The sequence below is a fragment of the Arthrobacter sp. ERGS1:01 genome (genome assembly GCF_001281315.1).
Taxonomy (GTDB): domain Bacteria; phylum Actinomycetota; class Actinomycetes; order Actinomycetales; family Micrococcaceae; genus Specibacter.
This window is the reverse complement of the sequence record NZ_CP012479.1, coordinates 1,434,578-1,546,114: the sequence shown is the minus strand read 5'-3', so window position 1 is coordinate 1,546,114 and position 111,537 is coordinate 1,434,578. Positions and strand designations below refer to the sequence as shown.

Annotated in this window: 107 protein-coding genes and 7 pseudogenes (2 of these 114 only partly in view); 65 read left to right on the top strand and 49 right to left on the bottom strand. The window is 64.6% G+C overall.

Annotated features, from left to right (window positions below; translation table 11 throughout):
• The 6 genes from AL755_RS10835 to AL755_RS10810 form a co-directional block, all read left to right on the top strand.
• Nucleotides 1–110 carry the final stretch of a vWA domain-containing protein gene (locus tag AL755_RS10835; protein ID WP_054011017.1) on the top strand. The gene continues 1,003 nt to the left of window position 1, outside the view, so the window shows 110 of its 1,113 coding nt (coding positions 1,004–1,113); its start codon lies off the left edge, out of view; its stop codon occupies nt 108–110.
• Nucleotides 103–1,266 carry an XdhC family protein gene (locus AL755_RS10830; RefSeq protein ID WP_054011016.1) on the top strand — a complete coding sequence of 388 codons (1,164 nt, stop codon included), beginning with the start codon at nt 103–105 and terminating at the stop codon, nt 1,264–1,266. The genes AL755_RS10835 and AL755_RS10830 overlap by 8 nt, the downstream gene beginning before the upstream one ends.
• Before the next feature lie 113 nt (nt 1,267–1,379).
• Entirely contained in the window at nt 1,380–1,910 is a 531-nt protein-coding gene (locus tag AL755_RS10825; RefSeq protein ID WP_054011015.1) for a (2Fe-2S)-binding protein, read from the top strand.
• Complete coding sequence (locus tag AL755_RS10820) at nt 1,907–4,318, top strand: xanthine dehydrogenase family protein molybdopterin-binding subunit (RefSeq protein WP_054011014.1); 2,412 nt, start codon at nt 1,907–1,909, stop codon at nt 4,316–4,318. The genes AL755_RS10825 and AL755_RS10820 overlap by 4 nt, the downstream gene beginning before the upstream one ends.
• Entirely contained in the window at nt 4,315–5,178 is an 864-nt protein-coding gene (locus tag AL755_RS10815; protein ID WP_054011013.1) for an FAD binding domain-containing protein, read from the top strand. The genes AL755_RS10820 and AL755_RS10815 overlap by 4 nt, the downstream gene beginning before the upstream one ends.
• Nucleotides 5,179–5,188: 10 nt before the next feature.
• A complete protein-coding gene (locus AL755_RS10810; RefSeq protein ID WP_054011012.1) occupies nt 5,189–5,887 on the top strand; it encodes an SRPBCC family protein in 699 nt (232 codons plus the stop codon).
• Nucleotides 5,888–5,918: 31 nt separating this feature from the next.
• On the opposite strand, the gene AL755_RS10805 is transcribed toward AL755_RS10810, so the two are convergent.
• Together AL755_RS10805 and AL755_RS10800 are read right to left on the bottom strand one after the other, a co-directional pair.
• Nucleotides 5,919–6,425 carry a hypothetical protein gene (locus AL755_RS10805; protein WP_054011011.1) on the bottom strand — a complete coding sequence of 169 codons (507 nt, stop codon included), beginning with the start codon at nt 6,423–6,425 and terminating at the stop codon, nt 5,919–5,921.
• A 41-nt stretch (nt 6,426–6,466) separates the two neighbouring features.
• Complete coding sequence (locus AL755_RS10800) at nt 6,467–6,733, bottom strand: hypothetical protein (protein WP_054011010.1); 267 nt, start codon at nt 6,731–6,733, stop codon at nt 6,467–6,469.
• Nucleotides 6,734–7,017: 284 nt separating this feature from the next.
• On the opposite strand from AL755_RS10800, the gene AL755_RS10795 reads away from it, so the two are divergent.
• Nucleotides 7,018–7,509 (top strand): FBP domain-containing protein, encoded by a 492-nt coding sequence (locus AL755_RS10795; protein WP_054011009.1) that lies wholly within the window; start codon nt 7,018–7,020, stop codon nt 7,507–7,509.
• 21 nt (nt 7,510–7,530) lie between these two features.
• Here AL755_RS10795 and AL755_RS10790 read toward each other — a convergent pair whose 3' ends face one another.
• The 3 genes and pseudogenes from AL755_RS10790 to AL755_RS10780 form a co-directional block, all read right to left on the bottom strand.
• Nucleotides 7,531–7,995 (bottom strand): GatB/YqeY domain-containing protein, encoded by a 465-nt coding sequence (locus AL755_RS10790; protein ID WP_054011008.1) that lies wholly within the window; start codon nt 7,993–7,995, stop codon nt 7,531–7,533.
• A gap of 111 nt (nt 7,996–8,106) precedes the next feature.
• Nucleotides 8,107–10,202 (bottom strand): annotated as a pseudogene (locus AL755_RS10785) (ABC transporter ATP-binding protein).
• Entirely contained in the window at nt 10,199–11,932 is a 1,734-nt protein-coding gene (locus AL755_RS10780) for an ABC transporter ATP-binding protein (protein ID WP_054011007.1), read from the bottom strand. Before AL755_RS10780 ends, AL755_RS10785 begins: the two are co-directional and overlap by 4 nt.
• A 237-nt stretch (nt 11,933–12,169) precedes the next feature.
• Between AL755_RS10780 and AL755_RS10775 the strand changes: the two genes are divergently transcribed.
• Together AL755_RS10775 and AL755_RS10770 are read left to right on the top strand one after the other, a co-directional pair.
• Nucleotides 12,170–12,646 carry a MarR family winged helix-turn-helix transcriptional regulator gene (locus AL755_RS10775; protein ID WP_054011006.1) on the top strand — a complete coding sequence of 159 codons (477 nt, stop codon included), beginning with the start codon at nt 12,170–12,172 and terminating at the stop codon, nt 12,644–12,646.
• 20 nt (nt 12,647–12,666) lie between these two features.
• Nucleotides 12,667–13,089: an organic hydroperoxide resistance protein gene (locus AL755_RS10770; protein ID WP_054011005.1), complete on the top strand. Its 423-nt coding sequence runs from the start codon at nt 12,667–12,669 to the stop codon at nt 13,087–13,089.
• Nucleotides 13,090–13,200: 111 nt separating this feature from the next.
• On the opposite strand, the gene AL755_RS10765 is transcribed toward AL755_RS10770, so the two are convergent.
• Nucleotides 13,201–13,971, bottom strand: a complete 771-nt coding sequence (locus AL755_RS10765) for a sulfite exporter TauE/SafE family protein (RefSeq protein WP_054011004.1) — start codon at nt 13,969–13,971, stop codon at nt 13,201–13,203.
• A gap of 129 nt (nt 13,972–14,100) precedes the next feature.
• Between AL755_RS10765 and bcp the strand changes: the two genes are divergently transcribed.
• The 5 genes and pseudogenes from bcp (at nt 14,101) to AL755_RS10740 (ending at nt 18,099) form a co-directional block, all read left to right on the top strand.
• Nucleotides 14,101–14,568 (top strand): thioredoxin-dependent thiol peroxidase, encoded by a 468-nt coding sequence (bcp, locus tag AL755_RS10760; RefSeq protein WP_054011003.1) that lies wholly within the window; start codon nt 14,101–14,103, stop codon nt 14,566–14,568.
• A 176-nt stretch (nt 14,569–14,744) separates the two neighbouring features.
• Nucleotides 14,745–15,242, top strand: coding sequence for a 2-oxo-4-hydroxy-4-carboxy-5-ureidoimidazoline decarboxylase (gene uraD / locus AL755_RS10755; RefSeq protein WP_054011002.1), 498 nt, complete (start codon nt 14,745–14,747; stop codon nt 15,240–15,242).
• Nucleotides 15,239–15,577 carry a hydroxyisourate hydrolase gene (gene uraH / locus AL755_RS10750; protein ID WP_054009777.1) on the top strand — a complete coding sequence of 113 codons (339 nt, stop codon included), beginning with the start codon at nt 15,239–15,241 and terminating at the stop codon, nt 15,575–15,577. The genes uraD and uraH overlap by 4 nt, the downstream gene beginning before the upstream one ends.
• Before the next feature lie 2 nt (nt 15,578–15,579).
• A pseudogene (gene pucL / locus AL755_RS10745) lies at nt 15,580–16,490 on the top strand (factor-independent urate hydroxylase).
• Nucleotides 16,491–16,620: 130 nt separating this feature from the next.
• Nucleotides 16,621–18,099 (top strand): nucleobase:cation symporter-2 family protein, encoded by a 1,479-nt coding sequence (locus AL755_RS10740; protein ID WP_054011001.1) that lies wholly within the window; start codon nt 16,621–16,623, stop codon nt 18,097–18,099.
• Between the two features lie 78 nt (nt 18,100–18,177).
• Here the strand turns inward: AL755_RS10740 and AL755_RS10735 are convergent.
• The 3 genes and pseudogenes from AL755_RS10735 to AL755_RS10725 form a co-directional block, all read right to left on the bottom strand.
• Nucleotides 18,178–18,964 (bottom strand): annotated as a pseudogene (locus AL755_RS10735) (SDR family oxidoreductase).
• 96 nt (nt 18,965–19,060) lie between these two features.
• Nucleotides 19,061–19,789, bottom strand: coding sequence for an aspartate/glutamate racemase family protein (locus tag AL755_RS10730; protein ID WP_054011000.1), 729 nt, complete (start codon nt 19,787–19,789; stop codon nt 19,061–19,063).
• A 41-nt stretch (nt 19,790–19,830) separates the two neighbouring features.
• Nucleotides 19,831–21,384 carry an NCS1 family nucleobase:cation symporter-1 gene (locus tag AL755_RS10725; protein WP_054010999.1) on the bottom strand — a complete coding sequence of 518 codons (1,554 nt, stop codon included), beginning with the start codon at nt 21,382–21,384 and terminating at the stop codon, nt 19,831–19,833.
• 324 nt (nt 21,385–21,708) lie between these two features.
• Here AL755_RS10725 and aceE point away from each other — a divergent pair, with 324 nt between their 5' ends.
• Nucleotides 21,709–24,450: a pyruvate dehydrogenase (acetyl-transferring), homodimeric type gene (gene aceE / locus AL755_RS10720; protein WP_054010998.1), complete on the top strand. Its 2,742-nt coding sequence runs from the start codon at nt 21,709–21,711 to the stop codon at nt 24,448–24,450.
• A 353-nt stretch (nt 24,451–24,803) separates the two neighbouring features.
• Nucleotides 24,804–24,986, top strand: a complete 183-nt coding sequence (locus AL755_RS24605) for a DUF6984 family protein (protein WP_054010997.1) — start codon at nt 24,804–24,806, stop codon at nt 24,984–24,986.
• 249 nt (nt 24,987–25,235) lie between these two features.
• On the opposite strand, the gene AL755_RS10710 is transcribed toward AL755_RS24605, so the two are convergent.
• A complete protein-coding gene (locus AL755_RS10710) occupies nt 25,236–25,727 on the bottom strand; it encodes a GNAT family N-acetyltransferase (RefSeq protein ID WP_237762711.1) in 492 nt (163 codons plus the stop codon).
• Between the two features lie 530 nt (nt 25,728–26,257).
• Between AL755_RS10710 and AL755_RS10700 the strand changes: the two genes are divergently transcribed.
• Both AL755_RS10700 and AL755_RS10695 read left to right on the top strand, forming a co-directional pair.
• A complete protein-coding gene (locus tag AL755_RS10700; RefSeq protein WP_054010994.1) occupies nt 26,258–26,968 on the top strand; it encodes a DinB family protein in 711 nt (236 codons plus the stop codon).
• Between the two features lie 60 nt (nt 26,969–27,028).
• Nucleotides 27,029–27,730: a GNAT family N-acetyltransferase gene (locus tag AL755_RS10695; protein ID WP_160318890.1), complete on the top strand. Its 702-nt coding sequence runs from the start codon at nt 27,029–27,031 to the stop codon at nt 27,728–27,730.
• 1,081 nt (nt 27,731–28,811) lie between these two features.
• On the opposite strand, the gene AL755_RS10685 is transcribed toward AL755_RS10695, so the two are convergent.
• The gene (locus tag AL755_RS10685; protein WP_160318889.1) at nt 28,812–29,384 is read right to left on the bottom strand and encodes a GNAT family N-acetyltransferase; all 573 of its coding nucleotides are present in this window, start codon (nt 29,382–29,384) and stop codon (nt 28,812–28,814) included.
• 811 nt (nt 29,385–30,195) lie between these two features.
• On the opposite strand from AL755_RS10685, the gene AL755_RS10675 reads away from it, so the two are divergent.
• Nucleotides 30,196–30,582 (top strand): hypothetical protein, encoded by a 387-nt coding sequence (locus AL755_RS10675; RefSeq protein WP_054010991.1) that lies wholly within the window; start codon nt 30,196–30,198, stop codon nt 30,580–30,582.
• Between the two features lie 309 nt (nt 30,583–30,891).
• Here the strand turns inward: AL755_RS10675 and AL755_RS10670 are convergent, their stop codons facing one another.
• A complete protein-coding gene (locus AL755_RS10670) occupies nt 30,892–31,332 on the bottom strand; it encodes a hypothetical protein (RefSeq protein WP_150117095.1) in 441 nt (146 codons plus the stop codon).
• A 610-nt stretch (nt 31,333–31,942) separates the two neighbouring features.
• On the opposite strand from AL755_RS10670, the gene AL755_RS10665 reads away from it, so the two are divergent.
• From AL755_RS10665 to AL755_RS23500, 3 genes are all read left to right on the top strand, one after another.
• Nucleotides 31,943–32,290: a hypothetical protein gene (locus AL755_RS10665; protein ID WP_054010989.1), complete on the top strand. Its 348-nt coding sequence runs from the start codon at nt 31,943–31,945 to the stop codon at nt 32,288–32,290.
• A 275-nt stretch (nt 32,291–32,565) separates the two neighbouring features.
• Nucleotides 32,566–33,854, top strand: a protein-coding gene (locus AL755_RS10655) for an IS3 family transposase (RefSeq protein ID WP_107503839.1) whose coding sequence is annotated in 2 segments (ribosomal slippage) — nt 32,566–32,839 and nt 32,839–33,854 — 1,290 coding nt in all. Because the reading frame shifts where the segments join, the coding sequence is not laid out codon by codon here.
• Between the two features lie 84 nt (nt 33,855–33,938).
• Entirely contained in the window at nt 33,939–34,082 is a 144-nt protein-coding gene (locus AL755_RS23500) for a hypothetical protein (RefSeq protein ID WP_160318888.1), read from the top strand.
• A gap of 326 nt (nt 34,083–34,408) precedes the next feature.
• Here the strand turns inward: AL755_RS23500 and AL755_RS10650 are convergent, their stop codons facing one another.
• Nucleotides 34,409–34,834: a hypothetical protein gene (locus AL755_RS10650; protein ID WP_054010986.1), complete on the bottom strand. Its 426-nt coding sequence runs from the start codon at nt 34,832–34,834 to the stop codon at nt 34,409–34,411.
• A 394-nt stretch (nt 34,835–35,228) separates the two neighbouring features.
• Between AL755_RS10650 and AL755_RS24410 the strand changes: the two genes are divergently transcribed.
• From AL755_RS24410 to AL755_RS10635, 4 genes are all read left to right on the top strand, one after another.
• Nucleotides 35,229–35,423 carry a recombinase family protein gene (locus AL755_RS24410; RefSeq protein ID WP_337589599.1) on the top strand — a complete coding sequence of 65 codons (195 nt, stop codon included), beginning with the start codon at nt 35,229–35,231 and terminating at the stop codon, nt 35,421–35,423.
• 399 nt (nt 35,424–35,822) lie between these two features.
• The gene (locus AL755_RS10645) at nt 35,823–36,113 is read left to right on the top strand and encodes a hypothetical protein (RefSeq protein WP_054010985.1); all 291 of its coding nucleotides are present in this window, start codon (nt 35,823–35,825) and stop codon (nt 36,111–36,113) included.
• A gap of 806 nt (nt 36,114–36,919) precedes the next feature.
• Nucleotides 36,920–37,450: a TetR/AcrR family transcriptional regulator gene (locus AL755_RS10640; RefSeq protein WP_202813557.1), complete on the top strand. Its 531-nt coding sequence runs from the start codon at nt 36,920–36,922 to the stop codon at nt 37,448–37,450.
• Nucleotides 37,443–38,105, top strand: coding sequence for a VC0807 family protein (locus AL755_RS10635; RefSeq protein WP_054010983.1), 663 nt, complete (start codon nt 37,443–37,445; stop codon nt 38,103–38,105). The genes AL755_RS10640 and AL755_RS10635 overlap by 8 nt, the downstream gene beginning before the upstream one ends.
• Nucleotides 38,106–38,196: 91 nt before the next feature.
• On the opposite strand, the gene AL755_RS10630 is transcribed toward AL755_RS10635, so the two are convergent.
• From AL755_RS10630 to AL755_RS10620, 3 genes are read right to left on the bottom strand one after another with little or no spacing between them, the layout of a single operon-like run.
• Nucleotides 38,197–38,529 (bottom strand): DUF1048 domain-containing protein, encoded by a 333-nt coding sequence (locus AL755_RS10630; RefSeq protein ID WP_054010982.1) that lies wholly within the window; start codon nt 38,527–38,529, stop codon nt 38,197–38,199.
• A gap of 1 nt (nt 38,530) precedes the next feature.
• Nucleotides 38,531–38,887 (bottom strand): DUF1048 domain-containing protein, encoded by a 357-nt coding sequence (locus tag AL755_RS10625; protein ID WP_054010981.1) that lies wholly within the window; start codon nt 38,885–38,887, stop codon nt 38,531–38,533.
• Nucleotides 38,884–39,210 carry a PadR family transcriptional regulator gene (locus tag AL755_RS10620; protein WP_054010980.1) on the bottom strand — a complete coding sequence of 109 codons (327 nt, stop codon included), beginning with the start codon at nt 39,208–39,210 and terminating at the stop codon, nt 38,884–38,886. Before AL755_RS10620 ends, AL755_RS10625 begins: the two co-directional genes overlap by 4 nt.
• 619 nt (nt 39,211–39,829) lie before the next feature.
• On the opposite strand from AL755_RS10620, the gene AL755_RS10615 reads away from it, so the two are divergent.
• From AL755_RS10615 to AL755_RS24595, 4 genes are all read left to right on the top strand, one after another.
• The gene (locus AL755_RS10615; RefSeq protein ID WP_237762662.1) at nt 39,830–40,183 is read left to right on the top strand and encodes a YciI family protein; all 354 of its coding nucleotides are present in this window, start codon (nt 39,830–39,832) and stop codon (nt 40,181–40,183) included.
• A 274-nt stretch (nt 40,184–40,457) separates the two neighbouring features.
• Nucleotides 40,458–41,210, top strand: a complete 753-nt coding sequence (locus AL755_RS10610; protein ID WP_054010979.1) for a phosphotransferase — start codon at nt 40,458–40,460, stop codon at nt 41,208–41,210.
• 58 nt (nt 41,211–41,268) lie between these two features.
• Nucleotides 41,269–41,505: a DUF2332 family protein gene (locus AL755_RS24600; protein ID WP_107503838.1), complete on the top strand. Its 237-nt coding sequence runs from the start codon at nt 41,269–41,271 to the stop codon at nt 41,503–41,505.
• Nucleotides 41,459–41,866: a DUF2332 family protein gene (locus AL755_RS24595; protein ID WP_082369132.1), complete on the top strand. Its 408-nt coding sequence runs from the start codon at nt 41,459–41,461 to the stop codon at nt 41,864–41,866. Before AL755_RS24600 ends, AL755_RS24595 begins: the two co-directional genes overlap by 47 nt.
• Nucleotides 41,867–42,631: 765 nt before the next feature.
• Here AL755_RS24595 and AL755_RS10605 read toward each other — a convergent pair.
• Nucleotides 42,632–43,564, bottom strand: a complete 933-nt coding sequence (locus AL755_RS10605; RefSeq protein WP_054010978.1) for an NADP-dependent oxidoreductase — start codon at nt 43,562–43,564, stop codon at nt 42,632–42,634.
• A gap of 76 nt (nt 43,565–43,640) precedes the next feature.
• On the opposite strand from AL755_RS10605, the gene AL755_RS10600 reads away from it, so the two are divergent.
• The 4 genes and pseudogenes from AL755_RS10600 to AL755_RS10590 all read left to right on the top strand — a co-directional run bounded on the left by AL755_RS10600 (nt 43,641) and on the right by AL755_RS10590 (nt 45,749).
• Nucleotides 43,641–44,228 (top strand): TetR/AcrR family transcriptional regulator, encoded by a 588-nt coding sequence (locus tag AL755_RS10600; RefSeq protein WP_107503837.1) that lies wholly within the window; start codon nt 43,641–43,643, stop codon nt 44,226–44,228.
• A gap of 109 nt (nt 44,229–44,337) precedes the next feature.
• A pseudogene (locus AL755_RS24405) lies at nt 44,338–44,895 on the top strand (NAD-dependent epimerase/dehydratase family protein); the annotation flags it as partial.
• Between the two features lie 3 nt (nt 44,896–44,898).
• Nucleotides 44,899–45,267: a hypothetical protein gene (locus AL755_RS24025; RefSeq protein WP_237762661.1), complete on the top strand. Its 369-nt coding sequence runs from the start codon at nt 44,899–44,901 to the stop codon at nt 45,265–45,267.
• A 68-nt stretch (nt 45,268–45,335) separates the two neighbouring features.
• Nucleotides 45,336–45,749, top strand: a complete 414-nt coding sequence (locus tag AL755_RS10590; protein WP_237762660.1) for a MazG nucleotide pyrophosphohydrolase domain-containing protein — start codon at nt 45,336–45,338, stop codon at nt 45,747–45,749.
• Between the two features lie 543 nt (nt 45,750–46,292).
• On the opposite strand, the gene AL755_RS10580 is transcribed toward AL755_RS10590, so the two are convergent.
• The gene (locus tag AL755_RS10580; RefSeq protein ID WP_054010975.1) at nt 46,293–46,937 is read right to left on the bottom strand and encodes a response regulator transcription factor; all 645 of its coding nucleotides are present in this window, start codon (nt 46,935–46,937) and stop codon (nt 46,293–46,295) included.
• An 85-nt stretch (nt 46,938–47,022) separates the two neighbouring features.
• Between AL755_RS10580 and AL755_RS23225 the strand changes: the two genes are divergently transcribed.
• The 3 genes from AL755_RS23225 to AL755_RS22415 all read left to right on the top strand — a co-directional run bounded on the left by AL755_RS23225 (nt 47,023) and on the right by AL755_RS22415 (nt 48,183).
• On the top strand, nt 47,023–47,295 hold the full coding sequence (locus tag AL755_RS23225) for a hypothetical protein (protein ID WP_150117094.1): 273 nt from the start codon (nt 47,023–47,025) through the stop codon (nt 47,293–47,295).
• A 196-nt stretch (nt 47,296–47,491) separates the two neighbouring features.
• Nucleotides 47,492–48,016 (top strand): sigma factor, encoded by a 525-nt coding sequence (locus tag AL755_RS24590; protein ID WP_054010974.1) that lies wholly within the window; start codon nt 47,492–47,494, stop codon nt 48,014–48,016.
• A gap of 5 nt (nt 48,017–48,021) precedes the next feature.
• On the top strand, nt 48,022–48,183 hold the full coding sequence (locus AL755_RS22415; protein WP_082369127.1) for a sigma factor-like helix-turn-helix DNA-binding protein: 162 nt from the start codon (nt 48,022–48,024) through the stop codon (nt 48,181–48,183).
• A gap of 95 nt (nt 48,184–48,278) precedes the next feature.
• Here the strand turns inward: AL755_RS22415 and AL755_RS10570 are convergent, their stop codons facing one another.
• The 5 genes and pseudogenes from AL755_RS10570 to AL755_RS22410 form a co-directional block, all read right to left on the bottom strand.
• Entirely contained in the window at nt 48,279–48,539 is a 261-nt protein-coding gene (locus tag AL755_RS10570; protein WP_054010973.1) for a GlsB/YeaQ/YmgE family stress response membrane protein, read from the bottom strand.
• An 82-nt stretch (nt 48,540–48,621) separates the two neighbouring features.
• Entirely contained in the window at nt 48,622–48,807 is a 186-nt protein-coding gene (locus AL755_RS10565; RefSeq protein WP_054010972.1) for a CsbD family protein, read from the bottom strand.
• A gap of 372 nt (nt 48,808–49,179) precedes the next feature.
• Nucleotides 49,180–49,833, bottom strand: a complete 654-nt coding sequence (locus AL755_RS10560) for an MFS transporter (RefSeq protein WP_082369125.1) — start codon at nt 49,831–49,833, stop codon at nt 49,180–49,182.
• A 25-nt stretch (nt 49,834–49,858) separates the two neighbouring features.
• Nucleotides 49,859–50,440, bottom strand: a pseudogene (locus tag AL755_RS10555) (MFS transporter); the annotation flags it as partial.
• Nucleotides 50,347–50,748, bottom strand: coding sequence for an ArsR/SmtB family transcription factor (locus tag AL755_RS22410; protein WP_237762710.1), 402 nt, complete (start codon nt 50,746–50,748; stop codon nt 50,347–50,349). The gene AL755_RS22410 and the pseudogene AL755_RS10555, both read right to left, overlap by 94 nt.
• 484 nt (nt 50,749–51,232) lie before the next feature.
• Between AL755_RS22410 and thrS the strand changes: the two genes are divergently transcribed.
• On the top strand, nt 51,233–52,459 hold the full coding sequence (thrS, locus tag AL755_RS10550; RefSeq protein WP_054010969.1) for a threonine--tRNA ligase: 1,227 nt from the start codon (nt 51,233–51,235) through the stop codon (nt 52,457–52,459).
• Between the two features lie 230 nt (nt 52,460–52,689).
• Here the strand turns inward: thrS and AL755_RS10545 are convergent, their stop codons facing one another.
• The 3 genes from AL755_RS10545 to AL755_RS10535 all read right to left on the bottom strand — a co-directional run bounded on the left by AL755_RS10545 (nt 52,690) and on the right by AL755_RS10535 (nt 55,936).
• Nucleotides 52,690–53,967, bottom strand: a complete 1,278-nt coding sequence (locus tag AL755_RS10545; RefSeq protein ID WP_054010968.1) for a sensor histidine kinase — start codon at nt 53,965–53,967, stop codon at nt 52,690–52,692.
• Nucleotides 53,968–53,969: 2 nt separating this feature from the next.
• Nucleotides 53,970–54,608, bottom strand: a complete 639-nt coding sequence (locus AL755_RS10540; RefSeq protein WP_054010967.1) for a response regulator — start codon at nt 54,606–54,608, stop codon at nt 53,970–53,972.
• A gap of 122 nt (nt 54,609–54,730) precedes the next feature.
• Nucleotides 54,731–55,936 (bottom strand): IPT/TIG domain-containing protein, encoded by a 1,206-nt coding sequence (locus AL755_RS10535; RefSeq protein WP_054010966.1) that lies wholly within the window; start codon nt 55,934–55,936, stop codon nt 54,731–54,733.
• 634 nt (nt 55,937–56,570) lie between these two features.
• On the opposite strand from AL755_RS10535, the gene AL755_RS10530 reads away from it, so the two are divergent.
• The gene (locus AL755_RS10530) at nt 56,571–57,149 is read left to right on the top strand and encodes a hypothetical protein (protein ID WP_054010965.1); all 579 of its coding nucleotides are present in this window, start codon (nt 56,571–56,573) and stop codon (nt 57,147–57,149) included.
• Between the two features lie 89 nt (nt 57,150–57,238).
• Nucleotides 57,239–57,760 carry a GNAT family N-acetyltransferase gene (locus AL755_RS10525; RefSeq protein WP_160318886.1) on the top strand — a complete coding sequence of 174 codons (522 nt, stop codon included), beginning with the start codon at nt 57,239–57,241 and terminating at the stop codon, nt 57,758–57,760.
• 78 nt (nt 57,761–57,838) lie between these two features.
• On the opposite strand, the gene AL755_RS10520 is transcribed toward AL755_RS10525, so the two are convergent.
• From AL755_RS10520 to AL755_RS10500, 5 genes are all read right to left on the bottom strand, one after another.
• Nucleotides 57,839–60,625 carry a molybdopterin-dependent oxidoreductase gene (locus tag AL755_RS10520; protein ID WP_054010963.1) on the bottom strand — a complete coding sequence of 929 codons (2,787 nt, stop codon included), beginning with the start codon at nt 60,623–60,625 and terminating at the stop codon, nt 57,839–57,841.
• A 3-nt stretch (nt 60,626–60,628) separates the two neighbouring features.
• On the bottom strand, nt 60,629–61,471 hold the full coding sequence (locus tag AL755_RS10515; RefSeq protein WP_054010962.1) for an FAD binding domain-containing protein: 843 nt from the start codon (nt 61,469–61,471) through the stop codon (nt 60,629–60,631).
• 48 nt (nt 61,472–61,519) lie between these two features.
• Complete coding sequence (locus AL755_RS10510; RefSeq protein ID WP_054010961.1) at nt 61,520–62,722, bottom strand: XdhC family protein; 1,203 nt, start codon at nt 62,720–62,722, stop codon at nt 61,520–61,522.
• A gap of 154 nt (nt 62,723–62,876) precedes the next feature.
• Nucleotides 62,877–64,379 carry an NCS2 family permease gene (locus AL755_RS10505; protein WP_082369121.1) on the bottom strand — a complete coding sequence of 501 codons (1,503 nt, stop codon included), beginning with the start codon at nt 64,377–64,379 and terminating at the stop codon, nt 62,877–62,879.
• Nucleotides 64,380–64,396: 17 nt separating this feature from the next.
• Nucleotides 64,397–64,882, bottom strand: a complete 486-nt coding sequence (locus AL755_RS10500) for a nucleoside deaminase (protein ID WP_054012994.1) — start codon at nt 64,880–64,882, stop codon at nt 64,397–64,399.
• Between the two features lie 393 nt (nt 64,883–65,275).
• On the opposite strand from AL755_RS10500, the gene AL755_RS10495 reads away from it, so the two are divergent.
• On the top strand, nt 65,276–66,646 hold the full coding sequence (locus tag AL755_RS10495) for an 8-oxoguanine deaminase (RefSeq protein WP_054010960.1): 1,371 nt from the start codon (nt 65,276–65,278) through the stop codon (nt 66,644–66,646).
• A gap of 93 nt (nt 66,647–66,739) precedes the next feature.
• Here the strand turns inward: AL755_RS10495 and AL755_RS10490 are convergent, their stop codons facing one another.
• On the bottom strand, nt 66,740–67,495 hold the full coding sequence (locus AL755_RS10490) for an IclR family transcriptional regulator (RefSeq protein ID WP_054010959.1): 756 nt from the start codon (nt 67,493–67,495) through the stop codon (nt 66,740–66,742).
• 218 nt (nt 67,496–67,713) lie between these two features.
• On the opposite strand from AL755_RS10490, the gene AL755_RS10485 reads away from it, so the two are divergent.
• From AL755_RS10485 to AL755_RS10470, 4 genes are read left to right on the top strand one after another with little or no spacing between them, the layout of a single operon-like run.
• Nucleotides 67,714–69,120, top strand: coding sequence for an NAD-dependent malic enzyme (locus AL755_RS10485; RefSeq protein ID WP_054010958.1), 1,407 nt, complete (start codon nt 67,714–67,716; stop codon nt 69,118–69,120).
• A complete protein-coding gene (gene aceB / locus AL755_RS10480; RefSeq protein WP_054010957.1) occupies nt 69,117–70,724 on the top strand; it encodes a malate synthase A in 1,608 nt (535 codons plus the stop codon). Before AL755_RS10485 ends, aceB begins: the two co-directional genes overlap by 4 nt.
• 2 nt (nt 70,725–70,726) lie before the next feature.
• Nucleotides 70,727–71,998: a DUF6986 family protein gene (locus AL755_RS10475; protein ID WP_054010956.1), complete on the top strand. Its 1,272-nt coding sequence runs from the start codon at nt 70,727–70,729 to the stop codon at nt 71,996–71,998.
• 10 nt (nt 71,999–72,008) lie between these two features.
• Nucleotides 72,009–72,824: a bifunctional allantoicase/(S)-ureidoglycine aminohydrolase gene (locus tag AL755_RS10470; RefSeq protein ID WP_054010955.1), complete on the top strand. Its 816-nt coding sequence runs from the start codon at nt 72,009–72,011 to the stop codon at nt 72,822–72,824.
• A gap of 132 nt (nt 72,825–72,956) precedes the next feature.
• Here the strand turns inward: AL755_RS10470 and AL755_RS10465 are convergent, their stop codons facing one another.
• Nucleotides 72,957–73,496: a hypothetical protein gene (locus AL755_RS10465; protein ID WP_054010954.1), complete on the bottom strand. Its 540-nt coding sequence runs from the start codon at nt 73,494–73,496 to the stop codon at nt 72,957–72,959.
• A gap of 331 nt (nt 73,497–73,827) precedes the next feature.
• Here AL755_RS10465 and AL755_RS10460 point away from each other — a divergent pair, with 331 nt between their 5' ends.
• The 6 genes and pseudogenes from AL755_RS10460 to sucB form a co-directional block, all read left to right on the top strand.
• Nucleotides 73,828–74,619 carry a hydroxypyruvate isomerase family protein gene (locus tag AL755_RS10460; protein WP_054010953.1) on the top strand — a complete coding sequence of 264 codons (792 nt, stop codon included), beginning with the start codon at nt 73,828–73,830 and terminating at the stop codon, nt 74,617–74,619.
• 55 nt (nt 74,620–74,674) lie between these two features.
• On the top strand, nt 74,675–75,553 hold the full coding sequence (locus AL755_RS10455) for a 2-hydroxy-3-oxopropionate reductase (protein ID WP_054010952.1): 879 nt from the start codon (nt 74,675–74,677) through the stop codon (nt 75,551–75,553).
• 69 nt (nt 75,554–75,622) lie between these two features.
• A complete protein-coding gene (gcl, locus tag AL755_RS10450; RefSeq protein ID WP_054010951.1) occupies nt 75,623–77,401 on the top strand; it encodes a glyoxylate carboligase in 1,779 nt (592 codons plus the stop codon).
• Between the two features lie 9 nt (nt 77,402–77,410).
• Nucleotides 77,411–78,568 (top strand): glycerate kinase, encoded by a 1,158-nt coding sequence (locus tag AL755_RS10445; protein ID WP_054010950.1) that lies wholly within the window; start codon nt 77,411–77,413, stop codon nt 78,566–78,568.
• Nucleotides 78,561–79,952: an allantoinase AllB gene (gene allB / locus AL755_RS10440; protein WP_054010949.1), complete on the top strand. Its 1,392-nt coding sequence runs from the start codon at nt 78,561–78,563 to the stop codon at nt 79,950–79,952. The genes AL755_RS10445 and allB overlap by 8 nt, the downstream gene beginning before the upstream one ends.
• A pseudogene (sucB, locus tag AL755_RS10435) lies at nt 79,879–81,252 on the top strand (2-oxoglutarate dehydrogenase, E2 component, dihydrolipoamide succinyltransferase); the annotation flags it as partial. The gene allB and the pseudogene sucB, both read left to right, overlap by 74 nt.
• 19 nt (nt 81,253–81,271) lie before the next feature.
• On the opposite strand, the gene AL755_RS10430 reads toward sucB, so the two are convergent.
• The 6 genes from AL755_RS10430 to AL755_RS10410 form a co-directional block, all read right to left on the bottom strand.
• The gene (locus tag AL755_RS10430; protein ID WP_082369110.1) at nt 81,272–81,967 is read right to left on the bottom strand and encodes a DedA family protein; all 696 of its coding nucleotides are present in this window, start codon (nt 81,965–81,967) and stop codon (nt 81,272–81,274) included.
• 91 nt (nt 81,968–82,058) lie between these two features.
• Nucleotides 82,059–83,324, bottom strand: coding sequence for an HD domain-containing phosphohydrolase (locus AL755_RS10425; RefSeq protein WP_272946701.1), 1,266 nt, complete (start codon nt 83,322–83,324; stop codon nt 82,059–82,061).
• Nucleotides 83,325–83,714: 390 nt separating this feature from the next.
• Entirely contained in the window at nt 83,715–84,236 is a 522-nt protein-coding gene (locus tag AL755_RS10420; protein WP_237762659.1) for a carboxymuconolactone decarboxylase family protein, read from the bottom strand.
• Nucleotides 84,190–84,897, bottom strand: a complete 708-nt coding sequence (locus tag AL755_RS24015; RefSeq protein ID WP_237762658.1) for a hypothetical protein — start codon at nt 84,895–84,897, stop codon at nt 84,190–84,192. The genes AL755_RS10420 and AL755_RS24015 overlap by 47 nt, the downstream gene beginning before the upstream one ends.
• Before the next feature lie 162 nt (nt 84,898–85,059).
• Nucleotides 85,060–86,316 carry an RNA polymerase sigma factor gene (locus tag AL755_RS10415; protein WP_054010947.1) on the bottom strand — a complete coding sequence of 419 codons (1,257 nt, stop codon included), beginning with the start codon at nt 86,314–86,316 and terminating at the stop codon, nt 85,060–85,062.
• Nucleotides 86,317–86,321: 5 nt separating this feature from the next.
• On the bottom strand, nt 86,322–86,741 hold the full coding sequence (locus AL755_RS10410; RefSeq protein ID WP_054010946.1) for a YciI family protein: 420 nt from the start codon (nt 86,739–86,741) through the stop codon (nt 86,322–86,324).
• 260 nt (nt 86,742–87,001) lie between these two features.
• Between AL755_RS10410 and AL755_RS10405 the strand changes: the two genes are divergently transcribed.
• On the top strand, nt 87,002–87,442 hold the full coding sequence (locus AL755_RS10405; RefSeq protein ID WP_150117091.1) for a hypothetical protein: 441 nt from the start codon (nt 87,002–87,004) through the stop codon (nt 87,440–87,442).
• A gap of 3 nt (nt 87,443–87,445) precedes the next feature.
• On the opposite strand, the gene AL755_RS24585 is transcribed toward AL755_RS10405, so the two are convergent.
• Together AL755_RS24585 and AL755_RS24580 are read right to left on the bottom strand one after the other, a co-directional pair.
• Nucleotides 87,446–87,799: a cupin domain-containing protein gene (locus AL755_RS24585; RefSeq protein WP_445290501.1), complete on the bottom strand. Its 354-nt coding sequence runs from the start codon at nt 87,797–87,799 to the stop codon at nt 87,446–87,448.
• The gene (locus AL755_RS24580) at nt 87,796–88,032 is read right to left on the bottom strand and encodes a helix-turn-helix domain-containing protein (RefSeq protein ID WP_445290500.1); all 237 of its coding nucleotides are present in this window, start codon (nt 88,030–88,032) and stop codon (nt 87,796–87,798) included. The genes AL755_RS24585 and AL755_RS24580 overlap by 4 nt, the downstream gene beginning before the upstream one ends.
• A gap of 47 nt (nt 88,033–88,079) precedes the next feature.
• Between AL755_RS24580 and AL755_RS10395 the strand changes: the two genes are divergently transcribed.
• Entirely contained in the window at nt 88,080–88,943 is an 864-nt protein-coding gene (locus AL755_RS10395; RefSeq protein ID WP_054010944.1) for a class I SAM-dependent methyltransferase, read from the top strand.
• Between the two features lie 219 nt (nt 88,944–89,162).
• Here AL755_RS10395 and AL755_RS10390 read toward each other — a convergent pair whose 3' ends face one another.
• A complete protein-coding gene (locus AL755_RS10390; RefSeq protein ID WP_082369107.1) occupies nt 89,163–90,128 on the bottom strand; it encodes an NAD-dependent epimerase/dehydratase family protein in 966 nt (321 codons plus the stop codon).
• Between the two features lie 74 nt (nt 90,129–90,202).
• On the opposite strand from AL755_RS10390, the gene AL755_RS10385 reads away from it, so the two are divergent.
• Entirely contained in the window at nt 90,203–90,781 is a 579-nt protein-coding gene (locus tag AL755_RS10385) for a ScbR family autoregulator-binding transcription factor (RefSeq protein WP_054010942.1), read from the top strand.
• A gap of 13 nt (nt 90,782–90,794) precedes the next feature.
• On the opposite strand, the gene AL755_RS10380 is transcribed toward AL755_RS10385, so the two are convergent.
• Nucleotides 90,795–91,721: a ScbA/BarX family gamma-butyrolactone biosynthesis protein gene (locus AL755_RS10380; protein WP_054010941.1), complete on the bottom strand. Its 927-nt coding sequence runs from the start codon at nt 91,719–91,721 to the stop codon at nt 90,795–90,797.
• Between the two features lie 265 nt (nt 91,722–91,986).
• Between AL755_RS10380 and AL755_RS10375 the strand changes: the two genes are divergently transcribed.
• On the top strand, nt 91,987–93,513 hold the full coding sequence (locus AL755_RS10375; protein ID WP_150117090.1) for an LPXTG cell wall anchor domain-containing protein: 1,527 nt from the start codon (nt 91,987–91,989) through the stop codon (nt 93,511–93,513).
• 140 nt (nt 93,514–93,653) lie between these two features.
• On the opposite strand, the gene AL755_RS10370 is transcribed toward AL755_RS10375, so the two are convergent.
• Complete coding sequence (locus AL755_RS10370; RefSeq protein WP_054010939.1) at nt 93,654–93,896, bottom strand: DUF2630 family protein; 243 nt, start codon at nt 93,894–93,896, stop codon at nt 93,654–93,656.
• A gap of 262 nt (nt 93,897–94,158) precedes the next feature.
• On the opposite strand from AL755_RS10370, the gene AL755_RS10365 reads away from it, so the two are divergent.
• The 4 genes from AL755_RS10365 (at nt 94,159) to AL755_RS10350 (ending at nt 97,252) form a co-directional block, all read left to right on the top strand.
• The gene (locus AL755_RS10365) at nt 94,159–94,626 is read left to right on the top strand and encodes an S-ribosylhomocysteine lyase (protein ID WP_202813556.1); all 468 of its coding nucleotides are present in this window, start codon (nt 94,159–94,161) and stop codon (nt 94,624–94,626) included.
• On the top strand, nt 94,623–95,393 hold the full coding sequence (gene mtnN, locus AL755_RS10360; RefSeq protein WP_054010937.1) for a 5'-methylthioadenosine/S-adenosylhomocysteine nucleosidase: 771 nt from the start codon (nt 94,623–94,625) through the stop codon (nt 95,391–95,393). The genes AL755_RS10365 and mtnN overlap by 4 nt, the downstream gene beginning before the upstream one ends.
• 97 nt (nt 95,394–95,490) lie before the next feature.
• Nucleotides 95,491–96,045 (top strand): isochorismatase family protein, encoded by a 555-nt coding sequence (locus tag AL755_RS10355; RefSeq protein ID WP_054010936.1) that lies wholly within the window; start codon nt 95,491–95,493, stop codon nt 96,043–96,045.
• 130 nt (nt 96,046–96,175) lie between these two features.
• A complete protein-coding gene (locus AL755_RS10350; protein ID WP_054010935.1) occupies nt 96,176–97,252 on the top strand; it encodes a LacI family DNA-binding transcriptional regulator in 1,077 nt (358 codons plus the stop codon).
• A gap of 22 nt (nt 97,253–97,274) precedes the next feature.
• On the opposite strand, the gene AL755_RS10345 is transcribed toward AL755_RS10350, so the two are convergent.
• Genes AL755_RS10345 through rhaI form a run of 3 tightly spaced genes read right to left on the bottom strand, consistent with a single transcriptional unit; the run spans nt 97,275 to nt 101,991 of the window.
• Nucleotides 97,275–98,741, bottom strand: a complete 1,467-nt coding sequence (locus AL755_RS10345; protein WP_054010934.1) for a rhamnulokinase — start codon at nt 98,739–98,741, stop codon at nt 97,275–97,277.
• The gene (locus AL755_RS10340) at nt 98,738–100,819 is read right to left on the bottom strand and encodes a bifunctional rhamnulose-1-phosphate aldolase/short-chain dehydrogenase (protein WP_082369104.1); all 2,082 of its coding nucleotides are present in this window, start codon (nt 100,817–100,819) and stop codon (nt 98,738–98,740) included. The genes AL755_RS10345 and AL755_RS10340 overlap by 4 nt, the downstream gene beginning before the upstream one ends.
• A 5-nt stretch (nt 100,820–100,824) precedes the next feature.
• Entirely contained in the window at nt 100,825–101,991 is a 1,167-nt protein-coding gene (gene rhaI, locus AL755_RS10335; RefSeq protein WP_054010933.1) for an L-rhamnose isomerase, read from the bottom strand.
• A gap of 268 nt (nt 101,992–102,259) precedes the next feature.
• Here rhaI and AL755_RS10330 point away from each other — a divergent pair, with 268 nt between their 5' ends.
• The 6 genes and pseudogenes from AL755_RS10330 (at nt 102,260) to AL755_RS24575 (ending at nt 109,920) form a co-directional block, all read left to right on the top strand.
• A complete protein-coding gene (locus AL755_RS10330; RefSeq protein ID WP_054010932.1) occupies nt 102,260–103,804 on the top strand; it encodes an ABC transporter substrate-binding protein in 1,545 nt (514 codons plus the stop codon).
• 125 nt (nt 103,805–103,929) lie between these two features.
• Entirely contained in the window at nt 103,930–104,871 is a 942-nt protein-coding gene (locus AL755_RS10325) for an ABC transporter permease (protein WP_054010931.1), read from the top strand.
• On the top strand, nt 104,868–106,694 hold the full coding sequence (locus AL755_RS10320) for a dipeptide/oligopeptide/nickel ABC transporter permease/ATP-binding protein (RefSeq protein WP_054010930.1): 1,827 nt from the start codon (nt 104,868–104,870) through the stop codon (nt 106,692–106,694). The genes AL755_RS10325 and AL755_RS10320 overlap by 4 nt, the downstream gene beginning before the upstream one ends.
• Before the next feature lie 3 nt (nt 106,695–106,697).
• Complete coding sequence (locus AL755_RS10315; RefSeq protein WP_054010929.1) at nt 106,698–107,582, top strand: ABC transporter ATP-binding protein; 885 nt, start codon at nt 106,698–106,700, stop codon at nt 107,580–107,582.
• Nucleotides 107,579–109,587, top strand: a pseudogene (locus AL755_RS10310) (family 78 glycoside hydrolase catalytic domain); the annotation flags it as partial. The gene AL755_RS10315 and the pseudogene AL755_RS10310, both read left to right, overlap by 4 nt.
• Complete coding sequence (locus AL755_RS24575) at nt 109,588–109,920, top strand: alpha-L-rhamnosidase C-terminal domain-containing protein (RefSeq protein ID WP_445290511.1); 333 nt, start codon at nt 109,588–109,590, stop codon at nt 109,918–109,920. It abuts the pseudogene before it with no gap.
• A gap of 34 nt (nt 109,921–109,954) precedes the next feature.
• On the opposite strand, the gene AL755_RS10305 is transcribed toward AL755_RS24575, so the two are convergent.
• Both AL755_RS10305 and AL755_RS10300 read right to left on the bottom strand, forming a co-directional pair.
• Nucleotides 109,955–111,352 (bottom strand): hypothetical protein, encoded by a 1,398-nt coding sequence (locus AL755_RS10305; RefSeq protein WP_054010928.1) that lies wholly within the window; start codon nt 111,350–111,352, stop codon nt 109,955–109,957.
• 79 nt (nt 111,353–111,431) lie between these two features.
• Nucleotides 111,432–111,537: the 3' end of an isocitrate lyase/PEP mutase family protein gene (locus AL755_RS10300; RefSeq protein WP_054010927.1), read on the bottom strand. The gene runs 695 nt beyond the window's last position; only the last 106 of its 801 coding nucleotides appear in the window; the start codon falls outside the window, past its right edge; it ends in the stop codon at nt 111,432–111,434.

Here is a 111,537-nt window from a genome sequence, read left to right as displayed (position 1 = left end):
AACCGGTGCAGCAGGGAATCAAGGCCATCCTTGCGCACGTTGACTATTTTGTAGGGGGTCATTCCCTGAAGAGTTTCGAGGAGTTGTTGGACGTGGTGGCACATGCGTGAGGTCATGAAGGATCTGGCGGCCGCGGTGGAGGCCGGGCAGACGGTGGGCTTGGGCACCGTGGTGCGCACGTTCCGGTCCGCGCCGCGGCCAGCCGGTGCGTCCATGATGGTCGACGCCGACGGCCGGGCCGTGGGGTCGGTCTCCGGCGGCTGCGTGGAGGGAGCCCTGTACGAGCTGGCCACCGAAGTGGCCGGGGACGGAACCCCCGTGCTGCAGCGGTACGGCATCAGCGACAACGACGCCTTCGAGGTGGGGTTGACCTGCGGGGGCATCCTGGACGTGTTCGTGGAACCCATCTCCGCAGCCACGTTCCCCCAACTGCCGGCGGTGGCAGCCGATGTGGCCGCCGGCCGGCCGGTGTCGGTCGTGACGGTCATCGAGCACCCTGACCCCGCGTGGCTGGGCCGGCACCTGGTGGTCCGCCCGGACGGATACGACGGAACCCTGGGCAGCGCCCGGGCCGACCAGGCCGTGGGCGACGACGTCCAGGGGCTGCTGGCCGCCGGACGCAACACCACGCTGATGTACGGGCCCGACGGCGAGCGCCGCGGTGACGGGATGCGCGTTTTCGTGGCCAGTTTTGCCCCTCAGCCTCGCATGCTCGTCTTTGGTGCCATCGACTTTGCCGCGGCCGTGGCCGTGCAGGGCAGCTTCCTGGGCTACCGGGTCACGGTGTGCGATGCCCGGGCCGTCTTTGCCACGGCCGCCCGCTTCCCGGTGGCCGATGAGGTGGTGGTGGAATGGCCGCACCGCTACCTGCAGGCGCAGATTGACGCCGGCCTGGTGGATTCGCGCACCGTCATCTGTGTGCTCACGCACGATCCGAAGTTCGACGTGCCGTTGTTGGAGGTGGCGTTGCGCCACGACGTGGCCTATGTGGGGGCCATGGGATCCCAGCGCACCCACCATGACCGGCTGGAACGGTTGCGCGAGGCCGGGGTGGGCGAGGCCGAACTGGGCCGGCTTTCGAGCCCGATCGGCCTTGACCTGGGCTCCCGCACTCCGGAGGAGACGGCGGTGTCGATCGCTGCCGAAATCATTGCGCTGCGGTGGGGCGGGCAGGGCGGGCGGCTGAGCGCCCTGGGGGTGCGCATTCACCACGAGCCGCTCACCGACGCCGCAAATGCGGAGGAAAACGCCACTGGGACGCTCTAATACGGATCCCCCAAGACTGCCCTAACCATCCTCCTGCCGGTCATGTAACGTGTTGCTCATCACGGGCTGGAGTCGGGCTGCCGCTGGTCTCCATAGGACTAAAGGAGATCTCAATGGCGAGTTCCATATCCATCACCGTCGACGTTGACGGGGTCAGTTACACGGACGACGTCGAGCCCCGGCTCCTGCTGGTCCAGTACCTTCGGGAGCGGCTGGGCAAGACCGGGACCCTGATCGGCTGCGACACCACCAACTGCGGAGCGTGCACCGTCCACCTGGACGGGGTCAGCGTGAAATCCTGCACCATGTTTGCCGTGCAGGCGGACGGGCACACGGTCACCACCATCGAGGGCATGGCGCAGAACGGCAAACTATCCCCCCTACAGGAAGCCTTCCACCAGTGCCATGCGCTGCAATGCGGTTTCTGCACCCCCGGGATGATCATGCAATCGGCATCCCTGCTGGCGGAGAACCCGCACCCCACGGAGGATGAAATCCGGGACGGCCTGGAAGGCAACCTGTGCCGGTGCACCGGCTACCAAAACATCGTGGCCGCCGTGAAGAGCGTGGCGGACGGCGTCGAATACGGCGACTCGGGCGTATCGGCCACCATTGAGGATACCCGGACGGGAGCACTGTCATGACCACCACGACGGAGGCGGCCGGTACCGGCAGGGCCGAGGTCGGCAAGGCCCGGCTGCGCAAGGAGGACAACCACCTGATCACGGGGCGTTCCCGGTTCACCGACAACATGGTCCTGCCGGGCATGCTGCACCTGGCCCTGGTGCGCAGCCCGTACGCCCACGCCAGGATCACGGCCATCGACGTGTCCGAGGCCCTGGCCTCCCCCGGAGTCATCACCGTATTGACCGGCGCCGACGTCGCCGGCGAGCAAGGCAGCCTGCCCAACGCCTGGCCCATCACCCCTGACCAAAAGGCGCCCGCCCACCCGGCCATTGCCGTCGACGAGGTTGCGTTTGCCGGCGAGGTGGTGGCCTGCATCGTCGGGCGCACGGCGGCAGCCGCGCGGGACGCCGTCGAACTTGTGGATGTCAGCTATGACGAGCTGCCCGTGGTCCTGGACCTCGAGGAGGCCGCGACCGACGCGGTACTGGCGCACACCTCCCTTGAGTCGAACCGCTCCGCGACGTGGGTGTTCGATTCCGGCGAGGCCGGCACGGGCAAGCCCATCGCCGACGCCCTGGCCGGCGCCGAGGTGCTCATTGAGCGCACCTTCCACCAACAACGCCTCATCCCGGCGTTCATGGAGCCGCGCTCCACCGTGGTTGATCCGACGGGCGAACAAATCATCATGTGGTCTGCCACCCAGGTCCCGCACATCCTGCGCCTCATGCTGGCTCTGACCCTAGGCATCCCGGAAAGCAAGGTCCGGGTGATCGCCCCTGACGTGGGCGGCGGCTTTGGTGGCAAGCTCCAGGTCACGCCCGAGGAGATCATCACGGTCCTGGCCGCCCGGCACACCGGCAAACCGTGCAAGTACACCGAGACCCGCAGCGAGTCCCTGCAGGCGGCCCACCACGGCCGGGCGCAGGTGCAGCGGCTGCGGCTTTCGGCCACCCGCGAGGGCATCGTCACCGGCCTGGACGTGAACCTGCTGGCGGATATGGGCGCCTACCTGGGCCTTGTCACCTCCGGCGTGCCCATCCTGGGCGCGTTCATGTTCAACTCCATCTACAAGTTCCCGGCGTACCGCTTTGAGTGCACCAATGTGTTCACGAACAAGGCCTGGACCGACGCGTACCGGGGTGCCGGACGCCCCGAGGCGACCTTCGCGATCGAGCGTCTCATGGACGAACTCGCCGTAGAGCTGGGCATGGACCCGTTGGAACTGCGGGAGAAGAACTGGATCAAGCACGAGGAGTTCCCGTTCACCACGGTGTGTGGGCTCGAATATGACTCCGGAAACTACGAGGCCGCCACCGCGAAGGCCTTGGAGCTCTTCGACTATGACGGGCTGCGCGCCGAGCAGGCGCAGCGGCGGGCCGCCAACGATCCCGTCCAGCTGGGCATCGGCATTTCCACGTTCACGGAAATGTGCGGCCTGGCCCCCTCCCGGGTGCTGGGCGCGCTTAGCTACGGCGCCGGCGGCTGGGAACACGCCCAGGTCCGGGTGCTGCCCACCGGCAACATCGAGGTCGTGACGGGTTCATCGGCCCACGGCCAGGGGCATGAGACGGCCTGGAGCCAGCTCGTGGCCGACAAGCTGGGGGTGCCGTTCGAGAACGTCGAGGTACTCCACGGCGACACGCAGATCTCCCAGCGCGGCCTGGACACCTACGGGTCGCGGTCCCTCGTGGTGGGCGGCATGGCCGTGCTTGCCGCCGCGGACAAGGTCATCGACAAGGCCAAGGTGGTGGCCGCGCACCTGATGGAGGCCAGCGAGGACGACATCGAATTCTCCGCCGGGGCCTTCACCGTCAAGGGCACGGACAGGTCCACCTCGCTCGGGGAAATCGCCCTGGCCACGTTTGCCGCGCACAACCTGCCGGACGGTTTTGAGCCGAACCTGGATTCGGACGCCACCTTCGATCCGGTCAGTTTCTCCTTCCCCCACGGCACCCACCTGGCGGCCATGGAGGTGGACACCGAAACCGGGGCGGTGCACATCCGCAAATACGTGTGCGTCGATGACATAGGGGTGGTGGTGAACCCGCTGATCGTCGAGGGCCAGGTGCACGGCGGGCTGGCCCAGGGCATCGCCCAGGCGCTCTACGAGGAGGCCGTGTACGACGACGCCGGCACCCTCGTCACGGGATCGTTCGTGGACTACCTGGTCCCCAGCGCCCCGGACCTGCCGCACTACATCACGGGGCGCACGGAGACCCCGTCCACCACCAACCAGCTCGGCGCCAAGGGCGTGGGCGAGGCCGGCACCATCGCCTCCACCCCCGCCATCGTCAACGGCGTGCTCGACGCCGTGCGGCACCTGGGCGTGAAGGACATCTTGATGCCGTGCTCGCCGTCGCGGGTCTGGCGTGCGCTGGAAGAGGCCAAAACCGCCGGCACCAACACCACAGGAGGAGTGCAATGATTCCGAGCGCATTCGACTACGCGGCACCCGCCACGGTCCAGGAGGCGTTGGGCCTCTTGGCCGCCGCCGGCTCCGCCGGGGACGACGTCAAGGTGTTGGCGGGCGGGCAGAGCCTGATCCCCGTCATGAAGCTGCGCCTGGCGGACCCGTCCATGGTGGTTGACCTGGGCCGGATTGCCGGTCTTTCGGGGGTGAGCGACGACGGTGACGCCCTGCTGATCGGCGCCATGACCCCGCACCACGTCATCGCCACCGATCCCCTGGTTGCCGCCCATGTGCCGTTGCTGGCGAAGGCGGCAGCCACCGTCGCCGATCCGCAGGTCCGCCACCGCGGCACCTTTGGCGGCGCACTGGTCCATGCCGACCCCGCCGGGGACATGCCAGCACCCGTCCTTGCCGCCGGCGCCACGTTCATCCTGGCCGGGCCCGGCGGGGAACGCCGCGTTGACGCCGCGGACTTCTTCAAGGGCTACTTCACCACCGCCGTAGCCGACGGCGAGATCCTCACGCACATCCGGGTGCCCAAGTTCACCGGCTGGGGCGCCCACTACGAGAAATTCACCCGGGTAGCCCAGCAATGGTCAATCGTGGCCGTGGCGGCCATGCTCAGGGTGGAGGGCGGCACCATCGCCGAGGCCCGCGTCGGCCTGACCAACATGGCCAGCGTGCCCGTACGGGCCGGCGGGGTCGAACTAGCCCTGGCGGGTGCGCCGCTGACGGTTGAGGCCATCGCCGCCGCGAGCGTCCACGCCGTCGACGGCACCGATCCGGCCAGCGACCTCAACGGCGACGCCGACTACCGCCGGCACTTGGCCCAGGTGCTGACCAGGCGGGCGCTCATCGCGGCGGCCGGGCTGTAGGCGGGGACCCATGGAACTCAAGCACCACTTCACCGTTCCGGGCTCGCTGGAGGATACGTGGCATGCGTTCAACCAGCTGCAGGACATTGCGCCCTGCTTCCCGGGTGCCACGCTGACCTCCGTGGACGGCGAGACGTTCACCGGCACCGTCAAGGTCAAGCTGGGGCCCATCGCCATGATGTACGCGGGCACGGGTGAATTCATCTCGCGTGATGAGGCCACCCACACCGTGGTCATCTCCGCCAATGGGAAGGACAAACGCGGCAACGGCACGGCAGGAGCCACCGTCACCGCCGTGTTGGCCGCCGACGGCGATTCCACGGCTGTGTCCGTCACGACCGACATGAACGTGACGGGCAAGCCCGCCCAGTTCGGCCGTGGTGTCATCCAGGACGTGTCCGACCAATTGCTGGCGCAATTCGTCCAGTGCGTCATCGGCAAGGTCGGGGCACCGGTGGTCGAGCCTGCCGAGACCCCGGTGGTCGAGCTTGTCGAGACCCCGACCGTCGAGCCCCCTGCAGCCGAGACCCCTGCGGTCGGGACCCTGCCGGCCGCACCGGCAAGCGCCCCGGTACCCCCACCCGCGACCGAGCTGGATCTGGGTTCGGCGGTGTTACCGGTTCTCGCCCGGAGGTTTGGACCCATGGTGCTGGGCATCGTCGCGGTACTGGCATTGGCCGTGTGGCTGGCCCGGCGCCGCCGTCGCTAGCCTTGCGGCGGCACTGGCCCGCCGCCGTCGTTCACTGGCCGCGGTCCTGCAGCCTTTTTGGGCTGGGGTACGCGTCGCGCATGTGGTCGCTGGTTAGGAAATCGGCGATCCCGATCATGAGCGCGGCAAAAATGATTTGTTCCACCACCATCCAGTACGGGTACAGTCCGGGGATGGTGGCCACGATCAAAGTGATGACGGGGAAGATCTGGCTAAAGAGGCGCAGGCGCTGGTAGCCCCAGTAGTAGCCGCCCTTGGCACGCCACGCAAAGAAGAACAGCGTCAGGGTCATGAACAACACCACGATGCCGCGAAACCAGACGGCGAAGCCCACGGGCGTGCCGCGCACCTCGAAAACGAGGGCGATGACGATGGCGCTGAGGCCCACCACCACCTCGGCGGCCAGGATCCATTCGACCCAGCGGAAGGCCCGCTGGGTGCGGGGGTGATCCCGCATGGCGGCATCGATCACGTAGTGTCCGTTGCGGCCGCCGGCCAGCTTGTCGATGTCCAGCCCGAGGATGGTCAAAGGTTTCATGAGAACAGCGTAGTGGGCGGGCGCGGAATTCCGGCGGTGCTCTACTGGGACATGCCGGGCCGGACGGGGACATACCCAATGGCGTTGCGGCGGTGGATGGGTTTGGCCGGCGCCCGGTTGAAACCCTTCGCGTCGAGGTTGTTCTTGTCGCGGAACGCGGCCAGGGCCTCGTCATAGAGTTCGTTCAGCCGCCGGCCCGTGAACGTCTCCTGGCTGCCGTCGGTAAAGGTGACCGAAAGCTGCAGCTTTTCGGGAAAGCGCCTGCTCATGCGGATGAAGCCGTCGGAGTCTTGCTGGAGATTGATCAAAAGGAAATCCTTGCTTGGTGGTTATGGCCAAAGACCAGTGTCCCGCATTCGTGCGGTGTGTATACTTTCACGCATGTCCCTGCCTATCTTTTTCACTCCGCCCCTGGGGCGTCTGGAGGTTGCCGGCGTTTCATTCGCCGGCGTCAGATAGCGCTGTTCCCTTCCGGTGATCCACCCGCTGCGCCCCGTGCAGCGTTGCGCCCTGCGCGCGCCCATTTCCTTCCGGAACCTCCCCCGCCTCCCTCTGTGGGGCGGGCGTACAACAGCAAAGGCATCGATACCTCATGCGTCCCCTGACCGAAAAAACCATCCGCTCTTCCTTCCTCAACGCTTCCCAGCGAGAGCGCAACAGCCTCACCCTGCCCGCCGATTTTGACACCACGGACTGGGATAACCTCGACTTCTTCGGCTGGCGGGACAGCAAGCTCCCCGCCGTCGGCTACGTTTTTGGCGAGTTCGACGGCGGCCCCGCCGGCATCATGGTCCGCCAGGTAGAGAGCAAGTTGCGCTCACGTCCCCAGTGCTCGTGGTGTGAGGACGTGACGCTGCCCAACGACGTCGTGTACTTCAGCGCCAAACGGGCCGGGGCGGCCGGGCGCAACGGCAACACGGTTGGCACGCTGGTGTGTGCCAACTTTGAGTGTTCCGCCAATGTGCGCACCCGGCCGCCGCTGCCCTACGCCGGTTTTGACTTTGACGCCGCACAGCAGCGCCGGGTCGCGGCCCTGGCCGAGAACTACCGCAATTTCGCCAATAAGATCCGCGACGGCGAATAGCCTCTCGGCCTGGGTGAGGCGCTAGGACAGACGCTTGCGGACCATCTCGGAGATGGCCTTGCCGTCGAAGCGGCCGGCGATCTTTGCCGTGATCGGCTTCATGGCCTGACCCATTTGGCGCATGGTCAGCGGGCCGTCGGCAGCTTCAAGCTCGGTGATGGTCGAATCGACGATGGCTGCCGCCTCGTCCTCGGTAAGCGGCTGGGGCAGGTACGCCTCAATGACCTCGGCCTCGGCAATTTCGGCCGCGGCACGGTCGTTCTCGCCGGCTTCGGTGTAGATCTGGGCCGTGTCGCGGCGCTTGGCCGCCTCCTTCTGCAACAACGTGGTGGTTTGCGCGTCATCAAGCTCAATGGGGGTCTTGCCAGACTTCTCCCGCGTCTCGATTTCACCCAGGACGTTGCGGACGGTAGTCAACGCCAACTTATTGCCCGCCTTCATGTGGGAGACGACGTCGGACTTCAATTGCTGCTTCAGCGTGGACATGCTTTTCCTTAGCTAACGGAGTGACGTGGCGAAGCCACCATTCTGAGAGCAATTATCCCCTGCCGGCCGTACCCGCCCGACCGAAACCGGACGGGCGGGCACGGAGGACGCCTAGACGGTGGTCGAATCCGGGTCCAGGAGCTCATCCTGCTCCGCGTCCGGCTTCGAATCCGCTGACGGGTCCGCTGCCGGAGTTTGCGGGCCTTCGTGCGCCGCGGCTTCGGCGTCGAGGTCGGCCGCGGCTTGTTCGAACTGGGAGTTGTACAGCCGCCAGTAGGCCCCACGGGCCGCAAACAGCGACTTGTGGGTGCCTTGTTCGACGATGTCACCGTGCTCCATGACGAGGATGAGATCGGCGTCCCGGATGGTGGAGAGGCGGTGGGCGATGACGAAGGAGGTCCGGCCCTTGCGCAGTGCCGCCATGGCGTTTTGCAGGAGCAGCTCGGTGCGGGTGTCCACGGACGACGTCGCCTCGTCCAGGATCAACACGGACGGCTGGGAGACAAAAGCCCGGGCGATCGTGATGAGCTGCTTCTCCCCCGCTGAGACGTTCGAGGCGTCCTCGTCGAGCACCGTGTCGTAGCCGTCGGGCAGCGAGTGCACGAACCGGTCCACGTAGGTGGTCTTGGCGGCGTCGAGCACCTCGGCGTCGGTGGCATCCTGGCGGCCGTAGCGGATGTTCTCCCGAATGGTCCCGGCGAACAGCCAGGGATCCTGGAGCACCATGCCCGTGCGGTCACGCACATCATGGCGGCGGAGCTCGGAAATGTCCTGCCCATCGAGCCGGATCCGGCCGCCGTTCAACTCGTAGAACCGCATGATCAGGTTGACCAGGGTGGTCTTTCCGGCACCCGTGGGGCCGACGATCGCCACCGTCTGACCGGGCTCCACGCTGAAGGACAGGTCCCGGATCAGCGGACGCTCCGGCGTGTAGGAGAACGCGACGTTCTCGAAAACGATGGTGCCGTCTCCGTCCACGGGGCGGGTGCGTCGACGGCGTCGGGGTCCTGCTCCTCGGCGTCAAGGAGCTCGAACACGCGCTCGGCCGACGCCGTGCCGGACTGCACCACCGCGGCCATGCCGCCCAGCTCCGAGAGGGGCTGGGTGAACTGCTGCGAATACTGGATGAATGCCTGGACGTCGCCCAGGCGCAGCCGGCCGCCGGCCACCATGAGCCCGCCCAGGACGGCGATGCCGACATAGCTGAGGTTTCCGACGAACATCATGGCCGGCATCATGATGCCGGAGAGGAACTGGGCCTTGAACGACGCCCTGTACAGTTCCTCGTTCTCCTCCTTGAATGCGGTCAATGCTTCCTGCTCGCGGCCAAACACCTTGACCAGCGCGTGCCCGGAGAAGGCCTCCTCGACCCGCGCGTTCAGGCGGCCGACCTTGCGCCACTGGACACCGAAGTACTTTTGCGACTTGGGCCCGATGACGCCGAAGATCACGCCCATGAGCGGCAGGCTCACAAGCGCCACCAGGGCCAGCTCCCAGGAGATGGAGAACATCATGATGAGGACGCCGACCACCGTCAGCACGCTCGTCACCACGGTGGAGAGCGATTGCTGCATGGTTTGGGTGATGTTGTCGATGTCGTTGGTGACCCGGGAGATCAGCTCGCCGCGCTGCACCTTGTCAAAGTAGCTCAGCGGCATCCTGTTGATCTTGGCCTCGACCTCTTCGCGGAGCCGGAACATGGTGGCCATCATGATCCTGTTGATCACATAGCCCTGCAGCCAACTCAGCACGGAGGCGGCGAAGTACAGCACAAGCACGATGACCAGCACCTGGCTCAGGCGCACGAAGTCCACCCCGTGGCCGGGGCTGACTTGCATGGCGGCCAGCATATTGGCGAGATCGTTCTGGCCCGACGCGCGGAGCCCGGCGACGGCCTCGGCCTGGGTCACCCCGGCCGGGAGCGTCTTGGAGAAGACTCCCTCGAAGATGATGTTGGTGGCCTCGCCGAGCACCTTGGGGGCTATAACGGACAGCAGGACGCCGCCCGCGCCCAGGAGCGATACGAAGGCAAACGTCCAGGCATGCGGTTTCAGCAGGCCCAGGAGGCGGCCGAAGCTCTTGCCGAAGTTCTGCGCCTTGCCGGGTTTGACGCTGGACCAGTCATCGGAGGCCAGCCGTGCCTGCTCGGCGAGTTCCGCCTCAAGCTTCTCCTCTTCGGAGAGCGGGGTTGGGGTATTGGTGCTCATGCCACTGTCTCCACTCCGAGTTGGGATTGGACAATTTCCTGGTAGGTCCCGCACGTCTCCAAAAGCTCGGCGTGCGTGCCCAGGCCGACCATGCCGCCGTCGTCGAGCACCACGATCCTGTCGGCGTCGGCGATGGTTGACACGCGCTGGGCGACGACGATCTTCGTCACCTCGGGCAGCTCCCGCCAGAGCGCCTGCCGCAGCCGGGCGTCCGTGGTCAAGTCAAGGGCGGAGAACGAATCGTCGAAGATCAGCACGTCCGGGTTGTGGACGATGGCCCGGGCGATGGCTAGGCGTTGGCGCTGCCCACCGGAGACGTTTGTGCCGCCCTGGGCGATGCGCCCGTTCAGGCCGCCTTCCATTTCGGCGACGAAGTCCCGGCCCTGGGCAATTTCCAGGGCCCGCCAGAGTTCCTCGTCGGTGGCGCTCTCACGCCCGAAGCGCAGGTTGGAGGCAACCGTCCCGGTGAACAGGAACGGCCGCTGCGGGACCAGGCCGATGCTCCCCCACAGCAGGTCGAGCTCGGCATGGCGTGCGTCGACGCCACCGACCAGCACGCTGCCGCCGGTCACGTCGAAGAGGCGCGGAATCAAGGAGACAAGGGTCGTCTTGCCGGCGCCCGTGGAGCCGACGATCGCAACGGTTTCACCGGGCGCGGCATGGAAGGTCACCCCGGCCAGCACGGGGTGCTCGGCCCCGGGGTAGGTGAAGGAGGCATCCTTGAATTCGATCGTTCCCCTAGACGGCAGCGTGGTGACGGGGTTCTCGGGCCGGTTCAGCGTCGATTCGCTGGCCAGCACCTCGCTGATGCGTTCGGCGCTGACCGCCGCGCGCGGAATCATGATGGTCATGAAGGTCGCCATCAGCACACCCATGAGGATTTGCATGATGTAGGCCATGAAAGCGAACAGAGTGCCGATCTCGATGTTGCCATCATTGACGCGGATCCCGCCAAACCAGATCACCCCGACCACCGTCACGTTCAACACCAGCATGGCCAGCGGGAACAGCAGCACGAACAATTCGCCCACCTTGCGTCCCACCACCATGATGTCGTAGTTGGCGCCCCGAAAGCGCTCGGACTCGATGTCCTCGCGCACGAAGGCCCGCACCACCCGGACGCCCGTGAGCTGTTCTCGCATGATCCGGTTCACCGAGTCCAGCTTCTTTTGGTAGCTGCGGAACAGCGGAACCATGCGCACAATGATCAGCCCGGCCATGACCAGAAGGGCGGGCACCGCGACGGCGATCAGCCAGCTGAGCCCCACATCCTGGCGCAGGGCCATGATGATGCCGCCAATGGCCAGCAGCGGCGCCGAGACAAACATGGTGGCGCCCATCATGGCGAGCATCTGCACCTGCTGGACGTCGTTGGTGTTGCGGGTGATCAGCGAGCCCGGGCCAAACTGGGAAACCTCGCGCTCGGAGAACCCGCTGACCCGCTCAAAGACCCCGTTGCGGATGTCCCGGCCCATTTGCATGGCGGCCTTGGCGGCAAAGTAGGTGGCGATGATCGAGCAGGCGATCTGGCCCAGCGAGATGCCAAGCATGACGACGCCGGTGCTCCAGATGTAGTGGGTGTCCCCCAGCGCCACACCCTTGTTGATGATGTTGGCGTTCAGGCTGGGCAGGTACAGCGACGCCATGGCCGAGGCGAACTGAAACAGGAGCACGCCAGCCAAGAGCCACCGGTAGGGCTTGAGATATTGAATAAGCAGTTTTCCGAGCATGATGTCTCCGTGATGTATCTTCGCCGGTCCCGGAGCTTGCCGCGGGGGCCGTGCAGCGGGCGGAACTCGCAGGTGCGGCAAACCAGATGGGACAAGTATTACGCTACCCACTGACATTCAACGCCGGGTTGGCTGCGGTAGCAATTGTCTGGCCGAATTTCCAGTGCCTATTACGCCGTCGGCGGACGCACTTCGGGCATGTAAATTGCGCACAACCTAATTGTGTACACTGTAAATATGACCGACAACGACTACAGCCTCGATTCGATGGTTTGCTTCGCGATCTACTCGGCGTCGAACGCCGTCGCCAAGGCACACCGCGTCCTCCTGGAACCGTGGGAGCTGACCTACACGCAGTACATCGTGCTGCTGGAGCTCGGATCGAACCCGGACGGCCTGACCGTCAGCGAACTGGGGGCGGGAATGCACCTTGATTCGGGCACCCTCTCACCCCTGCTGCGCCGCCTTGATGACCGGGGGCTGGTCTCCCGGGACCGCGCGTCATCCGATGAACGCGTCGTGACGGCAAAACTCACCGACGCCGGAAAGACGGTGCTCGGAGAACTCCTGGCATCCCTGGGAGACCTCCGCGAAGCGTACGGCTTTGACAGCGCCGAGCAGGCCCGGGAGCTCATCCGGGAGCTGCAGCGCATCACCGACGGCATGCGGGCGCTGACGGCGTCCGCGGCCGGCAAGAACCAGACCACCAAATAGACCGCCACGAAAGGCACCCCATGAACGCGCTCTACACCGCAGAAGCCCTTGCCACCGGAGCCGGCCGCAACGGCCACGTCCGCTCCTCCGACGGCCGCATCGACCTCGGCCTGTCCGTACCCAAGGCCATGGGCGGGGCGGGCGAGGGCTCCAACCCCGAGCAGCTCTTCGCCGCAGGCTACGCGGCCTGCTTCCACTCCGCACTCCAGATGGTGGCGCGGACGCAAAAGATCGACATCAGCGACTCCTCCGTGGGCGGCCGGGTCCAGATCGGCTCCAACGGCAAGGGCGGATTCGAACTCGCCGTCATGCTTGAGGTCGTGCTGCCGGGCGTCGAGCACGCCGCAGCGACCGCGCTGGCGGATGCCGCCCACCAGGTGTGCCCGTACTCCAACGCCACGCGCGGCAACATTGAGGTGACCATCTCGGTCTCCGACGACTAGGCTTCCCACGCCCGGCGCCGGCGGCATCCTTGCCGCCGGCGCCGGCGATCCGGGCAACAATGCCAGGATCGTGGTTGAACTGGCCCGCTCACACAGCTTCAGCCCACCCCGCTAGGAGAAGAAGAGCATCTTTGTCAGCGCCGCGACGCCCACCACGATGATGGTGGCGCGCAGGGCCGCGGGCGGCAGTTTCCGGCCAAATTTGGCGCCGGCCAGCCCGCCGAGCAGGGCGCCGGCGGCAATGAGCGCCGTGACCTTCCAGTCGATGTAGTGCCAGGCCACAATCATGAACGTGATGGCCGCAATTCCGTTGACCACCGTGGTCAGGACGTTCTTCACGGCATTGATCTGCTGCAGCGCCACCGTGGTCAGGATGCTCATCAGCCCCACTACCAGGATCCCCTGGGCGGCACCAAAATAGCCGCCGTAGATACCCAGTACAAAGATCCCGGCAATCAACCCGACACCGGCATGCAGGGTTGCTCCCGCGACGGCGGCCTTCCTGTTCCGGGCCAGCCTCCGCTGCAGGGCCTGGCCAAACGCGACCATGAGGATGCCCAGGATGATCAGCACCGGGACAATCGCGCTGAACGCGGCCGCGGGCAGGATGAACAGCAGCAGGGCCCCGGTCAAGCCCCCGAGGGCCGACGCCGGCAGCAACCGCAGGATCATGCCCTTGTTGGGTGCGAGCTCCTTGCGGTATCCCCACGTCCCGGACAGTCCGCCGGCCACCAGGCCGATGTTGTTGGAAATGTTTGCCACGAGTGGCGGATAGCCAAAGAGGAGCAGTACGGGGAAAGTCACCAGCGTGCCGGAGCCGACCACCACATTGATCATCCCGGCCCAAAAACCCGCCAGGAAAATTGCGGTCATCTCCAGCATGTGTGCATCCTTTCGGGATAGGCTCCCGGTTAATTCTTAGCCGAAACCTTTGACGGCATGGCATGCCAACCCTATTGTAATTCCGTAAGGCAATAATTCTATTTCACAATGCGAAAGTCAAGGATCATCATGTCGACTCCCCTCACCCCCGGCCAGCTTGCACCCGCCTTCAGCCTTCCCGATGCCGCCGGGAATCCGGTCCCCCTGGCCAACTACGCCGGACGCCAGGTCATTGTGTACTTTTACCCTAAGGCAGCCACGCCCGGCTGCACGACCGAGGCCTGCGACTTCCGCGACAGCCTGCCGGCGCTGCAGGCCGCGGGCGTGGACGTCCTGGGAATCTCCACCGACCCCACCGACGCGCTGGCCAGTTTCGCCGAGGACTTCGGCCTGAACTTCCCCCTCCTTTCCGACGCCGACCACGCGGTCGCCGAGGCCTGGGGCGCCTGGGGTGAGAAAACCGTCAACGGAAACTCCGTGATCGGAACCCTGCGCTCCACCGTGGTGGTCAACCCCGACGGCACCGTGCAGAGCGCCGAATACAACGTCAGCGCCGACGGTCACGTGGCCCGCCTCCGGAGCGAATTGGGCCTCTAGGAAGCCGCACAACCCGAACATTTTTGGCTCCTTCACCAAAAAGGGATTGACAAGTCAAATGTGATGCGGTTCACTATTGCATATGCTGAAATAACAGTTCCACGATACGAAAATCTACAAAAGTTCGTATAGCCTACGCCGTGGATGCCAGCATTTGAGTTCCAAGGACAGCAAACATGTTGCTGCAACAATTTAACGAAGCATCCAGGGCGCAGCTGGATGAGATCCTTCGTCCCTGCGTCGATAATCCGCGGTGGATCGATGAGATCGCCACCGCCCGCCCCTTCACCACCCTGAGCCAGTTGTTCAGCGCTGCGCTGGCGGCGGCCGATCCGTTCACTCCCACGGAGGTTGCCGCCGCCATGGCGCACCATCCGCGGATCGGTGAACGGCCGGCCGGCAACAGCGCCGAGGCGGAACATTCGCGCAGGGAACAATCCGGCGTCGATCCTGCCGACCGGGAGCTTGCCCGGGCATTGGCCGAAGGCAACCGCGCCTACGAGGAAAAGTTTGGCCAGGTGTTCCTGATCAGGGCCGCCGGCCGGACGCCGTCGGACATTCTCACAGCCCTTGACCGGCGCCTGGCCAATACGCCCGAGCAGGAAACCCCCATCGTCGCCTCGCAGTTGCGTGAAATCGCTGTCCTGCGCCTCCAAGGAGTGCTACAGCCATGAGCTCACTGATCACCACCCACATCCTGGACACCGCGGCCGGGCAACCCGCCGAGGGTGTCGCCGTCGAACTCCATGCCCGCAACGGCGCGGCATGGGCGCAGATCGCCTCGGGCACTACCGATGCGCAGGGACGGGTGAAGGACCTGGGGCCGGCAGCGCTGCCGGCCGGGAACTATCAGCTGCGCTTCGACACCGGTGCCTACTTCGCCACCACCAACACCGAGACCTTCTTCCCCGAGGTTTCACTCACTTTCGCGGTCCGGGAGGGCCAGGCGCACTATCACGTGCCCCTGCTGCTGAGCCCGTTCGCCTACTCAACGTACAGAGGAAACTAATCATGTCAACGAACCACAACATCATCCTGGGCGCCAACCAGTACGGCAAGGCCGAGGTGCGCCTGGTCAAGATCACCCGCGACACCGAACGCCACAGCATCGAGGACCTCAACGTCACCTCACAGCTGCGCGGCGACTTTGCCGACGCCCACCTGCACGGGGACAACTCCCACGTGGTGGCCACCGACACCCAAAAGAACACCATCTACTCCTTTGCCCGCGACGGCGTCGGCTCCCCGAGGCGTTCCTGCTGCGCCTGGCCACGCACTTCACCGAATCCTTCGACTGGGTGACCGGCGGCCGCTGGGCAGCCGAGTCCTACGCCTGGGACCGGATCCAGGCCAACGGCACCGGGCACAACCACTCGTTCGTGCGCAGCGGCCAGGAGGTGCGCACCGCCGTCGTCGTCCGGGACGGGGACACCGCGCACGTGCTGGGCGGGCTGAAGGGCCTGACGGTGCTCAAGTCCACCGAGTCCGGATTCGTCGGCTACCCAAAGGACAAGTACACCACCCTGGCCGAGACCACCGACCGGGTCCTGGCCACCGACGTTGCCGCCCGCTGGCGCTACAACCCCGACGCCGTCGGCGCCCTTGACTTCAACAAGGCCTACGACGACGTCAAGGCCCTGCTGCTCGAAGGCTTCACCGAGAGCTATTCCCACGCCCTCCAGCAGACCTTGTTCGACATGGGCAAGAAGGTCATGGCCGCACACGAGGAAATCGACGAGATCAAGTTCTCGATGCCGAACAAGCACCACTTCGTGGTCGACCTGTCCCCGTTTGGCCAGGACAACCCGGGCGAGGTGTTCTTCGCCGCTGACCGCCCCTACGGGCTGATCGAGGCAACCGTGGCCCGCGAAAACGGCAGCGACGCCGGCAACGCCTGGGACGGCATGGCCGGCTTCTGCTAGCCGGCAGCGCCGGTGCCGCGCACCGGTGCTCATAGGGGTGGGCGGGGGCTGCAACCCCCGCCCACCCGAGGCGGCAGCTCCCAAAGTGGGCTGCACGCATACCAAGGGTAAGCAGACAAGGAGGTCCGCTATGACCAGATTCCGCAGTTCCACCAGTAACCCGGCCCGTCCCGAGGACGAAAAGTTGGGCATTGCGCCCAGCTTCGCCTACGGTTTCCAGCACGTTTTGACCATGTACGGCGGCATCATCGCCGTCCCGCTGATCATCGGCCAGGCCGCCGGGATGAGCAGCGCCGACATCGGCATGCTCATTGCCGCCTGCCTGTTCATGGGCGGGCTTGCCACGCTCCTGCAGACGCTCGGCGTGCCGTTCTTCGGCTCCCAGCTCCCCCTGGTCCAGGGTGTCTCGTTCGCGGGGGTCGCCACGATGGTGGCGATCGTCAACGGCGGCGGCGGGATCCAGACCGTCTTTGGCGCCGTGATTGCCGCATCCGTGATCGGCCTGGCCATCACGCCACTGTTTTCTAAGATCATCAAGTTCTTCCCGCCGGTGGTCACCGGAACCGTCATCACCACGATCGGGCTGACCCTGATGCCCGTGGCGGCCAATTGGGCCATGGGCGGAAATTCCAAGGCCCCCGACTACGGCTCCCCGGCGAACATCGGCCTGGCCGGGCTGACCCTGGCGGTGGTGTTGTTGCTGAGCAAGCTGGGCAATGCCACCATCTCCCGGTTGTCAATCCTGCTGGCCATCGTGGCCGGCACCATTGTGGCGGTCGCCTTCGGCATGGCCGATTTTTCCAAGGTGGGGCAGGGCCCCATCGCGGCCTTCCCGGCACCCTTCCACTTTGGCGTCCCCACCTTCCACGTGGCCGCCATCATCTCGATGCTGATCGTGATCCTGGTGACCCTGGTGGAAACCTCGGCGGACATCCTGGCCGTCTCCGGCATCGTGGGGACCAAGGTGACCTCGCGTCGGCTTGGTGACGGCCTGCGGGCCGACATGGTTTCCAGCGCCATCTCCCCGATCTTCGGCTCCTTCACGCAGAGCGCGTTTGCCCAGAACGTGGGCCTGGTGGCCATCACGGGCATCAAGAGCCGCTTCGTGGTGGCCTCGGGAGGCGTGATCCTGGTGCTGCTGGGACTCCTGCCCGTGATGGGCCGCGTGGTGGCGGCCGTGCCAACGGCCGTCCTGGGCGGCGCCGGAATCGTCCTGTTCGGCACCGTGGCCGCCAGCGGCATCCGCACGCTGTCCACGGTCAACTACAAGAACAACATGAACCTGATCATCGTGGCCACCTCGGTGGGCTTTGGCGTCATCCCGATCGCCGCTCCCACGTTCTACGACAAGTTCCCGGCCTGGTTCTCCACGATCTTCCACTCCGGCATCAGCTCCGCCGCCGTCATGGCGATCCTGCTGAACCTGTTGTTCAACCACCTGACGCGCGGCAACCCGGAAAACCCCTCGGTTTTTGCCGCCGGCACCGAACGGCGCATCGCCCCGGAAGTGCTGGGCAGCCTCAAGCACGGGGACCGTTGCGACGACGGAAAGCTGATCGACGCCGACGGCCGCGAGGTGGCGGTGTTGGAACCGGATCCGCACCACTAACCCGTTCGACGCCGGCACCCGCCCTTCACGGGGCGGGTGCCGGCACGCATTCCACGAGTTGGCTATCAGTGCGGTCTGTTATCCGCGGCCGATGAACGGCATGCCGGCCGCGGTGATCACGAGGGAACCGATGCTGGCCGAGGCGGGAAGTTGCGCCATCATCAGCACCACGCCGGCAGCCTCGGCCACCGGGAAGGTCGGTTCAACCACGCGCCGGCCGTCGGCCTGGAGGGCCCCGCTGGCAACTCCGAGGGTGGTCATGATGTCGGTGGCGGCGTTGCCGATGTCGATCTGTCCGCAGCTCACGCCAAAGGGACGCCCGTCGAGGTCGATGGACTTCGTCAACCCGCTGATGGCGTGCTTGCTGACCGTGTAGGCCACCGATTTGGGACGGGGTGAATGAGCGGAGATGGAGCCGTTGTTGATGATCCGGCCACCCTGGGGCGATTGGGCCTTCATGGTCCGCACCGCCGCGGCCGCGCACAGCATGGAACCGGTGAGGTTCACGGCCAGCACGGCGTCCCAGTCGGCCGGGGCAATCTCGTCGACGGACGCCGCCGGGCCGAAGGTGCCGGCGTTGTTGAACAGGACGTCCACCCGGCCGAACCGTTTGACGGCGGCGGCGAAGAGGCGTTCGACGTCGTCGGGGCGGTGACGTCGGTGGGGACCGCCAGGGCCAGGGGTGGCCGTCGGCGGTTTCAGCCAGCTCGGGCGCGCGGCGGCCGGCCAGCACCACCCCGAAGCCGGCCTGCAGGAATTCGCGGGCCACGGCCCGGCCGATCCCCGAGCCGGCGCCGGTGACGACGGCGATCCTGGTAGATGGATCGTGGGTAACTGGAGTGGAGTTTGGAGTGGTGGCAACCATGGGTGTTCTCGCTTTCTGTGACCGCCACAGGGCGGGTGGGGCGCCAAAACGGGCCCGGCGAGAAAATCGCCGGGCCCGCCGTGAAGCGCTTAGGGGTTACGCTATGCCGGAAATCGGCCAGCCGGTGACCTTTTTGGGCCGTGGCGTGGCGTACGTGCGCACCTTGGAGGTGGACAAACCCAGGCGGACCAGCGACTCGGCGATCGTCACGGCCGCCGCGACGCCGTCGACCACCGGCACGCCGGTACGTTCGCGGACCTTGTCGTTGAGCCCGGCCATGCCGCCGCAGCCAAGGACGATGACCTCGGCCTTGTCGTCGCGAACGGCGATCTCGGACTGCTCGACGATCGATTCGACGGCCCTCTCGGGCTCCTCCTCAAGTTCCAACACGGCCATTCCGCTGGCCCGCACCGAAGCGCAGCGGGCTTCGAGGCCGGCCAGTTTGAGCCTGTCCTCGATCAACGGGACGGCACGGTCAAGGGTCGTCACCACCGAGTACTTGTAGCCGAGGAACATGGCCGTGCTGGCGGCCGCCTCGGTGATGTCAACCACGGGGACGTCCAGGAGTTCCTGCAGCCCCTCCCGGCCGTGTTCGCCGTAGCCGGCCTGGATGACGGCGTCGAACGGTTCCGGGTAGTTCGTGATGGCGTCCATGACGGCCACCGCGGCCAGGTAGCTTTCGAAGTTTCCCTCGCAGGACTCGGCACCAAAACGCGGGGTGATGCCGATGATCTCGGTTCCCGGGGCCGCAACGCTGCGTGCCTGCTCGACGATGGAGTCGGTCATGGATTGGGTGGTGTTGACGTTTGCCACAAGGATGCGCATGGTTTGCCTTTCGGAGGGTTGGGCCGGTTGGTGCTTGTTACCTAGTGTGCGCTTTCAACGGCGATCGGTTCACCCGATGCGTTGGAGAACGGGCGCCGGGTGCGGTCCGCGATGAAGTAGTACACCACGGCTCCGATGCCTGCTCCGAAGAACCAGGAGAACGAGGACAGGTCCTTGAACGCCGGGATGAACGCGATGAGCAGGGCCACGGCGCCGGCCGGGATCAAGGCGGCGATGGCGCGGGGGTTGACGCCGCGCTTGTAGTAGTAGCTGGCGTTTTCGGCCGTGGTGTACAGGTGCGGGACGTTGACCTGGCCGCGGCGCAGCAGCCAGTAGTCGGCCATGATGACGCCGAACAGCGGTCCGAGCAGTCCGCCGAGGCCGCCGAGGAAGTACACGATGACGACGGGGTTGTTGTAGAGGTTCCACGGCAGGATTACCAGCCCGAGGGTGGCGCTGATCAGGGCGGCCTTGCGGAAGTTCAGGTGGCGCGGGAACAGGTTGGTCAGGGCGTAGACCGGGGCGACGACGTTGGCCATCAGGTTCACCGCGACGGTCAGGATCAGCAGGGCCAGGCAGGCCAGGACCAGCAGGAAGGTGTTCGGGATGGCGTGCACGACGTCGGCCGGGCTCTCGATGATGGTGCCGTTGATCTTGAACTGGGCGCCGGCCATGACGACGACGATTGCGCCGAAGAGGAGCATGTTGATCGGGATGCCCCAGAAGTTGCCGCGGACGATCGACTTCTTGCTCTTGGCTGAGCGGGTGAAGTCGCAGAAGTTCAGCACGAAGGTTCCGTAGATGGCGACCCAGAGGGCGCCGCCGGCGAAGATGGTCCGCCACATGTCTCCGCCGGTCAGGGCGTTGTGGGTGGTCCAGGCGATGGAGCCGCCGGCACGGGTGAACATCCAGATGGCGATCGAGGCCATGGTGATCAGGATGATGGGGCCGGCGAAGGCCTCGTACTTGCGGATCATGTCCATGCCGAAGCTGACAATGATGACCTGGACGATCCACAGGGCCACGAACGTGAGCCAGCCAAGCGTGGAGAGCCCAAGGATCGAGTTCGTGTCGAGGTTGTGCAGGGAGGGGAACACTGCGGTCAGCATGACCCGGAACACCACGGAGGCCAGGAAGGTTTGCACGCCGAACCAGACGATGGCGACGCCGCCACGCAGGAGCGAGGAGACCTGGGCGCCCTTGATGCCGAAGCTGATGCGGCTCATGACGGGGAACGGGACACCCGTCTTGAAGCCCATGAAGCCGGAGAAGTTCAGCAGGCCAAAGAGCAGCACGGCGCCGATGCCGAGTGCCAGGAGGATCTGCCAGCCGCCAAGGCCCAGGGCGAAGAGCCCGATCGCGAAGGCGTAGTTGCCGAGGCTGTGTACGTCGTTGGCCCACAGGGTGAAGATGCTGTAGGCGGACCAGCGGCGCCCCTTCTCCTTGGTGGGTGCCAGGTCCTGGTTGTAGAGGGAGGCACTGAGGAGATAGCCCTCGGGTGTCTCGTAGGGTGGGGCCGCGCTTGCGGCCGTGTCGGGGAAGGCGCCCCCGACTGACCCAACCGGGTCAAGATTCTGTGTGGAAGTAGCGTCCATGGTAGCTCCGCATCAAGTGGTGAAATATCATATCGTGGAAGAAAGTTTTTGGCTTGTGAAAGTTAGTCTATGAGCCAGCTCACATCCAGTCAAGGAAGTGTCCATGAAAATCCGTCACGGAGGAGATATTTTGCATCCTCGCCACACTGGCAGTAATCTCGTCATACAAGATTTTGTTTTCATATTGCGAAAATAATGCGGTGGGTCCCGGATCCGGGTCACCCCACCCCCGCACCACGTTCAACGTTGAACGTGCCGCTGGCGGGACGACGCCACAACACCAACGCTGGGGCGGCGAATCCATCACGAAAGAGGTACCTACCTGTGTTTCTGCGAGACGATAACTCCCATATCCTGAGCGGGTTGACTAATCAGTTGCCTGATCGTGATCCGGATGAGACTGCCGAGTGGTTGGAGTCTTTGGATGCGTTGATTGCGGATCGGGGTACTGAGCGTGCCCAGTTCATTATGCGGTCGCTGCTTCAGCGTGCTGGTGCGCAGAGTGTTGGCGTGCCGATGGTCGTGACGACGGATTATGTGAATACGATTCCTGCCGATCAGGAACCGGTGTTCCCGGGTAGTGAAGAGATCGAGCGGAAGTATCGGGCGTGGTTGCGGTGGAATGCTGCGATCATGGTCCATCGTTCCCAGCGCCCCGATATTGGTGTCGGCGGGCATATCTCCACCTATGCCGGGGCCGCGACCTTGTACGAGGTCGGCTTCAACCACTTCTTCCGCGGCAAGGACCACCCCGGTGGCGGAGACCAGATCTTCTTCCAGGGCCACGCCTCCCCCGGCATGTACGCCCGCGCGTTCCTCGAAGGCCGCCTGTCGGAGGAGGACTTGGATGGGTTCCGTCAGGAAAAGTCCAAGGAAGGCCACGCCCTCTCCTCCTACCCGCACCCGCGCCTGATGCCGGAGTTCTGGGAATTCCCGACCGTGTCGATGGGTATCGGCCCGATGAACGCGATCTACCAGGCCCAGTCCAACCGGTACCTGCATAACCGCGGCATCAAAGACACCTCCGACCAGCAAGTCTGGGCGTTTTTGGGCGATGGTGAGATGGATGAGCCCGAGTCTCGTGGCCTGCTCCAACTCGCCGCGAACGATAAACTCGATAACCTCAACTTCGTCGTTAACTGCAACCTCCAACGCCTCGATGGCCCGGTCCGTGGCAACGGCAAAATCGTCCAGGAACTCGAAGCGTTCTTCCGCGGTGCCGGCTGGAACGTCATCAAAGTCCTCTGGGGTCGGGAGTGGGATGACCTGCTCGCCCGCGATACCGACGGGGCCCTGGTCGATGTCATGAACACCACCGTTGATGGTGACTACCAAACGTATAAGGCCGAATCCGGTGGCTTCGTCCGTGAGCACTTCTTCGGCCAAACCCCGCAAACCAAGGAACTCGCCGCCCACCTCTCCGACGACGAGCTCTGGAATCTCAAGCGTGGCGGGCACGATTACCACAAGGTTTACGCCGCCTACAAGGCCGCGAGCGAGTTCAAGGGCAAGCCCACGGTGATCCTGGCCCACACGGTCAAGGGCTACGGCCTGGGCACCCACTTCGAGGCCCGCAACGCCACGCACCAGATGAAGAAACTCACCCTGCAGGACCTGAAGGACTTCCGCACCCACCTGCACCTGCCCATCACCGATGAGCAACTCGAAGCAGACCCGTACCGGCCCCCGTACTACCACCCCGGCCCGGACTCCCCCGAAATCCAATACCTCATGGAACGCCGCGCCGCGCTAGGCGGATTCGTCCCCGAACGCCGCCACAATCACACACCGGTAACCCTGCCGGGGGATAAAACCTACGAAGTCGCCAACCGTGGCTCCGGCAAACAACACGCCGCCACGACCATGGCCTTCGTCCGGTTACTCAAAGACCTCATGCGCGATAAGGACTTCGGCAACCGAATCGTCCCGATCATCCCCGACGAAGCCCGCACCTTCGGCATTGACGCGTTCTTCCCGACCGCGAAAATCTACAACCCGAACGGCCAAAACTACCTCTCCGTAGACCGCGACCTCGTCCTGGCCTACAAGGAATCCGTCTCCGGACAGATCGTGCACGCCGGCATCAACGAAGCCGGCTCCGTCGCCGCGTTCACCGCCGCCGGCACCGCCTACGCCACCCACGGCGAACCGTTGATCCCGATCTACGTCTTCTACTCCATGTTCGGCTTCCAACGCACCGGAGACCAGTTCTGGGCCGCCGGAGACCAAATGGCCCGCGGCTTCATCATCGGCGCGACCGCCGGACGAACCACCCTCACCGGTGAAGGACTCCAACACGCCGACGGACACTCCCCAATCCTGGCCTCCACCAACCCGGCCGTAATCACCTACGACCCCGCCTACGGCTACGAAATCGGTGTCATCATCCGCGCCGGCCTCGAGCGCATGTACGGGCCCGCCTCCACCGACCCCAACGTCATGTACTACCTCACCGTGTACAACGAACCCATCCTCCAACCCGCCGCCCCCGAAAACATCGACACCGAGGGCATCACCCGCGGCATCTACCACCTCAAAACCGCCACCATCGAAGGCCCCAAAGCCCAAATCCTGGCCTCCGGCGTCTCCGTCCCCTGGGCCATCGAAGCCCAACACATCCTCGCCGAGGAATGGGGAGTCGCCGCGGACATCTGGTCCGTGACCTCCTGGACCGAACTCCGACGCGACGGCCTCGCCGCCGAAGAACACGCCTTCCTCTACCCCAACGAAACCCCCCGCACCCCCTACATCACAGCGAAAATGGCCAACGCGACCGGCCCCGTCATCGCCGTCACCGACTACATGAAAGCCGTCCCGGACCAGGTACGCCAATTCCTGCCCAACGACTTCGCCACCCTCGGCGCCGACGGCTTCGGCTTCTCCGACACCCGCGCAGCCGCACGACGACACTTCAAAATCGACTCCCACTCCGTCGTCATCCGCACCCTCCAAATGCTCGCCCACCAAGGCACCATCGACCCCACCCTCCCCCAACAAGCCATCCAAAAATACGACCTCCACAACGTCAACGCAGGAACCACCGGCAACGCCGGCGGCGACAGCTAAACCCCACTCGCCGGCCCGCTCCCACCGAGCGTGGGCCCAACTAAACACCAACCCCAAAAGGGGCCGGTGCCACCACTTGGTGGCCCGGCCCCTTCGGCCTATCCAGGGACGGCATCCAAGTTGTCGTATTCACACAATTATCGGTCCCGGGGCGACCAAACCACATTGATCCACCAGGTCTTGGCGGGCACACGCGCAGTGATTGCGTGAGCCCGGATGGGCACGCTCGCGCGTCCTACTGGGAGAGGGTGCTGTTTACTTCGGTCTGGGCACCCAGCATTGTCACAGCTGATGACGGACCTAGGATTTCGAGATGAACTCCAGACCCCTTCGTCGAGGGGGAAGTCCTCATCATGCGGACCCTCGCGCAGGGTTGGTTCGAAGATGAGGATTGCTTCCCAGTACTACTGCACCTCAATCCAGACAGGGAGGACGGGATTTTCGAACTCGACGGTTGGAAGGTTGACTCCTTGCGACGACGCCGTCTACCGCGGCACGAGACGGAGATATTCTCCGGTAAAGCGACGATGGACTAGATGCCCGCACACAGTACGGTGTAGGACGTGGGCCGCAAACAGTTCGTGCTGTTCAGTCATGTGAGTAGCGGACAGTGCCCGTTGCCGCGTTGCACACCTGCGTGACCCGGTCGGTAGAGAGAGAAAACAATTGGGAGGTCGGGAACGGACACAAGCGTCAGGGTGCCGTTGCGAGTGATCAGAAGATTGATCAAGTCCGCATCCCGGGGTTCAGGTGTGGGCTGGAATACGGGCGCTATGCCGAACCGCTCATTCCCGTTCATACCAGGATCCCCCAAGCGGCTTGACCAAGACAAGGGTGGGACCATCCCAATCGATTCCGTCGATTTCCAGGACCGGCACGAAGCCTGCGTTGCGATAGAAAGCCCTGGTCTGGGCGTAAGCGGCATCCTCAAACGAAGGGCCGACGGTATGTACTTGCAGCAGCTGGCACTCGTCGACAATGAGCGATGATTCCAGAGCATCGAGCAATGCCCCTCCAATTCCATCGCCACGGTGTTGTGCATCTACCGCAATGAGTATCAGCTCCGCTGATTCCTTGAAGTGACGCATCACCAAGGCGACCCCAACAGTCGTATCATCGACAACTGCGAGAAATGACTCATGCCGTGATGCGCTTGCAACGTAACCCTCGATAGCTTCCTCAACACCAAACCACTCAGGTAGAGAACGAAGGATCCGATCGACGGCCCCCGGATCTTGGCGCTGTTGAATCTCAAATGCAGGCATACCCCAGTTCATCACATGTCGATTCAAGCATCGGCTCAAAGGGGAAGGCCGAGGGGTAAACCCTGCCTCCGCCGCTTCCGATCCGCGGCGGATAAGCGGATGATCTTCCAACATCCTGCAAACCCCACCGCACCATACACATAGTCGGCCAACCTCATCACTCCCAGGGGGATCAAAATGAAGGGGCCAGTAACCGCAGGCCGAACGCTAAATAGGGTAATCATGATGATGAGCATCAGGCTAGCAATCATGCCGGTACGAATCCATCCCACCCGTGACGATCTCAAAGCCATTTATGCATAGAGTAGCGGGTTTAGTCTGCCAACTTTCAAGCGCTTCAGATGCGAAATCGGCCCCAAGCTTTCGCTCTCAGAAGTCGTCTGCACAATTTTCAGTACTCGTCTGCGCAGTCCCGCAGATTCCGTATCGGGAACGGAGCGAAAGATAAGGAGGGTTCCCATTTCGGTTCTCGCACTGAACCACCGCGTGGGACTTGGCTCGGGCCGCCCAGCCAGTTTCGGTACGCGCGTATGATGCCGCCTATGACGAGATTTGAGGATCAGGACCTTACCGAGGCCGAGTTCCGAGAGTGCGACCTGACTCGCGCCCGGTTTATCGGTGTCGTGATGCAGGACGTCGCAATTGACGGACTTGTCAGCAATCTCGTGGTCAATGGCGTGGAGGTGGCGTCTTACGTCGAAGCAGAGCTGGATAGACGGCATCCTGTGCGTTTGCTGATCCGCTCCGCTGACGCGGTCGAGCTGCGGCAGGCACACCGACAGTTGCAAGCCGATTGGAAGGCAACTGTCGAGCGTCTTGACCAAATGTCCGACGGCTCCGAGCATCAGCAGGTTCAGGGTGAGTGGTCGGCAGTTCAAACTTTGAGGCATCTGGTCTTCGTTCACGACTCGTGGTTCCGTCGTTGTTGTCTTGGATCGGATCGGCCATTCACTGCTTTGGGTCTTGCAAGCCCGTACGTGCCTGACCAGGCAGAACAGGGCATCGACCAGGCTGCTGATCCAACGCTGCAAGAAGTGCTCGCGGTGCGTCACGAACAGGTTCTGGAGTTGGAAAGTTGGCTCTCGAGTGTGACTCCGAGCGAGCTGTCGGCGACTGCGCCTGTACCCTCGGGTCCCGGTTGGCCGCCCTACGCCAGAGGCAAGTCGGTACTCCAGTGTCTACACGTGGTGTTGAACGAGGAGTGGGAACATCACGGTTTTTGCGTGAGAGATCTCGATCTCCTCAACAGATGACCGCCGTTTGCATCGCCGTCTACAAGACGAATGCTCTGCGAGACTGTGGCGGAAATTGGAATGCTGTTTCTCGCGCTTCTCAACGTGAGTCGGCGAACGCTGCCGTGCCATACTTGCGAAGTGCTCAACGTTTACTGGCCCCTCGCTCAATTGAAGCTTGCAACCAAGCGTTTGGAACTCCGTGTTCCAAACGATGCCGAGTTATCCGAGCTAGCTCAGGTCGCGGCGAACGGCGTGCATGAGCCTTGTGAGCAGCCCTTCTTGACACCCTGGACAGATCTTCCTCCTGGTGAGCGGGCACTCCACGTGATGCAGCAGCACTGGAGCCGCCGGGGCGCGTGGTCTGTCGAGGATTGGGCCTTGGAGTTGGGCGTATTTCGTGGAGGCCAGGCGGTAGGCATGGTCACGCTGAAGGCCCGCAATTTTTCTGTACTGCGCGAAGTGAAAACCGAGTCGTGGCTTGGCCTCGAATTTCACCGGCAGGGCATTGGTACTGAGGCCCGGACAGTTTTGCTGAGTCTTGCTTTTGAAGAACTGGGAGCCGTCACCGCGCTAACCGAGGTGTTCCAGGACAACGTAGGTTCGCAAGGGGTCTCTCGTGGGCTCGGATATCGCCCCGATGGCATCTCGCGAGACGTTCTCGCCGGGCGAGTTGTAGTCTCCGACCGTCTGCGCCTCGATGTTTCAGATTGGGCCACGCCCGATCCCACAGATCTGACAGTGACTGGCCTTGCGAAAGCCCTTCCGTTCTTCAGCGCTTAGGGAGCGCCTCGGCGAGACGTTGGCCGTAAATGGAACCCTGTGCAAACACATTCCTGGGCTAGACGCCACGCTTCCGGCGGGCAGGCTGGTTGCCAATTCTCTTAGGCGCTGGTGTCTTTGGTGAAGAAATTCTTCCACCGATTCTTATGGGGTCGGGTATGGGTGCGAGTCATCTCCAGCGTCGCTTCGTAGCTGGGCTGATCCATGAAGACACCGAACCATCGCCATTGAACGCCGCTAAGAATAGTCTCACCCGTCCTCTGCGACCCATCCCGGTAATCCCCAGCCGGATGGCGAGGGATGTTCGTGGCGACTACCTCTCCGATGTCGCGACTAAATGCCCTGGACTTCTGTGCCGTGTGGACAGCAAAAAGGTTCGGCCGTATCCGTGGCGGCCCTTCTCTGACGGACTCAGGAACGTCATGGTGGGTATGAAGTGGCGGCGCCGTGGCCATGAACTCGCGGGATGGGAGCACCCCTTTATCGTCCCAGAGCAACAATTCGACCACCGGATCCAGTGTGCCCTTGGGCGAGCCAGGACTATGCGCAACCACCACTGCGATCGCTCGCTTACCACCTGGGGAACGCAGAAGTATTGCATCCCCAACTTTGAAGTCAACCCCATGTGGGACCGGGCGCTTGAGACGCTTCGGGGCTGGTTGCGGCCCAGCCAGTTTCAGACCCAGCCGACCCAGTACGACCTTCCGCCGCTTCGCCAAACTCTCGTCTTCTTCCTCCCAGCGGGCGACGTCGCCCCCGCGCTCGAGGATTCCCAATGCTTTGGCCCGGACGTCCGAGCACAGACGGCCAGTCTCATGTTGGGCAGCCGCCAGCGCAAGCCAAAACACCACACCGTCATCCGGGCTTTGCATCAGCGCTCCATATGAATCGATGAGCCTGGCAGTCAGTTCTTCGGGAGGGACGCCATCTAGGATGCCTTCGCGCCATTCCGCGCGCACATCAGCGGCCGTATCGTCAGAAAATATCGCAGTGCCCCAGCTACCCATACACACAGGATATGCAGACTCTCACAGCCATCGCCTACGGACGCTTCTTCTGCTTGCCCGTGGCAGAGTATGTTCTACTCGATCGCGCCGGGCCACGGAGTGGGCATCGATCGACCATCAGTGCATAGCACACCCGCGAATGTTAGGTCGTAGATGGTGCCCAGCCGAACAACGGCGCCCCGCCTGTGCCCCTCCCATCTGAAGCCGACCTTCTGCGCAACGCGGGCGGAAGGTCCATTAATCGAGATGGCCTCCCACCCAATTCGGCTGAGGCCGAGACCGTCAGGGTAAGCAGCGAAGCCAAACGCGACAACGCGCGCGGCCGCTTCCGTCATCACTCCCTGCCCCCGAACGAGCGGGTCGATCCAGTACCCGAGCTCGGCGGCTCCGTCCTGGGCATTGGAAAGCGAAACCACTCCGAGTAGCTGCGGAGCGTCCTTCAAGTAGATGCCCCACGCCAGAGCACTACCGGTGGACCAGCCTGCGGGAATCACACCGCTGACGAACTCGGTTGCACTCTCGCGCCGATAGGGGTGTGGAACGGTGGTGAAGGCGGCGATGTCTGCGTCCTGGCAGATAGTGAAGATGCGCTCGATGTCCCCCTCTGTCGGGCATCGAAGTATTAGACGCGGCGTCTCGAGCTCCACACATTCCATCCGAGAACCATATCAATCCAGGGACTCTGTCCACGTGTGTCCGTAAGCCGGTCGGATATCCGGACGCCCAGACGATCGGACTTGGATGGGGGTTGTCAGGGCTGTGTGACCGTAGGCGGAACCTTTAACGGAACAGAGGGCGAATCCGATCCTCGGTCACCGGGAATGGCAACGTGTAGTAGATTTGCGGTGCATTCATATCGCCCCAGTCGTCCTTTTTACACGGATCATGGCAGAGGACACCTCTGCAATACGTACCCTCAGCCAGCCGCCACCGTCCGGCAGTAACTCATGAGGTTCGGCAAGATAGCTCAATCCAAGTTCATCGAGAGTCTCTTCCGCATGCATCCACTCCACGACGCCTGTCCTTCGACGCCCCAGCAAATCGATAGCGACGATTCCCTCACCGACAGGCTCCATCCACCCCACCCGCTCCCTGTCGCCTGCCCGTCGGTGTTCGATCCAGTTTGCTTCCATGCATCAAGAGTATCGCCCCGTTCACAGGGTGCTTGGGAGCAGGTTTGTGTTCGGGCGTCGAATTCGTGCGTCGATTATCTGGATTATGATTCGTGGCAGTCCGGCAAGGGGAACGCTGACTGAAACACTTTCGAAGGTCAAAAAGTAATGCGGCAAAACCGCGCTCCCACAAGCCTTTGCGTTCGCTGGGGAAGCTGATATTAGCTGAGCCCTTGAAAAGCCCAGCACCGTCCTCGGCTATGGTTTTAGGGATCGAAGCGACTGCAAGGAATATGTGTATTCACCAGACCATCAGCCTAGACATCCAACTCGGAGAGGCAGGTATATGAGTCACGAGACCACCCGCTACCTCAAATATGGCAACACCCGGTTGACGCAAGTTCAGAAGGCCATGGCTGTCTTTAGCGTCACCGGCGCCATAGTCGCGATCTTGCCGTCGTTCTTGCTTGCACTCGGCATGACCGAATGGTTCACGCGAATGGAATGCGGTCCAGGATCCTGGGGTTCAGGTTGCTACGAAGGGACGCTAGGGCTCAGCGCAATTGTCTTCGCATTCTTCTACCTCCCATTTTTTGTGCCTTCACTCTGGGTAGCAATTGTCTACCGCAAAGGTGACCTAGCGAACTGGTGGCCTTTTATCGTGCTGTGCACAGTTCCCATGGCCATTCTCCTTTTCTTTGGCGGTGTCCTCCTTGTAAATGCAGCGAAGTAGCTACGCCGAGAAGATGAAGGCGACGATTCCCCGCGGAATCCACCGAAACATCTAGTGGGCGGTCAACGATGTGACGATAAAGCATCGAGCCTAGGAAATGAACTACCTGAAAAGTTCGTACCGCAGGGGAAGGGCAACTGCGGCTCGGTGGTTGTGGCCGCTGGAAACACTCGCGTCAGTAGCGTGCTGCAGCTTCGGTTCAGCGTCCCAACATAAAGTGCTTCCCAGGGATTCCTATGGAAAACGTCCCAAAGCGGAACCGGTTGAGTGGGGGCATGACCAGAGCACGATTCGCCTAAGGAAATTGGCTTAGGATCCGATTTTTACCCAAATAGCAAGGAGCGCCATACCTACAAAGATCCCGAGGCCGATTGCTCCAAGAGACAACATGAGGGCTGGCCAGCTTATGTAACCCGCATCGGATTCCGATTCGGTGTGGCCTTGTTTCCGCAACCTGGTGATGAGGGCTGCGAGAACACACCAAAAGAAAGCGTAGGCAGCGGCCAATGCCAGGACGGAGATATTTGACCCATTGTCCAACTGTCTCGAGGCCAGCAGGCTTCCAGAAGAGGCGAGAAGCAGCAACGACGCCCAAATAAGTTTCGGGTCACCTAGAACAAAGAGTGCCTTTGGCAACCGTGCGTCACGGGTGACATTTCCCGACACAAAGACGGCACCGAAAGTTGACCACCCTACCGCGCTCAGGATCAAGCCGACCCCTGTCAGGGCAATCAAAAGAACGTCAATCACGAGAACCTTATCTGTCAAGATGTGGTGAGCATACGCTGTCGCGGGAGCCCGACTGAAATCTACGTCGTCGTGAACAACGCGACACAAGAGTAAATGTCGGGACCGTTGAACGCCAATCCGGTCCGCTAGCCTCGGCATTTCATGCGGACATGTCGGTTCTGGCGTCTTAAAGCCTGAAAGGTGCCTCTGACGTGGGAAAATGTAGTTATCACGCCATATTTTCGTGGCACATCAGGAGCGCCCTGCAAGTGGACTACTTTACCGGCTTTTAGGCGTCTGTCCGTGTTGAGGTCGATGATGAAAGTCTCTGGCCTGGCAGCTGGTTTGTCGGCGGCGTTGGCGCCGTGGCGCAAGCCATGCGCCGGGCACGATCCGGGGGTGGTCCTTATGTGGGCGCCGCAGAAAACGGAAGAATCGTACGCTAGGGCTTCGCTCAGGCCCGTACCCAACGGCGGGCACCTTCTTGTTGGAAGATGTATCAACAGGCGTCTGCAGGGGAACGCTCTGCGTGACGGACGACGGGCAATTATTAATTGCTCTCAAATCGCTTGCCCGGACGGATTCCAAGTGTAGGAATGGATAAGCTGGGTTGGTCTGAAGGAGTCTGACCATGAATGGCAACCTAGATGTTCCCCTGGACGAGGACCTCGCCTTGCTTCCTCTCGAAGTAGTGGTTGGTGAGGAACCCTGGATTTGCACGATGTCTACAACCGAGTTCAATGAAAATCGCGTCTCGCTTTCCTGGGACAGGGTTGCATGCTCGATTTCCATACGGTGGCATTCCAACGAAACAACGATTTTGACCATGGACCGCGATTTCGTGACAGTCGTGACGATTGAGTCTCAGGCGGGAGTGTTGGTTTTTCGGATCAGATGCGAAACGGATGGACTCGTCGGACTTCTTGAAGTTCGTGCAAGCACCACGGTCACTGTTACGGATTCGCTTCTCCGTTCGTAGCCTTTTGTCATTGCCACGTGGGAGCACCACGAACCCGTTGATGAAGCCGGCATCCAGAGTGGCCGAGGTCAATTTACCCAAAGGTGGCTGCATATCCGATTGACTGCCGGTTCCGCGACAGTGAAGTCGCGGCCCGGACTGGCGGCTTCGGAGTCCTGCAGGGGAACGGTATGCGAGACATGCCTCCGCTGGAGAGCGTTCATAGGCTGGATCAATCGTCAAGCTGAACCGTCCCTGGTTTGATGCCGCTGTCTTTTTTGAGAAAGATAGTGAGTATGCCCAAGAATTTTCCCCTTGAAGTCCGTGACCGTGCAGTGCGCATGGTGCTGGATCGATTGCCGGAGTATCCATCGGTGAATGCTGCTTGCAAAGTGGTGGCTCCGAAGCTTGGCGTTGGCACCGAGTCACTGCGCCGCTGGGTCATCCAGGCCCAGGTTGATGCTGGCGTGAAGGAAGGCCCGAGCAGTAACGAGCTGGAGGAGATCAAGCGGCTGCGGGCCGAGGTGCGGGACTTGAAAGAGCCCAATGAGATCCTCAAGCAGGCGTCGATTTTCTTCGCGAGGGAACTCGACCCTCGCCGCCGCTAATCTGCCGATTCATCGACGAAATGCGCGCCGCTGGTTACGCGGTCGAGTCGATCTGCACCGTCCTGCGAGGGCAGGGTGTACAGGTCGCCGCACGAACCTACCGGGCCTGGAAGAAACGCCTCCCCGCGCTGCGCACCATGGAAGACGCACGGATTACTGACGCGCTCCGAGCCCTGAAAGCCAAAGGCGCAAAGGGCCGGCCACGGCCTGAAATCATCTATGGGCGCCGGAAGATGACGGCATGGCTACGACGGAACGGTTTCCCGGAAGCCTCCAAACAAACGGTGGACCGTCTCATGCGTGATGAGCGCATGAACGGTCTCGTCCGTGGCCGGAAGACTCGCACGACGATCCCTGGCAAGGATGGCCGCCGCGCCGGTGACCTGCTCAACCGGAACTTCAACGCACCGGCTCCGAATCAGATTTGGGTCACAGACTTCACCTACGTCCCGGTCTATGCCGGGTTCGTCTACGTGGCTTTGGTCATCGACTTGTACTCACGTGCCATCGTGGGGTGGGAGACGTCAACGGTCAAGGACACAGCCTTTGTGGAGCAATGCCTGCGTATGGCGTTATGGCGGCGCCAACACACCGGCCGGCCCGTCCCGGAGGGTCTGATTCATCATTCCGATGCGGGCAGTCAGTACACCTCGATCCGCTACACCGACACACTGATCCTGGAGGGCTTGCAACCATCAATCGGCAGTGTTGGCGACGCGTACGATAACGCCGCCGCGGAAACCGTAATGGGGTTGTTCAAGAACGAAGCCGTCGCCAAGGACTCACCGTTTCGCACCGGGGCGTTGAAGACCGAATCCGATGTCATCGAGATCGTGTTTGAGTGGGCCAATTGGTACAACAATGACCGCCTGCATTCCGCCTTGGAGCACCAAACACCGGAGGAATACGAGCAGTCCTACTATGATTTACAAATCGGCTCGTTACCCGACGACGCCGCCAACAAAACGGCGGCATGATTCCCGGGACGGTTCAAGCCACTATGCTGGCCCCCTGGAATTTTGGGGCATTTGTGATATTCAACCTTCAGTTGAAGGGAATCCATGAACAAGACACTGCAACAGTTTGTAGGGGTCGCGCTTATGACTGGTGGTTTTCTCGTCAGCGTCGTTTGCCTGATGACTTTGGGAGCTTCGCTGATGCAGCCGCTCCCAGCAGAGGCGTTTTCTTTTGGACGGTCCTACTAGCGTGTTGTTTGGCCTCCATTGGGGCTTCTCTTGATCTCCGACAGTGTTATAAGAAATCGACCAACAACGACCCCTAGCGCAATCGGAGAGCCGGGGACACTCCCACGGTGAATGACCGCCATTGACTCCGAACTTCGGTTGGTAGCCCTCAACTTGTCATATCTGGAACTGCTACCGAGACACTTTTCACTCTGCGGCTGTTTAGATCCAGGAGGGATCTATGGGGCAACAATGTTGTGTCGTCTAAAGAACTCATGCCACCAACTCATGCATTCTCTGACCAAGGTTTCCGCATCTCGCTCAAAGTCGTTGGCCCCGTGGATGAATTAAACTCGCGCACTGGGCCGCCCCGATGAAAAAGTGACGTCCTTTACGTAGGCCTTCTCACGTTCCGGGGTTCGGGCGGTCGTCCTGAGAGTGTGATGTTTTGAGACCAATGCCACCGCTCTGCAGACTCTCATCGCATCATCATCCAAAGCCTCGGTTTCTACTTCTTCATTGATGTCGGGCAACTCTTCGTCCTCCTTGACCCAATCGACTAGATGCCAACAGTCCTCGAAGAACCGCAAAAGACGATGCCTGATGATCCGATTGTCGATCCCTTCAGCTGAGAAAGCATCCTCAACTCCTCCCTGGTCTTGCTTCAGGTCATCCCATTTGTTCAACCAAGACGAAACCTGGCCGTAACCGACCGTTACGGATATGCCGGCGGCCATTCCGATACTGGCGGAGGCTGCGGGGGCGATGACCACAACAGAACCACAATTTGTGCATGACTGACTGTCTACATTCAGCTCATAACCACACGAGGGACACAAGGCTTCCATAAGGCCGAGAATAGTCCGGGGAGTGCTGCGGCGCCAGAAAACCGCGTTATCTGAGGGTGTCCCATGTAGCCACGGGCAAACCGTCCTGTAAGCCGGTCGTTCACCGGCGCGTGCGCAGACGACTTCCGAATGTTTCTACAGTGCATGGTTCCGGAGCAACCACATTCCCGCATACCGTGTCCGAGAAAAGGCCCGGTGATGGGGGCCAAACGGTGCACACAAAATCATGACCTAACTCCTCCTCGGATACGCCCGCTTTTCCACCAATGGCCAAAGCTTCACCGGCGCCAGCAGGGCGCGGCCTAAACTTGGGCAAGCACTGGCAGCCTGTCGGGGCTGGGATACCCTCGTGGTAACCAATCCTGACCGTCGGGTCCGTTCACCGCGCGATGCCAAGGACATCGTTGATGAAGTCACCCGTCGCGTGGTTAAGGTCAGCATCCGTGGTTCCGTCCATGACCCCACCAATCCCGTGGGTAGGCTCCTTTTCAATGCACTGGCCATGGTTGCCTAATTTGAGGTAGACCTGATCCAGGCGCGAACTCGCGAGGGGATGGCTGTCGCCAAAGCAAAGGGTAGGGTGCGGGGAAACAGCTCAAGCTTTCCAAGGCGCAGGAAAGAAGCCTGGTTTCCGGTCACAGGACGGGAACACACGACTTTTGAGATTGCCGAGCTCTTCGGCGTAGCCTGTTCCACCGTGGGCCGCGCCATCAAACGTAGGGACAACCCGTCATAATCCCTAAGCTCGAGTTTCGCGCCGATCCTTCTTCGGATCCAACTTCTGAAAATGACAGGTGGAGGTCGACCACTGGATTGTCCGATCTGGACCGGCTAACGGCCAACCTAACCACCCTTTTCTGATCTTGGGTGCACGCTAGTCGAAATGCCGTCTGGCAGTGGATAGGATGCACCCATGACTCTGAAACTCTGCGTTCTTCTCTGGGCATCAGAGGGTCAGGACGACGCCCTCACCGACTATGAGGACAGGGTGCTCGCGCTCGTGCCGAAGTACGGCGGCGAAGTGGTGAGCAGGGTGCGTCGTGTCGGTGACGGCGACGGACCGCTCGAGGTGCAAGTCATCTACCTGCCAGATGACTCCGCTCTGCAGGCCTACATGAAAGACCCCGCGCGCCTTGCTCTGGCTGATCTGCATCGCCAAGTAGTGGCAAGGACGGAACTTCTCACCGTGGAGACGCTTCTCTGACTGAAGCTGATCTGCACGCCGGGTCCTACACTTCCGGAGATCTGCGGATTGCCCGTTTCGAGTCGTCCGTGATGCCCTGTATTGGTTCGAGTTGAGAGCAGGTATCAGGCTCGTTACCAGCGGCAATGCAAGGACAAAGGCTCGAACCATTCATGAAGTCACGCGAGTGCGCCGGCACGGCGGCCTCCAGCGTCGTCTGATCTTGGTAGGCTCCCAAGAAATCCGGGTAGCTGGCACTGGTGCCGTCTTGGTAGATTGGCGCAATCGCGGTACGGGTCTCGGTCCACACCGCGGAACGGTGCTTGTCCCGTCTCGATCAACCGTCCGTCGTCGTATCCGAAGGCGGACCGAACCTCGCCTGCTCCGCAAAGCAACACGCGAACCAGTGACCGCAGGGCGACATCGATCGTCGGGGCACGCCCTGGTGATCGAACTGTGCGGCCAGGATTCCCTTTGAAAACTGGTCAGTGCACGCTGTTTCCACCCGCAGATTGGCGCGATTGGTCCACGGTCCCGATCGGCAGCATCAGGCACGTACTGATGCCGGGGTGGAACGTAACCACGGCTATTCGGATTGCGCATCAGGCTGGTTCCTCGGCTACCAGATTCCCGCCTGCCTCGTCGCGACTTGCCCTCGTCCGTCGACGAGGGCCTGGGAAATGTACCCGCACCTTTGTGACCCGTGGTGGCGGCCCCTCCCGAAATCGCCACTGGCGCGTCTTACTTGGGTGTAGTAATTTTTACTTATGCAAGTAACGAGATCTCTCACTTCGCATGCCCGTCGCGCGCAGGTGGTCGAGGCCGCGGTGCAAGTCATCGGGTCCGACGGTTACGCCCAGGCAACCTACGCACGCATTGCCGCCCACGCAGGGCTTTCGAGCACCCGGCTAATCTCCTACCACTTTGCGGACAAAGACGACTTGGTGGCCGCCGTCGTCGAAGACGTAATTACACGCATAGGCGAGTTTGTCGGAGCCCGGGTGGGTGTCGAAGTGACGGCGGCCGGGCAGTTGGACACCTATCTGGAATCCGTGGTGGCGTACATCAGCCGCGACCGGGTGCGCATGCGTGCGCTCATGGAAGTGCTGTTGGCAGGGGTGCTTCCTGACCTGGCACGGGCCGCGGACGCGGGCCCGGTGGAGGGCATCCTGCGCCGCGGCCAGGCGGCCGGAGAGTTCCGCGACTTTGACCCGTTCGTCATGGCCACGACCATCCAGCGTTCGGTGGATGGGCTACCGTTCCTCCTCGAAGGCACCCCCGAACTGGACCTGGAAGCCTACGCCCGGGAGTTGGTCACGTTGTTCCGGCTCGCCACCAAGGTCGACACCCATGGCTGAGTCCCTACGCCGGATCCTGTCCCGGCGCAACATCGTGAAGGCACTACGGCTGCTTGTCGTTCTGCTGCTTCCGGTCGCCGCCTACTATGCGCTGCGCGCCATAGGTACGGACGTCTACCTCACATTGCTGATCGTCGCGGCGGCTAGCGCATTCCCGGCCATTGTCTCGCTCGTGCGCCGACGCCCCGTGGGCCGAATCGCCTTGTTCTACTCGCTTATGTCGGTTGGATCGCTACTCGTGGCCCTAATGCCCGGCAGCACAGAGCTGCTGTTGGCCAAGGGCGCCATCCTCACCGCCGCAACGGCAGGCTGGTTCCTCGCAAGCCTTCGTGGCGCCCGGCCGCTGACCTACGCGTTCAGCCGGCCACTTTTGGAGGGCCGACTCGGCTGGCCCGGCGGTTGGGAGGATTGGTGGCGGGACTCCCAAAGATTCCGGCGGATGTGGCGCGCGTCGACCGTCATGTGGGCCGTGGGCCTACTCATCGACGCGGGCGCCCGCGTAGTCATGGCCTACACCTTGCCGCACGACGACGTCCCCGGCCTTGCCACTGGCCTGTACGTCGTGACGGTGGTTGTCTTGAACGTCGTCACGAACGCCTACTACGTCCTTTACCCAGCCCGTGAACGCGCCGCCAGGTTCCGAGTGGGGCGTTAACTGGGATACCCGGGCGACCTTGGAACGCAACCGACCAGCCGACCCTGTCGGCACAGTTCACCCATCAGACTTTGATTCGTTGCTTCCACAGTCATCGAGCGTCGGGAGCCTTGTCGTGCTTCTGACGGATGGAATCCTGATAGATGTCCGCATAGGTGGGCGCGTCCTCGATTAGGTCGTCACAGAAGGCAGCGATGTCGTTGCCTATGAGTTGAAGGACTCCCCTGCCGGCAGCAGCGCCCTCCTCGAAGAAGTCCATGATCCCTGCGAGCAGTCCCCCGTCGCCCAAATCGGTCGGCCCGACTTTGTAGTAGTACTTCTGAATCTCTTTGTAGACAATCTGGTAGTCCGGCGGAAGTGCATTGGCCCGGGCCGCGATGGCCCGCCACTGCCTTTTAGCCTCGATGATGTTTTGAATGCCCATGTCAGCCTCCTAGCTGGCTTAGTTTCCGTGCGACGTTCTTGTTCAGTTGCTCACGCCAGCGGTTGCGATACGTCGGGCGACCCTCACCGCCGGCCAGCGCCGCGCAGAAGCCTGCAATGTCATCTCCCACCACTTCCTGAACGCCCTGCCCTTCGACCGCCGTCTCTTCGAGCAACCCCAGAACACCGTCCAGGATCGGCATCAAGTTCCGGCCCGTAAAGCTCCCGTACGGGAAAAGCTGCGCGACAATCGCTTCCCATACCGCCCGGAAGTCGGTCGGCAAGGCCTCGGCGCGGACTTGGAATGACTTCCATTCCGTGTTGAGATCGCTGCCGGTGATGGTCTCCCAGAAGTTCATTGATTACCTTCCCTGAGTTGATTAATCCGTGATGAGAGGTACTCCCATTTCGACCAGAATCTCAAGACTTCTTCACGCCCCGCGTCGTTGAGAGCATAGAACTTACGCGGTGGGCCCTTCAGGGATGGTCGCTTCGAGACCTCGACCAGCCCGTTCCTTTCCAGCCGGAGCAAGATGGTGTAAACCGTGCCTTCTACGACATTGGCGAAGCCGGACTCGTTCAGGCGCCTGGTAATGGCGTATCCGTACATCTCCTCGTTGCCGATAATTTCCAGGATGCACCCTTCAAGAGTGCCCTTCAGCATCTCAGTCACATCTTCCATTGATACTCCTCACCGGTACCCGGTATCACCGACTACCACTACAACGTATAACAGAGTAGACCTAGTGGCAACGGCCGTCCAGCCTGACGTTCCTCAAGCAGGATTCCTGCGTCGAGATTCAGGCTGCAACGGCATTTGCTTTGATGTGGCGGAAAAGAGCCTGAGCTGCAGTTTCAGGACCTGCCGTGGTTGCATCGATAGTGGGATCAGCAGCCGACCGGAGCCACGACGGGGCGGTTGCGTACGTGTCGACGTGATCGTGCCGCCACCTTCGGCTGACTGCACCGTTTTTGTCGGAGTCGATTCGAGAATGCAGGACCTCAGGGGAAGGATCCAAAGGACATGAACCACATCTTGACCCAAGGCCAAGAAGCCATCTTTCAGTTCGCGCCAGCAATTATCGTTAATAACTGTCTGCACGGCGATCAAGATCTACCCTGGGTATAGGGAAAGGGACTGCCCCAGGACGATTGCCATTTCGGCTTGAAAACTAGTTTCTAGAATGGTGTCGTATCTCAGCGTGGGCGTTCGTAGAGTTGGTAGGTGGCGGCGGACCGGTTCGCCGGAGTCGAGAGGTCGCATGATGGTCCTCGGCCTGATCCGACAGGAGATGACTTTGATGGAATATTTGATCGCTTTCAACGACGAGTGGGTACCCGACTTCACTGCGGAGGAGCTGCGCGAGAAGGGCGCCTCCTCGAGGGCCGTGATTGAGGAGATGAAAGCCGCGGGAGTCTTCGTGTTCACCAACGGAGGTATCGACGGATCGACCGTAGTGTGCAGCGTCGAGGCGAGGGACGGCCAAGCGGTTTTCACTGACGGGCACTACGCCGAGACCAAGGAACACCTCGGCGGCTTCGCCGTCGTGGACGTGGCCGACGACGACGCCGCGCGGTACTGGGCCGGCCGCCTGGCTGTCGCGCTCGATTGGCCGCAGGAGATCCACCGGTTCCCGGGGAAGGGCGTGAGATAACCCCGCAACTGCAGCCTACCTTCAGCAAGGAATTTCGACTATCGCCTCTCCAAGGACACAGAGGTGGAAGCATTCACCAACACCGGTGCACACATGTATCTGCTCGAAACGCAGGCCAGCCAACCGCTGTACACGACCGTAAGAGATGACCCCACAAGATCGGCAACCCGTCCCGCTTGGGGTTTGGCTTGCGATACGACGACGGGTCGTGGGCTCGTTGCTCTCGGTCCTGACTTGGCGTCTCCTGCCGACACGTGCGGGATAGCCTTGGGAGATGGAGGAGATTCACCTGACTGGCGGCAACGCTTCAGATGGTGTGGTGCGCATAGGATCGACGGTCCGCAAGCCGTGGACGGCCGCGACCCCGAGCGTACTCGCCTACATGAAGGCCGTAAGTGGTGCCGGCGTTGATGTACCGGCTACTTATGGGCAGGACGCCCAAGGTCGCCAAGTAACAGAGTTTGTCCCTGGCCGCCTGGCCATGGACTCGGCCCCGCTGTCACTCACCGAGCTGCGTCGAGTCGGCTCTCTTGTACGCGCTATTCACGACGCCAGCGCAGCCTATGAGCCGAACTACGGCTCAACCTGGATCACACACATTCCGGCCCCCGGAGCAGAACTGATCTGCCACAACGATCTGGCTCCCTGGAATCTCCTCATTGGGGAGCGCTGGGTGTTCATCGACTGGGACGCAGCCGCACCAAGCACCCGACTCTGGGATCTCGCGTACGCCGCGCAGGCATTCACTCTAAACGACGCATCGGCCGATCCACGCGTGGCGGCACGTGCACTGGCGGCCTTCATTGACGGCTATGGTGCCGACGACGAGCTGCGGACCACACTCCCCACAGCCATGTGGCAACGAACAACGGCCATGTATGAATTGCTCAAGACTTCCCATGACGCGGGAAACGAACCGTGGGGGACGATGCTCAGGACCGGCCACGGCGACCACTGGCAAAGCGCGACCCGGTTTGTGAAGAACAACGAGTCACTCTGGCTCGAAACGATCCAGGCAGTCCGGTAGACGGTCCGCCTCCAGCCTGGTGACCTGGGACCGGTGAGCCTAGGGTGAGAATGTGTGAATGGACCACTTCGCTGAAGTCGCAAGCCAATACTTTTCGTTCACTGAGGACGCCCACGACTCACCGTGCATTGAACTTTGGGCTCAAGAAATTGCCGGCGATGAAGAGGTCCTGGCGTGGATAGCAGAGTTGCCACGGATCAAGCAGCAGCCCAACCTGGTGTTCGCCGCGGCACGGTGGCACGGAGTTCCTGCACCCGACGCATGCCGACCTGCGCCTCTATCCCGACCGCTATGACTACGACTGGGTTGCACAGGCTCGGCTGACCGGCTCCGGCGGCCCAACACTGTCCTGTGCTGTCCACGGCCAACCACCAATCCACTCCGGGCTGCCAACAATCGCCTGGCACGGTGGAATCGACCAGAATCCCCTTGATGTTCAGGACACAGACGCAATGGCCTGGCTAACGAACCGTGTCTGGCTGGAGCAAGACGACCGTCACCAAAGACTCGAAGCCGCCATCAATATCGCCCGCCAAGATCCGCCCCACCTCGAACACGGGAACATTCTCACAGATCTGAGAAAGCACATCGGCATCGCTGCACCATACGGCCAAGCTCTCGCCTGGACACACGGTCACGGGTCCTCAATGACCTAGCCATAACATGCCCTGAAACGAACAATCAATCGCCGCCTCGTAAATCCGTCCCACAAAAGGATCTGCGATGGAACGCGACCACCATCGAGGCCGCAAATTTAAGCTCCTGTGGACCTCTTGACGTAGATATTCGGTTGAACACGCCAGAACCCCTCGTGGACCAGGCCGGAGGCATCATAGTTGTCGGAAACAAGCACGGCTTCAACAAGACCTTCGACACCTATCCGGACCAGTTCGGCGCCCGAATCTGCGCCATTCCAACAGCCAGCAGTCCATGCAGATGGTTGCTGATCTGGATAAATAGTGAGACAAGTTGCGCCAGCGGATTGCCCTACAAAATACCGGATCCCGTCATCTGTAGCCAAAAGCCTGGTTGTGGACTCTCCCGATGAGACGGGCGGAACCCCAGCGGGAACGGCGTCGGACGGCGTCGCGTCACGGTCGAGCGCACTGATTATCGGGTTCGCAGGAATTGGCGGACTCAGAAGGACACCGGCCACCAGGGCCACAACGATCGCCGCGATGACAATGCCAATACGCCTCACAACGTCTCCCCCAACGCTTGATCTCTACAGTTAGCCTACAGAGCAAGGTCCCAACCATGCGAACGGAGTCTTTGCTCGCCTCTTCAAATGGCCACTTTCAGCCTCGACCAATGGTCCCGCTCAGCGTTCCCGAAGCGGGCCAAACTGTCGCGTGTGGTTCACTTCCGAATTCCGACGGTTCAGCATCCCGAAACACGACCGTGAAGGCAACGGTCGTTGACTACAGGTCGACGACGACCTTGCCTCGGACGTGGCGTCCCGCCTGCAGCTCGACGGCGGATCGAATGTCGTCGATGGGGAACGTTGCGGCGATCGGCACCCGGAGGTCGCCGCTTTCAACGAGGCGTGCGATATCAAGAAGCGCCTCGGCTCCGGCGTTGGCGCCGTTGGCTGCGGTGACACCGGGAACGGCCGCCGCGATCGTGCAGATCCGGTCATCCGCGACACCCAGCTCGCGAGCGACATCGACCGTGTCGGTGCCGTGCAGGTCGAGGGCTGCGGTAACCGTGACACCGAAATCGCGGATCCTGCCGACCAGCCCCTCGCCGTACGCGACGGGTTCGGCGCCGAGGCTTTCGAGGTATTCCACGTTGGACGGGGAGCCGGTGCCGATGACACGGGCGCCCGCGATCTTCGCGAGTTGCACTGCGAAGACGCCAACCCCGCCACCCGCGCCGCCGATCAGCACGGTGTCGTCGGGACCGAGGTCGAGGACGGTGAGAGCGGCGGCCGCGGTGCTGCCCGCGATCGACAGGGTGGCGGCGGTGCGGTCGTCAACACCGTCCGGTGTGTGGTGCGCGACGCCCGAGGAGATGTTCCTGTCCGCAGCGATCACGAGGTGGTCGGCGAGGGCGCGCGAGAGGGCGGTGCCGAACACGCGGTCGCCGATCGCGTAGGTGTTGACTCCCGGGCCGACTTCGTCGACGACGCCGGCGTAGTCGGTGCCGTAACCAACAGGCAGTGTGAAGCCGAAGCGCGCTGCGGTATCTGGATCCGAGGTCATGAACCAGTCCATCGGGTTCAGGCCCGCGGCGGTGACGCGGACGCGAATCTCGCCGGGTCCGGCGTGGGGCTCGGGCACGCTGCTGATGATTAGGTTCTCCGGTCCACCGAACTTTTTGAGAAGTACCGCGCGACTCGTGCTGGGCTCCATGGTGTGGTTCCTTTCGTCTTTGCGGGACTAGTCAAAGTGGACTATGCTCCGTTTGTAAGTCAACGATAAACGGAGCATGATCCATTTGGCAAGTATTGAAACGCGCTCACCGCGATCCGATGCAGCGCGCAACCGTGAGCAGTTGCTCGCCGTGGCGACGCGCGTCCTCGCCTCAGCCCACACCGAGCCATCCATGCGCGCCATCGCCAAAGAGGCAGGGGTCGGCATCGCAACCCTTTATCGCAACTTCCCGACGCGCGAGTCACTCGTCGAAGCGGTCTATCGAGATCAAGTAATTCGCCTCACGAACGGTGCCGCCGAGCTACTCGCCCACGAAACACCTGACGTGGCGCTACGGCGGTGGATGGATCTGTTTGGCGACTGGATCGCAGCAAAGAGCGGCATGATCGCGACACTGCTGTCGATGGTCGAATCGGGCGACACGACACACGCACGCACGAGAGAGCAACTTCTGGAGGCGATTTCGACCATCCTTGACGCTGGCGTCAAGGCCGGAGTCCTTCGGCCCGACATATCCGCAGAAGATCTCTCGGCTGGTCTCATAGGGATCTTCACCGTCGCACACCAGGCGGGCCCCTCGGTGAATGCAAACAAGCTCCTCGACATCCTGCTCGATGGCCTCAGACCCCGGACGGGCTCCTAAGCGTTCAAGGAGTTGCAACTGACGCGTGACGCCCGTCGGAGAAAACCCCCAATCGAAGCTAGCAGTGACACCGTAGACTGCAATTTCGGCCAAAGTTGGGGAGATTGAAATGCGTGCGATTCTTTTGGGTGGAACAGGTGCGATAGGTGGTGCAACCGCGCTGGTCCTGGCCAACTCAGGATGGACCGTAGAGGTCACTGGACGCAGCCGGTCACGAATGCCGCGTGAACTATCGGACGCCGGTGTGTGTTTCCACCAGATTGAACGAAGCGCCACTTGCAGTGTTGAACGTCTTGTTGGCAATGGTGCGGACCTATTGGTAGATCTCCTCACGTACTCCGGACCACATGTGCGGGCACTCCTGCCCGTGATGACGTCAATAAGTAACCTGGTCTTGATTTCGAGTCGGGCTGTTTACGTTGATGACTTCGGGAGACATGTCAACAGTGATGAACGGCCCCGCTTCTCTGCCCCGATTCGTGAAGACGGTCCAACGTTGCCGCCTGCCCCAGACGATGGGAACCCATTTTCCCGTGATGGATACGCCCCAGGCAAGGTCGCTGCGGAGTTGGTTGCGCTTGACTCTGGGCTTCCGGTCACCGTGATCAGACCATCAAAAGTCCATGGTCGATGGGCGCGGAACCCGCGAACCAGTAGCATCGTCGATTGGATGCTCAATGGCAATCGGAGCATCCGGCTTGCGCAGGCCGACACCACTGACCACCTCACTGCCGCAAGGAACACAGCTGCTTTGATCAAGACCGTCGCGCTGCTCCCGGGCCGCCGCATTCTCAACGCCGCCGATCCCGACACTCCAACGGCGGAGAAGATTGTAGCTGCCATTGCGGCCGAGCTTGCCTGGGATGGACAGATTGAGCGCGTCTACGGTGGCCTGGATCGGGGCAGCCACCCCTGGATGACGGAGATGATCCTGGATTCATCTGCTGCTCTCGAGCTTGGATACCAGCCAGTCGGAAACGGTCTCGATCTCATAGCCGAAGAAGTCCAATGGCTCTTGTCCAGGAAATCTGACGGGTAGAGGTTCCGCGTTCGGTCGACATCCTCCCCTTGCTTCGCTCCCCTACCTGTGTTCGCCATACTGGGCACATGGACTTTCAAGAAATGCAACAGCAGGCCCGCGCTGTGCGATCGCTTTACTCGGCTATGGAAAAGCAACGCTATGGACGCGAATGGAGCCACGAAGAACTGATGCTCGGTTTCATGGGCAATGTCGGAGATTTGGCGAAGCTTGTTCAGGGCAAGGCCGGAGTACGACAATGGGACGAACTTGATGTAGCTGTCGCACACGAACTCGCGGACTGTCTTTGGTCAGTGCTTTCACTGGCTGACGCCTACGGAGTCGACCTCGAGATTGCGTTCAGTCAAACCATGGAAGCAATTACCAAAGACCTGAGCCGTGCCAGGGGGTTTAACGCCCCTTCGGTGGTCCCGCCGGTGGTTCCCCACTGGACATCGAAGACCACCAACCGAGGCGGCGATTCAACCGCCGAAGGAAGTTGACAGTTCAAGCCCCTTTTGAAGTTTGCGCGTCCTCGTCCTGATACTTAAAGCACTTGTTAGTGAAAGGCCAAACTGCCAAGCGTCCCATTGTGTAGGTGATTGCAATGGCGCTGAGTATCAACATCAGCGCGCCACCAATAGTCAGGGCGGCGTTTGCGTGGAGGAACAGTTCTATCATCGAAAAGATTGCCAGGACACACCACACGACTAATAGAAATCTCATGCGGTTTCTTTCCCACAAGCACAGTATGAGCATGCGCCACACTCCACAACGATGACAAGATAAATCGTGGTCCTCCAGTAAAAGCCCCATGGCCCTGCGGAGGGACTGCGACGGCGCACGGGTCGTACCCATCGTCGTTGGACTGGTTCCTCTAGGCCAAAGTCACTCCTCTACAAGAGGATTCCCTGCGGTCCCAGGAGCACAACGCTGCAGGCATCTGAAATTCCGTGCAGAGTACTTCTGAAAATCGGGCGGGCGAAGCCGACGCCTAATTTTTGGATACTGCATTTGCGTACTCGTCTTTGAAAAATGACAGGCTCTTATTTGCGCGGTTTGACGCGTTTGTGGTCAGGAAAGAACCCGTGTTCAAGGCCCCAAAGGATGGCGTTCGAGCGGTCAGTTACCCCGATGCGGCGGTAGCAGCTCCGGATAAAGGTCTTGACGGTGTTGATTGATAGTCGGGCCCTGTCGGCGATCTCGGCGTTGTTCAACCCTTGAGTGATCAGTGCGAGCACCTCGGCCTCCCGTTGTGTAAGGCCTTCCTCGCGGCCGGGCCAATCACCGAGGCTGGATTTCGTTTGGCCGGCGGGTCCTTGGAAAACGTTGCCTTCTCCCCGGTGGATATCGTGGAGGGCACTGACCAGTCGGGCTGCGGGCAAGCCTTTGGAAAGATACCCGCTGGCCCCGTTGGCCAATGCGGCCTTGATCCGTGTTTCATCAAGGTCCCAGGAATAGACAACAACTTTGCCGGCCAGCGGATTGCTTGCCAACTCGTGGACGTCCGCACCGTCTCCCGGGGTCGCGGCAAAAGTATCGTAGAGCGTCAGGTGAACAGGTGTGTCCACGTCTCGATTGAGGTCAATTTCGACGACTTCCACTGTGTCCCCATAGGACCGAAGCATCATCTCCAGCCCTCGAAGCACGATTTCGTAGTCATCCACCAGGGCGATGCGAAGGCTTTCCATTCCCTCACTGTAAGGCACTTGTGGGCAGACAAGTCCACCCCTAGGGGTGAAGAAGTTAACCCCCTCCGAGAAATAGGGTTCGAGAATGGAAGCAACCAAAACCATGAACGGACCCACGCCTGAAGACGACGATCTCGGCCAGGCGAGCGTTCGAGAACTTATTGTGAAACTGGCCCTGACCGAGGACGAACTAAGAAATCCCGCCAACCCAGCACGGATTGCATTCCTAGTGCTGCGCGAGCAGGAAATTGTGGCGGCGTTGCACCGGAATGGACTCGCGCTCAATAGCCCGCCCAGGGCGAAATTACCCGAACCGTCGATATCCCCGTGCCCCGTTGAAGGCCGGGTGGCCAAATAGTGTCGACGACAACCACACAACCGGCCACTCCATGTCAGGCTGACCTCGCTGGTAGCCGACCATCGACCACCTTGCAGGCCACGGCCCCGAAGATGGCGGTCAGTGATGCAGGCAACGAGACCCACGGATACGTGGCTACCCGCCGAGGGACCCACGTCCGCGTCGTGTGGGCATTCCGCTCTCGCCAGGACCAGCAATGATGGGGGCCGGGATGAGCGCAGATCAGTTGGTGCTTCAGTTCCTGGGGCTCGCCGACGCTCTCTCACGCCGCTATCGTGCGCCCGGGTGTGAGGCCGAGGACCTGCGACAGGTAGCCAGGCTCGGACTCGTGAAGGCCGCCAGGAGGTACCGTGAGGCAGGGAACCATGGCTTCATGGCCTTTGCAGCGCCGACCATCACCGGGGAACTCAAGCGATATCTTAGGGATCATTCCTGGGTGGTACGGCCACCGAGGCCAGTCCAGGAGGACAGGCTCAGGATCAGGCACGCGCGCCCCGAAGTGACGCAGCGACTGGGGCGTGAGCCCTCAACCGCCGAGCTGAGCTCGGCCGCGGGCCTATCAGTGATGGAAACGACACTCGCCTTACTCGCGGAGACGGCCATGGTTACCCAACAGGTCCAGCAAAATGACCCACCAACGGGCCACGAAGGCCGGGGGCCGGCGTCGTTCTGGCGGCGGATGATCCCGGGTATGAACGTATTGACCGAGAGCTCACCGTGAAAGCAATGCTCTGGGATGCGAGCGAGGAAGACAAGCGGCTGCTTCATCTGCGCTTTGACCTTGAGCTGTCACAGGGGCAGATCGCCCAGGAACTCGGCGTTAGCCAGATGCAGATTTCCCGACTGCTCAAGCAGTTGCTCGACCGCCTCGGGCGCCGCCTGGCCTAAGCCGCGGAACGGTAGCCCACACCGATGGATACAACTACAAGCGACCCCGGTCCGGGCCCTCAGCAGAGGACCCGGACCGGGGTTGTCAGGTCATGTTAGGCGCGGCGGCGCACGACGGCACCATAAACGCCCAGGACGATGAGTGAGCCCACGATGGCGACCAGCCAGGTTTGCAGGCTCCAGAAGTTCTCAAGCCCGACGCCGAAGATCGCCCCACCGATCCATCCGCCAAGCAGGGCACCCACGACTCCCAGGAGCATGGTGATAAGGATGCCGCCATTTTGACGGCCCGGCAGGATGGCTTTCGCGATCGCACCAACGATGAGTCCCAGAATCAGGAACGCGACAAAACTCATGAAAAAACTCCTTCTTGGTTCGACTTCTCAGGTCGAGTGAGGGCGGGCCCCCTCTGGGCCCGCCCAAGTATCTCCGCGGGTATTAGCGGCCTGTGACGTCCTTGGCACCATCCTTGACGTGCTCGCCGGCCTGCTTGATACCGGCCTTGGCCTGGTCCGCTTTGCCTTCGGCTTCAAGACCCCGATCATCCGTGGCAGCACCGATGTGCTCCTTGGCCTTGCCCTTGAGCTCCTCGGCCTTATTCCCGATCTTGTCTCCGATACCCATTGCATTCTCCTTTTCCTTTTGGAAACAGATGAGGAACCAACACGCCCCTCATCACTGTCCGATTCCCGGCTGTGCGACACGGTGTCGCGAGCCTCACCCGTTACATTTCCCTCAAAAGGTCACACTCAAACAAATCAACCTCAGCGGAGCCGGCGGCCTGGAACACAGCGGACGCAACGATGGACAGTGCACCTGCCTGGGTTTCGCCGTTGATCTCGGCGTCTGGATCACAACCGAATAGGCTTTAGGCAGGAGGTACCTTGGGGTGGGATGACGTTGCCGGGCCCTCGACAGGGCGGTATTGTTGCGTCGTCGATCTGCTGGGATGTCGAGGTAAATGGCCCCCAACACGGCAGGGCGGCCCTTCCGCTCTCATACTTTTAGCTCCAGTTGAGGATGGTCGCTGGGATCGAACGACGGCAAATTCTTGTGCCTGCCTACCGTCGTGAATAGGATGCTCCAGCACGCGATGGCGTGAATACCGGCCATGAAGAGAATCGTGGTCCGAATACCAGCATTCGCCCCCATCCATCCTGCGGCTATTGCGGCCACTGGCATCGTGCCAAAGTTAAGCATCTGGCTGGCGGTGATGACCCGCCCCATGAGGTGGGCCGGCACGAAACGTTGCCGCCACGCGCTGCGAATGACGTTGCCCGCCACCACGGCAGCACCGACCAGGATCATGCCAACAATGCTCACGACCGGGAGATCGCCGCTGGATGGCAGGCCGATGAGGAGGGCGGCGGCCCCACCGATGAGCAGCAGAATCGTTGACGCCCGCCCGGTTCCGATTCGCCTGGCCAAGCTGGCAGCCATTGTGGCTCCCACCAGGCCACCGCAACTCCCCATCATCATCACGGCCCCCACCCCGCTCGGGGACAGATGGAGTTCATTGACGAAAAACAACACGAGCATGGTGGCATATCCAGTCAGGCCGAAGTTGGAAACGCCGCCGATCAGGGTCAACGCACGCAGGGACCGGTCGCTGATGACAAAGTGGATTCCTTCTCGTATTTGCGCCGCCATCCACGATCCGACGGTCCGGGACGGCCGACGGCGTAGATGGGCGTGGGCGGATCAGTGCCAGACACAGCGCGGAGACCAGGAAGCTGACGGCGTCGATCAGGATTCCCAGTGGCGCGGACAGCCATTGCACGATGAAGCCGCCCAGTCCCGGGCCGGCGATCTGCGTGGCCGGCTCGGTGCCGAAGAGGCGCGCGTTCGCGGATTCGAGTTGAGGGTCAGGGACCACGAGAGGTAGGAGTTTGATGTAGGCCGTGCGGAAGAAGACTGCCACGGTTCCTCCGACCAGCGCCAGGATGAGCAGATGGGCAAGGGTGAGGGCGCCGAGCAACCAAAAAACGGGAACGGTTAATAATGCCGCGGCCGAGACGACGTCGGCAGCAATCATCACGATCCGCGGTGGCAGCCGATCCACCCAGACACCGGCCGGCAGGCCACTGACGAGCCAGGGCAACCACACGGCCGCGGTGAGCAGGCCCATCCATCCGGGTCCTGCGTCGAGTTGGACCACCGCCACTAGCGGGATGAGTATCGATGTCGTTGCAGTGCCAAGAAGGCTGACGCCCTCGCCGAACCACAGCAGGTGGAAATTTCTTCCCTTCGCAGCCAAGGACGCTTGCCGCCTGTTCCGTGCACGGTCAGGGATTCAGCGGCCAGCGCGCCAGTGACTGCACCGGGGTCGTCGGCGAACTCTGTCCGGGACCATCTGGTGGCGGGGGCAACCACGCGCCACAATCGTTCGCGCCGGTCCCTCGCCAACTCCGGGGCTTCCTCAATCAGACCCGCTTGGCTGAGGACTTTGAGGTGATGACTGATGCTTCCCACGGCTTGACCGGTCCGCTGGGCCAGGCCCGAGGCCGTAGACGCGCCGTCCACATAGAGTGCGTCGAGGATCCGGGACCTGAAAGGGTTCGCCATGGCCGACAGGGCCTTCGCGTCGGTAATGGTGTGGATCGGATAATCCGGCCCGGGCGGACGCGGCTGATTTGAAGACCCGCGATTTGCCGGCTCATTTGAACTGTTCATAGACCAAATTCAAGTCAACAAGAGATGTTGCACAACAGTCCTTGTGGAATGTGCGTAGGAGGGAGGCATTGCGGATTTCAATGCCACAAAGAATTCCGATCCGGCAGCGGCATCGGCGAAGTCAGCTTTAGACCCCCACCAATTTGTCTCTGGAAACGCAGGGTCTGAGCGGTGCGGGCGCGGGCAGTTGGAGCCCCGCAACCCTGTCAACTAGACTCGCACCATGATCAAGCCTCAGATGCAGACGACGACCCGGGAGACTCCCCGGCATCTCGTCTAGCGCTGTTGCGCAGAAAGCCCCGGAGAGTCGACTCTCCGGGGCTTTTCTCATGCTCCGTACGGTCGGCTCCCACCACCTACGGAAAAGAGATTCATCATGAAGAATGACCACCGTATTCTCGGCCGGCAGCTCGACCTGTTCGACACCGTACCGATCGTCGGCGCCGGCTTGCCTCTTTGGCTTCCGGACGGCGCCGTTATCCGCTCCGAGCTCGAAGCTTTCGCCGCAGAACAGGCCTTGGCCTCTGGTTGCATGCGCGTCTACACCCCTGTTCTTGCCAAACGAGAGCTCTTTGAGCGTTCCGGGCACTGGGAAAAGTTCGAGGCGGACATGTTCCCGGAGATCAAGGTCGGCGGCGAGTCCTTCGTTCTCCGACCGGCGAACTGCCCGCACCACACCCAGGTTTTCGCTGCGCGAGGCCGCAGCTACCGGGATCTGCCCTTCCGACTGGCCGAATCCGGTTCCATGTTCCGCAGCGAACTCTCCGGCGTCCTGGGCGGCCTCAGCCGGGTCCGGCAGATCAACCTTGATGATGCCCACAGCTTCTGCACCCCGGATCAGGTCGCCGGGGAAGTGGACATCGCCCTGCGGGCCATCCAGCGGTGCTACGACGTCCTGGGCATCGACGTCCTCTACTTCCGCCTGTCCACCAGGGGTCCGTCCGGAAAGTACCTCGGCAGCGATGAACAATGGCGACTGTCCGAGGCCCAGCTGCGGTCCGTCCTGGATGGCCTTGGCGTCGAGTATCGTGAGGCGCCGGGTGAGGCCGCGTTCTACGGTCCCAAGATCGACGTCCAGGTAGCGGACAGCCAAGGACGGGAAGAGACCCTCTCCACCGTGCAGATCGACTACAATCAGCCGGAACGGTTCGGCCTGGAATACACCGACAACGACGGCGCCAAGCACCGGCCCGTCATGGTGCACCGGGGCCTGCTCAGTTCCATGGAACGCATGACCGCCTTGCTGATCGAACGCTATGACGGACGGATGCCGACCTGGCTCGCGCCCGTGCAAGTCGCCATCCTGCCTGTGAGCGCAGCCCGGCACGGACAGGAGGCCGACGTCTTCGCCAAGCAGCTCGAGGCCGCCGGCGTGCGCATCAAGGTCGCCGCCGAAGGGACCCTGGGCAACCGCATCCGTGAAGCCCGCAACCACCGCGACAGCTACATCGCCGTACTCGGGGACGCCGAAATCGCCGCCGGCACCGTCAACGTCGTCTCGGGCGGGAATAAGGGAACTCTCTCAATCGAGGACTTTCTGAAGAGAATTTCGAGGGAGATCCGAAGCCGGAGCCGCGTGCCTGAAGTCCTGGCAGTACCCTGACGCCCTGGTCGGTGCACATTCGCCCGGAATCTGCACCGACCAGGCCGATGGAGTCAGGCCTTCCGCTTATGCCACGGAGCTTGTTTCACCGTGCATCCCGCGAGCCGCGTGAGGGTCTCCGCCGGGTGCCGGCTGTTTCGGTCGTCCCGAGGACTCCCCCGCAGTTCCGATCGCTGGCCCGTCCCACGTGCCGACCCAAGCGAGCCGGGAAACACTTTGGTGCACATTTACTACGAAGTGCCCCTTCGCTCGAGGATGATGGCCGGCATCCACACTTCGGCCACAGTGCCGCGGGGTTCTCCCCCTCGAACTCTCATCCCGCCACCGACCGCTGCAAGGCGGACGCGCTGTGACGCGACGCCGATGTGCCCAGCCGCCAGCCGTTCCTCGAAACGGCCGGGCGGGATGCCGACTCCGTCGTCGACGACGGAGAGTGAGGCCGTCCCGTCCGCAAGTGCGAGGGTGACTCGGACTTGCCCGGCCCGTGCATGCTTGACCACGTTCGTGAGCAACTCGCGCGTGGCGTTGAACAGCAGCGGGTCGGCGCTGGTGCGCGCCCCGTCATCCCACCGCTCGTCGTCGACGACGACCTCGAACCGGCCGCGTCCGGCGGCGGCACGCGCAAACTCGGCGACGGCTCGTCGAAGCCCCGATTCCTGCAGCACCTGTGGATGAAGTTCGGCGACCGTCAACCTCAGCAGCCCTGTTGTCTCGCGCAGAGCCTGGTCGATCCGTTCGACGGCCTCCGCCGCACCCGGAGCACTGGCGGCCTCGAGGTCTTCGAGGTCGAGTCGGGCGGCAAGGACGTACTGGAGCGCCCCGTCGTGCAGGGCTTCGGCGAGGCTGCTGCGCTCGTGGGCGTCGATGGTCATCAACTGCGACAACAAATCGTCACGGGTGGCGGCGAGCTCGGAGATCGCCTCAACGCGTGAGGCCTGCACCCGCGCAAGCAGCGTGCACCCTGCCGACAAACCGGTGAGGACAACCGTCCGCAGCAGCACCCCCGCGACCGGTTCGTCATTGGCGGCGCGGGTGATGAGGCTGACCGTCAGGTAGGTCGCGATCGCGGGGACGCACACGCCAATACACAGCCGCCAGCGCTGCTCAAGCACGGCGATGACCGGGATGATGAAAAAGCCGCGCAACAGCACCTCCGAGGTCCAGCTCTGATCCCCGGAGGTGGTGCCCGCCACGAGGGCAAGCGCCGACAGCGCCGCGACGTCGACGAACACCGCAGGCCAGAGTTTGTGGACGTTCAAGTCGCCACCTGGCCGCACCCGCCAGCCGAGCAGCCCCAACCACACGGCGTACGCGGCAACGATGGCATAGGTGGCGACGTCGCCTCGGTCGGGCGGGATCAAGGCAGAGGTCAGGACGACGAAGACGATCAGTACCAGTCGCAGCACCATCTGCACGGCGATGCCTTGGTAGGCGTGATCTTTCATTGTCCGGGACAGTGCCGGCTGAGCGCGCGAGTCGGCGCCGTGCTCTGCGCCGCTGCTCGTCATGTTCAGTCGACCAGCCCGCGTCGCATGCCCTCGGCGACTGCCGCGGCCCGGTCGGAGACGCCGAGCTTCTCGTACAGCCGTTGGGTGTGCGTCTTGACCGTACTGGCGCCCAGGAACAGTTCGGCGGCCACCTGCGGCACGGACATGCCCCGGGCAAACCCGCGCAGCACCTGCATCTCCCGCTCGCTGAGCACCGGCCCCGCCGGGTGGGCGTGCAGCCTTATCTGGTCGGCGAGCCCGGCCGTCAACTCGGGCGGCACCACGGTGCGGCCCTTGGCGACCTGGCGTACGGCGTCGATGATCTCCGAGCGCCTGCTGTCTTTGCCGAGGTAGCCCTTGGCACCCTCCTCGAGTGCGCGGAAGACAACGGCGCTGTCGGTGACGGCAGACAGCAGCACCACCTTGGTGGGCAGCTTGTCGCGGGTCACCGCATGCACGACGTCGAGACCGTCCATGTCGGGCATCTGGTAGTCGACGAGGGCGACGTCGGGATGCTCGCGGGCGATCAGCTCGAGCCCGGCACGGCCGTCATCCGCCTCACCGACAACCTGGATATCAGCGCTTTGCGCCAGGCCGCGCGCCACACCGTCCCGAAAGAAGGGATGGTCATCCACCACCACCACCCGCACCTGTTGCGCCATACCTCGATTATGCTCCTGCGGGACGAGGAGCGGTATGGATTCGGCGCCGAGGCGCCCTGGACACGCCGGAGCCCCTCCGCTCGAGTAGCGGAGGGGCTTCGCCGGCGTCGCCGTCGTAAGGGTCAGCGGTTGACGATCTGGACCAGGGTGGAGTCCTGCATGTGGGCGGTGCTGGGATTGCACTGCAGGTTGCTTCCGGCGGTGTCGTGGCAGGCCCAGGAGCGCTGGAAGCCGCTCTCGAGCGAGGACCCGCTGACGCTGGTGTCCATCACGTCACCGTGATCGTCCGAGACTCGCACGTGCAGGGTGGGGCCGTCGGCGAAGAAGTGCACATTGGCCGCAATCTGGCCACCGGGAGCGATGACCTCACCGGCCTGCGGCATCGCACTGTCAATGAAGGTCTCACCATTGGGGTTGTCGGTCCACACGTTCGTGATCTTCAGCCACGAGTTCGAGTTGTTGATCAGAACGGGCAGCAGCTGGTCCATCGACCCACTCTGTGCGGTCGGGTTCGGAGCCAGCGGGCCACTGATCGGCTGGTTCGGGGTCAGGTTGGTGGTGAACCCGGCAGTCGCGTAGTGCGTGCAGTGCAGAACCGGTTGGATCGTCAGATCGCTCCAGGTGATGTTGGCGTAGTTCAAAGTGACGCCGAGGGCTTGGCCGGACTTGTCGGTGTAGTACTGCGGATTGCCGTCGTTGTTGATCAGACCGCTGGTCTCGTCGTTGGGTTCGTACCCGGTCATCGAAGGGCCGCCGAAGTTGGTCAGGTACGGCGTCGCGGCCGGGCAGTTGAACGCGGCGATCGTGCCGCTGTCGGCCTTGACGGTGAGCGACTCGAAGATGTTCTGGCTGGTCGCATCGGTGTAGGTGTAGCCGCCGGGCAGGGTCGCGGAGCCCGAGGCGGTGGTGACGACGACGTCTACCGCGCCGTTCGCGTGGGCCGGAGCGACGGCGGCGATCTCGGTGTCGCTGACCACCTGCATGGCCTCCGCGGCCGTCCCACCGAAACTGACCGCGGTCGCGCCGGTGAAGCCGGTCCCAGTGATGTCGACCTCCTGCGACGCCAACCCAGCCTGCACCGCGGGACTGATCGCGGTCACCGAGGACGCCACCGCGCCGACCCGGACCGCTGCGGCCCCGGACGCTGTGGGGGTGGACGCCACGGGGGCGGACGCCACGGGGGCGGCGGCCTGGGCGCCGCACGCTAGTGCCAGGCCCATCGTCAGCGCACACGTGAGCGACGTTGCCGCGACGCCCACTCGGCGCATCGTGCTCGTCGGCGACTTCATGCTGTGCTGGCGGCTGACCTGCTGGCGGTTCGAGTTCATCGGAGTCTTTCCTTCTTGTTCGACCTCGGGTGAGGCTTGCTGTCGTTGATAGGCTCAATCCTCCTCGCCGGAGCCCTCCCCTTGTGTCGACCAACCGGGCCTCCCGCCGGAGGATCCCGTTGTCCCCCAATCGGTGGACATGCGCCGTCGCTTTCGTCATCCGCGACCGGCGCGCTGTTGGTGCCCCAGCCTCAGTGCAACCTCAGTGCAACGACCGGTCGCTGGCCGGCAACGGTTACGCTTCTTTGTGGGTCGGCGGGATCCGCCCGGGGGTCTGCCTGGAGCAGGAGACGGTATGCCCACTGGCGATGATCGGGGTCCGCGCGGCCGTGTGTAAGGATCTGGCCGCCTTGCATGGTGACTCCAGACGCACTGAACTGTCGGGCACAACCCAAAGGGTTTCATCCAAGCAGAAGAAGACGAAACCCTTGTCCGAGAAGCACCGCCGGACAGGGCCCAATCTTGAATTGATACCAGCGGCCCGCTCAAAGTCCTTCTTTCGGGCATGGCATGGCCTGGCAGGAGGCACGACACGGTTCAGATTGTGGTCCCCAGTTTGTCCGCCCACCGATTTGATCGGCCCACTGAGGAGGAATGCCCAGGTACACGGGCCAGAGGCCCGTAACATGCTGCTATGCCAGTCGAATATCCGCAGATCTCCATCGGCGGCCTAACCCGTGCCGATCTGCGCTCCGCACTCGTTGCCGCAGGCGTCGAGACCAATCCGTCCGCCGAAACATTGCTCGCCTCCGAGGTCTTCGACCACAAAGCCGCCGAGACCATACATCCTGTAGCCCTGACCGTCGGCGAGCTTGGCCTTACGAGCGGGGCCCGCCTCTCCCAGATCTTGAGCACCGCACCTGGACACGGCCTGGCCTTGTGCCCACTCATGGCCGCTCCGTACCTGCGTCTCGCAATGCTCAACCAGGAGACTGCACAGGACTCGATCATGTCGAGCGGACGGGTCCCGTCCGGGTCCGTCACCATCGCCTCGACGCCACCATGCCCGGAGATCGATGAGTACCCAACGGGTTTCTATCTCCGCACCATCGATGGCATTTCCTGGCTTCGGGGTTACCACTGCACGGACGAGTACATCTGGCCTCCCACGGCTCACTTCATGTTCCAATTCCCCCCCTGCGTCGACTCTGCGGACAACATTGGCCTGAGGGCTGAGAGATCCCACCAGCGGATCTTGCACAGGGTTCCCTGAAGCATGCCCGGCAAGGAAGGCCTCCGGCCGTTGCGATCTTGCCGACGCCTATGAGCCGGTCCTTCCCTGCGGTTAGGATCAGGTTCACCATGGAATCCCGTAATCCGATATTCAGTGACGGCGTTGCCACGCTGCGCCCCCTCCAAGCCGGGGATGCGGCCGACCATCTTGCCGGCGAGGACGTCGAGTTGGTGAAGTGGTTGTCCGGCGGCATCGGGACGGAAGAAACCGTCCGGACCTACATCGAGCAATCCCGGCAGATGTGGGCGAACAATGGCCCCATATTCACCTTCGCAATCCGGTCAATGCCCGAGGACGTCCTCGCGGGGACAATTGATGTCCAGCTCGACCAGGCCGCGTTCCGTCTCGATCAGGCGAACCTGGCGTACGGCTTGTATCCGGCCTGGCGTGGGCGTGGGCTGGCAACACGGGCCGTCAACCTGGCCCTGGAATTCCTGCGTTCAAAGGCCGCCATTCGTACGGCCCTGATACGGGTGGAACCGGGGAATCTGCCGTCTGCGGCCGTAGCCGTGCGCGCGGGGTTCACTCTTTCCGCACGCTCCATGGAGGCCGACGCCGGTCTTGACCGGTACGAATGTGAAATCCGCTAGCGGTCTCACTTGCGGTAGCACGCACCATCGGTTCGCCGGAGCCCCTAAACCCGACCCGGTCCCAGGCAGACACGCGTCCTACGAGTGCGCCTCCACCACCTGCTTCGCGGGCGTTTCGGCCGCCTTCAACCCCAGGTAGATGACATCCCGGGCCAGCGGCAGCGCGGTGAACCGCACCCCGGTGGCGTTGCGGATAGCGTTGGCCAGCGCCGGGGCCACCGGGTTGAAGGGGCTCTCGCTCATCGATTTGGCGCCCAGCGGACCCAGCGAGTCGTTGGTCTTGGCGAAGTAGACCTCACTGCGGGGCACGTCGGCAAACGTCGGGATGTGGTACTGGCGCAGGATGTCCGTGGTCACTCCCCCGTCGGGGCCAATCCGCACCTCCTCGTACAAGGCGGCGCCCAACGCCTGGGCGATCCCGCCCTCAATCTGCCCGCGGCACTGCCGGGGATTGACCACCACGCCGGCGTCGGCCGCCTGGACGCTTTGCAGGATGCGCAGCTCCCCCGTTCCGGTGTTCACGGCCACCCGGAACCCGTGGACGTTGAAGGCCACCGAACGCGGAGTTCCGCCCCAGCGGCCGTGCGTGCGCAGGGCGGTCCCGCTCCCGGCAGCCACGGCAAATACCGTTTCCAACGGCAGTTGCACGCCGGCGCAGTCCACGGCGCCGGGCACCAGGGCACAGTCATCCCGCGGAGTTCCGGTGTGGACGGCGGCCACGTCCAGGATGTTTCCAGCCAGTTCCTGGGCGGCCAGCAGGGTTGCCTGCCCGGCCACCACGGTCCCGGTGGAGCCGAACGCGCCGGTGTCATGCTCGGTCAGGTCGGTGTCCGACTGCCGGATCCGCACCAGTTCGGCGGTACTGTTCAGGGCGGTTGCGGCCAACTGGGCATGCACCGTAGTGGTGCCGTTGCCGAACTCGGCAGTACCCACGCTGGCCGCGAATGTACCGTCGGCGCACAATTCCAGCACCGTGTGGGCAAAATGGCCCCGCGGCGGGACAGTATCAATCATGGACAGCGCAGTCCCAGTGCCGACGGCCCAATCCAGGCCAAGGTCGTCCAACCCGGCCTCCCGGTACCGATCCTCCCCGCGGCGCAGTGCGTCCGCGACGAGTTCCACGCACTGATCCAAGCCGTAACTGCCAAAGTGCACGTCCTCCTCCGGCTCCTCGGAGGTGGACAGCATGGGAACCCCCTGCCGGATCATGTTCATGCGCCGAAACTCCATGGGGTCCATGCCCAGGCCCACGGCCAGCTCGTCCATGGCCGATTCCACGGCGAAGAACATTTGGCTCAGCCCGTAGCCCCGGAACGCGCCGGCCGGCACGGTATTGGTGTAGACGGCCCGGGCGTCGGCCTTCTTGTTGGGGCATTGGTAGACCGCCAGCGATTCCCCGCAACCGTGGTACATGACCCCTGGTGCGTGGTTGCCGTAGGCGCCGGTGTTTGTGACGACGTCGATCGCCAGTGCCGTCAGGGTGCCGTCGGCGCGGGCTCCCGCCGTCATCTTGACGGTGAACGGGTGCCGGGTGGTGGAGGCGGTGAGCTGCTCGGTGCGGGTGAATTCAAGTTGCACGGGCCGGCGCAGCTTCAGCACCGCAAGGGCCACAATGTCCTCGGTGAGCATCTCCTGCTTGCCGCCAAAGCCGCCGCCAACCCGGCCGGCCACCACGCGGACGGCGTCCTCCGGCAGGCCAAAGACGTGGCAAAGTGCCCGGCGGGTCAGGAACGGGGTTTGCGTCGAGGAGCGCACGTGCAGCCGGCCATCGTCGTCCAGGGAGCCGATCGAGGCATGGGTTTCCAGCGCCGTGTGTTGCACCCGCTGGGTGCGGTAGGTCCCCCGGTGGACGACGTCGGCCTGGGCAAGTCCGGCGGCAAGGTCACCCAGTTCGGTGTGCACCTCGGCAATGATGTTGCGCAGCGGCTCGGCGATCCGGCTCTCGACAGCGTCCTTCTCACCGTGCAGGGCCGGCGCACCGTCCGCCATGGCCTTTTCGGGATCGAACACGGCCGGCAGGACGTCATAGCTGACCTTGATGGCGCGCACCCCGGCCTCGGCCTCCTGCACGGAATCGGCCACCACGGCCGCCACGCGCTGGCCCTTGAACCGCACCACCGAATCCAGCACCAGGGTGTCGTCGGGGTCGTCGGTGCGCAGCTCATGTTGGGCGGTGGAAAAGAGGGTTGTCGGGGAGTCCTCGTGGGTGAAGACCGCGCGGACGCCGGGCAACCGCAATGCCGCCGAGGAGTCGATCGCGAGGATCCTGGCGTGCGCATGTGGGGAGCGCAGCAGCTTCATGTGCAGTAGTCCCGGGTAGTCGGCCGGATCGACGTCGAGGGTGTAGCGGGCGGTTCCCGTCACCACGGCCCGCCCCGCCGGGGCGCCCGGGCTGGCGCCAACCTGCCCGCAGGCATCGGCCGTTTCGGTTGATTCGGTGGAGACGCCCGTGACGGCGTCGGCGATGGCGCGGTATCCCGTGCAGCGGCACAGGTTTCCCTTCAGGTTCCGGGGCAGGTTCTGCTTCTGGGCGTCGTCGAACGTCGCGGCCGTCATGAGCATGCCGGCCGTGCAGAAGCCGCATTGGAAGCCCTGGGCAGCCAGGAACGCCTCCTGGACGGGGTGCAGTTCACCGCCATGCGCCAGGCCCTCAACCGTGGTGACGGCCTTGCCCCGGGCACGGACTGCCGGGTAGATGCAGCTGTGCACGGGCGTGCCGTCGATGTGCACGGTGCACGCGCCGCAGTCTCCGCCGTCGCAGCCCTTCTTGACCCCCTGCAGGCCCTCCTCGCGCAGGAAGGTGCGCAGGCACTGGCCGGGTCGGGGTTCGTTGGTGTGCGGCGTGCCGTTGATGTCCATGGCCATGGTTCAGGCCCTTTCGGTGATGGTTGATTCAAGCAGTTCGGCCCGGATTTCCTCGGCCAGCCGGAACGTCATGTCCCGGCGCCACACGGGCAGTCCGTGGATGTCGTCGTGATAGAGGTCAAACGGGATGGCGGCGACCAGGGCCGCCCGGAGTTCCCCAGCATCCGGCCCGGGCGCCGCGAAGCGCAGCTGGACCGGGCGTTTGGTGGAGGCGGTCACGGTCAGCACCAGGGCGCCATCGTCCCCCACCCGGCCAATCAGCAGAACGCCGGAGCGGCCCAGGTTGCTCAGGGACAGCCGCCGGAATGCAACCCGGGCATGCAGGGCCGACGCCGGCAGGTGCACGCTGCGCAGGAGCTCCCCCGGGGCAAGGGTGGTGCGGGCCTCCCCCACCACGAGCTCCGCGACGGGTACTTGCCGGGTGCGGCCGTCGGGGCTCAGCACGGTGGCGACGCCGTCGAGCGCTGCGCACAGGGAGATCATGGGGCCGGCGGGCAGGGCCGTGCAAATGTTCCCGCCCACCGTGGAGGCGTTCCAGATCTTGAACGATGCGACGAAGGCGTCGCAGCATTGCCGCACCAGGTCCAGGGCACGCCACTCCCCGGGCAGCCCGGGCCGGTCCGGCAGGGCGTACAGCTCGGCAACCTTGCAGGTCGCAGCCAATTCGATGCCGTCCTCGGTGATGGTGACGGGCTCCCAACCGGCCTCAGTGATGTCCAGCAGCCTGCGCAGTGTGGAGCTGCCATAGGAAAACAGCACGGTTCCGCCGGCCAGCCAGGCGTCGCCCGGGCGCCAGGCGGCGGGGTCCGCGGTGGGGAGAAGTTCCTCGATGGTGTTCATGTCCATGACGTGCTCCTGGAAGTGGTGACTGTTAGTGGTTCTGGTGCCGGCAAGTCAGGCGGGCACGGGATCGGGGCTGGCTGCCCGGCTTTGCCGGGTCGCGTGGATGGCGCCGCCGCCGCGGCTGAGCTGCGCCTGGCTGGAACGGCCGTTGCGGTGCGCAATGACGCCGGCGGCAATGGAGATGGCGACCTCGGCCGGGGTGCCGGCGCCCAGGTCCAGCCCGATGGGTGAATGGAGCGTGGCCAGCAGTTCCGCGTCCACGCCGCTCTCCAGCAGGGCGTCAACCCTTTTCGCGTGGCTGAGCCGGGAGCCGAGGGCGCCGATGTAGGCCACGTCGAGGGTCAGCGCGAATTCGAGCAGCGGGGTCTCGAACTTGGGGTCGTGGGCCAGCACGCACACCACGGTGCGCCGATCCAGCCGCCCGGCCGCGGCCTCCCGGCGCAGGTAGCGGTGCGGCCACTCGGTGACCACCTCGCCGGCCGCCGCGAAGCGTGCCTGGGTGGCGAAGGCGGGGCGGGGATCGCACAGGGTCACCGCATAGCCGAGCAACGAGGCCTGGCGGATCATGGCCTCGCCAAAGTCGTTGGCGCCGAAGATCAAGAATCGTGGGGCAGGCAGGCGGCTTTCCACGAGCATGGTGGTGGCAGGCAACTCGCACCACTCACCCGTGCCGCCCAATTCCAGCAGTGACGTGCCGCCCGCGGCGGCCAGGGCCTCCAGCCGCAGTGAAAGCGCCCGCACGCGGGCAGCGGGCGGCGGGTTGCCGGCGTCGTCGGCCAGCATGCCGGCCAGCGGGGCGCGGGCGGCGTCGGTGCCCAGCCACTGCGCTCCCGGGGCGAGAAGCATGGACGGGCCGCGGGACGCATCGGTGCCGAGCCGGCTCACCATGGCGTTGGGGGCGCCGCCGTCGGGCAGGCATGCGGTGTCGAGCTCACCTCGCAAAAGCGGGCGGACGTGGACGTCGATGGTCCCTCCGCAGCTCAGTCCCACGGCAAAGGCGTCCTGGTCGGTATAGCAAAAACGGATGCGGCGCGGCATTCCGGTCTCCAGGGCCTCGCGGGCCGCCTCCACCACGGCGCCCTCGACGCAGCCGCCGGACAGGCTGCCCAGCACCTCGCCGTCGTCGGAGACCAGCATGGTGGCGCCCACGGGGCTCGGCGCGGAGCCGGCGATGTGCACGATGGTTGCGGCGGCGATCCGCCGGTGGCGTTGCAGGGGCGGCCATGCGGTCATGGCGGCCAGTAGTTCCAACATTCTTCCTCCCCTTTCCCTGGGGTTTCGGGCCACTCTTGGCGGTGGTCCCGGCCGGTCCGGGCCCCGCACGGTGGCGGGGCCCGGACCTCATTTCGTGGATCTGGTGCTAGCTGATCCCGTTGCTAGCTGATCCCGTTGCTAGCTGATCCTGTTGTCAGCTGATCCCTAGGATCTGCTGGATGGGCCCGATGCCGAAGTAGATCACGAACGCCGCGGCGACGCCCCACATCAGCACGTGGATTTCCTTGGCCCGGCCCTGCGTGACCCGGATGATGACGTAGGCGATGAAGCCGGCGCCCAGGCCGTTCGCGATCGAGTAGGTGAACGGCATCAGGATGAAGGTCAGGAACGCCGGGATGGCAATTCCGTAATCGCTCCAGTCGACCCTGCGGATCTGCGAGGCCATCATGAATCCGACGATCACCAGGGCGGGTGCCACGGCCTCGAACGGCACGATTGCCACGAGCGGGGCGAAGAACGCCGCGAGCAGGAACAAGCCGCCGGTGACGATGCTGGCCAGGCCGGTGCGTGCGCCCTCGGCAATGCCCGCCGCCGATTCGACGAAGATCTCGTTGGCGGAAACCGAGCCGAAGCCGCCGGCCACGGAGGCCGCCGCGTCCACGAGGAGCACCTTGTTGGCGTTCTTCATGTTGTTGTCCTCGTCCACCAGGCCGGCCTCGCTGGCGAGTCCCGTCATGGTGCCCATCGCGTCGAAGAACACGCTGAGCAGGATCGTGAACGTCAGCAGCAGGGCGGACATGATCCCCAGGTGGGCGAAGGCGCCAAACATGTCGACCTTGCCGATCAGGGACAGATCCGGCAGCGAGAAGAACTTGCCGGGCACGGCCGGGACCATGAGCGACCAGCCGGACGGATCCGTTTGGCTGGAGGCCGTGTGCGTGAACAGCTGCAGGCCCATGGCAAAGAGCGTGGAGGCCACGATGCCGATGAGGATCCCGCCCTTGACCTTGCGCACCACCAGGATGATCGTCAGGACCAGGCCGAACACGAACACCAGCGTGGGCCAACCCAGCAGTTTTCCGTCCTGACCCAATTGCAGGGGCACGCTGGTGTGCGCGGCGTCCGGGATGCGCCGGACAAATCCGGCGTTCACCAGCCCGATGATGGCGATGAACAGGCCAATCCCGACCACGATGGCCGTTTTCAGGCCCGCCGGGACGGCCCGCATGACGGCCTCCCGCAACCCCGAAAGCACCAGGCCGAACATGACGAGACCGGCAATGAGCACCAGGCCCATGACTTCGGGCCAGGTGAGGTTCTTGGTGGTCGCGATCGTTGTGGAGACAAACGCGTTGACGCCCAGCCCGGCGGCAAGGGCAAACGGGTACTTGGCCCAGGCACCCATGACGATCGTGGTGACGCCGGCGATGACGGCGGTTACGGCGGCCACCTGTGGAATGCCCAGCAGGTGGCCGGAGCCGTCCGGTGAACTAAGGATCAGCGGGTTCAGCACCACGATGTAGCACATGGCGAAGAACGTGGCCAGACCGCCGCGGAACTCGCGCAGCACGTTGGAGCCGCGTGCGCTGATCTCAAAGTAGTTGTCGAGAGCGTGGGCGAAGCCGCGCTTGGTCGCTGGTTGTTCGGAGCTTGAGGGGGACACTTGGTCTTTTCCCGTCCGGTTCAGAAGTGACATTTCTGGCGCCTTGGTCCCTAGTAGTCAATCCGGGAATCGAGCGCGGTCCAGGTGTTGAACGGATCGAGGGGATCCGCCGCGCCTGCCTCGAGTTTGCGCACCGGCATGCTGCGCTGCTCCACCGGTGTGTCGAAGTAGTCGTAGAACACGGCGTCGTCGAATCCGGCGCGGGCGGCGTCGTGCCGGTCCGCGGCGAAGTAGACCCGCTCCACCCGTGCCCACAGGGCGGAGGCCAGGCACATGGGGCAGGGCTCGCAACTGGTGTACAGGGTGGCGCCCGTCAGGTCGAAGGTGCCTTCCTGGGTGCAGGCGTTGCGAATGGCGGTGACTTCGGCGTGGGCCGTGGGATCGTTGGTGGCGGTGACCCGGTTGATGCCTTCATAGGCCCTGCCACTGGCGGTGACGATGACGGCGCCGAAGGGCCCGCCGTTGTTCAGGACGTTTGATGTGGCCAGTTCAATGGCCTGGGCCAGATGTTTGTGGCCGTTGCTGTTGCTGTTCATGGTGACTTCCTTGGCACTGGGAGCAACCGGCATTTTGTCTCATGGGGTGCCGCAGGGGCATCCTTGGGTCCGGTTTGCACTTGGTTTTTAGATCAAGATACGCCCGGTAGATAGCGGCCCGTCGTTGGGCGCCCGCCATAGACATGATGATGACATTAGCACCGCACTGTGACGCAGGCAACACTTTGTGGAAAGATAATTTCACATGCTGAAACCGGTCAGGGGATTGACTTTGCTGCCGGCAAGGACCAAACTGATGGCTGGAGCCGCCCGTGCGGCTCCGCCTGGATCAGCAGACAGGGCAACACTGAGCTGGCACCCGAGGGTGCCGGCTTTTTTCTTGGCCGGAGCCCTTGGGACGTTCGCCCGTTCCCCACTGCGAAGGATCCCCTCATGGAAAACCCCCTCCCCCACCGCCGTCTCTGGATCAAGAATCCGCTGGCCGCCTTCACCGCCAACGGCCTTGATGCCGCGGGTGGAATCGTCATCGCCGGCGGCGTGATCGCCGAAGTCCTGGGCGCGGGACAGAGCCCGTCGGCGCCGTGCGAGGACGTTTTCGACGCCGGCCGGCACGTGCTGACCCCGGGACTGATCAACACGCACCATCACTTTTACCAAACGCTCACCCGGGCCTGGGCCCCGGTGGCCAACGCCGAATTGTTTCCCTGGCTGAAGAACCTCTACCCCGTGTGGGCGCGGCTGACCCCGGCGGACCTTGAACTGGGCACCACGGTGGCCCTGGCCGAACTGCTGCTTTCCGGCTGCACCACGGCCGCGGACCACCATTACCTGTTCCCGGACGGGCTGGAGAACGCCATTGACGTCCAGGTCGCCGTGGTGCGGAAGCTGGGCATGCGCGCCACGCTCACCCGTGGCTCCATGTCGCTGGGCGAGCACGACGGCGGGCTGCCGCCCCAGTCGACCGTGCAGGATCCGGAGGTGATCCTGGCGGACAGCGAGAGGCTCGTGGGTGCGTATCACGAGCGCGGCGAGGACGCCGTCATCCAAATCGCCCTGGCTCCCTGCTCACCGTTTTCCGTGACCCGGGAGGTCATGGAGGAGAGCGCAAAGCTCGCCGAACGCCTGGACGTCAGGCTGCACACGCACCTGGCGGAAACCCTCGACGAGGAGGCATTCTGCAAGGAAATGTTTGGCCTGCGGACCGTCGACTACCTCGAAAGCGTGGGTTGGCTGACAAACCGTACCTGGCTGGGCCACGGCATCCACTTTGACGACGCCGAGATTGCCCGGCTGGGCGCCGCCGGCACCGGGGTGGCGCACTGCCCCACCTCGAACATGCGCCTGGCCTCGGGCACGGCCCGCGTCCTGGAACTGGAGGCCGCGGGGGTCCCGGTGGGGCTGGGAGTGGACGGCTCGGCGTCGAACGACGCCTCCAATATGATCCTCGAGGCCCGGCAGGCGCTGTACCTGCAGCGCCTGCACTACGGCGCGGCGGCCGTGACCTGCGAACGGGCGCTGGGCTGGGCCACCCGGGGTTCGGCCACAGTGCTGGGACGCGACAGCCTGGGTGAACTGGCACCGGGACGCCAAGCTGACCTGGCCATGTTCACGCTGGACGAGCTGCGCTTCTCGGGGGCCCACGATCCCGTGGCGGCCCTGCTGTTGTGCGGCGCGGACCGGGCGGACCGGGTCATGGTCGGCGGCCAATGGCGCGTCATCGACGGGCGCATCCCCGGACTGGATCTTGAGGAGCTCATCGCCCGGCACAGTGCGGCCGCACGAAAACTCGTCAACGGCAGCTAAATAGACGGCAGCTAAACGCTCAGCGATTAAAGACAGTGGCCGGGCTCCGTGAACGGGGCCCGGCCACTGTCTTTCCGGCCACAGTCTTTAAGATCAGTTGCTATTGAGTTCCGCGGAGATGACCTCGGCCGCAAGGCGCAGCATGGGGACGGCACGGTCCGCGAAGGCCTGGTCCACACGGGTCACGGGACCGGAGACGGAGATGGCGGTCGGGGTGGGCGAGTTGGGCACGGCCATCGCGAAGCATCGCACACCCAGCTCCTGTTCCTCCTCGTCGATGGAGTAGCCGCGGGCCCGGATAAGATCAAGGTCGGCAAGGAGCTCGTCAATCGTGCCAAGGCTCTTGGGCGTCGGCTTGGGCATGCCCTGCCGGGCGATGATGCCGCGCACGGTGTCATTGTCCAGCTGGGCCAGCAACGCCTTGCCCACGCCGGTGTCGTGCGTGTGGGCGCGGCGGCCCACCTCGGTGAACATGCGCATGGAGTGCGGGGACGGCACCTGGGCAATGTAAATGACCATGTCCGATTCCAACACGGCCATGTTGGCCGTCTCCCCCAACCGGTCCACGAGCGACTTGAGTTGCGGACGGGCCAGCGCGCCGAGCTGCTTGTTGGCGCCTTCGCCGAGGCGGATCAGCCGCGGCCCCAGTGCGTAGCGGCGGTTGGGCAGCTGGCGGATATACCCCAGGGAGACCAGGGTGCGCAGCAGTCGGTGAATGGTGGGCAACGGCAGGTCGGTTGAACCCGACAGCTCGCTGAGGGTCACGTCACCCCCGGCGTCCGTGATGAGTTCAAGCAGTTCAAACACGCGCTCTACGGACTGCACGCCTCCACCGGCTTTTGCTGCCATGTCTATTGACTCCCATTTTCTCGGCGTTGGCACGCCATTGGCCCAACTATCCACATCGTGAAAATTTTGTATCAATCTCAAAGATACCCCACGATGCGGAATTTTTCAGTCATCGACGACAAGACTTGTTTTTCCACCAGATAGATAATAATATCCATAATACGAAAACAATCGTTACTGTCGACAGCCCATCCAGGGCACCTAGAGAAGGAATTTCAATGGCGAATCCCAGTCCCGGCAACTCGATCACCCTGCGCGTCAGCGCCCCGTCAAACTTCACCGTCACGAGCGAGCTGGCCACGGCCGTTGCCGCAACCGGTGCCGCAGTAACGGCCCTGGACGTCACCGAGTCCCGCCATGAAAGCATCGTTGTCGACATCACCGCCAACACCACCGACGACGCCCACGCCGAGCGCGTCAAGGAAGCACTGGACGCCATGGAAGGCGTCAGCGTCCTACACGTCTCCGACCGCACCTTCCTGATGCACCTCGGCGGCAAGCTCGAGGTCGTTCCCAAGGTGGCCCTGCGCAACCGTGACGATCTCTCCCGCGCCTACACCCCCGGCGTCGCCCGCGTCTGCATGGCCATCTACGAAGACCCCGAGGCCGCACGCAACCTCACGGTCAAGCGCAACACGATCGCCGTCCTCACCGACGGTTCTGCCGTCCTGGGCCTGGGCAACATCGGCCCGGCCGCGGCACTGCCCGTCATGGAAGGCAAGGCGGCCCTGTTCAAGCAGTTCGCCAACGTCGACGCATGGCCGGTCTGCCTGGACACCCAGGACACCGAGGAGATCATCATGATCGCCAAGGCCATGGCCCCCGTCTACGGCGGCATCAACCTTGAGGACATCGCCGCCCCCCGCTGCTTCGAGATCGAAAAGCGCCTCCGCGACGAACTCGACATCCCCGTCTTCCACGACGACCAGCACGGCACCGCCATCGTGACCCTCGCCGCCCTGCGCAACGCGCTGAAGGTTGTCGAGAAGAAGATCGAGGACGTGAAGATCGTCGTCGCCGGCGTCGGCGCCGCCGGTAACGCCATCATCCAGCTGCTGATCGCCCAGGGCGCCACGAACATCATCGCCTGCGGCCGCACCGGTGCCGTCAACCGCAACGAGACCCACGCCGACGACCACCGCGCCTGGCTCGCCGAGAACACCAACCCGGACAACTTCGTCGGGACCCTGCACGAGGCCATGACCGGTGCGGACGTCTTCATCGGCGTCAGCGGCCCGAACGTCCTGGGCGAGGAGCAGGTGGCCGCCATGGCCGACCGCGGCATCGTCTTCGCCATGGCCAACCCGACCCCCGAGGTCGACCCGGTCATCGCCGCACGCCACGCAGCCGTCGTCGCCACGGGCCGCAGCGACTTCCCGAACCAGATCAACAACGTTTTGGCCTTCCCCGGATTCTTCCGAGGCCTCCTCGACGCCGGCGTGTCCGACATCACACCCGATATGCTGGTTGCAGCCGCCGAGGCCATCGCCAACCGGGTTGACGATTCGGAATTGAACGCCAGCTACATCATTCCCAGCGTCTTCGACCCGCATGTGGCCGGAGACGTCGCCTCCGCCGTGGCTGCCGCCGCGGCAGGTAACAGCACTGAAAGGACGCAGTCTTGAGCACAGAAACAGTCACCGTCACGGACCTCACCCCGATCCCCCGGGCCGGCGAGATCCTTACCGATGAGGCCCTGGCCTTTGTGGCCGAGCTGAATCGTCGCTTCAACCCGGTCCGCCGGGACCTGCTGGCCGAGCGCGTCGCCAAGCGGGCCACTGTCGCCAAGACCGGCAAGCTGGACTTCCTGCCCGAAACCGCCGCCGTGCGCCAGGGTGACTGGAAGGTCGCCCCGGCCCCGGCCGCACTGACCGACCGCCGCGTCGAGATGACGGGCCCGGCCACCCCGGCCAAGATGGCCATCAACGCCCTGAACTCCGGCGCCAAGGTATGGCTGGCCGACTTGGAGGATGCCAGCACCCCGCTGTGGGCCAACGTGGTCGACGGCGTGCTGAACCTGCGCGACGCCGCAAACGGCACGCTCAGCTACACCTCGCCCGAAGGCAAGGAATACCGGCTGCGCACCGACGCACCGCTGTCCGTCGTCGTCGCCCGCCCCCGCGGCTGGCACATGGAGGAACGCCACGTCGTGGTCGACGGTGCACCCGCCGCCGGCGCGCTGGTCGACTTTGGCCTGCACTTCTTCCACACGGCAAAGCTGCTCATCGCCAACGGCCACGGCCCGTTCTACTACCTGCCGAAGATGGAAAGCCACCTCGAGGCCCGCCTGTGGAACAACGTCTTCGTCTTCGCCCAGGACTACCTCGGCATCCCGCAGGGCACCATCCGCGCCACCGTGCTGATCGAGACCATCCCGGCCGCGTTTGAAATGGACGAGATCCTCTACGAGCTGCGCGACCATGCCTCGGGCCTGAACGCCGGCCGCTGGGACTACCTGTTCAGCATCATCAAGTACTTCCGCGACGCCGGTGCGGCCTTCACCCTGCCGGACCGCGCCCAGGTGGCCATGACGGCACCGTTCATGCGCGCCTACACCGAGTTGCTCGTGAAGACCTGCCACCACCGCGGAGCCTTCGCAATGGGCGGCATGGCCGCCGTCATCCCTAACCGCCGCGAACCGGAGATCACGGCCGCCGCCTTTGCCAAGGTGCGCGCCGACAAGACCCGTGAAGCCAACGACGGATTCGACGGCTCCTGGGTTGCCCACCCGGACCTCGTGCCGATCTGCCAGGAAGTGTTCGACGCCGTCCTGGGCGAGCGCCCGAACCAGCTGGAGAAGCAGCGCCCCGAGGTAAGTGTCACGGCCGACCAGCTGCTCGACGTCGCCTCCGCCGAGGGCACCGCTACCGAGGCTGGCCTGCGCCTGAACCTCTATGTGGCTGTCGCCTACACGGCTGTCTGGATCTCCGGCAGCGGTGCCGTGGCCATCCACAACCTGATGGAGGACGCGGCCACCGCGGAAATCTCCCGCTCGCAGGTCTGGCAGCAGATCCGCAACAACGTCACCCTGGCGGACACGGGCAACACCGTGACCCGCGAACTCGTCACCCGGATCCTGGCCGAAGAGTCGGAGAAGCTGCGCGGCGAGGTTGGCGACGAGGCTTACGCCAAGTACTACAAGCCGGCCAGCGAGCTGATCTCGGACATCTGCCTGTCCGAGGACTACACGGACTTCCTGACCACCCCCGCCTACGAACTGGTGGGCTAGGAATGGGCGTAAAAACCTCCCTGAGCGCCGCCGACCTGGCGCACATCGAATCCACCGTTGCGGCCACCGACGCGTTGCTTGACCGCAACTACCCGGGCGACGACGGCAGCCGCCAGCCCGTCCACACCCTCTACGTTCCGGCGGACCAGTTCTCCACGTCCTTCACCGCCGACTACGGGCAAGCTGCCCTGGACGCCGTCAACAGCAAGGGCGGACTGGAACACCTGGGCGCCCTGTTGGGCCAGGACGAGGAACTGGCCGCGGCAGTAGCTCCCCGGGTCGCTGCGAAACTGGCGAGTGAACCCATCGAGGACCTCCGGCTGGACTTTGAGGACGGCTTTGGCGATCGCGGCGACGCCGTTGAGGACGAGGCCGCCGTTACGGCGGGCCGCGCCGTCAACGCCGCCGTCGAGGCCGGCACGGCTCCCCCGTTCATCGGTATCCGCTTCAAGTGCTTCGAGGCCCCCACCCGGGCCCGCGGCCTGCGCACCCTTGATTTGTTCGTCTCCTCCCTCGTGGAGTCCGGCGGCCTGCCCGACGGATTGATCCTGACGCTGCCCAAGGTCACCACGGTGGACCAGGTCAGGGCCATGGACTTCGCCGTCAGCCGCCTGGAGGAGGTCCACGGACTGCCCGCCGGCCGCCTCCGCTTTGAGGTGCAGGTGGAAACCCCGCAGCTCATCCTCGCGGCCGACGGCACCTCGCCGGTGGCACGCCTGGCCCATGAAGTTCCGGGACGCATCAGCGCCCTGCACTACGGCACGTACGACTACAGCGCCTCGCTGGAGGTTTCCGCGGAGTACCAGTCCATGGAGCACCCCGTGGCGGACTTCGCCAAGGAGGTCATGCAGCTGGCTGTCGCCGGAACGGGCATCCGCCTCTCCGACGGTTCCACGAACATCCTGCCGCTGGGCGAGGGCGTCGAAGCCGCCTGGGCCCTGCACGGCCGGCTGGTCCGCCGCTCCCTGGAGCGCGGCTACTACCAGGGCTGGGATTTGCACGCAGCCCAGCTGCCCAGCCGTTTCAGCGCCACCTACGCGTTCTACCGCCAGGGCCTGCCGGCCTCGGCTGCCCGTCTGCGCAACTACGTTGAGCAGACTCCCGGCGCCGTCCTGGATGAGCCGGCAACGGCCCGCGCCCTGGCGAACTTCGTCCTGCGCGGACTTGTCTGCGGTGCCGTGGGCGCCGACGAAGTGAAGGCCCTGACCGGCCTCGACCAAGCACAGCTTTCAGCCCTGGCGCATCCGCGGCTGGCAGTATCCACGTCGAAGTAAGGAGTCAACGATGACTGAGAAGTATTACTACCCCAAGGGCGGACTGCCGCCGCAGACCCACCTGACCACCGAGCGCGCCATCGTGACGGAGGCCTACACGGTCATCCCCAAGGGCGTCATGACCGACATCGTGACGAGCACCCTGCCGGGCTTCACGAAGTCCCGTTCCTGGATCCTGGCCCGCCCGATCGCCGGCTTCGCCACCACCTTCTCACAGCTGATTGTGGAGATCGCCCCCGGCGGCGGTGCCCCGAAGGCCGAGTTCGAGCCAGGCGTGGAAGGCGTTGTCTTTGTCACCAAGGGCAAGGTCAACCTGACGCTCGACGGCGAACTGCACGCACTCGAGGAGGGCGGCTACGCCTACCTGGCCGCCGGTTCCACGTGGGGCCTGGAGAACATCTCGGAGGACATCGTCTCCTTCCAGTGGATCCGCAAGGCCTACGAGCGGCTCGAGGGTTACGAGGCCAAGTCCTTCGTGACCAGCGACGCCGAGGTGGAAGCCACCGCGATGCCGGACACCGACGGCGTCTGGAAGACCACCCGGTTCACGGACTCCTCCGACCTGGCCCACGACATGCAGGTCAACATCGTGACGTTCCAGCCCGGCGGTGTCATCCCGTTCCCGGAAACCCACGTCATGGAGCACGGCCTGTACGTACTCGAGGGCAAGGCCATGTACCTGCTCAACAACGACTGGGTCGAGGTGGAAGCCGGCGACTTCATGTGGCTGCGCGCCTTCTGCCCGCAGGCGTGCTACGCCGGCGGCCCGGGCCAGTTCCGCTACCTGCTGTACAAGGACATGAACCGCCAGATCAAGCTCACCTAACAACTTGTCGGGCCCCGCGTACTCGCCACTACGACGCGCGGGGCCGGACACGTAAAAATGCGCCCGTTCCCGCTTTCAGCGCCCCTTCACCGGGGTGCGAAAAGCGGGAACGGGCGTATTTTTGCGCTCCGGCTATCGGCGCCGACCCACGTGCCGCCCCACGAGGAACGCAAAGGCGAGCAGCCCCGCGACCGTCAACATCAGGCCGATGGCGCCCCACGCAACGACGTCGGTCATGGGGTCCTGGACTTGGGAACCTATCGCCACGTAGTCGTAGCTGGCGGTGACGAACTCCCGGGGCATGGCGGAATAGATCGCGATGAGGGCGCCGGCCAGCACCGACAGCAGCGCGAGCCCGGGTATGACGAACTTCACCTTTGCCCATTGGGTCCACCGGTGGCCGGATACCAGCGCGAGGACCAGCAGGCCCCCGATTATCAACGCGATTCCGGCAATCGTCCAGGGGACCACCAACGTGAACGGGTCCGGATAGCCAAAATCGACCGAGTTGTCCGACAACGGAGCGTAGGCGAACCAACCATACGAGCGGGGCAGCGCCCCGTAGATGACCATCATGACGCCGGCCAGGATGGCGGCCACGGACAGTGCGGATAGGGCGACCTTCTTGAGCCGGCCCGGTTGCACGCTGATGTAGTCCCCCGAATTATTCATGCGCGCCAGCCTAGCATCGGGACGGCAATCCGATTCCGGTTGCCACGCCCGCTGCCATGTCGGCCGGCGTTCGCGGTTAAAGACGGCGTTGGAACGCCCGCTTTAACCGCGAACGCCGTCTTTTTTGCCCCGTCGGCGCCTACCCGATCGGAGCACCAAAAAGCTATTCGCCGAAGGTTATTGCCAGATCGCCACTCCGAGGCGCACACTCCCCTTGACTAGTACCCTCACCTTGCCTAGACTTTTCATAAAGCAGAAACTAAATTCCACAGAATGAAAATGTGGAGTGACACACAGCCGGAACATAGACGTTCCATGGGAAGGACCTACGATGACGTACACAGTGAACTGCTCCATCCTCCTGACGGAGCTGCCGCTCCTCGACCGCCCGGCCGCCGCAAAGGCCGCCGGCTTCGCCGCCGTCGAGTTCTGGTGGCCCTTTGCCAGCTCGGTCCCCGCCGACGCCGAGATCGACACCTTTGAACGCGCCATCACCGACGCGGGCGTCCAGCTGACGGGTTTGAACTTCAACGCCGGCGACATGCCTGCCGGTGACCGCGGTTTGGTTTCCTGGATCGGCCGCGAGCAGGAATTCAAGGACAACATCGCCGTCGTCGCCGGTATCGGCGAACGCCTCGGCTGCAAGGCGTTCAACGCCCTCTACGGCAACCGCCAGGACGGCCAGTCCGCCGCGGCCCAGGACGAACTGGCCGTGGCGAACCTCGTCGCCGCAGCCCAGGGTGTTGCCGCGATCGGCGGCACCGTCCTCCTCGAACCCGTCTCCGGCACCCCGGCCTACCCGCTGAAGACCGCCGCCGACGCCCTGGCGGTCATCGCCCGCACCGAGGCGGCCGGCGTCAGCAACGTCAAGCTCCTCGCGGACTTCTACCACCTGGCAGTCAACGGCGACGACGTCGCCGCCGTGATCGAGCAGCACGCCAAGGACTTCGGCCACATCCAAATCGCCGACAACCCCGGCCGCGGCGCCCCCGGCACCGGCGAACTGCCCCTCGGCGAATGGATCACCCGCAGCCGCGACCTCGGCTACGCCGGCGCCATCGGCCTCGAATACAAGGCACCGGCCGCCGACGCCTTCACCTGGGCCATCCGCCAGCCGGCCTAAGCGCCTTCCGCGCACCGGCACTCCCACACTCTTCGACGAATCCAAGGACACAAAAATGACAAACGTTGCAGTTATCGGTCTCGGCATCATGGGCCTCCCCATGGCCATCAACCTCGTCAACGCCGGCCACACGGTCACCGGCTTCAACCGCAGCCAGGGCGCCATTGACAAGCTCGTCGCAGCCGGCGGAACGGGTGCCACGAGCATCGCCGACGCCGTCAAGGACGCCGACGCCGTCATCACCATGGTGCCGGACTCCCCCGATGTCGAGGCCGTTGTCGGCGGCGCCGACGGCGTCTTCGCCAACGCCCGCAAGGGAACCTTGTGGATCGATGCCAGCTCCATCCGCCCGGATGTGGCCAAGCGCCTCTCCGCCGACGCCGTCGCCGCGGGCATCCGCCCGCTCGACGCCCCCGTCTCCGGCGGCGAGCAGGGCGCCATCGACGGTGTCCTCTCCATCATGGTCGGCGGCGACGCAGCCGACTTCGCGGCAGCCGGCGAAGTCCTGGGCGCCGTGGGCAAGACCATCGTCCACGTGGGCCCCTCCGGCTCCGGTCAGACCGTCAAGGCAGCCAACCAGCTGATCGTGGCCGTCAACATCCAGGCGCTCTCCGAGGCCATCGTGTTCCTCGAAGCGTACGGCGTCGACACGGACGCCGCACTGAAGGTCCTGGGCGGCGGACTCGCCGGCTCCAAGGTCCTGGACCAGAAGGGCCAGAAGATGCTTGACCGCAACTTCGACCCCGGCTTCCGCCTGGCCCTGCACAACAAGGACCTCGGCATCGTCACCGCCGCAGCCCGCGAGGCCGGCGTCGTCGTCCCCCTCGGCGGCGCCGTGGCCCAGCTCGTCACCTCCATGGTCGCCCAGGGCGACGGCGGCCTCGACCACTCCGGCCTCTTCAAGCAGGCCGCTGCACTCTCCGGGCGCAAGTAGCCCCTCCCACCGGCGGCTACCGCCAGAGCCCGTCAGGGCCACCCACCAAAAACTTTCAAGGAGCACACAATGACTAAAATGCGCAGCGTTGACGCCGCCATCCTGATTCTGGAAAAAGAAGGCGCCACGGAGATCTTCGGTCTCCCCGGAGCAGCCATCAACCCGTTCTACGCGGCCATGCGTGACCACGGCGGCATCAACCACACGCTGGCCCGCCACGTAGAGGGCGCCTCGCACATGGCCGACGGCTACTCGCGTGCCGCCGAAGGGAACATCGGTGTCTGCACGGGTACCTCGGGCCCCGCCGGCACCGACATGATCACCGGGCTGTACGCCGCCTGGGCCGACTCCGTGCCGATGCTCTGCATCACCGGCCAGGCCCCCGTGGCCAAGCTGCACAAGGAAGACTTCCAGGCCGTGGACATCGAGACCATCGCCAAGCCGGTCACGAAGATGGCCATGACCATCAAGGAGCCGGGCCAGATCCCGGGCGCCTTCCAGAAGGCGTTCTACCTGATGCGCTCAGGCCGCCCGGGCCCGGTCCTGCTGGACCTGCCCATCGACGTCCAGATGGCCGAGATCGAATTCGACATCGACGCCTACGAACCGATGACCCCGAACAAGCCCGCCGCCACGCGCAAGCAGGCCGAGAAGGCCCTGGACATCCTGCTGGCCGGCGCGCACCCGTTGATCGTTGCCGGTGGCGGCGTCATCGGTGCCAACGCCTCCGAGCAGCTGGTGGAGCTGGCCGAGCTGCTCTCCATCCCCGTCATCCCCACCCTGATGGGCTGGGGCGCCATCCCGGATGACCACCCGCTGATGGCCGGCATGGTGGGCCTGCAGACCTCGCACCGCTACGGCAACGCCACCTTCCTGGAGTCCGACGCCGTCATCGGCATTGGCAACCGCTGGGCCAACCGCCACACGGGCGGCCTGGACACCTACACCAAGGGCCGCAAGTTCGTGCACGTCGACATTGAGCCGACGCAGATCGGCCGCGTGTTCGCACCCGACCTGGGCATCGTCTCCGACGCCGGCGCCGCGCTGGCCGTGCTGCTGGAGGCCGCCCGCGACCGCAAGGCCGCCGGCACCGTCCCGGATTACAGCGCCTGGGCCAACGAATGTGCCGCCCGCAAGGGAAGCCTGCAGCGCAAGACCCACTTCGACAACGTGCCGATGAAGCCGCAGCGCGTCTACGAGGAGATGAACTCCGCGTTCGGCCAGGACACCACCTACGTCTCCACGATCGGCCTCTCGCAGATCGCCGGCGCACAGATGCTCCACGTCTTCGGCCCCCGCCGCTGGATCAACGCCGGCCAGGCAGGTCCCCTGGGTTGGACCGGACCGGCCGCCCTGGGCGTCGTCCGCGGCAAGCCCGGCCAGACCGTCGTCGCACTCTCCGGCGACTACGACTTCCAGTTCATGATCGAGGAACTGGCCGTCGGTGCGCAGTTCAACCTGCCGTACATCCACGTCGTCGTGAACAACTCCTACCTGGGCCTGATCCGCCAGTCGCAGCGCGGCTTCAAGATGGATTACCACGTGTCCCTGGCGTTCGATAACATCAACTCCCCGGAGACCAACGGCTACGGCGTGGACCACATCAAGGTCGCCGAAGGCCTCGGCTGCAAGGCCATCCGCGTGGAGCGTCCCGAGGACATGCCCGCCGCATTTGCCGAGGCGAAGAAGCTCATGGAGGAGTTCAAGGTTCCGGTAGTGGTCGAGGCCATTCTGGAGAAGGTCACCAACATCTCCATGGGCACCGAGCTGGACAACGTCACCGAGATCGAGGACATTGCCCAATACGCGACGGACGCCCCCACCGCCATCCTGTCCCTGCAGGGCTAGGCCAGACGCATGCGAGTCATCCTCGCCCCTGACAAGTTCAAGGGCTCGCTGTCTGCTCCCGAAGTTGCCCGATACCTGGCGGACGGCCTGCACTCCACGCACGCCGGACTGGACATCGAACTGATGCCCGTGGCCGACGGCGGCGAGGGAACCATTGACGCCGTCGTCGCCGCCGGATTCACCCGGGTCAGCGCCACGGTGCAAGGCCCCACGGGGGAGCCGGTCGAAGCGGACTTTGCGGTCCGCGACAACGTGGCCGTCATTGAGATGGCCACCGCCTCGGGGCTCGCCGTGCTTCCGGGGGGCGAACTCTCCCCCTTGGCGGCGAGCACCTACGGCACGGGCCAGCTGGTCAGTGCCGCCATGGACCGTGGCTGTACCGAGATCGTCCTGGGCGTGGGTGGCAGCGCAAGCACCGACGGCGGGGCCGGCATGCTGGCCGCGCTCGGGGCAACGTTCAAGGACGCTGCCGGGCGGCACCTGCCGCCCGGCGGCGGCGCCCTCGCCACCGTGACGAACATCGACCTTGGCGGCCTGGACCGGCGCATGGGCGCGGTCACCTTCACCCTGGCCAGCGACGTCGACAACCCCCTGCTGGGCCCCGACGGCGCCGCCGCGATCTTTGGCCCGCAGAAGGGCGCCACCCCGGCCCACGTCACGCATCTGGAGAACGCCCTGGAGCGGTACTTCCGGATCATGGCCAACGCGCTGGGCATGGCCGCCGTGGACGCGATTGACGCCCCGGGCGCCGGCGCTGCCGGCGGCACCGGCTACGCGGCACTGGCCGTGTTGAACGCCGAACGCCGCTCCGGGATCGAGGTCATCCTTGGCCTGACCGGGCTGGCCGAACGCCTCCACGGCGCGGACCTGGTCATCACGGGCGAAGGCAGCCTGGACGAACAAAGCCTGTTCGGCAAGGCACCCATGGGTGTTGCGGCGGCAGCCCGCGCCGCGGGCGTTCCCGTGGCGGCCGTGTGCGGGCGCACCACGCTGGACGCCGCGACCCTCAAGGGCGCCGGTTTCATCCACACGCACGCCCTGACCGATATTGAACCAAACACTAGTCTTTGCATGAAAAACGCCGGTAGTCTGCTGACGGAGATCGGGGCGCTCATTGGCACTGAGCTCGCCGGCACCGGCCACGAACAGGAGAATTCGTATGTCTAACACCTCAGAAATCGATTCACAGGACGGCGTCTTTGACCTTGTCATCCGTGGCGCCAAGGTCCTCACCACGGCGGGCATCGCCCCGCGCGAAGTGGGTATCCGGGACGGCGTCGTCATCGCCCTGGAACCGCTGGGCAACAACCTTTCCGGCCGCGAAGTCATTGAACTGGCCGACGATGAAACCCTCATCCCCGGCCTCGTGGACAGCCACGTGCACATCAACGAGCCGGGCCGCACGGACTGGGAAGGGTTCGCCTCCGCAACCCGTGCCGCCGCCGCCGGTGGCGTGACCACCGTCATCGACATGCCGCTGAACAGCATCCCGGCCACCGTCAACGTCGACGCCCTGGAATTGAAGCGCAGTGTTGCACGCGACCAGGCCTTCGTCGACGTCGGATTCTGGGGCGGTGCGATCCCCGGCAACAAGGCGGACCTGCGCCCCCTGCACGACGACGGCGTTTTCGGCTTCAAGTGCTTCCTGCTGCACTCGGGCGTGGATGAATTCCCGCCGCTGGACGCCGATGAGATGGAAATCGACATGGCGGAGCTGAAGTCCTTCGACTCGCTCATGATCGTCCATGCCGAGGATTCCCGCGCCATCGACCGGGCCCCCACCGCCGAGGGCGACCACTACGACAAGTTCCTGGCCTCCCGCCCCCGCGGCGCCGAGAACCTGGCCATTGCCGAGGTCATTGAGCGTGCACGCTGGACCGGGGTCCGCGCCCACATCCTGCACCTGAGCTCCTCGGATGCCCTGCCCATGATCGCCAGCGCCCGCCGCGACGGCGTGAAGCTGACCGTGGAAACGTGCCCGCACTACCTCACGCTCATGGCGGAGGAAATCCCCAACGGCGGCACCTCCTACAAGTGCTGCCCGCCCATCCGTGAGGCCTCCAACCGCGAACTGCTCTGGCAGGGCCTGCTGGACGGCACGATCGACTGCATCGTCACCGACCACTCCCCCAGCACGCTGGACCTGAAGGACCTCGAAAACGGCGACTTCGCAGTGGCCTGGGGCGGCGTGTCCTCCCTGCAGCTGGGCCTCTCGCTGATCTGGACCGAGGCCCGCCACCGCAACATCCCGCTGGAACAGGTCATCCAGTGGATGTCCACCGGCCCGGCCAACCTGGTGGGACTGCACCGCAAGGGCAAGCTGGCTCCCGGCTACGACGCCGACTTCGCCGTGTTCGCCGCAGACGACGCCTTCGTGGTGGACGTCAAGAAGCTCAAGCACAAGAACCCGATCACCCCCTACGACGGCCGCGCGCTCTCCGGCGTCGTCCGGCGCACCTTCCTGCGCGGACAGGAAATCGACGGCATCACGCCCACGGGCAAGCTGCTGCGTCGTGGCGAGATCACAGTGGAACGGGCGGCGCATGCTTGAGTCCGTCCTGCTCCCGGCCTTGGGGGAAAGCGTCACCGAGGGCACCGTCACCCGCTGGTTGAAGGCCGTGGGCGACTCCGTGTCCATCGATGAGCCGCTGGTGGAGGTCTCCACCGACAAGGTCGACACCGAAATTCCGTCACCGTTCGCCGGGATCCTGCAAAGCATCCTGGTGACCGAGGACAAGACCGCCGAAATCGGTTCCGTCCTGGCCGTCATCGGCTCCGAAGACGCAGCTCCGGTGGTCGAGCCTGTCGAGGCCCCTGTCGTCGAGGCTCCGGCCCCGGTGGTCGAGCCTGTCGAGACCGAGGCTGTCGAAACCCCGGCCCCGCCGGTGGTTGCACCGCGTGCCGAAACCCCGCTCTCGCAGTCCGGTTACCTGACCCCCGTGGTCCGCAACCTGGCCCGGGACCACCGGGTGGACCTGTCCACCGTGACGGGGACCGGCGTCGGCGGCCGCCTGCGCAAGCAGGACGTGCTGGCGGCAGCCGCCGCTGCGGCCGCACCCGTGGCCGCACCACCGGCAGCCGCGGCCGCGGCGGCACCGAAGGCAGCTGCCGGCGTCGTTCCGTCGTCGCTGCGCGGCACCGTGGTGAAGGCGCCGCGGATCCGTGCGATCATTGCCAAGCGCATGCGCGAATCCCTGGAGTCCTCCACGCAGCTCACGCAGGTGCATGAGGTGGACGTGACGGGGATCGTGCGCCTGCGCGAACGGGCCAAGGCGTCCTTTGCCGCGGCGCACGGCGTGAAGCTGACGTACCTGCCGTTTGTCGCACTCGCCGTGGCGGAGGCGTTGAAGGCCCACCCGATGCTGAACGCTGAGTTCGATGAGGCCGCCGGCACCATCACCTACCACGACGCCGAACACCTCGCCTTTGCGGTGGACGCGCCGAAGGGCCTGCTGGTCCCGGTGATTCGTGACGCCGGGACCCTGAACCTGGCCGGCCTGGGCGGCGGAATCGCCGACGTGGCGAACCGCACCCGCAAGGGAACCATCGGCAGCGACGAGCTCAGCGGCGGCACGTTCTCCATCACCAACATTGGTTCGGTGGGTGCGTTGTTCGACACGCCCATCATCAACCAGCCGCAGGTGGGAATCCTGGGCGTGGGTGCCATCGTCAAGCGTCCCGTGGTGATCACGGGTCCCGACGGCGATGACCAGCTGGCCATCCGCCACATGATGTACCTGTGCCTGACGTACGACCACCGCCTGGTGGACGGCGCGGACGCCGGCAGGTTCCTGCAGACCCTCACGAAGCGGCTAGAAGCCGCCGCGTTTGAGGGAGACCTGGGCCTGTAGGCACTGCACCCGATTGGCACTACACCCGAATGCCCTCGGGGAGACTCTTGGCGTTGACTTCAACGCCGGCGTCCTCCCCGGGGGCATTGTGCTGCCCGGGCCTGACTGCAGCTGCCCGGATTGACCTGGCGCGCAGCATCCCGGAGACTTTCTCGGCAACGAGCCCAAGGACCGCGGCAAGGACGATCGCCGCAACCACGGCGGCCAGCTGGTTGGCCCCGAACCAGCTGCCGGCCAGCGCGCCAAGTCCCACCGTGTAGCCGGCCCACAGGCAGGCGGACACCGCGGATATCGGGGCAAAACGCCTCCACGGGTAGGCGGTGGCACCGGCGGCGAGGTTCACCGCAACCCTGCCGACGGGCACGAACCGTGCCACCAGGATCAGGGAGACGGCGCGGCGCTTGAGTGCGGAGTCGGCCCGGTTCAGGGACCGTTGCATGAATGCGCCCCTCATCCAGCGAAACCGCCGGGTCCCCAGTTTCCGGCCGATCAGGTAGGCGAGGTTGTCCCCCACGAAGGCGCCCAGTGCGGCTGCCAGCAGGAGCAGCCAGGGATTGGGACCGCCGCCGGTCACGATAAGTGCCGCCAGTCCCACCACCACGGATTCGCTGGGAACGGGCGGGAAGAATCCGTCAAGGAGGCAGCCAAGCAGCACTGCCGCGTAAACCCAGGGCTGTCCGGCCGCCGCCAGCACTATATCTGTCATGGCTTCCACGCTACGGCCCGGCCGCGGCCGGCACTATGGGGGAAACCCCCGGTTTTGGCGTAGGGGCTGCCCCGGCCAACCCTGGACGGAACCGCCCGTACTATCCGTTCCCCTGGCTCCACAGGTCATGGTCAAGCGAAAAAAGAGTGGCACCCACCCGGTTGCCAACCCCCAGTTTCAGGTAGATGTGCTCAATGTGGTTCCGTACGGTCTTCGGTGAGATGAACAAGGCGGCTCCAATGTCACGGTGGCTGGTTCCCCGGCACCACAGCCGGAGCACCTCCAGCTCACGGGCCGTCAAGCCGCCGGGCAAAGAGTTTCGTGGGCGAACGTCCCGGCCGGTGCCGGCCAGGACGGCGTCGACCGCCCCGGCATCCAGGCGGCCGGACACGGCGTCCTGCAGCAGTCGTGCGGCGGCTTCCGGGGGCGGCATGGGTGGTCGGTGAGGGCGCGGTTCAAGATAGCTTTGGTACTCATCCCCGGCCGCCAGAAGTCGCTGGCACTGATCCAGGTCCCGCCCGCCCACGCCTCGCGGATAGCCCGAACCGTCCAGGCGTTCACGGTTGGCCACGGCAAGTTCGGCCACGCGGCCCAGGCCCGGGACGCGGCTGAGGATCCGCTCGCTCAGGTACGGGTACAGGTGGATCCGTTCCCTGTCCATATAGGACAACGGGGCCACCTTGTCCCACACGCCGTTGGAAACACCCATCCGGCCCAGGTCGTGGACCCATCCGGCACGCCTGAGCGCACTGATCTCCGCAGGCCCCAGGCCGAGGCCGCACGCGGCATCGACGGCAAGGGCCGCCACGGCCCTTGAATGCCCGACGGTGCAGGGCGACTTGAGGTCGGCGAAGTCGCCGATGGCCTGCAGGGTTGAATCCAGTTCGGCATCCGAGAACACAGCATTGTCCGGAGTCGCGGCCATCACCGCCGGCCAGGGGTCGGCGTCGAACAGGCCCCGCGTGAGGGAATCCGCGCCGGCACAAAAGATGTCCGCCAATTCGGGATCAAACTGGGTTCCCCGACGGCTGCCGACCATGGCAACGGCCGCCTCGACCCCGCCGTCGCGCAGGAACACTTCAACCGTGTCGGCAAGTTGGGCAATGCGCATTTCGGGCGGAATTTCGGCTCCGGCCCGGCCGGCCGGCAGGCCCTTTCCGTCCCAACGTTCAAAGGTGTTGCCAAGGATTTCGGCCATGCCCGGGCCAAGCCCGACCCTCTCGGCCAGCCGTCCGGCGGAGGTGCAGTGGGAGCGGATCAGGGTCCGGACGGAATTGCTTGCGGTGGCGGCGACCAGTACGCGGCTTCCGGCACGCCGCACGGGCGGCAGGCCGCTTCCGTTGTGCCGGAGCATGAGCCCGAGCATGGGCAGCCCCCGGGCATCGACCGTGTAATAGTCGGCGCGAAAGGCAATGTCGTCGCCGAAAGCCCGGCCAGTTCAAAGGAGTCCGCATGGCAGCCGATCCACGCCAGCAGGTTGGCATAGCAGATGCTCCCCCGGGCCGCGGGCCCGATGCCGGCCGCTGCGGCAATGCGTTGCCCCAACAGCGTGGCCCGCAGCATGTGTTCCATCGGCTGCCCGAGGCCAAGGTCGATGGCCAGCGAGAGTGCCGCAAGGATCTCGGGCCGGCGCGCCTCCGCAGTGGTCCGGGGAACCGGCCCCGCAGCCCCGGCATCCCTTGCATTTCGGGCCGCACGCCTCGAACCCGCCGATGGTTCCGCCACAATTCCCAGTATAGGACCGGCCCCGTCAGCCTCACCCGGGAGGGGCCGCGGAGGGAACGGATTGCCTCGAGGCAAGGGGTTCCAGCAGGGCGTTGCGGAGTGTTTCACCAAGTCCCGGAGGAACGTCCACGTCGATTGCCAGCGCCTGCAAGATCCGGCTCAGGTAGTTGCGGGCGGCCGCAGCCAAGGCGATGTCCACGATTTCCCTGTCACTGAATCCCGCACGGCGCAGGCGCAGGCTGTCGGCGTCGGTCATGGCCGAGGAGTCCGTGCTGAGCTTTTCGGTGAACTCCATCATGGCAACCTCCGCGGCGGGCAGTCCGGCGTCGTGGTAGTTCCGGGCTACGGGCACGAGCTCGGCCTCCGTCATGATCCGCAAGGACTTCTTGCCGTGCGCGAGCCGGCAGTGTGCCGAGCCAATGCCCTGGGCCGCGGCCAGCGTGACCAGCTCAAAGGCACGCGGCCCCAGGGAATCGGCGATGGTTTGTTGGAGGGCCTTCCAGGCGTCAAACGCCTCCGGGTTCATGGCCAGCGCCCGCGTGTGGCTGGGCACATAGCCCAAGGCCCTCCTGTCCGCCGCATAGATTTCGGCGGTCCTCCCGCTCGCCGCAGGCTCGGGCGTGGTTTCGATGATGCTCATGGCCAGTAGTCCTTTCCATCCGAGCCCGGCCGGCCGGTGCGGGCGTGCCGGCATCGGCGCCGTCGACCGTCGCGGTCGCCGTACGGACCAGCCACACGCGCAGCGGTTGTGCCTGGAAGCTTTGGCCGTTGGGGACGGCCCCGGAGAAGCTCGCCTTGCCGATCCGCAGGAACGGTCCGGCCAGGGCACCCATCGAACGCAGGACCCGGTCTTCGCGCCACATTCCGGGGGCCAGATGGCGGGCCAGGGCGCCCATCATCCTTGTCGCAGGGGTCGCCGCCAGCCCGAGCCGCCACTGCACGATTCCGGGCACCTCGATCGTGGCGGCGGCAGGCCCGTCCCACGTGATGGTGACATCAGCCGTCATGGCCTGCGCCAGAGCCTCACCGAAGTATCGTGCGCAGCTCAACTCCGGCGGCGCATCCGCGTAGACGGTCCATTCACCGTTGGGCCGGCGCAGCCAGAGGGCCCTATACCCCGGGCCGATGGAGCTTGCGGGAAAATGCCGGAACGCCAGGTAGTGGCCGGAGCTGAACGGCACGCCCAGCACGCCGTACCCGGAAAACCGTTCCACCGGGCCTTCCGGTGGCTCTTCGCGAAACCCTGCATGGTCCGGGACGTGTTCGGCAAATCGCTGTGGCTGGTGTGTGCATCTCGGCCTCCTCGGCGTCATGCACCGATCATAGGTCCGCAGGGGGTGGGGAAACATGGGGCATCTGCCCCATCTTCAGGGGTTTTACGGATCCCCGCCGATGTCGTCGGCCTTACGTTCCAGCGCGGCACGTTCGGCGGCATTGCCGCACAGGCCAATCGCCTGCAGGAGCGCGGCCCGGGCTTCCATTCGGCGGCCCAAACGGCTCAACAACTCGCCGCGGATCGAAGGAAGCAGGTGCGAACCGGCCAATTCTCCCCGCGCGGCGATCGCGTCCACCAGCTCCAAACCCGCGGCCGGGCCCGACGCCATGGCCACCGCCACCGCCCGGTTGATTTCAATGACAGCCGACGGCGTCAAACGGCCCAGTGCTTCGTAGAGGATGACGATCCTTGGCCAGTCGGTGGCCTCCGCCCTCCGGGCCACGGCGTGGCACTCGGCGATTGACGCCTGAAGCCCGTAGTAACCAAGGCCCCGCCCGGCGGCGACGTCACGGGCCAGGGCGGCGCGCCCCCGGCGGATCGCCGATTGGTCCCAGAGCCGCCGGTCCTGGTCCTCCAAAAGCACCGGCCGGTTCCCGGAGTCGAGGCGTGCGGGGAACCTGGCTGCCGTGAGCTCCATGAGGGCGAGGAGGCCGAAAACCTCCGGCTCGGGCGCGAGGCGCACCAGCACGCGCGCCAGGCGGAGGGCCTCGAACGCCAGGTCCTTCCGGATCCAGTCGTCCCCGCCGGAGGCATAGGACCCCTCGGAAAAGATCAAGTAGACCACGTGGAGCACCGACCCCAGCCGGGCCGCCAGTTCGGGCGCCTCGGGCAGGCCAAACGGGATGTGGGCCGCGGCCAGGGTCTTTTTGGCCCGGGTAATGCGGGCCTGGATGGTGGGTGCCGGCACCAGGAACGCCTTGGCGATCTCGGCGCTGCCCAGGCCGCCCACCACGCGCAATGTCAGGGCGATCCGGGCTTCCTTCGACAACACGGGGTGGCAGGAGATGAACATCAGGGCCAGCACGTCGTCGTCGACCGCGTCGGGATTGAACAGGGCGTCGGCTCCCGGCACCTGCTCGTCAAGTGTGCGGGCCAGCACCGCGTAACGTTCCTCGCGTGCCGACCTGCGCCTGAACGCGTCGATGGCCCGGCGGCGGCCCACCGTCAGCAGCCAGCCCACCGGCTCGGCGGGCACGCCGTTGACAGCCCAGGAGACGAGTGCCTCGGCAACGGCCTCCTGGGCGAGATCCTCGGCCAGAGCGAAGTCGCCCGTGTAGCGGGCCAGGGCGCCGACGACGCGGGCGGACTCCATCCGCCAGACCGCCTCGACGGCGCCTCTTGCCTCACTCGTGCCCATGGGGGTCAGAGCTGGCCGGTCTGTTCACGCCAGGCGCGTTCCTTCTGGATCCACTCGTTGTCCTGGGGAAACTCGTCGATTGTGGGGACGCGGCGGATCTCCGCCTTGCTGCCCTGCATGTACGGCGCCCGCTTGGCCCACTCGACGGCCTCCTGGATCGTGGCGACATCCAGGATGTAGTAGCCGTTGAACAGCTCCTTGGTCTCCCCGTAGGGGCCGTCGGTCACCACGGGGGTGTCACCCGTGAAGTCGACGACGACGCCCTCCGCCGGATCTGACAGACCCTCGGCGGCCAGCAGGACCCCGGCGCGGATCAGTTCATCGTTGAACTTGCCCATTGCGTTCATGATCTCGGTGAAGTCGACGTCGGCAAAAGCAGCCTGGGAGGCATCGCTGGGTCGCCAGATCATCATGTACTTGGCCATTGTGTACTCCTTGGTTTGTGGAAGTCCGCTCTTCGACCTTCCCAACTCTAGGTCGAACGGCGTGGGCACGGATCGACATACGTGCCAATGATTTTTTTGCGGCCGGAACTTTGCCCCAAAAGCCTGTAATAAGTGGCGGTTTGCGCCGTAAAATGATATAACCACATTCGACTGGGAGGCGCACGATGGAAATATCTTCTGGGACTGGGACCGGTTTGTCGGATTTGATGAATGCGGCCCGGGTTGAAACACGCCGGATCATGGCGGAAAACAAGGGTGACTTCGTCAGCGAACAGCGGGCCATCCTTGCCAGGCTCACGGCGGCGGAGCTGATCACGGTCGAGGAGGCCGAGACCCTCCTCTCCCTGTACAAAACCGGCTTCGAGGCGGGCGAACCGCGCGGCGATGCGCAACGGGCCTACTTTGAATCACGGAAAATTCACGCCAAGATGCTGGCAGGCACGCATGTCAGCCCCGTTGCCCTCGTCATCGCCGCAGCGGCCGTCGGGTCCTTTGAACTGTCGGAGGGCGACGACGGCACCACCACCGTCACGATGGCCCGGCAAAGTTACGGCCAGGCGGGTGCCGCGATCGGCGCGGGAATCGGCTCCCTGCTGGGCGGACCGGCCGGCGCAGTGCTCGGCGGCGAAATCGGCGGGGTGATCGGTGGGATCATCGACGACAAGAAGGGCAAGGCCTGAGTCCTAGTCAGCCGCGTGGTCGGCCGCGTGAAGGTGGGCCCGGCCGCCGTCGTGGTTGAGGATGCTCAGGATCTCCACGGGACCCTCGTGTGCGCCAATGGCATGCGGGGTCATCGTGGAGAACTCGGCCACCTCGCCGGGGTGGACCAGGATGGTCCGCTCCCCCAACTCCAGCCGGGCAATTCCGGAGAGGACCGTGAACCAGTCCCGTCCGGGATGGACTCCGAGTTGCGCCGATCCGCCGGGCCGGTCCGGGGTGATGCGCAACTTGGCCACCGTCTTGCCATAGAGGCCGTCCTCGTGAGCCAGGATCCAGGTGGTCAGCCCCGGCGAGTGTCCGGGCTCGGGCCGGATCACCACGTCCTCGTCCCCGCGGATTCGACAAGCGCATCCAGCGTTGTGCCGAGGGCACGCGCAATCGGCACCAGCTGGTCCAGCGCGATCCTGCGGTGCCCGGTTTCAAGGCGGCTCAGCGTTGAAGCGCTGAGCTTGCAGCGCGCCGCAAGGTTGTCCAACGACCAGCCGCGGGACAGCCGCAGCCCGCGAATGCGCTGGCGAATCAACTCGTCCGTCATTAGTTCTTGCGTCATACGCAAGATCATATGCCCCTAACGCATTAGCTGGCTATCGTGGAAGCATGAGCGAACACACGCACCACCACGGCCACCATCCGCACGGCGAACATGGAGACCACGACAGGAGCGGATTGGCGGAACAACTCACCCTTGATGCCGCGGTTCTCGGCGGCTATCTGGACCAGGCCACGGCATGGGCCGCCGGCCTTGCCCCGACAAACCCCGGCGTCGTGGTCGATGCCGGTTCCGGGTCGGGCGTCGGGACACTGGCGCTGGCCGGCCGCTTTCCGGACGCGAGGATTGTCGCCGTGGACGTTTCCGCCGAAATGCTCAACCATACCCGGCACGCGGCCCGGGAGCAGGGCCTGGACGACCGCCTGGACACCGTCGAGGCGGACCTCAACGGGGCCTGGCCCGGGATTGCCGCGGCCGACCTCATCTGGGCTGCTTCCTCACTCCACGAACTTGCCGACCCCGAACGGTCAATGCGTGAGATGTACGCGGCGCTCAATCCCGGCGGCCTGCTGGTGGTCCTGGAAATGGACTCCCTGCCCCGGTTCCTCCCCGATGAGGCAAGCGGTGATCGAGCCGCGGAATTGGGACTTGAGGGGCGATTGCACGCAGACCTTGCAAGGATGGGCTGGAATTCCTACCCGGACTGGCAGGACGGGCTGGAAAAGGCCGGCTTCGACGTGATCGAACGGCGCAGTTACCCCACCAGTTCCCGTTCGACGTCGGAACTCACCGCCCGCTACGCCCGCGCCTTCCTGGGGCGCATCCAGACGGCCCTCGGCGACGTCGCCAGTGCCGCAGACCTTGCCGCATTGGGTAGACTGTTGGCGGACGATGGTGACGAATCCTTGGAGATGAGGACGGATCTGTTGGCCAGGGGCAGTCGAACCGCATGGGCCGCCCTGAAGCGGTAACGGAATTGGCACTTAATGGCCACGGCCCGAACTGGAGAATGATCACAGTCCGGGCCATCGGCGTCGTGTATTTGTTTATGCCGGCAGTCCGTCAAGGTGCGGTCGAAAAGACGGCCGCACCTCCCCCAATGGACTGCGGGCGACGCATCCTCACCCCTGGGTTTACCGCCAATCCCAGTGTAAGGCCCCAACGCCTCAAAAACAAACCAACTGACCCGTTTAACTATTTTCTTTCCCGGGACGCCGCAATGCCGGGTAGGCGGCCGCCAGCTTGCGGAGTGCGGCCAGGGGCGCCGGAGGCGTCAATCCGGCCAGTTCCCAGAGTCCCCCGGACCGATACCAATGGTCGGCCGTGACCATGTCGATCTGGTGCGCACTGAACCCCGCGCGCTCAAGCGCCGCCCGGGCCCGCTTGCCCGTGGTTGTGTACCGCGGACCGGGCACGTTGAATGCGGCTGCGATGGCACCCAGCAGCTCGGCGGCGGTGATCGGCTCCGGATATGCGCCATGATGGGCACGGCCGGGATTGGCGGGCGCCAGCACCAGCCCGCCGATGAGCGCGCTGAGGTCCTCCACGGTCACGATTGACAGGTTGGCCGAGCCGTCCCCCGGCCACCCGCCGTCGCAGGCCATCATCTTCAGGAGCCCCGGCACCACCCACCGGTCCCCGCGCCCCACCACGAGGTTGGGCCGCACCACTTCACCCCCGCCGTCCAGGACCAGCCGTTCGGCGACGGCACGGCCGGCGCTCGCGGCTGAGGCCGGGTGGTAGCCCGGCGCCTCCTCGTCCACGCCGCGGTGCGGCCCCGAGCCGTAGACGGCCGTGGTGCTCAGGTAGATGATCCGGCGAACACCGGCCCGCCGGCTTTGCTCGATGACGTTGTGCGTGCCGGCCTCGTTGATCTCGCGGGCCAGCTGCGGATCGGAGCCAACGTAGGCGGCGCAGTGCACCACGGTGTCCACCCCGGACAGTGCCGGCGCCAAACTCGCCGCTTCCGTGATGTCGCCCCGGACGGTGATAGCGTTGGGAACGAGGGGCATCTCATCCGGCCGGCGTGAAAGAACTCGCGGAACCTTGATTCCGGAGGCAGCAATCGAGGACACTACGCGACTGCCGATGAATCCCGATCCCCCCAGCACCAGGACGGTGGGGTTCTTCCCGCCACGGATGGATGCTGGTGTCATCGGCGCGCGGCCCTCACTGGAAACATGCTCTACATTATCTCCGATTGCCCCACAGGGAAGGTCCTCCGCTGACCATGCAGCAACGTGCCAAAGCCACCCGAACAGCCATTCTTGAGGGCGCGGCCCTGGTCTTCGACGAGAAGGGTTACGGCAACGCAAGCCTGGGCGATGTCACGGAACGGGCCTCGGCAACCAAGGGCGCGCTCTACTTTCACTTCAAGTCGAAGGAAGAGCTTGCCCTGGCCGTCATCGACGAGCAGCACCTTCGGGTCCGCACGAAGGCCGAGGCCCTGGCCGGCACGGGCCTGCCGGCCTTGGAATTGATCATTGGCATGTGCAGGCTTTTCGGCCACCAACTGCTCGACGACGCCGTCGTGCGGGCCGGGATCCGGCTGACCTTCGAGTCGTCGGCCTTTGACGGCGATGTCAAGGGACCCTATGCCGATTGGATCGACACCATGGAGATGCTGCTGCGCCAGGCCCAGGTCGAGAAGGACGTGGCGGCGGACATCAATCCAGCCAGCTTTGCCCGGTACCTGGTGGCCTCATTCTCCGGTGTGCAGATGGTCTCCAACGTGCTGACCTCCCGGGAGGACGTGCTGCAGCGGATCGAGGAAATGTGGGACTTCATGATGCGTACGTTGAAGCCCTAGGACGGCTTGGCCATCATGTCCGGACCTTCAGGGCACCCGTCAGGGACATCAAGACCCGGCCGCCGCGGCTGATTCGGACACCGGCGGAACCGGATTCGGTCCCGTTTCCCTCCAATGAGGCCGAGACCTCGACGGCGTGGGCGAGTTCCACGAGGCTGCGGAACTCGGCGTTGAAACTGGCAAAGTCGGCATGGGGGATTCCCGACGCCACCCGCAGGGCTTGCCGAGCCGCCTCCACGAGGAGCATCCCGGGCACATGGTCCAACGGGTGGTCGAAGAAGATCGGATGCGCCTGGTCCACGCGAAGCGCCCAGCTAAGGGGACGCGCCCCGGCCGCGAGCACCACGTTCCGGATGCTCTCATGGCCCACCTGCAGGGGGTCGAGCGGGACGCTGCTGCCGGCGTCGGACTCGGTTGGGCGCTGTGCACGGTAACGGTCATAAGCCGCCGCGCCGAGGATCCGGGCCGATGCTTCGCCGCGTCCGAGCTCCTTGCCGGCCGAAAGAAACCGTGCCGCCATCAGCAATCCCGTCGGGTTGACCGGAGGGCCCGAGAATCGCAGCAGGTCCAGCTCCAGGACAATCTCGGCCGGCGACCTGGGGTCGAGCTCCGCGGCGGCAAGCGAAATTGCCATGTGTGGCATGAGGAACTGGTGGGTCAGGGGGACGCCGCGCCGGTGGGCGAAGACGATGACGGCCTGCCGCAGCGTCTCCGCCATCAACGCCGAGTCCACGCCCGCCGGCCCGGCACCATAAAAGACATGCCACCGCGGCCATTGGGCGCCCACCAGGACACGGCTCCCGCCGGCGTCGGCCATGTCGGTGATGAAGACCTCCGAGATTGCACGCCGATGAACAAGCTCGCGGGGCATGGATGTGGAGAAGCTCAGGCCATTCGGGCCCGGCTCCCAACCCGGCCCGCGCTGGTCCGACAACTCCATGTCAATCCCCTCTTCTTCGCCAAAGTAACCAAATTCTAGCGGCGCGCCGGCTCAATTTGACCTCGGCCCCCAGTGCCGCCTATTCTCATTGATGTGGCCCCACCAGTTGTCCCCCAATAAACTGGTGGGGCCGCTTCCATGCCCGGACGCTTTTGCGCCGTGGCAGACCCCGGCATTCCGTTATATTTCTGCGCAACGCGCTTCCTCCGGCTAGAATCGTGGGCGCACGCCATTGTGGTGCGCATCATCACTTGCGGAGGACCCCTTGCCCCCTATTCACGCGCGCCCGCGGACAGCCATCGCGGCCGCTTCCGTCGCCGTACTCGGAGCCGTAGCGCTCGCGGCGGCCCCCGTCATGGCGGCCACCCCGGACTCCGTCCCCACCACTCCCTATGTCCCCGTCACGCACACCGTGACCTTTGATCCGTCCAGCCCGGACCTGGCCACCGGTTGGACGGTGCCGGCGGACATCACCACGGCAACAGTCACCCTCTCGGGCGGCAACGGCGGCGCCAACCGCAGCGGCATCGACGGCATCCCCGGAGGGACGGGCGCCACGATCAAATTTGCACTGCCCGTGACGGCCGGCGAGAAGTTGACGACGGCGCCGGGCCTGGCTGGCGCGAACGCCGGCAACGTTGGGCCCGGGCTGGTGACCGCCACCATGGCGTCCGGCGGCAACGGCGGCTTCGGGCCATTCCGGCCAAACCCGCTCGGCACGATCTTCGGCCACGGCGGCGCCGGCGGTTCGGCAACCACTCTGTTCACCGCTCCTTCGGGCTCGGCCACCCCGGAGCTGATCGCCGTCGCAGGCGGTGGCGGCGGGGCCGGCGGCAATATCGGCGGCAGCTCCGTCTCGCAAGGCGGCATGGGCGGATCGGCCACCCTAGTTACCGCGAACGACGGCGACCCCGGCCCCAGCGGCGACGAGGGCTGCGGCCCGGCAGCCGGTGGAACCGGCGGCGGCGCGGCCGGGATGCCCGGATCAGCCGGCGAAGCCGTGGGCACCCCGGCGGCAACCACCCTTGGGGCAGGCGGCGGCGGTGGCGGAGGCTACCGCGGCGGCCTGGGCGGTGCGTCCGGAGACCATGCAGCGACCGGATGCAGCCAAGCGGGCGGCGGCGGCGGTGCCGGGACAAGCCTCGTCCCGGACGGTGTTTCGGCGAGCGACGCCCCCCGTCCCGCGGGGACGTCGAACGGCCAGGTCACGATTGAGTGGACCGATCCCACCCCCACGGCGACGCTCAGCGCGTCGTCGTCGGACCTGGCCGACGGCGAGCCGCTCACGTTGACGGCTGCGGCCACGCTGCTCCCTCCGCTCGACTCCCCCGAGGCGGTCTTCGCGGAGGGCAACACGGTCCTTGGCCTGGTTCCCCTGAAGGCAGACAGCTCGGCCACGCTGACGGTTCCGCATCTGGCCCCGGGCAGCCACGCCCTGCGGGTCTCGATCGTGGACGGCACCATTGAATACGCCGTCTCGACCGAAGTGGTTGTCACCGTCGAGGCCGCCCCGGTCGAAACCACCGCGGCCCCGTCCGGTTCGCCGACGGCAACCACCATGCCCTCCACGAGCGCACCCGTTGCGACCGCAACCACGTCGGTTCCCGCTTCGACGACCGTCGGCACGGCGCCGTCATCGGCCGCGGTCCCGGCAACCACTACCCAAAGCCCGGCCCCCGGCCTGGCCCAGACGGGTGCGACAAGTCCGTGGCTCATGGCAGGCTCGGCGGCCCTGCTCCTGCTGGCCGGCGGCATCCTGGTGTTCGCCCGCAGGGGTCGTCACCAGTCCTAACCCGGGGTCGGCGAACACCCTGGATAATCACCACTGGATAAATCACCACTACGCGGCTGGGGCCGGTCGGAATTCGTTCCGACCGGCCCCAGCCGCGTTTGTGGACCCGGTGGCCCGCACGTCGTTGCAGGGCAGCGGCGCTACTGCCGGTAGCCCTCCACTTCGCTGGCGGAGCGGAGGTGTGCCTCGTCGGGGTTTTCGCCGGCGTGGACCTTGGCCTGGCGCTGGCGCAGCAGGTCCCAGCATTGATCCAGCTGGACCTCGATGTCCTTCAGCTTTGCCGCACGTTCGGGCAGTTGGGCCTGGTCCGCCATGGCTCCGCGAAGCTCCTGCTCCGCCTTGACCAGTTCCTCGATTTTTTGGTGCACCTGGTAGTCGCTCATTAGGGTTCTCCCTGCCTGCTCGTCGGATTCCAACACGCTTTTGGCCTTCCACTGCGCTGCCAAGAACCACGTTAGTGCCGTTTCCACCCGGCGGCGAGGGGGATTCCGGGCGGGCCAAGCAGCCGGCACGGCTGCCCCGTGCGCAAGATGACGAAGCATGACGTCACAGCGCCGTTCCGGCCTTGCCCGCTAGGATGAAAACGGCAGCCGGCGGGCCGCGACGCAGCACCCGCCCCGACACCTTCGCAGGAAAGTTTGAGTCATGAATCCGTCACGCATGAACGTAGAGTCCTTCAACCTTGACCACCGCCTGGTCTCGGCACCGTATGTGCGGGTTGCCGACCGCAAGGAACTGCCGCACGGGGACGTCATTACCAAATACGATGTGCGGTTCACCCAGCCAAACGTTGCCCACCTGGACATGAAGGCCGTCCATTCCCTGGAGCACTTGTTTGCCGAGCACTCCCGGAACCACTCGGGCGCCGTGATCGACTTCTCCCCCATGGGCTGCCAGACCGGGTACTACCTCATCCTTCAGGGCGAACCTGACAATGCCGCCGTGCTCGATCTCATTGAAGCGACGCTCACGGACGTCCTGTCGGCCACGGAGGTGCCCGCCGCGAACGAGGTCCAGTGCGGTTGGGGCGAAAACCATTCCCTCAGCGCCGCCCAGGAAGCCGCGAAGGCGTTCCTGGCCCAGCGTGCCGTGTGGGACCAGGTGTTCGCATGAGCGCGGTCGACGTCATCGTCATTGCAGCAATGGAGGAGGAGGTTGCGCCCTTCCTGCAGCGCGCCACGGAGGTCAGCGAAGCCATCCAGGTTGGCAATGCCGTACACCGCACGGGTGTCATCAACGGCCACCACGCCCTCTTTGTCCAGGGCGGGATCGGCCTGGTCAACGCCGCCTCAGCAGCCACGTCGGCCCTGCTGCTCGCCAATAAGGACCACAGCGACGCTTTGCCGCCCCTGGTGATCAGCGCCGGGAGTGCGGGCGGCCTGGGCGACTCCGTCCGGGTGGGCGACGTCGTCATTGGCACGGACAACATCAACGCCGACGCCGACGCACGCGCCTTTGGCTACGAGCTGGGCCAGGTCCCGGGCATGCCGGCGTCCTACCCGGTGCCCGACAACCTGGTGGACGCCATTGCCCTTCATCCGGCAGCCCAGCGCCTCGTGGACACGGTGCACCACGGCCTGATCGTTTCGAGCTATTCGTTTGTGGGCCGGGAACGCGCGGTGGTCATCAAGGGCCAGTTTGACGAGGTGCTGGCCACCGACATGGAGTCATCGGCGATTGCACAGACCTGCCACGCCTACAAGGCTCCGTTCCTTGCCATCCGCGGCATCTCCGATTTGTGCGGGCCCGCCTCGGAGGCCGACTTCCTGACCCACGTCGACGACGCCGCCGAACGCTCGGCCGAGATTGCCACGGCCGTGATCGGCTCCTGGATTGCCGCAGGTGCGCCGCGGCCCCAGGCGGCGTCGGCCGCCTCGTAGTTTCCGGGGTGGTGCCGGCCGGGAGGCCGGACTAGGCTCGAAAGTGCAAGGCATTCGCTCCCGAAACGCAACTTCCCAACAACAATGGAGAGTACCGATGACAACGCTTCAAAACCGCCCCAACACCGCCCTGGTGGTTGTCGACGTCCAAAACGGCGTGGTGGACGGTGTCTTCAAGCGCGACGACGTGGTGCGGAACATCAATTCCCTGGTGGAAAAGGCCCGGAGCGCTGGCACCCTGGTGGTGTGGGTCCAGCATTCCGACGAGGACCTGCCCATCGGCAGCGAGGCGTGGGAGTACGTTCCCGAGCTGGTCCGGCAGGAGGCCGAGCCGCTCGTGGCGAAGGCTTACGGCGACTCCTTCGAGGGCACCGCGCTGGAGGATATCCTGGCCGGCAAGGGCGTGGGCAAGCTGGTGGTGGCCGGCGCCGAAACCGACGCCTGCGTCCGCTCCACCATCCACGGTGCGTTCACCCGCGGCTACGATGTCACACTGGTGGCCGATGCCCACACGGCCGGCGACAAGAGCGCCTGGGGCGCCCCGCCCGTGGAGGCGGTCATAGCCCACACCAACCTGTATTGGCAATACCAGGGCGCGCCGGGCCGGACGGCCGCCGTCACCCCGGCGGCGGACATCAGCTTCACGGACTAAGCCGCCGGTTCAGCCCCGCGTGACCACCCAAGAAGGGGACACGCGGCCTCTCGGGACGCATTTTTGCACGTTTCAAACGTATCGTGGAGTATTGATTCCAAGCACCCGTGCCCCGCGAGAGGAACGAACCATGGCCGAACACCACACTCCGGGCTCGGCCCGGCCCGTGAGCATCACGGAGGTGGCCCGGCGCGCCGGCGTCGCCGTGGGGACCGTGTCCAATGTCCTCAACCATCCCGAACGCGTGGCCCCGGCAAAGTTGGAGTTGGTGCTGAAAGTCATTCGGGAGCTCGGCTTCGTCCGCAATGACGCCGCACGGCAGTTGCGCGCGGGCCACAGCAGGACCATCGGCCAGATCGTGCTCGACGCCGGCAACCCCTTCTTCATGGATGTCGCCCGGGGCGCCGAGGATGAAGCCATGAAACGGGGGCACCTGGTGATCCTGGGCAACAGCGGTCACGACCCCGTCCGGGAAGCACGCTATATCGACTCGTTCGAGGAACAACGGGTCCTGGGCCTGCTGATCTCACCGGTCGATGCGATCCTTGACCGGCTCGACGCACTCCGGGACAGGGGTGTGGTGCCCATCCTCGTCGACAGGATGGAGGACCCCGAGAAGTACAGTTCGGTTGCCGTGGACGACGTTGCCGGAGGGTATTTGGCGGTACGCCACCTGATTGACCAGGGCCGCCGCCGCCTGACGTATGTCTGTGGTCCGGCCGGCATCCGGCAGGTGGGTGAGCGTTTGAAGGGCGCCCGGATGGCGGTCGCGGAGTCGCCGGGGGTTACCTTGCAGGTGCTCGAATGCAAAGCGCTGACCGTGATGCAGGGCCGGACGGCGGCCGAACACCTCGTTCAGCTCGGACGGGACCAGCTCCCCGACGGCATCTTCTGCGCCAATGACCTGTTGGCTTTGGGAGTCCTGCAGGCCCTCACGATGCTGCGCAGCATCCGGGTTCCCGAAGACGTTGCCCTGGTCGGCTACGACGACATCGACTTCGCCGCCTCCGCCGTCGTGCCGCTCACCTCGGTGCGGCAGCCGACGGAGCTCCTCGGCAGGACGGCGATCGAACTCCTGGGTGAGGAACTCGACTCCCCCGGCTCACACCGCCAGGTCATGTTCAGCCCCGAGCTCATCGTCCGTGGCAGTTCCGTGGCGCAAGTGGGGGCAGCCGCCACGGACGATGAAGTGCTCAGCTCGCTGTAACGCCCTGCCGGCACCTCAGTTGTCAGCCGGCAGGGGTGTAGTGCCGCAGCCGGGTCCCGGCACGCACAAGTTCGCGCAGGGCGGTCCGCCCCGGGGGCACGACTCCGGCAGCCCGGGCCTGGATGAGCACATTACCCAAGGCCGTGGCCTCCACGGGACCGGCCACCACGGGCAGTCCCGTGGCGTCAGCCGTCAGCTGGCACAGCAGTTCATTTTGCGAGCCGCCGCCCACGATGTGGATCACCTCCACCCTTTGACCCGAAAGCTCCTGGGCCTCCGCAACCGTCCGTGCATAAGCCGCAGCCAGGCTGTCGAGGATACAGCGCACGACGGCGGCCGGCCGGGCTTCCAGTTCCGCACCCTTGGCCCTTACCGCGGCCACGATGCGCTGGGGCATGTTCCCCGGGGCAATGAACTCATCGGAGTCAACGTCGATCAGCGGGCCACCGGCAGCTTCGGCTGCCGCTGCCGCCAAGAGCGCGGGCAAAGCGAGCCCGGGGGCGTCCTCGTCCCAGCTGCGCATCGACTCACTGAGCAGCCATAGCCCGCCGACGTTGCGCAGGTAACGGATGATGCCGTCCACGCCGCGTTCGTTGGTGAAGTTGGCCAGTCGGCTCGCCTTGCTGAGGATCGGCGCGTCGAGCTCCAGGCCCACCAGCGACCACGTCCCGGAGGAGATGTAGGCGAAGTTCGGGACATTGCCGGGAACGGCGAGGACGGCGGATGCGGTGTCGTGCGAACCGACCGCGACCACGGCGGTCCGCTCCGGAAGTCCGGTGCGTTCGGCAATGGCCGGCAGTACGGTGCCGATGGTTTCGCCGGGCTCGATCAGTGGCGCAAACACGTCCGGCGGCAGATCTAGTGCGGCGATGAGTTCGGTGGCCCACTCCCCCGCCGCCGCATCATAGAGGCCCGTCGTGGAGGCGTTTGTCGATTCGGTGCGCCGGACTCCGGTGAGCTTGTAGGCCAACAGGTCGGGGATCAACAACGCCTGCTTGCCGGTCAAGTCCGCCTCGGCGGCCAGCTGGTAGATCGTGTTGAACGGCAGGTGTTGCAGGCCGGTTACCGCGTAGAGCCGTTCCGGGCTGATGCGCCCGTGGACCCAGTCCACGGCCGCGGCCCCGCGGCCGTCCCGGTAGCTGAACGGCTGGCTGACGGGCCCGCCGTCGGAGTCGAGGAGCCCGTAGTCCACCGCCCAGGTGTCGATGCCGATGCTTTCGATGGTCGCGCCGGCGGCCGCTGCATGGCGTACCGCCGCCCCCAACCCGGCGACGACCTCGTCGAAGAGGCCCGAGAGGTCCCAATGGAGGGTTCCGCCGGGTCGTTCAATCACGCCGTTGGGGAAGCGATGCACCACGTCCAGCTCCACGGCCCGGCCGCCATTAGCATCAGTCGAGACCTTGCCGACCATGATCCGCCCGGAGGAGGCCCCAATGTCGACGGCCACGAACAAGGGAGCCGTCGGGGCTCCAGAATGTACTCCCGTCATCGCAGGAAGGCCGCGGCGACGCCGGCGTCGACCGGGATGTGCAGCCCGGTGGTGTGGGACAGCTCGGCGGAGGTCAGCACGGCCGCCGCGTTCGCCACGTTTTCGGGCAGTACTTCACGCTTGAGCAGGGTCCGCTGGGCGTAATACTCGCCCAGTTTTTCCTCGTCCACGCCGTAGACGGCGGCACGCTTGGCCCCCCACCCGCCGGCGAAAATGCCGGAGCCGCGCACCACGCCGTCGGGGTTGATGCCGTTCACCCGGACGCCGTATTCGCCCAATTCGGCGGCAAGCAGGCGCACCTGGTGGGCCTGGTCGGCCTTGGTGGCCGAGTAGGCGATGTTGTTGGGGCCGGCAAAGACGGAATTCTTGGAGGAGATGTAGATGATGTCCCCGCCCATATCCTGTTCTATCAGCACCTTCGCGGCGGCCTTGGAGACCAGGAAGGAGCCCTTGGCCATGACATTGTGCTGGAGGTCCCAGTCCTTCTCGGAGGTTTCCAGCAGCGGCTTGGAGATGGACAGCCCGGCGTTGTTGACCACCAGGTCCAGGCCGCCGAAGGCCAGCACCGCGGCGTCGACGGCGCCCTGCACGGCGGCCTCGTCGGTGACGTCGGCCCGAATGCCCACGGCAACATCGCTTCCGCCAAGTTCGGCAGCCACGGATTCGGCGGCCTCAAGGTTCAAATCCGCGATCACCACGCAGGCGCCCTCTTTTGCCAGCCGGGTCGCGATGGCCTTGCCAATGCCCGACGCCGCCCCGGTCACCAGGGCGATCCGGGTGGCGTGGGATTTCGGCCTGGGCAGCCGGGCCAGCTTGGCTTCCTCCAACGCCCAGTATTCGATCCGGAACTTTTCGGCTTCGTCAATGGGTGCGTAGCTGGAGAGCGCTTCGGCCCCGCGCATGACGTTGATGGCGTTGAGGTAGAACTCGCCGGCCACGCGTGCGGTCTGCTTGTTGGCACCGTAGGAGAACATGCCAACGCCGGGCACCAGCACGATGGCCGGGTCGGCGCCGCGCATGGCCGGTGAATCCGTGCCCGCGTGGCGGTCGTAGTAGGCCGCATAGGCCGTGCGGTACTCGCCGTGGAGTTCCTTGAGCCGCGCAATGGAATCAGCGATGGATGCGTCGGCGGGCAGGTCCAGGATGAGCGGGGTGACCTTGGTGCGCAGGAAGTGGTCGGGGCAGCTGGTGCCCAGGGCGCCCAGGCGCGGGTGTTCGGCAGATGCCAGGAAGTCCAGCACTGCGGGGTCGTCGCTGAAGTGTCCGACGGCGGCCTTGTCGGTGGAGGCCAGTCCGCGGATGGTGGGCGCCAGGGCGGCGGCTTTCGCCCGTCGTTGGGCCACCGGCAGCGCACCGTAGCCGGGCAGCGGTGCACCGAACGGTTCCGCCCGGCCGTTGGCGTTGATGAACGCCTCCGCGGTGTCGATGATCCAGCGCGAGTTCGCCTCGGCTTCCTCGCTGCATCCGCCCCAGGCGGTGATGCCGTGGCCGCCCAGGATCACCCCGATGGCATCCGGGTTGCCGGCCTTGATGGCGGCGATGTCCAGGCCCAGTTGGAAGCCGGGGCGGCGCCACGGCACCCAGGCCACCTTGGTGCCAAAAATCGTGGCCGTGAGCTCCTCGCCGTCGGCCGCCGTGGCGATGGCAATGCCGGAGTCGGGGTGCAGGTGGTCAACGTGGGCGGCGTCCACCAGGCCGTGCATGGCGGTGTCGATCGACGGCGCCGCGCCGCCCTTTCCATGCAGGCAGTAGTCGAAGGCCGCCACCATCTCGTCTTCGCGTTCCACACCGGGGTAGCTGTTGACGAGGGCGCGCAGCCGGTCCACGCGCAGCACGGCCAACCCGGATTCCGTGAGCGTGCCCAGGTCGCCGCCGGAACCCTTGACCCACAACAGTTCCACCGGTTCCCCCGTGACGGGGTCCGTGGCCATTCCCTTGGCGGAGGTGTTGCCCCCGGCATAGTTGGTGTTGCGCTTGTCCGCTCCAAGGCGGTTCGATCGGGAAAGCAGGGCTGCCACGGCTTCGGCGCCGCGGGCGGCGCCGGCGGGCGACGCCGTCGTGCTTGTCGTTTCGGTCATGGCGCTCATGCTCCCCATCCGGCCTGGGTTCCGCCCACGCGCTCTTCGTTGATTTGTTTCTGGTAACCACTGGCGGCATAGGCGGCCAGCGGATCTCCGGGCAGGCCGCGGGACTCGCGCCATTCGGCCAGGGCCGGGCGGACGTCCGTGTAGAAGGCGTCCGAGAAGATGCCATTGGCGCCCAACACGTCGCCGGCATCCTGCGCCTCTGCCAGGGCCACCCGGTCCACCAGCAGCGCCCGGGCCGTCATTTCCTGCACGTTGAGCACGGAGCGGATTTGCCCAGGGATCTTTTCCTCCAGGTTGTGGCACTGGTCCAGCATGAGTGCGACGCCGGATTCCGGTCCCAGCCCGCCACCGCGGATCACCTCGTACATGATGCGGAACAGCTGGTAGGGATCCGCGGCGCCCACGATCAGGTCGTCGTCGGCGTAGAAACGGGAATTGAAGTCGAAGGAGCCCAGCTTGCCCAGCCGCAGCAGTTGCGCCACGATGAACTCGATGTTGGTGCCCGGGGCGTGGTGGCCGGTGTCCAGGCAGACCAGCGCCTTCTCCCCCAAGGCCAGTGTGTGCGCGTAGGAGGTGCCCCAGTCCGGGACGTCCGTGTGGTAGAAAGCCGGCTCGAAGAACTTGTACTCCAACACCATCCGCTGCTGATCGCCCAGGCGGGCGTAAATCTCCTGCAGGGATTCGGCCAGCCGGTCCTGGCGGCCGCGAATATCGCCCTGGCCCGGATAGTTGGTGCCATCGGCCAGCCAAATCTTAAGGTCACGCGAGCCCGTGGCATCCATGACGTCGATGCACTCGAAGTGGTGGTCGATGGCCTGGCGGCGCACCGCAGCGTCCACATGGGTCAGGGAGCCGAACTTATAGACATCGTCTTGGAAGGTGTTGGAGTTGACGGTGCCCAGGCCCACACCCAGCTCGGCCGCATGTTGTCCAAGGGCGGCATAGTCGTCCACCTTGTCCCAGGGGATGTGCAGCGCCACGGTCGGGGCAAGACCGGTCAGCTCATGAACCTTTGCCGCATCGGCGATCTTTTCCTGCACCGTGCGGGGCGTGCCCGGGGTGCCAAACACCTTGAAGCGCGTGCCGGAATTCCCGTAGGCCCAGGATGGCACCTCAATGGCCAACTCATCCAAGCGCCCCAACCCTGCCGTTTTGTTTGTCATCGTTTTCGCTTCCGTTGGTACGGCCAATGCCGCTGATGGTCCCGGCAACTGTCGGAACGCCATTCTTGAATCGTTTCATCGAAAATGTAGCCCGCGCCACATCCCCCTGTCAAGACGTTGCTTCGCCCGCCAAAAGACGCTCAACTCCACCCCAGGTCCCGCGGTTGACTTTGTGACACGGATCATGTTTGCTTGATTTTGCAACGTTTCAACAAATTGATCTTCTCCCCCTACAATGAAGTCCCGGGGAACAGCCATAGGAGGCATCATGACCGATGTTAGTCGGCGCAATTTCAACAGGACGATCCTTTTCGGCGGACTCAGCGCCGTCATGCTGTCGGCCGCTGCCTGCTCGCCCAAGAACTCGCCGGCCGGCTCCGCCGGAGGGGCCGCCACCAGGACATTGACCCTCGCGGTGGATGCCGACTACATCGGATTTGATCCCGCAAAGCAGCAAAGCGGCGGCACCGTCGTGCAGATCTGGCAGTCCGTGTGGGACACCCTGTTGAAGTACAGCCCCGAAGGCGAGATTGTCCCGAACCTGGCGGAATCGTTCACCATGAACGAGGACAACACGGTCCTCACCATGAAGCTGCGCACGGGCGTGAAGTTCACGGACGGCACCGCCGTCGATGCCGCCGCGGCGAAGGCCTCCATCGAACACATGAAGACCGGCGGTGGTTCCGATGCCAGCCGTGTTGCGAAGCTGAAGGTTGACGCGCCGGATGCGACCACGCTGGTGCTCACCTCACCGCAACCCAACGGCCTGATGCCCACGTTCATGTGCCTGGCCCCCGGAATCGTGGCCAGCCCGGCGTCGTTGACTGCCTCCACCCGGGACCAAACACCCGTCGGATCCGGCCCCTACAAATTGGATGCGGCCAACACCACCACGGGCGCCACCTATTCATTCGTGCGGAATCCGGACTATTGGAACAAGGCGGCGTTCCCGTTCGAAAAGGTGGTGTTCAAGATCCTCCTGGACATCACCGCCCGCGTGAGCGCCCTGAAGTCCGGACAGGTCAACGCATCCCCGGCAACCTCGCAAACCTCCGCCGAGCTGAAGGGCTCCGGGTTGAACCTGCTGGAAAACAAGGTCAACTGGGCAGGGTTGTTCCTGGGCGACCGCAACGGAAAGACCATCCCCGCCCTGGGCCAGGTGAAGGTGCGCCAGGCCATGAACATGGTCTTTGACCGTGAGGGAATCATCAAGGCCCTGTTCCAGGGCAACGGCTCGGTGACCAACCAAATCTTCAACGACAAGAGCGAAGCCTACCTGCCCGACGTCGTCAACCAGTATCCCTTCGATGTCGCCAAGGCCAAGGCCCTCATGGCCGAGGCCGGCTTCGCGGGCGGCTTCGAGCTGACCATTCCCTCCCTCAACGGACTGGACTACGCCAACCCGATCATCACCCAGCAGCTTGGCCTGCTCAACATCCGGGTCACCGAGAAGAAGCTCTCGGGCGGTACGGCAATCCTTGAAATCCTCAGCGGCAAGTACCCTGTGTTCTTCTTTACCCTTGAATCCCGCACAGCCTTGTGGGACATCGTCCAGTCCATTGCGCCGGATTCCATCTGGAATATCACCAGGGACGTTGATCCGGCGCTGACGCCGCTGATCGACAAGGCCCAGACGCTCAAGGGCGCGGACGCCAAGGCCAACGCCCAGGCCATCAACAAGTTCCTTGTCGATAACGCATGGTTCGCCCCGTGGGCATTGCCCACGAACTTCTACGCCACGGACAAGACCACCACGGCCACTCCCGTGCTCGGCAGCGTCGTCCCGTACCTCTTCACCTTCGCCTCAAAGTAAGCCCTCCGGACCGGGCACTCCACCCGGTCCGGAACCGGTTTTGGCCCGCCTGTCCCGTCACCGGGCCGGGGAACCAATGACTTTCAGCTGTCGGGCAGGGCTCGACGCGCCAAAGGAACACACTCATGCTGCAGTTTCTGCTTAGAAAAATCTTCTCCGGCCTGGTACTGACCATCGTCGTGACGGCGGTGACCTTCATGCTCATCTTCAACAATGGCCCCGCCATCGCCCGCCAGGTCCTGGGGCAGAACGCCACCCCGGACCAGGTCGTGGCAAAGGTCCACGAATTGGGACTGGACCAACCTGTGTTGCTCCAGTACTTCAAATGGCTGGGCAACCTGGTCCAGGGCGATCTCGGCGTCAGCTACTTCACCAATGAGCCCATCACCAGCATGCTGTCCACCCGGATTCCCGTCACCTTGTCCCTGGTGTTGGTCTCCCTGTTCTTCACCATGTTGATCAGCGTCATCATCGGCGTTGCGGCCGCGGTGCGCGGCGGCTGGCTGGACCGGACCCTGCAGTTTGTCTCGGTTGCCGGTTCCGCCATACCCAACTTCGTCATTGCGATCGCGCTCGTTTTCCTGTTCGCCCTGACCATCCCGCTGTTCCCGGCCACCGGCTACGTGGCACCCGATTACGACACCGCAGGCTGGGCCATGTCCCTTGTCCTGCCCGTGACGGCGGTCCTCATTGGCGCCGTGGCCAACTCCGCCCAGCAATTCCGCGGCGCCATGATCGATGTGCTCAACCAGGACTACATCCGCACCCTGCGCACCCGCGGCATCTCGGAGCGGAACATCATTTTCCGGCACGCATTGCGCAACGCCGCCAGCCCGGGGCTGACCATCCTCTCCCTCCAGACCATCGCCCTGATGGGCGGCGTCATTGTGATCGAGCAGGTCTTCGCATTGCCAGGCATGGGCGTACTCATTGGCAGCGCCGCCCTCCAGGGCGACATCCCGGCCGTCATGGGGGACGTATTGTTCATCGTCATTGTTGTCGTCGTCGTCAATATCATCGTTGATTTGCTCAACGGCTGGGTCAACCCGAAAGCGCGGATCTCATGAGCGTCGAAAACCTCACCACCCCAACGGCCACGCCAACCATCGACGAGGCGGGCACTCACAAGAAGTCGGCGCTGCGCCTGATCCTGAAGAACCCCGTCGGCCTGGCCAGCGCCATCGTCCTGCTCGCCATCGTGTTGTTCGGAATAGCGGGACCGTTCCTGGCCCCGTTCAATCCGGGATTTACCGACCTCGCCCAGACCAATGCGCCGCCCTTTAGCGGCAGCTTCATCCTGGGCGGCGACGCCTCCGGCCGGGACATCCTCTCCCGCCTGATGTTCGCAACGGGCAGCACCCTGGTTGCCGCAACCGTCGTGCTCGTGGTGTCCCTGGTCCTGGGAGCCACCACCGGGCTGATCGCCGGATACTACAGCGGCTGGTTCGACGCCATATCCAGCTGGGTGGCCAATGTGATCCTGGCCCTGCCCGGCTTTGCCCTGTTGATCGCGCTCTATGCGGTGATCGGTCCCAACATCATGGTCGCCATGGCGGTCTTTGGCGTCCTGATCGCGCCCTCCTACTTCCGGCTGATCCGCTCCCTCGTGGTGAATGTCCGCAACGAGCTTTACGTGGACGCCGCCAAGGTGTCCGGCCTGTCGGACTTCCGCATCGTGTCCCGGCACGTGCTGCGGGCTGTTCGGGCCCCGATCATCATCCAAAGCTCCTTTGTCCTGGGTGCCGGAATCGGCATCCAGGCCGGCCTGGAGTTCCTGGGCCTGGGAGACCCCACCCAACCGTCCTGGGGCGGCATGCTCCGGGAAGCCTTCACCAACATCTATCTGGCCGGCATCAACGTGCTCTGGCCGGCCCTGCTGGTCACGGTCACCATCCTCGCTTTCGCGCTGCTGGGCAACGCGATCCGCGACGGCCTGCACGCGGCCGGATCCCGCAGCCATGTCCTGACCCCGCAGTCCCTCCGCCGGATCCGCGCCGACTATAAGACAGCGGCGGCTGCGCCACAGTCCGCGGGCCCCAAGGAGTCCGCAGGCCGTGACCAGGCACCCCATTTGTCCATCACCGACCTGGTTATCGGCTACCCCACCTCGACGGATTCGGTCACGGAAGTGGTCCGGGGCGTCAACATCGACGTCCAGCAGGGTGAAATCCACGGTCTGGTGGGCGAATCGGGTTCCGGCAAGTCCCAGACGGCGTTCTCGGTGCTCGGGATCCTGCCCAAGGAAGCGCTGGTGCTTCGCGGAGGCGTCTTCTACCAAGGGCGGAACCTGCTCTCCGATCCCCTGCTCCAGAAAAGCTTGCGGGGAAAGAAGATCGGCTACATCCCCCAGGAACCCATGTCGAACCTGGACCCCACCTTCACCATCGGCAAGCAACTGGTGTACGGGCTGCGGGCGGTCAAGGACATCAGCCGGCCACAGGCCAGGGAGGTCCTGCTGAAACTCCTGGAACGGGTGGGGATCAATGACCCGGAGCGGACGTTCAATTCCTACCCGCACCAGATTTCGGGTGGCATGGCGCAACGCGTCCTCATCGCCGGAGCCCTCGCGGGAGATCCGGATTTCATCATCGCCGACGAACCCACCACGGCCCTGGACGTCACGGTCCAGGCGGAGGTGCTGGAGTTGCTCCGGGAGCTGCAGCGGGAACGCCAAATCGGCATGATCCTGGTAACCCACAATCTGGGCGTGGTCGCGGATATCTGCGACCGGGTCAGCGTCATGCAGCAGGGGCGGATCGTGGAGAGCAACTCGGCAGCCGAGCTGTTCGCTGCGCCCCAGCATGAGTACACGCGGATGTTGCTGGGGGCCACCCTTGACGGCTCGCAGCTGCGGGCCCCGCTAACCGCCAACCAAGTCCAAGGAGCCTGAGCCATGTCGACAACCCCCGGTACTCCCCTGCTGCAAATCAACGAGCTGCATGTCAGCTTCCCCCGGCGCGGCTTCCGCAAGGAGCCCATCAAAGTCATCCGCGGCATCTCCCTGGACATCGCGCCGGGTGAAACCGTGGGGCTGGTGGGTGAATCGGGCTCCGGCAAGACCACGATCGGCCGGGCGATCCTGGGATTGGCGCCAGTCACCTCGGGCTCCATCACCTTCCAGGGGAAGGACCTGGGGCAAATGCCACCGAAGGAACGACGCCGGTCAGCCCGGGACATCCAGGTGGTCTTCCAGGACCCGTATTCCTCCCTCAACCCGGCCATGACCATCGAGGACATCCTCTCCGAGCCGATGCAGGGGGTGGGGCGGAAGGAAGGCCGCGAAAAGGTCCGCAGCCTCCTCGAGAGCGTAAACCTGCCGCCCAACGCGGGCCAGCGCCTGGCACGCGAATTCTCCGGCGGCCAACGCCAGCGCATCGCCATTGCCCGGGCGCTGGCCCTCTCGCCAAAACTCATCATCTGCGATGAACCGACCAGCGCCCTGGACCTATCAACCCAGGCCCGCGTGCTGGACTTGTTCCTGGAAATCCAGGAGCGCACCGGTGTCGCCTACCTCTTCATCACCCACGACCTGGCCGTGGTGCGGCGAATGAGCCACCGCATTGCCGTCCTCTTCCACGGCACCGTCGCGGAACTGGGCACGGCCCGGCAGATTACCGACCACCCCGAACACCCCTACACCCAGCGCCTGCTCATGGCAGCTCCCGTCGCCAACCCCGTCGAACAGGAGCGGCGGCGTGCCGAACGCCACCGCCTGTTGGAAACCCAGCGCCAACAGGTGGAACAAGGCGGCGGCAACCTTGACATGTGGGTAGCATGACGCCCCCTCAGACCCCCTCAAACACAAAGGACAAGGCCCTTCCCATGAACCAAACCCCGTGGTCCGCCACCATGATCGCCGCCGACGACGACTTTGCCGGCGCCCCGCTGCTGCGCAAGGATTTCAGCCTGCCGGAAGGCCACGGCGCCGTCACCTCGGCAACCCTGCGGGCCACCGCCTTCGGCATCTTCGACGTTCTCATCAATGGACAAGCCGTCACCGAGGAGGTCCTGAGCCCCGGCTGGAGTTCCTATGAGTGGCGCCTGCGTTACCGCAGCTACGACGTAACCGCCCTGCTGCAGGCGGAAAACACCGTGGGCGTCTCCCTGGGCAACGGGTGGTACCGGGGATTCCTGGGCTTCAACGGGGAAGCCGGTTCTACGGCGAGGAACTGGGCTTTTTCGGCCAACTTGACGTCGAATTCGCCGACGGATTCATCCACACCGTGGCATCGGACGCCACATGGCGATCCGGCCCGTCGGCAACCTTGGCGAACGATCTCTACAACGGGCAGACCATCGACGCCCGGCTGGCGGGCGACGCCTGGAGCCGGCCCGGATTCGACGGCGCAGGCTGGACCGGCACGCATGTCCTGGACTTCGACCAGGCCCGGCTGGCGGAGCCGGTCGCGCCGCCCGTCACCCGCACGGAAGTCCTCAAAGCCGTCAAGGTGTTCTCTTCCCCCGCCGGGAAGACCCTTGTCGATTTCGGGCAGAACCTGGTCGGCTGGCTCCGGATCACCGTCCAGGGACCGGCCGGGACCACCATCACCGTCAGGCATGCCGAAGTGCTCGAGGACGGCGAACTGGGCACCCGTCCGCTGCGCACCGCCGAAGCAACGGACCGCTTCATCCTTTCCGGCGGGCTCGATGTGTTCGAACCGACCAAGACGTTCCACGGCTTCCGTTATGCGGAGGTGGACGGCTGGCCCGTCGAGCTGACCGCGGGACTTGCTGCCGAGGCCCTTGAAGCAGTGGTGGTCCACACCCAACTCGAGCGGATCGGCCATTTCGAGACCTCCAGCGAGCTCGTCAACCAACTGCACCGCAACGTGGTGTGGGGGTTGCGCGGAAACTTCCTGGACGTGCCCACCGACTGCCCCCAGCGCAACGAGCGCCTGGGCTGGACCGGCGACCTCGCCGTCTTCTCCCCCACCGCGGCATTCCTGTACGACGTGAAGGACTTCCTGCAGGACTGGCTGCTCGACCTGGCCGCGGAGCAAAAGGCCCAAGATGGCCTGGTTCCCTTCGTGATCCCCGACATCCTCAAATATGAAACGTTCCCGGAGCACTTCCCCGTCCCCGAATCCACCGCGCTGTGGAGCGAGGCCGCGGTATGGGTGCCGTGGGCCCTCTGGGAGGCGTACGGGGATGCCTCCGTCCTGCACCGGCAATTCGATTCCATGGCGGCGCACACCCGCAGGGTGGAGGGGCTGCTCTCGGAAACCGGCCTGTGGGACACCGGATTCCAGTTCGGCGACTGGCTCGATCCGGACGCCCCGCCGGAGAACCCCGCGGCGGCCAAGGCCGACAAGGGCGTTGTTGCCACGGCGTGCCTGGTCCGCACGGCGAACCTGACCGCCCGGGCCGCGGCCATCGTGGGGCGGCCCGCCGACGCCGAGCATTTCCAGGCCCTCGCCAACCGGGTGAAGCGCGCCTTCAACGCCCACTACGTGGATGACGCCGGAATCATCCTCAGCGACAGCCCCACGGTGTACGCGCTGGCCATCTCCTTCGATGTCCTGGACAGCCCCGAAAGAATCGAGGCCGCCGGGGACCGGCTCTCCCAGCTGGTGCGCGCCAACGGCTATCGGGTGTCCACCGGATTCGCCGGCACCCCGTACATCACCGGCGCCTTGTCGGACACCGGCCACATCGAGGACGCCTACTGCCTGCTGCTGGAGGAGGAATGCCCGTCCTGGCTCTACCCCGTGAAAATGGGCGCCACCACCGTCTGGGAACGCTGGGACTCCATGCTCCCCGACGGCACCATCAACCCCGGCGAGATGACCAGCTTCAACCACTACGCCCTCGGCGCGGTCGCCGATTGGCTGCACAAGGTGGTGGGTGGCCTGAGCCCGCTCGAACCCGGCTATGCCAAGGTCCGAATTGCACCCCGCCCGGGGCCGGGCCTGACCTCTGCCAAGGTTTCCTTGCAGTCCCCGCACGGCGTCGTCGCAGTGGCATGGCAGCTCGATGAGCAGGGGTTCCTCCAGGTCCAGGCGACGGTCCCGCCCGGGGTCACGGCCGAGGTCGAGCTGCCGGGCACGGACGCCGTCACGGTTTTGTCCGGCACGCATTCCTTTGCCGCGCCCCTCGCCCAGGTGGACCCGGTCTAAACCCCCACCCGCCCGGGTCGGCGTCGTGGCGTAGTCACCCGTGCCGTTTCCGGACAATCCTCAGCACCAGCCAGGCCACCGCCGTCAGCCCCAATCCGATGGCGGTGGCCAGCAGGAAATGTGCCAGGTCGGGGCCGCCCAGGACGGTGAACGCCGCATAGCTGAGCGCCAATGGCGCCAGCAGGACGGTGAGGAACTGGATGGTCTCATTGGTCCGTTCCTGCGCCGCCCGGGTCAGATCCTGCACCTTGGTCAGGGCCTCCTGGTGAAGGCTCGACGACAGCCGCGCGGCGTCGGCCGCGTTGACGGCCAGCGAGGCCACCTGATCGGCCAGCCGCAGCTCGTCCTGGCAGGAGTTGAGGATGAAGTCCCCCGGGCTGGTGCGTTTCCCGGTCAGGTAGGACCACCAGATTCGACGCCGGAAGTCGAGCACGGCGCCCTCAAGCTCACGCAGCTTGACCACGTCCGTCAATTCCGGCGTGGGAACCAGGGCCGCCAGCTCGGTGGCGCGCAGCGCCTGCAGCCGGGACAGGAGCACCGCATCCAGATAGACCGAATGAAAATAGGCGCGCAGGCTTTCGGTGAAATCATCGCTCGCCGCCAGCACCGAAATCCCGTCCCGCATCACCAGCACGGTCCAGGACGTCGACATCTGCCGGACCCGCAACGAGGCCCGGCGATCCACCGAGACGCTTTCGGGCCTCACGGGCCGGGACGCGATCGCCAGGTACATCCAATCCACGGCCTGGAACCGGGCATCCCGGGCCGCGTCCCGTTCAAGGAGCAGGGTGCACAGACCCAGCCTGGTGCCACGGTCCGGCGGTTCCCAGCCGGTGGGGAGAACAGAGGGAAGCCAACGCTGCAGCGCCTCGTTGCGTGCACCGCCGTCGTGCTGGCCGGCCGTGGCCGCCGGGTCCCAGTAGCTTAGTTCCCGCAGCCTTTCCAAGGGCGCCACCAATGAATTGCTTGGACCGTCACAGCGTGGAAACGTCAGGTGGAGGGCCAGCACGGCGCAGCCCGGACCATTCTCCGGTTGGGTGGTGGTTCGCGGCAGCGACAGGAACTCCAGGGCCACCAGCGTCAGTCCACCCAGGTCAAGTGCCTTGGGCAGCAGGTGGTGCATGCGTCTTGCCGCCGTACCGTCCGGGGCCCCGCCACCTGCCTCGGCGGACGGATAGAGCACGGCCCCCGGCCCCGGGCTGACCAGTTCACGCCGGTCGTTTTCGTTGGTGACCAACTCCGCCCACTGCTGAAGTCCCTCCGAATGCCCGGGCAGCACGACGCACAGCACGCCGGGCGTCCACTCAATCGTGGGAAACGAGGATTCTTGTGCATGGTTGAGCGGCATGACCAGCACGGCGCTTGAAGTATCGGGCGGATCCCAGGCGTCCTCGGCGGTGGCGGCCTGATGCCTGCCCCTGTGTACGTTCATCCGAACCCACCGCCTGGAATGGAAAATGTCCCGTCACCGCTTGGGAACAATGATATTCCCTGGCGGGCAGGCCGGACCGTCAGCTGCCGGCGTCCCCACTAACTTGGGCCTCGTTGAACTCGATGAGGCGTGATTGCATCTCCCAATAGGGCGTGGCGGCCGGAAGCTGCCCGTTGTCGCGCAGG

What these genes read in the sequence shown, in the direction of transcription:
- AL755_RS10830 (WP_054011016.1), top strand. Translation starts at nt 103, where the DNA reads ATGCGTGAGGTCATGAAGGATCTGGCGGCCGCGGTGGAGGCCGGGCAG.
- AL755_RS10825 (WP_054011015.1), top strand. Translation starts at nt 1,380, where the DNA reads ATGGCGAGTTCCATATCCATCACCGTCGACGTTGACGGGGTCAGTTAC.
- AL755_RS10820 (WP_054011014.1), top strand. Translation starts at nt 1,907, where the DNA reads ATGACCACCACGACGGAGGCGGCCGGTACCGGCAGGGCCGAGGTCGGC.
- AL755_RS10815 (WP_054011013.1), top strand. Translation starts at nt 4,315, where the DNA reads ATGATTCCGAGCGCATTCGACTACGCGGCACCCGCCACGGTCCAGGAG.
- AL755_RS10810 (WP_054011012.1), top strand. Translation starts at nt 5,189, where the DNA reads ATGGAACTCAAGCACCACTTCACCGTTCCGGGCTCGCTGGAGGATACG.
- AL755_RS10805 (WP_054011011.1), bottom strand. Translation starts at nt 6,425, where the DNA reads ATGAAACCTTTGACCATCCTCGGGCTGGACATCGACAAGCTGGCCGGC.
- AL755_RS10795 (WP_054011009.1), top strand. Translation starts at nt 7,018, where the DNA reads ATGCGTCCCCTGACCGAAAAAACCATCCGCTCTTCCTTCCTCAACGCT.
- AL755_RS10790 (WP_054011008.1), bottom strand. Translation starts at nt 7,995, where the DNA reads ATGTCCACGCTGAAGCAGCAATTGAAGTCCGACGTCGTCTCCCACATG.
- AL755_RS10780 (WP_054011007.1), bottom strand. Translation starts at nt 11,932, where the DNA reads ATGCTCGGAAAACTGCTTATTCAATATCTCAAGCCCTACCGGTGGCTC.
- AL755_RS10775 (WP_054011006.1), top strand. Translation starts at nt 12,170, where the DNA reads ATGACCGACAACGACTACAGCCTCGATTCGATGGTTTGCTTCGCGATC.
- AL755_RS10770 (WP_054011005.1), top strand. Translation starts at nt 12,667, where the DNA reads ATGAACGCGCTCTACACCGCAGAAGCCCTTGCCACCGGAGCCGGCCGC.
- AL755_RS10765 (WP_054011004.1), bottom strand. Translation starts at nt 13,971, where the DNA reads ATGCTGGAGATGACCGCAATTTTCCTGGCGGGTTTTTGGGCCGGGATG.
- bcp (WP_054011003.1), top strand. Translation starts at nt 14,101, where the DNA reads ATGTCGACTCCCCTCACCCCCGGCCAGCTTGCACCCGCCTTCAGCCTT.
- uraD (WP_054011002.1), top strand. Translation starts at nt 14,745, where the DNA reads ATGTTGCTGCAACAATTTAACGAAGCATCCAGGGCGCAGCTGGATGAG.
- uraH (WP_054009777.1), top strand. Translation starts at nt 15,239, where the DNA reads ATGAGCTCACTGATCACCACCCACATCCTGGACACCGCGGCCGGGCAA.
- AL755_RS10740 (WP_054011001.1), top strand. Translation starts at nt 16,621, where the DNA reads ATGACCAGATTCCGCAGTTCCACCAGTAACCCGGCCCGTCCCGAGGAC.
- AL755_RS10730 (WP_054011000.1), bottom strand. Translation starts at nt 19,789, where the DNA reads ATGCGCATCCTTGTGGCAAACGTCAACACCACCCAATCCATGACCGAC.
- AL755_RS10725 (WP_054010999.1), bottom strand. Translation starts at nt 21,384, where the DNA reads ATGGACGCTACTTCCACACAGAATCTTGACCCGGTTGGGTCAGTCGGG.
- AL755_RS24605 (WP_054010997.1), top strand. Translation starts at nt 24,804, where the DNA reads ATGCGGACCCTCGCGCAGGGTTGGTTCGAAGATGAGGATTGCTTCCCA.
- AL755_RS10710 (WP_237762711.1), bottom strand. Translation starts at nt 25,727, where the DNA reads ATGAACTGGGGTATGCCTGCATTTGAGATTCAACAGCGCCAAGATCCG.
- AL755_RS10700 (WP_054010994.1), top strand. Translation starts at nt 26,258, where the DNA reads ATGACGAGATTTGAGGATCAGGACCTTACCGAGGCCGAGTTCCGAGAG.
- AL755_RS10695 (WP_160318890.1), top strand. Translation starts at nt 27,029, where the DNA reads ATGCTGTTTCTCGCGCTTCTCAACGTGAGTCGGCGAACGCTGCCGTGC.
- AL755_RS10675 (WP_054010991.1), top strand. Translation starts at nt 30,196, where the DNA reads ATGAGTCACGAGACCACCCGCTACCTCAAATATGGCAACACCCGGTTG.
- AL755_RS10665 (WP_054010989.1), top strand. Translation starts at nt 31,943, where the DNA reads ATGAATGGCAACCTAGATGTTCCCCTGGACGAGGACCTCGCCTTGCTT.
- AL755_RS23500 (WP_160318888.1), top strand. Translation starts at nt 33,939, where the DNA reads ATGAACAAGACACTGCAACAGTTTGTAGGGGTCGCGCTTATGACTGGT.
- AL755_RS10645 (WP_054010985.1), top strand. Translation starts at nt 35,823, where the DNA reads ATGACTCTGAAACTCTGCGTTCTTCTCTGGGCATCAGAGGGTCAGGAC.
- AL755_RS10635 (WP_054010983.1), top strand. Translation starts at nt 37,443, where the DNA reads ATGGCTGAGTCCCTACGCCGGATCCTGTCCCGGCGCAACATCGTGAAG.
- AL755_RS10630 (WP_054010982.1), bottom strand. Translation starts at nt 38,529, where the DNA reads ATGGGCATTCAAAACATCATCGAGGCTAAAAGGCAGTGGCGGGCCATC.
- AL755_RS10625 (WP_054010981.1), bottom strand. Translation starts at nt 38,887, where the DNA reads ATGAACTTCTGGGAGACCATCACCGGCAGCGATCTCAACACGGAATGG.
- AL755_RS10620 (WP_054010980.1), bottom strand. Translation starts at nt 39,210, where the DNA reads ATGGAAGATGTGACTGAGATGCTGAAGGGCACTCTTGAAGGGTGCATC.
- AL755_RS10615 (WP_237762662.1), top strand. Translation starts at nt 39,830, where the DNA reads ATGGAATATTTGATCGCTTTCAACGACGAGTGGGTACCCGACTTCACT.
- AL755_RS10610 (WP_054010979.1), top strand. Translation starts at nt 40,458, where the DNA reads ATGGAGGAGATTCACCTGACTGGCGGCAACGCTTCAGATGGTGTGGTG.
- AL755_RS24600 (WP_107503838.1), top strand. Translation starts at nt 41,269, where the DNA reads ATGGACCACTTCGCTGAAGTCGCAAGCCAATACTTTTCGTTCACTGAG.
- AL755_RS10605 (WP_054010978.1), bottom strand. Translation starts at nt 43,564, where the DNA reads ATGGAGCCCAGCACGAGTCGCGCGGTACTTCTCAAAAAGTTCGGTGGA.
- AL755_RS10600 (WP_107503837.1), top strand. Translation starts at nt 43,641, where the DNA reads ATGATCCATTTGGCAAGTATTGAAACGCGCTCACCGCGATCCGATGCA.
- AL755_RS24025 (WP_237762661.1), top strand. Translation starts at nt 44,899, where the DNA reads ATGCTCAATGGCAATCGGAGCATCCGGCTTGCGCAGGCCGACACCACT.
- AL755_RS10590 (WP_237762660.1), top strand. Translation starts at nt 45,336, where the DNA reads ATGGACTTTCAAGAAATGCAACAGCAGGCCCGCGCTGTGCGATCGCTT.
- AL755_RS10580 (WP_054010975.1), bottom strand. Translation starts at nt 46,937, where the DNA reads ATGGAAAGCCTTCGCATCGCCCTGGTGGATGACTACGAAATCGTGCTT.
- AL755_RS23225 (WP_150117094.1), top strand. Translation starts at nt 47,023, where the DNA reads ATGGAAGCAACCAAAACCATGAACGGACCCACGCCTGAAGACGACGAT.
- AL755_RS24590 (WP_054010974.1), top strand. Translation starts at nt 47,492, where the DNA reads ATGATGGGGGCCGGGATGAGCGCAGATCAGTTGGTGCTTCAGTTCCTG.
- AL755_RS22415 (WP_082369127.1), top strand. Translation starts at nt 48,022, where the DNA reads ATGCTCTGGGATGCGAGCGAGGAAGACAAGCGGCTGCTTCATCTGCGC.
- AL755_RS10570 (WP_054010973.1), bottom strand. Translation starts at nt 48,539, where the DNA reads ATGAGTTTTGTCGCGTTCCTGATTCTGGGACTCATCGTTGGTGCGATC.
- AL755_RS10565 (WP_054010972.1), bottom strand. Translation starts at nt 48,807, where the DNA reads ATGGGTATCGGAGACAAGATCGGGAATAAGGCCGAGGAGCTCAAGGGC.
- AL755_RS10560 (WP_082369125.1), bottom strand. Translation starts at nt 49,833, where the DNA reads ATGGCGGCGCAAATACGAGAAGGAATCCACTTTGTCATCAGCGACCGG.
- AL755_RS22410 (WP_237762710.1), bottom strand. Translation starts at nt 50,748, where the DNA reads ATGGCGAACCCTTTCAGGTCCCGGATCCTCGACGCACTCTATGTGGAC.
- thrS (WP_054010969.1), top strand. Translation starts at nt 51,233, where the DNA reads ATGAAGAATGACCACCGTATTCTCGGCCGGCAGCTCGACCTGTTCGAC.
- AL755_RS10545 (WP_054010968.1), bottom strand. Translation starts at nt 53,967, where the DNA reads ATGACGAGCAGCGGCGCAGAGCACGGCGCCGACTCGCGCGCTCAGCCG.
- AL755_RS10540 (WP_054010967.1), bottom strand. Translation starts at nt 54,608, where the DNA reads ATGGCGCAACAGGTGCGGGTGGTGGTGGTGGATGACCATCCCTTCTTT.
- AL755_RS10535 (WP_054010966.1), bottom strand. Translation starts at nt 55,936, where the DNA reads ATGAACTCGAACCGCCAGCAGGTCAGCCGCCAGCACAGCATGAAGTCG.
- AL755_RS10530 (WP_054010965.1), top strand. Translation starts at nt 56,571, where the DNA reads ATGCCAGTCGAATATCCGCAGATCTCCATCGGCGGCCTAACCCGTGCC.
- AL755_RS10525 (WP_160318886.1), top strand. Translation starts at nt 57,239, where the DNA reads ATGGAATCCCGTAATCCGATATTCAGTGACGGCGTTGCCACGCTGCGC.
- AL755_RS10520 (WP_054010963.1), bottom strand. Translation starts at nt 60,625, where the DNA reads ATGGCCATGGACATCAACGGCACGCCGCACACCAACGAACCCCGACCC.
- AL755_RS10515 (WP_054010962.1), bottom strand. Translation starts at nt 61,471, where the DNA reads ATGGACATGAACACCATCGAGGAACTTCTCCCCACCGCGGACCCCGCC.
- AL755_RS10510 (WP_054010961.1), bottom strand. Translation starts at nt 62,722, where the DNA reads ATGTTGGAACTACTGGCCGCCATGACCGCATGGCCGCCCCTGCAACGC.
- AL755_RS10505 (WP_082369121.1), bottom strand. Translation starts at nt 64,379, where the DNA reads ATGTCACTTCTGAACCGGACGGGAAAAGACCAAGTGTCCCCCTCAAGC.
- AL755_RS10500 (WP_054012994.1), bottom strand. Translation starts at nt 64,882, where the DNA reads ATGAACAGCAACAGCAACGGCCACAAACATCTGGCCCAGGCCATTGAA.
- AL755_RS10495 (WP_054010960.1), top strand. Translation starts at nt 65,276, where the DNA reads ATGGAAAACCCCCTCCCCCACCGCCGTCTCTGGATCAAGAATCCGCTG.
- AL755_RS10490 (WP_054010959.1), bottom strand. Translation starts at nt 67,495, where the DNA reads ATGGCAGCAAAAGCCGGTGGAGGCGTGCAGTCCGTAGAGCGCGTGTTT.
- AL755_RS10485 (WP_054010958.1), top strand. Translation starts at nt 67,714, where the DNA reads ATGGCGAATCCCAGTCCCGGCAACTCGATCACCCTGCGCGTCAGCGCC.
- AL755_RS10475 (WP_054010956.1), top strand. Translation starts at nt 70,727, where the DNA reads ATGGGCGTAAAAACCTCCCTGAGCGCCGCCGACCTGGCGCACATCGAA.
- AL755_RS10470 (WP_054010955.1), top strand. Translation starts at nt 72,009, where the DNA reads ATGACTGAGAAGTATTACTACCCCAAGGGCGGACTGCCGCCGCAGACC.
- AL755_RS10465 (WP_054010954.1), bottom strand. Translation starts at nt 73,496, where the DNA reads ATGAATAATTCGGGGGACTACATCAGCGTGCAACCGGGCCGGCTCAAG.
- AL755_RS10460 (WP_054010953.1), top strand. Translation starts at nt 73,828, where the DNA reads ATGACGTACACAGTGAACTGCTCCATCCTCCTGACGGAGCTGCCGCTC.
- AL755_RS10455 (WP_054010952.1), top strand. Translation starts at nt 74,675, where the DNA reads ATGACAAACGTTGCAGTTATCGGTCTCGGCATCATGGGCCTCCCCATG.
- gcl (WP_054010951.1), top strand. Translation starts at nt 75,623, where the DNA reads ATGACTAAAATGCGCAGCGTTGACGCCGCCATCCTGATTCTGGAAAAA.
- AL755_RS10445 (WP_054010950.1), top strand. Translation starts at nt 77,411, where the DNA reads ATGCGAGTCATCCTCGCCCCTGACAAGTTCAAGGGCTCGCTGTCTGCT.
- allB (WP_054010949.1), top strand. Translation starts at nt 78,561, where the DNA reads ATGTCTAACACCTCAGAAATCGATTCACAGGACGGCGTCTTTGACCTT.
- AL755_RS10425 (WP_272946701.1), bottom strand. Translation starts at nt 83,324, where the DNA reads ATGCTCGGGCTCATGCTCCGGCACAACGGAAGCGGCCTGCCGCCCGTG.
- AL755_RS10415 (WP_054010947.1), bottom strand. Translation starts at nt 86,316, where the DNA reads ATGGGCACGAGTGAGGCAAGAGGCGCCGTCGAGGCGGTCTGGCGGATG.
- AL755_RS10410 (WP_054010946.1), bottom strand. Translation starts at nt 86,741, where the DNA reads ATGGCCAAGTACATGATGATCTGGCGACCCAGCGATGCCTCCCAGGCT.
- AL755_RS10405 (WP_150117091.1), top strand. Translation starts at nt 87,002, where the DNA reads ATGGCGGAAAACAAGGGTGACTTCGTCAGCGAACAGCGGGCCATCCTT.
- AL755_RS24580 (WP_445290500.1), bottom strand. Translation starts at nt 88,032, where the DNA reads ATGACGCAAGAACTAATGACGGACGAGTTGATTCGCCAGCGCATTCGC.
- AL755_RS10395 (WP_054010944.1), top strand. Translation starts at nt 88,080, where the DNA reads ATGAGCGAACACACGCACCACCACGGCCACCATCCGCACGGCGAACAT.
- AL755_RS10390 (WP_082369107.1), bottom strand. Translation starts at nt 90,128, where the DNA reads ATGACACCAGCATCCATCCGTGGCGGGAAGAACCCCACCGTCCTGGTG.
- AL755_RS10385 (WP_054010942.1), top strand. Translation starts at nt 90,203, where the DNA reads ATGCAGCAACGTGCCAAAGCCACCCGAACAGCCATTCTTGAGGGCGCG.
- AL755_RS10380 (WP_054010941.1), bottom strand. Translation starts at nt 91,721, where the DNA reads ATGGAGTTGTCGGACCAGCGCGGGCCGGGTTGGGAGCCGGGCCCGAAT.
- AL755_RS10370 (WP_054010939.1), bottom strand. Translation starts at nt 93,896, where the DNA reads ATGAGCGACTACCAGGTGCACCAAAAAATCGAGGAACTGGTCAAGGCG.
- AL755_RS10365 (WP_202813556.1), top strand. Translation starts at nt 94,159, where the DNA reads ATGAATCCGTCACGCATGAACGTAGAGTCCTTCAACCTTGACCACCGC.
- mtnN (WP_054010937.1), top strand. Translation starts at nt 94,623, where the DNA reads ATGAGCGCGGTCGACGTCATCGTCATTGCAGCAATGGAGGAGGAGGTT.
- AL755_RS10355 (WP_054010936.1), top strand. Translation starts at nt 95,491, where the DNA reads ATGACAACGCTTCAAAACCGCCCCAACACCGCCCTGGTGGTTGTCGAC.
- AL755_RS10350 (WP_054010935.1), top strand. Translation starts at nt 96,176, where the DNA reads ATGGCCGAACACCACACTCCGGGCTCGGCCCGGCCCGTGAGCATCACG.
- AL755_RS10345 (WP_054010934.1), bottom strand. Translation starts at nt 98,741, where the DNA reads ATGACGGGAGTACATTCTGGAGCCCCGACGGCTCCCTTGTTCGTGGCC.
- AL755_RS10340 (WP_082369104.1), bottom strand. Translation starts at nt 100,819, where the DNA reads ATGACCGAAACGACAAGCACGACGGCGTCGCCCGCCGGCGCCGCCCGC.
- rhaI (WP_054010933.1), bottom strand. Translation starts at nt 101,991, where the DNA reads ATGACAAACAAAACGGCAGGGTTGGGGCGCTTGGATGAGTTGGCCATT.
- AL755_RS10330 (WP_054010932.1), top strand. Translation starts at nt 102,260, where the DNA reads ATGACCGATGTTAGTCGGCGCAATTTCAACAGGACGATCCTTTTCGGC.
- AL755_RS10325 (WP_054010931.1), top strand. Translation starts at nt 103,930, where the DNA reads ATGCTGCAGTTTCTGCTTAGAAAAATCTTCTCCGGCCTGGTACTGACC.
- AL755_RS10320 (WP_054010930.1), top strand. Translation starts at nt 104,868, where the DNA reads ATGAGCGTCGAAAACCTCACCACCCCAACGGCCACGCCAACCATCGAC.
- AL755_RS10315 (WP_054010929.1), top strand. Translation starts at nt 106,698, where the DNA reads ATGTCGACAACCCCCGGTACTCCCCTGCTGCAAATCAACGAGCTGCAT.
- AL755_RS24575 (WP_445290511.1), top strand. Translation starts at nt 109,588, where the DNA reads ATGACCAGCTTCAACCACTACGCCCTCGGCGCGGTCGCCGATTGGCTG.
- AL755_RS10305 (WP_054010928.1), bottom strand. Translation starts at nt 111,352, where the DNA reads ATGAACGTACACAGGGGCAGGCATCAGGCCGCCACCGCCGAGGACGCC.